This window comes from Rhodoferax sp. LS1P39, assembly GCF_056521425.1.
Genome location: NZ_JBWMAV010000006.1, coordinates 115344 through 227163 on the forward strand (window position 1 = coordinate 115344; position 111820 = coordinate 227163).

Annotated in this window: 111 protein-coding genes (3 of these 111 cut by a window edge); 59 read left to right on the forward strand and 52 right to left on the reverse strand. The window is 64.9% G+C overall.

All coding sequences use genetic code 11. The features are described from left to right. Positions 1 to 2, reverse strand: a 2-nt sliver of a protein-coding gene (locus tag AC097O_RS12015; protein WP_479593189.1) for a GntR family transcriptional regulator. Its footprint begins 709 nt before the window's first position; a 2-nt sliver of its 711-nt coding sequence is all that appears in the window; the start codon is cut by the window's left edge — 2 of its three bases fall inside, at positions 1 to 2; its stop codon lies off the left edge, out of view. Continuing rightward, positions 1 to 871, reverse strand: the 5' portion of a protein-coding gene (locus AC097O_RS12020; RefSeq protein WP_479593038.1) for an ABC transporter permease. Its footprint begins 2 nt before the window's first position; only the first 871 of its 873 coding nucleotides appear in the window; the start codon lies at positions 869 to 871; the stop codon is cut by the window's left edge — 1 of its three bases falls inside, at position 1. Before AC097O_RS12020 ends, AC097O_RS12015 begins: the two co-directional genes overlap by 4 nt. Position 872: 1 nt before the next feature. Next, positions 873 to 1784, reverse strand: coding sequence for an ABC transporter permease (locus AC097O_RS12025; protein WP_479593039.1), 912 nt, complete (start codon positions 1782 to 1784; stop codon positions 873 to 875). 256 nt (positions 1785 to 2040) lie between these two features. Next, positions 2041 to 3324, reverse strand: a complete 1284-nt coding sequence (locus tag AC097O_RS12030) for an ABC transporter substrate-binding protein (RefSeq protein WP_479593041.1) — start codon at positions 3322 to 3324, stop codon at positions 2041 to 2043. 34 nt (positions 3325 to 3358) lie between these two features. Next, a complete protein-coding gene (locus AC097O_RS12035; protein WP_479593042.1) occupies positions 3359 to 4423 on the reverse strand; it encodes an ABC transporter ATP-binding protein in 1065 nt (354 codons plus the stop codon). 118 nt (positions 4424 to 4541) lie between these two features. Then, positions 4542 to 5192, reverse strand: a complete 651-nt coding sequence (locus tag AC097O_RS12040) for a DsbA family oxidoreductase (protein ID WP_479593044.1) — start codon at positions 5190 to 5192, stop codon at positions 4542 to 4544. Positions 5193 to 5529: 337 nt separating this feature from the next. Further along, positions 5530 to 5802, reverse strand: coding sequence for a YkgJ family cysteine cluster protein (locus AC097O_RS12045; RefSeq protein WP_479593045.1), 273 nt, complete (start codon positions 5800 to 5802; stop codon positions 5530 to 5532). 57 nt (positions 5803 to 5859) lie between these two features. Further along, positions 5860 to 6438 carry an NADPH-dependent FMN reductase gene (locus AC097O_RS12050; RefSeq protein WP_479593047.1) on the reverse strand — a complete coding sequence of 193 codons (579 nt, stop codon included), beginning with the start codon at positions 6436 to 6438 and terminating at the stop codon, positions 5860 to 5862. Further along, positions 6435 to 7727: a HipA domain-containing protein gene (locus AC097O_RS12055; protein ID WP_479593048.1), complete on the reverse strand. Its 1293-nt coding sequence runs from the start codon at positions 7725 to 7727 to the stop codon at positions 6435 to 6437. The genes AC097O_RS12050 and AC097O_RS12055 overlap by 4 nt, the downstream gene beginning before the upstream one ends. 85 nt (positions 7728 to 7812) lie before the next feature. Beyond that, positions 7813 to 8664, reverse strand: coding sequence for a helix-turn-helix domain-containing protein (locus AC097O_RS12060; RefSeq protein WP_479593049.1), 852 nt, complete (start codon positions 8662 to 8664; stop codon positions 7813 to 7815). Positions 8665 to 8844: 180 nt separating this feature from the next. Between AC097O_RS12060 and AC097O_RS12065 the strand changes: the two genes are divergently transcribed. From AC097O_RS12065 to AC097O_RS12075, 3 genes are all read left to right on the forward strand, one after another. Continuing rightward, positions 8845 to 9648: a ThuA domain-containing protein gene (locus AC097O_RS12065; protein WP_479593051.1), complete on the forward strand. Its 804-nt coding sequence runs from the start codon at positions 8845 to 8847 to the stop codon at positions 9646 to 9648. Then, on the forward strand, positions 9645 to 10697 hold the full coding sequence (locus AC097O_RS12070; protein ID WP_479593052.1) for a Gfo/Idh/MocA family protein: 1053 nt from the start codon (positions 9645 to 9647) through the stop codon (positions 10695 to 10697). Before AC097O_RS12065 ends, AC097O_RS12070 begins: the two co-directional genes overlap by 4 nt. A gap of 532 nt (positions 10698 to 11229) precedes the next feature. Next, positions 11230 to 12279, forward strand: coding sequence for an NAD(P)-dependent alcohol dehydrogenase (locus AC097O_RS12075; RefSeq protein WP_479593054.1), 1050 nt, complete (start codon positions 11230 to 11232; stop codon positions 12277 to 12279). 76 nt (positions 12280 to 12355) lie between these two features. Here AC097O_RS12075 and AC097O_RS12080 read toward each other — a convergent pair whose 3' ends face one another. From AC097O_RS12080 to AC097O_RS12090, 3 genes are all read right to left on the reverse strand, one after another. Next, positions 12356 to 13357, reverse strand: coding sequence for a transporter (locus AC097O_RS12080; protein ID WP_479593056.1), 1002 nt, complete (start codon positions 13355 to 13357; stop codon positions 12356 to 12358). Between the two features lie 15 nt (positions 13358 to 13372). Continuing rightward, the gene (locus tag AC097O_RS12085) at positions 13373 to 14293 is read right to left on the reverse strand and encodes a DUF808 domain-containing protein (RefSeq protein ID WP_479593058.1); all 921 of its coding nucleotides are present in this window, start codon (positions 14291 to 14293) and stop codon (positions 13373 to 13375) included. A gap of 139 nt (positions 14294 to 14432) precedes the next feature. Further along, a complete protein-coding gene (locus AC097O_RS12090; protein ID WP_479593060.1) occupies positions 14433 to 14762 on the reverse strand; it encodes a DUF7709 family protein in 330 nt (109 codons plus the stop codon). Positions 14763 to 14922: 160 nt separating this feature from the next. Between AC097O_RS12090 and mnmG the strand changes: the two genes are divergently transcribed. The 7 genes from mnmG to AC097O_RS12125 all read left to right on the forward strand — a co-directional run bounded on the left by mnmG (position 14923) and on the right by AC097O_RS12125 (position 21265). Continuing rightward, a complete protein-coding gene (gene mnmG, locus AC097O_RS12095) occupies positions 14923 to 16896 on the forward strand; it encodes a tRNA uridine-5-carboxymethylaminomethyl(34) synthesis enzyme MnmG (protein WP_479593062.1) in 1974 nt (657 codons plus the stop codon). Next, the gene (rsmG, locus tag AC097O_RS12100) at positions 16893 to 17546 is read left to right on the forward strand and encodes a 16S rRNA (guanine(527)-N(7))-methyltransferase RsmG (RefSeq protein ID WP_479593064.1); all 654 of its coding nucleotides are present in this window, start codon (positions 16893 to 16895) and stop codon (positions 17544 to 17546) included. The genes mnmG and rsmG overlap by 4 nt, the downstream gene beginning before the upstream one ends. 30 nt (positions 17547 to 17576) lie before the next feature. Beyond that, positions 17577 to 18191: a LysE family transporter gene (locus AC097O_RS12105; RefSeq protein WP_479593066.1), complete on the forward strand. Its 615-nt coding sequence runs from the start codon at positions 17577 to 17579 to the stop codon at positions 18189 to 18191. Between the two features lie 14 nt (positions 18192 to 18205). Further along, the gene (locus tag AC097O_RS12110; protein ID WP_479593068.1) at positions 18206 to 18973 is read left to right on the forward strand and encodes a ParA family protein; all 768 of its coding nucleotides are present in this window, start codon (positions 18206 to 18208) and stop codon (positions 18971 to 18973) included. A gap of 64 nt (positions 18974 to 19037) precedes the next feature. After that, on the forward strand, positions 19038 to 19571 hold the full coding sequence (locus AC097O_RS12115; RefSeq protein ID WP_479593070.1) for an RBBP9/YdeN family alpha/beta hydrolase: 534 nt from the start codon (positions 19038 to 19040) through the stop codon (positions 19569 to 19571). Positions 19572 to 19584: 13 nt separating this feature from the next. Then, on the forward strand, positions 19585 to 20505 hold the full coding sequence (locus tag AC097O_RS12120) for a ParB/RepB/Spo0J family partition protein (RefSeq protein ID WP_479593071.1): 921 nt from the start codon (positions 19585 to 19587) through the stop codon (positions 20503 to 20505). Positions 20506 to 20509: 4 nt separating this feature from the next. Next, complete coding sequence (locus AC097O_RS12125) at positions 20510 to 21265, forward strand: class I SAM-dependent methyltransferase (protein WP_479593072.1); 756 nt, start codon at positions 20510 to 20512, stop codon at positions 21263 to 21265. Between the two features lie 31 nt (positions 21266 to 21296). On the opposite strand, the gene AC097O_RS12130 is transcribed toward AC097O_RS12125, so the two are convergent. The 3 genes from AC097O_RS12130 to AC097O_RS12140 form a co-directional block, all read right to left on the reverse strand. Then, a complete protein-coding gene (locus AC097O_RS12130; RefSeq protein ID WP_479593073.1) occupies positions 21297 to 22118 on the reverse strand; it encodes a hypothetical protein in 822 nt (273 codons plus the stop codon). 47 nt (positions 22119 to 22165) lie between these two features. Further along, positions 22166 to 22747, reverse strand: a complete 582-nt coding sequence (locus AC097O_RS12135; protein WP_479593190.1) for a tetratricopeptide repeat protein — start codon at positions 22745 to 22747, stop codon at positions 22166 to 22168. A 124-nt stretch (positions 22748 to 22871) separates the two neighbouring features. After that, on the reverse strand, positions 22872 to 24272 hold the full coding sequence (locus AC097O_RS12140) for an FAD-binding oxidoreductase (RefSeq protein ID WP_479593074.1): 1401 nt from the start codon (positions 24270 to 24272) through the stop codon (positions 22872 to 22874). Between the two features lie 199 nt (positions 24273 to 24471). Between AC097O_RS12140 and AC097O_RS12145 the strand changes: the two genes are divergently transcribed. Further along, a complete protein-coding gene (locus AC097O_RS12145; RefSeq protein ID WP_479593075.1) occupies positions 24472 to 25032 on the forward strand; it encodes a cob(I)yrinic acid a,c-diamide adenosyltransferase in 561 nt (186 codons plus the stop codon). A 57-nt stretch (positions 25033 to 25089) separates the two neighbouring features. On the opposite strand, the gene AC097O_RS12150 is transcribed toward AC097O_RS12145, so the two are convergent. Then, a complete protein-coding gene (locus AC097O_RS12150; RefSeq protein ID WP_479593076.1) occupies positions 25090 to 25962 on the reverse strand; it encodes a helix-turn-helix domain-containing protein in 873 nt (290 codons plus the stop codon). Positions 25963 to 26083: 121 nt separating this feature from the next. On the opposite strand from AC097O_RS12150, the gene AC097O_RS12155 reads away from it, so the two are divergent. Next, positions 26084 to 27034 (forward strand): phytanoyl-CoA dioxygenase family protein, encoded by a 951-nt coding sequence (locus AC097O_RS12155; RefSeq protein WP_479593077.1) that lies wholly within the window; start codon positions 26084 to 26086, stop codon positions 27032 to 27034. A gap of 113 nt (positions 27035 to 27147) precedes the next feature. Then, positions 27148 to 27723: a Uma2 family endonuclease gene (locus tag AC097O_RS12160; RefSeq protein ID WP_479593078.1), complete on the forward strand. Its 576-nt coding sequence runs from the start codon at positions 27148 to 27150 to the stop codon at positions 27721 to 27723. On the opposite strand, the gene AC097O_RS12165 is transcribed toward AC097O_RS12160, so the two are convergent. Continuing rightward, positions 27720 to 28649 carry a LysR family transcriptional regulator gene (locus tag AC097O_RS12165; RefSeq protein WP_479593079.1) on the reverse strand — a complete coding sequence of 310 codons (930 nt, stop codon included), beginning with the start codon at positions 28647 to 28649 and terminating at the stop codon, positions 27720 to 27722. The two genes, AC097O_RS12160 and AC097O_RS12165, sit on opposite strands and share 4 nt — an antisense overlap. A 91-nt stretch (positions 28650 to 28740) precedes the next feature. On the opposite strand from AC097O_RS12165, the gene aptA reads away from it, so the two are divergent. After that, positions 28741 to 30099: an omega-aminotransferase AptA gene (aptA, locus tag AC097O_RS12170; RefSeq protein ID WP_479593080.1), complete on the forward strand. Its 1359-nt coding sequence runs from the start codon at positions 28741 to 28743 to the stop codon at positions 30097 to 30099. 12 nt (positions 30100 to 30111) lie between these two features. Here the strand turns inward: aptA and AC097O_RS12175 are convergent, their stop codons facing one another. Together AC097O_RS12175 and AC097O_RS12180 are read right to left on the reverse strand one after the other, a co-directional pair. Beyond that, complete coding sequence (locus AC097O_RS12175) at positions 30112 to 30777, reverse strand: hypothetical protein (protein WP_479593081.1); 666 nt, start codon at positions 30775 to 30777, stop codon at positions 30112 to 30114. Positions 30778 to 30841: 64 nt separating this feature from the next. After that, on the reverse strand, positions 30842 to 31591 hold the full coding sequence (locus tag AC097O_RS12180; RefSeq protein ID WP_479593082.1) for a TetR/AcrR family transcriptional regulator: 750 nt from the start codon (positions 31589 to 31591) through the stop codon (positions 30842 to 30844). Between the two features lie 150 nt (positions 31592 to 31741). Between AC097O_RS12180 and AC097O_RS12185 the strand changes: the two genes are divergently transcribed. The 6 genes from AC097O_RS12185 (at position 31742) to AC097O_RS12210 (ending at position 41017) form a co-directional block, all read left to right on the forward strand. Beyond that, a complete protein-coding gene (locus AC097O_RS12185) occupies positions 31742 to 32578 on the forward strand; it encodes a fumarylacetoacetate hydrolase family protein (protein ID WP_479593083.1) in 837 nt (278 codons plus the stop codon). A gap of 79 nt (positions 32579 to 32657) precedes the next feature. Next, positions 32658 to 33575, forward strand: coding sequence for a VOC family protein (locus AC097O_RS12190; RefSeq protein WP_479593084.1), 918 nt, complete (start codon positions 32658 to 32660; stop codon positions 33573 to 33575). Positions 33576 to 33592: 17 nt separating this feature from the next. Further along, on the forward strand, positions 33593 to 35173 hold the full coding sequence (gene mhpA, locus AC097O_RS12195; protein ID WP_479593085.1) for a bifunctional 3-(3-hydroxy-phenyl)propionate/3-hydroxycinnamic acid hydroxylase MhpA: 1581 nt from the start codon (positions 33593 to 33595) through the stop codon (positions 35171 to 35173). Between the two features lie 12 nt (positions 35174 to 35185). After that, positions 35186 to 36433: an MFS transporter gene (locus AC097O_RS12200; RefSeq protein WP_479593086.1), complete on the forward strand. Its 1248-nt coding sequence runs from the start codon at positions 35186 to 35188 to the stop codon at positions 36431 to 36433. A 12-nt stretch (positions 36434 to 36445) separates the two neighbouring features. After that, a complete protein-coding gene (locus AC097O_RS12205) occupies positions 36446 to 37522 on the forward strand; it encodes an amidohydrolase family protein (protein WP_479593087.1) in 1077 nt (358 codons plus the stop codon). A 171-nt stretch (positions 37523 to 37693) separates the two neighbouring features. After that, complete coding sequence (locus AC097O_RS12210) at positions 37694 to 41017, forward strand: ATP-binding protein (RefSeq protein ID WP_479593088.1); 3324 nt, start codon at positions 37694 to 37696, stop codon at positions 41015 to 41017. A 67-nt stretch (positions 41018 to 41084) separates the two neighbouring features. Here AC097O_RS12210 and AC097O_RS12215 read toward each other — a convergent pair whose 3' ends face one another. Beyond that, positions 41085 to 41978 carry a DMT family transporter gene (locus AC097O_RS12215; RefSeq protein ID WP_479593089.1) on the reverse strand — a complete coding sequence of 298 codons (894 nt, stop codon included), beginning with the start codon at positions 41976 to 41978 and terminating at the stop codon, positions 41085 to 41087. A gap of 76 nt (positions 41979 to 42054) precedes the next feature. On the opposite strand from AC097O_RS12215, the gene AC097O_RS12220 reads away from it, so the two are divergent. The 3 genes from AC097O_RS12220 to AC097O_RS12230 all read left to right on the forward strand — a co-directional run bounded on the left by AC097O_RS12220 (position 42055) and on the right by AC097O_RS12230 (position 43920). Next, the gene (locus tag AC097O_RS12220) at positions 42055 to 42480 is read left to right on the forward strand and encodes a hotdog fold thioesterase (protein WP_479593090.1); all 426 of its coding nucleotides are present in this window, start codon (positions 42055 to 42057) and stop codon (positions 42478 to 42480) included. A gap of 64 nt (positions 42481 to 42544) precedes the next feature. Further along, positions 42545 to 43384, forward strand: a complete 840-nt coding sequence (locus tag AC097O_RS12225; RefSeq protein WP_479593091.1) for a BRO family protein — start codon at positions 42545 to 42547, stop codon at positions 43382 to 43384. A gap of 188 nt (positions 43385 to 43572) precedes the next feature. Then, positions 43573 to 43920, forward strand: coding sequence for an HPF/RaiA family ribosome-associated protein (locus AC097O_RS12230; protein WP_479593092.1), 348 nt, complete (start codon positions 43573 to 43575; stop codon positions 43918 to 43920). A gap of 1 nt (position 43921) precedes the next feature. Here the strand turns inward: AC097O_RS12230 and AC097O_RS12235 are convergent, their stop codons facing one another. Further along, entirely contained in the window at positions 43922 to 44713 is a 792-nt protein-coding gene (locus AC097O_RS12235; protein WP_479593093.1) for a transglutaminase-like domain-containing protein, read from the reverse strand. A gap of 153 nt (positions 44714 to 44866) precedes the next feature. Between AC097O_RS12235 and AC097O_RS12240 the strand changes: the two genes are divergently transcribed. The 6 genes from AC097O_RS12240 to radA all read left to right on the forward strand — a co-directional run bounded on the left by AC097O_RS12240 (position 44867) and on the right by radA (position 52170). After that, positions 44867 to 46072 (forward strand): MFS transporter, encoded by a 1206-nt coding sequence (locus tag AC097O_RS12240; protein ID WP_479593094.1) that lies wholly within the window; start codon positions 44867 to 44869, stop codon positions 46070 to 46072. 68 nt (positions 46073 to 46140) lie between these two features. Further along, entirely contained in the window at positions 46141 to 47319 is a 1179-nt protein-coding gene (locus AC097O_RS12245) for an MFS transporter (RefSeq protein ID WP_479593095.1), read from the forward strand. A gap of 15 nt (positions 47320 to 47334) precedes the next feature. Further along, entirely contained in the window at positions 47335 to 47985 is a 651-nt protein-coding gene (locus tag AC097O_RS12250; RefSeq protein WP_479593096.1) for a glutathione S-transferase family protein, read from the forward strand. 289 nt (positions 47986 to 48274) lie between these two features. Beyond that, positions 48275 to 48721 (forward strand): hypothetical protein, encoded by a 447-nt coding sequence (locus AC097O_RS12255; RefSeq protein ID WP_479593097.1) that lies wholly within the window; start codon positions 48275 to 48277, stop codon positions 48719 to 48721. A gap of 268 nt (positions 48722 to 48989) precedes the next feature. After that, positions 48990 to 50717, forward strand: coding sequence for an RNA-binding domain-containing protein (locus AC097O_RS12260; RefSeq protein ID WP_479593098.1), 1728 nt, complete (start codon positions 48990 to 48992; stop codon positions 50715 to 50717). Positions 50718 to 50799: 82 nt separating this feature from the next. Continuing rightward, a complete protein-coding gene (gene radA, locus AC097O_RS12265) occupies positions 50800 to 52170 on the forward strand; it encodes a DNA repair protein RadA (protein WP_479593099.1) in 1371 nt (456 codons plus the stop codon). Positions 52171 to 52174: 4 nt separating this feature from the next. Here the strand turns inward: radA and AC097O_RS12270 are convergent, their stop codons facing one another. Next, entirely contained in the window at positions 52175 to 53623 is a 1449-nt protein-coding gene (locus AC097O_RS12270; RefSeq protein WP_479593100.1) for a rhodanese-like domain-containing protein, read from the reverse strand. A gap of 232 nt (positions 53624 to 53855) precedes the next feature. On the opposite strand from AC097O_RS12270, the gene AC097O_RS12275 reads away from it, so the two are divergent. The 10 genes from AC097O_RS12275 to waaF are packed head-to-tail and all read left to right on the forward strand — an operon-like array spanning position 53856 to position 60609. Beyond that, positions 53856 to 54203 carry a hypothetical protein gene (locus tag AC097O_RS12275; protein WP_479593101.1) on the forward strand — a complete coding sequence of 116 codons (348 nt, stop codon included), beginning with the start codon at positions 53856 to 53858 and terminating at the stop codon, positions 54201 to 54203. Positions 54204 to 54255: 52 nt separating this feature from the next. Further along, positions 54256 to 54657: a DUF1924 domain-containing protein gene (locus tag AC097O_RS12280; RefSeq protein WP_479589219.1), complete on the forward strand. Its 402-nt coding sequence runs from the start codon at positions 54256 to 54258 to the stop codon at positions 54655 to 54657. Between the two features lie 23 nt (positions 54658 to 54680). Next, the gene (locus AC097O_RS12285) at positions 54681 to 55187 is read left to right on the forward strand and encodes a diheme cytochrome c (RefSeq protein WP_479589220.1); all 507 of its coding nucleotides are present in this window, start codon (positions 54681 to 54683) and stop codon (positions 55185 to 55187) included. An 11-nt stretch (positions 55188 to 55198) separates the two neighbouring features. Continuing rightward, positions 55199 to 55921, forward strand: a complete 723-nt coding sequence (locus tag AC097O_RS12290) for a cytochrome b/b6 domain-containing protein (RefSeq protein WP_479593102.1) — start codon at positions 55199 to 55201, stop codon at positions 55919 to 55921. A 54-nt stretch (positions 55922 to 55975) separates the two neighbouring features. Then, entirely contained in the window at positions 55976 to 56641 is a 666-nt protein-coding gene (locus AC097O_RS12295; RefSeq protein WP_479593103.1) for a winged helix-turn-helix domain-containing protein, read from the forward strand. Continuing rightward, a complete protein-coding gene (locus tag AC097O_RS12300; protein ID WP_479593104.1) occupies positions 56638 to 57951 on the forward strand; it encodes an ATP-binding protein in 1314 nt (437 codons plus the stop codon). The genes AC097O_RS12295 and AC097O_RS12300 overlap by 4 nt, the downstream gene beginning before the upstream one ends. 12 nt (positions 57952 to 57963) lie before the next feature. After that, on the forward strand, positions 57964 to 58386 hold the full coding sequence (locus tag AC097O_RS12305) for a glycerate kinase (protein ID WP_479593105.1): 423 nt from the start codon (positions 57964 to 57966) through the stop codon (positions 58384 to 58386). Between the two features lie 40 nt (positions 58387 to 58426). Then, complete coding sequence (locus tag AC097O_RS12310; protein ID WP_479593106.1) at positions 58427 to 59377, forward strand: branched-chain amino acid transaminase; 951 nt, start codon at positions 58427 to 58429, stop codon at positions 59375 to 59377. A gap of 2 nt (positions 59378 to 59379) precedes the next feature. Further along, positions 59380 to 59577 carry a zinc-finger domain-containing protein gene (locus AC097O_RS12315; RefSeq protein ID WP_295952761.1) on the forward strand — a complete coding sequence of 66 codons (198 nt, stop codon included), beginning with the start codon at positions 59380 to 59382 and terminating at the stop codon, positions 59575 to 59577. A 33-nt stretch (positions 59578 to 59610) separates the two neighbouring features. Beyond that, positions 59611 to 60609 carry a lipopolysaccharide heptosyltransferase II gene (gene waaF, locus AC097O_RS12320; protein ID WP_479593191.1) on the forward strand — a complete coding sequence of 333 codons (999 nt, stop codon included), beginning with the start codon at positions 59611 to 59613 and terminating at the stop codon, positions 60607 to 60609. Here the strand turns inward: waaF and AC097O_RS12325 are convergent. The 5 genes from AC097O_RS12325 to AC097O_RS12345 form a co-directional block, all read right to left on the reverse strand. After that, entirely contained in the window at positions 60606 to 61328 is a 723-nt protein-coding gene (locus tag AC097O_RS12325) for an RES family NAD+ phosphorylase (protein WP_479593107.1), read from the reverse strand. The genes waaF and AC097O_RS12325 overlap by 4 nt on opposite strands. Next, the gene (locus tag AC097O_RS12330) at positions 61325 to 61708 is read right to left on the reverse strand and encodes an MbcA/ParS/Xre antitoxin family protein (protein WP_479593108.1); all 384 of its coding nucleotides are present in this window, start codon (positions 61706 to 61708) and stop codon (positions 61325 to 61327) included. The genes AC097O_RS12325 and AC097O_RS12330 overlap by 4 nt, the downstream gene beginning before the upstream one ends. 159 nt (positions 61709 to 61867) lie before the next feature. Further along, positions 61868 to 62890 (reverse strand): GGDEF domain-containing protein, encoded by a 1023-nt coding sequence (locus AC097O_RS12335; RefSeq protein ID WP_479593109.1) that lies wholly within the window; start codon positions 62888 to 62890, stop codon positions 61868 to 61870. Beyond that, complete coding sequence (locus AC097O_RS12340) at positions 62868 to 63695, reverse strand: alpha/beta fold hydrolase (RefSeq protein ID WP_479593110.1); 828 nt, start codon at positions 63693 to 63695, stop codon at positions 62868 to 62870. The genes AC097O_RS12335 and AC097O_RS12340 overlap by 23 nt, the downstream gene beginning before the upstream one ends. A 208-nt stretch (positions 63696 to 63903) precedes the next feature. Next, positions 63904 to 64986: an alkene reductase gene (locus AC097O_RS12345; protein ID WP_479593111.1), complete on the reverse strand. Its 1083-nt coding sequence runs from the start codon at positions 64984 to 64986 to the stop codon at positions 63904 to 63906. Between the two features lie 157 nt (positions 64987 to 65143). Between AC097O_RS12345 and AC097O_RS12350 the strand changes: the two genes are divergently transcribed. Then, positions 65144 to 65416: a YlcI/YnfO family protein gene (locus AC097O_RS12350; RefSeq protein ID WP_479589467.1), complete on the forward strand. Its 273-nt coding sequence runs from the start codon at positions 65144 to 65146 to the stop codon at positions 65414 to 65416. Continuing rightward, positions 65413 to 65733: a type II toxin-antitoxin system RelE/ParE family toxin gene (locus AC097O_RS12355; RefSeq protein ID WP_479593112.1), complete on the forward strand. Its 321-nt coding sequence runs from the start codon at positions 65413 to 65415 to the stop codon at positions 65731 to 65733. The genes AC097O_RS12350 and AC097O_RS12355 overlap by 4 nt, the downstream gene beginning before the upstream one ends. A gap of 94 nt (positions 65734 to 65827) precedes the next feature. On the opposite strand, the gene mgrA is transcribed toward AC097O_RS12355, so the two are convergent. The 5 genes from mgrA to AC097O_RS12380 form a co-directional block, all read right to left on the reverse strand. Continuing rightward, positions 65828 to 66877 carry an L-glyceraldehyde 3-phosphate reductase gene (mgrA, locus tag AC097O_RS12360; protein WP_479593113.1) on the reverse strand — a complete coding sequence of 350 codons (1050 nt, stop codon included), beginning with the start codon at positions 66875 to 66877 and terminating at the stop codon, positions 65828 to 65830. A gap of 77 nt (positions 66878 to 66954) precedes the next feature. Next, complete coding sequence (locus AC097O_RS12365) at positions 66955 to 67818, reverse strand: alpha/beta fold hydrolase (RefSeq protein WP_479593114.1); 864 nt, start codon at positions 67816 to 67818, stop codon at positions 66955 to 66957. A gap of 277 nt (positions 67819 to 68095) precedes the next feature. Next, positions 68096 to 69397, reverse strand: a complete 1302-nt coding sequence (locus tag AC097O_RS12370; RefSeq protein WP_479593115.1) for a sensor histidine kinase — start codon at positions 69395 to 69397, stop codon at positions 68096 to 68098. A 161-nt stretch (positions 69398 to 69558) separates the two neighbouring features. Then, on the reverse strand, positions 69559 to 70275 hold the full coding sequence (locus AC097O_RS12375) for a winged helix-turn-helix domain-containing protein (RefSeq protein ID WP_479593116.1): 717 nt from the start codon (positions 70273 to 70275) through the stop codon (positions 69559 to 69561). Between the two features lie 155 nt (positions 70276 to 70430). Next, a complete protein-coding gene (locus tag AC097O_RS12380) occupies positions 70431 to 71798 on the reverse strand; it encodes an AmpG family muropeptide MFS transporter (RefSeq protein ID WP_479593117.1) in 1368 nt (455 codons plus the stop codon). Between the two features lie 153 nt (positions 71799 to 71951). On the opposite strand from AC097O_RS12380, the gene AC097O_RS12385 reads away from it, so the two are divergent. Further along, a complete protein-coding gene (locus tag AC097O_RS12385) occupies positions 71952 to 72764 on the forward strand; it encodes a M48 family metallopeptidase (protein ID WP_479593118.1) in 813 nt (270 codons plus the stop codon). A 61-nt stretch (positions 72765 to 72825) separates the two neighbouring features. On the opposite strand, the gene garD is transcribed toward AC097O_RS12385, so the two are convergent. Both garD and AC097O_RS12395 read right to left on the reverse strand, forming a co-directional pair. After that, complete coding sequence (gene garD / locus AC097O_RS12390; protein WP_479593119.1) at positions 72826 to 74385, reverse strand: galactarate dehydratase; 1560 nt, start codon at positions 74383 to 74385, stop codon at positions 72826 to 72828. A 55-nt stretch (positions 74386 to 74440) separates the two neighbouring features. After that, positions 74441 to 75166 carry a FadR/GntR family transcriptional regulator gene (locus tag AC097O_RS12395; RefSeq protein WP_479593120.1) on the reverse strand — a complete coding sequence of 242 codons (726 nt, stop codon included), beginning with the start codon at positions 75164 to 75166 and terminating at the stop codon, positions 74441 to 74443. Positions 75167 to 75293: 127 nt separating this feature from the next. On the opposite strand from AC097O_RS12395, the gene AC097O_RS12400 reads away from it, so the two are divergent. The 3 genes from AC097O_RS12400 (at position 75294) to AC097O_RS12410 (ending at position 78557) form a co-directional block, all read left to right on the forward strand. Beyond that, positions 75294 to 76247 carry a tripartite tricarboxylate transporter substrate binding protein gene (locus AC097O_RS12400; RefSeq protein WP_479593121.1) on the forward strand — a complete coding sequence of 318 codons (954 nt, stop codon included), beginning with the start codon at positions 75294 to 75296 and terminating at the stop codon, positions 76245 to 76247. A gap of 363 nt (positions 76248 to 76610) precedes the next feature. Continuing rightward, complete coding sequence (locus AC097O_RS12405; protein WP_479593122.1) at positions 76611 to 77594, forward strand: Bug family tripartite tricarboxylate transporter substrate binding protein; 984 nt, start codon at positions 76611 to 76613, stop codon at positions 77592 to 77594. Positions 77595 to 77609: 15 nt separating this feature from the next. Continuing rightward, on the forward strand, positions 77610 to 78557 hold the full coding sequence (locus AC097O_RS12410; protein ID WP_479593123.1) for a 2-hydroxyacid dehydrogenase: 948 nt from the start codon (positions 77610 to 77612) through the stop codon (positions 78555 to 78557). A 55-nt stretch (positions 78558 to 78612) separates the two neighbouring features. Here the strand turns inward: AC097O_RS12410 and AC097O_RS12415 are convergent, their stop codons facing one another. The 3 genes from AC097O_RS12415 to AC097O_RS12425 are packed head-to-tail and all read right to left on the reverse strand — an operon-like array spanning position 78613 to position 81612. After that, positions 78613 to 79587 (reverse strand): tripartite tricarboxylate transporter substrate binding protein, encoded by a 975-nt coding sequence (locus tag AC097O_RS12415; RefSeq protein WP_479593124.1) that lies wholly within the window; start codon positions 79585 to 79587, stop codon positions 78613 to 78615. After that, positions 79584 to 80951 (reverse strand): sensor histidine kinase, encoded by a 1368-nt coding sequence (locus AC097O_RS12420; RefSeq protein WP_479593125.1) that lies wholly within the window; start codon positions 80949 to 80951, stop codon positions 79584 to 79586. The genes AC097O_RS12415 and AC097O_RS12420 overlap by 4 nt, the downstream gene beginning before the upstream one ends. Next, the gene (locus tag AC097O_RS12425) at positions 80932 to 81612 is read right to left on the reverse strand and encodes a response regulator (protein WP_479593126.1); all 681 of its coding nucleotides are present in this window, start codon (positions 81610 to 81612) and stop codon (positions 80932 to 80934) included. Before AC097O_RS12425 ends, AC097O_RS12420 begins: the two co-directional genes overlap by 20 nt. A 104-nt stretch (positions 81613 to 81716) precedes the next feature. Here AC097O_RS12425 and AC097O_RS12430 point away from each other — a divergent pair, with 104 nt between their 5' ends. Both AC097O_RS12430 and AC097O_RS12435 read left to right on the forward strand, forming a co-directional pair. Continuing rightward, positions 81717 to 82718: a Bug family tripartite tricarboxylate transporter substrate binding protein gene (locus tag AC097O_RS12430; RefSeq protein WP_479593127.1), complete on the forward strand. Its 1002-nt coding sequence runs from the start codon at positions 81717 to 81719 to the stop codon at positions 82716 to 82718. 119 nt (positions 82719 to 82837) lie between these two features. Next, positions 82838 to 82978 carry a hypothetical protein gene (locus tag AC097O_RS12435; protein WP_479593128.1) on the forward strand — a complete coding sequence of 47 codons (141 nt, stop codon included), beginning with the start codon at positions 82838 to 82840 and terminating at the stop codon, positions 82976 to 82978. Between the two features lie 59 nt (positions 82979 to 83037). On the opposite strand, the gene AC097O_RS12440 is transcribed toward AC097O_RS12435, so the two are convergent. The 7 genes from AC097O_RS12440 to AC097O_RS12470 all read right to left on the reverse strand — a co-directional run bounded on the left by AC097O_RS12440 (position 83038) and on the right by AC097O_RS12470 (position 91529). Beyond that, on the reverse strand, positions 83038 to 84414 hold the full coding sequence (locus tag AC097O_RS12440) for an esterase-like activity of phytase family protein (protein WP_479593129.1): 1377 nt from the start codon (positions 84412 to 84414) through the stop codon (positions 83038 to 83040). A gap of 47 nt (positions 84415 to 84461) precedes the next feature. Next, complete coding sequence (locus AC097O_RS12445) at positions 84462 to 85250, reverse strand: inositol monophosphatase family protein (RefSeq protein ID WP_479593130.1); 789 nt, start codon at positions 85248 to 85250, stop codon at positions 84462 to 84464. Then, the gene (locus AC097O_RS12450) at positions 85247 to 86323 is read right to left on the reverse strand and encodes an ABC transporter ATP-binding protein (protein ID WP_479593131.1); all 1077 of its coding nucleotides are present in this window, start codon (positions 86321 to 86323) and stop codon (positions 85247 to 85249) included. The genes AC097O_RS12445 and AC097O_RS12450 overlap by 4 nt, the downstream gene beginning before the upstream one ends. Continuing rightward, the gene (locus tag AC097O_RS12455) at positions 86320 to 88503 is read right to left on the reverse strand and encodes an ABC transporter permease (protein ID WP_479593132.1); all 2184 of its coding nucleotides are present in this window, start codon (positions 88501 to 88503) and stop codon (positions 86320 to 86322) included. Before AC097O_RS12455 ends, AC097O_RS12450 begins: the two co-directional genes overlap by 4 nt. A gap of 36 nt (positions 88504 to 88539) precedes the next feature. Further along, entirely contained in the window at positions 88540 to 89565 is a 1026-nt protein-coding gene (locus tag AC097O_RS12460; protein WP_479593133.1) for an ABC transporter substrate-binding protein, read from the reverse strand. A 107-nt stretch (positions 89566 to 89672) separates the two neighbouring features. Continuing rightward, positions 89673 to 90701 carry a LacI family DNA-binding transcriptional regulator gene (locus tag AC097O_RS12465; RefSeq protein WP_479593134.1) on the reverse strand — a complete coding sequence of 343 codons (1029 nt, stop codon included), beginning with the start codon at positions 90699 to 90701 and terminating at the stop codon, positions 89673 to 89675. A gap of 12 nt (positions 90702 to 90713) precedes the next feature. Continuing rightward, positions 90714 to 91529 (reverse strand): exodeoxyribonuclease III, encoded by an 816-nt coding sequence (locus AC097O_RS12470; RefSeq protein ID WP_479593135.1) that lies wholly within the window; start codon positions 91527 to 91529, stop codon positions 90714 to 90716. A gap of 11 nt (positions 91530 to 91540) precedes the next feature. Here AC097O_RS12470 and pyrE point away from each other — a divergent pair, with 11 nt between their 5' ends. Together pyrE and AC097O_RS12480 are read left to right on the forward strand one after the other, a co-directional pair. Continuing rightward, positions 91541 to 92233 carry an orotate phosphoribosyltransferase gene (gene pyrE, locus AC097O_RS12475; protein ID WP_479593136.1) on the forward strand — a complete coding sequence of 231 codons (693 nt, stop codon included), beginning with the start codon at positions 91541 to 91543 and terminating at the stop codon, positions 92231 to 92233. Positions 92234 to 92262: 29 nt separating this feature from the next. Then, positions 92263 to 92856 carry a DUF4124 domain-containing protein gene (locus tag AC097O_RS12480; RefSeq protein ID WP_479593137.1) on the forward strand — a complete coding sequence of 198 codons (594 nt, stop codon included), beginning with the start codon at positions 92263 to 92265 and terminating at the stop codon, positions 92854 to 92856. A gap of 77 nt (positions 92857 to 92933) precedes the next feature. Here AC097O_RS12480 and gatB read toward each other — a convergent pair whose 3' ends face one another. From gatB to gatC, 3 genes are read right to left on the reverse strand one after another with little or no spacing between them, the layout of a single operon-like run. Next, positions 92934 to 94400: an Asp-tRNA(Asn)/Glu-tRNA(Gln) amidotransferase subunit GatB gene (gene gatB, locus AC097O_RS12485; protein ID WP_479593138.1), complete on the reverse strand. Its 1467-nt coding sequence runs from the start codon at positions 94398 to 94400 to the stop codon at positions 92934 to 92936. A gap of 2 nt (positions 94401 to 94402) precedes the next feature. Next, positions 94403 to 95875, reverse strand: a complete 1473-nt coding sequence (gene gatA, locus AC097O_RS12490; protein ID WP_479593139.1) for an Asp-tRNA(Asn)/Glu-tRNA(Gln) amidotransferase subunit GatA — start codon at positions 95873 to 95875, stop codon at positions 94403 to 94405. A gap of 6 nt (positions 95876 to 95881) precedes the next feature. Next, the gene (gene gatC, locus AC097O_RS12495) at positions 95882 to 96181 is read right to left on the reverse strand and encodes an Asp-tRNA(Asn)/Glu-tRNA(Gln) amidotransferase subunit GatC (protein WP_479593140.1); all 300 of its coding nucleotides are present in this window, start codon (positions 96179 to 96181) and stop codon (positions 95882 to 95884) included. 270 nt (positions 96182 to 96451) lie between these two features. Here gatC and AC097O_RS12500 point away from each other — a divergent pair, with 270 nt between their 5' ends. From AC097O_RS12500 to AC097O_RS12545, 10 genes are all read left to right on the forward strand, one after another. Further along, complete coding sequence (locus AC097O_RS12500) at positions 96452 to 97495, forward strand: rod shape-determining protein (protein WP_295952839.1); 1044 nt, start codon at positions 96452 to 96454, stop codon at positions 97493 to 97495. 33 nt (positions 97496 to 97528) lie between these two features. Continuing rightward, complete coding sequence (gene mreC, locus AC097O_RS12505) at positions 97529 to 98449, forward strand: rod shape-determining protein MreC (protein ID WP_479593141.1); 921 nt, start codon at positions 97529 to 97531, stop codon at positions 98447 to 98449. A gap of 25 nt (positions 98450 to 98474) precedes the next feature. Further along, positions 98475 to 99005, forward strand: coding sequence for a rod shape-determining protein MreD (gene mreD, locus AC097O_RS12510; RefSeq protein ID WP_479593142.1), 531 nt, complete (start codon positions 98475 to 98477; stop codon positions 99003 to 99005). 156 nt (positions 99006 to 99161) lie between these two features. After that, entirely contained in the window at positions 99162 to 101180 is a 2019-nt protein-coding gene (mrdA, locus tag AC097O_RS12515) for a penicillin-binding protein 2 (RefSeq protein ID WP_479593143.1), read from the forward strand. Positions 101181 to 101468: 288 nt separating this feature from the next. Then, positions 101469 to 102812: a glucarate dehydratase gene (gene gudD, locus AC097O_RS12520; protein ID WP_479593144.1), complete on the forward strand. Its 1344-nt coding sequence runs from the start codon at positions 101469 to 101471 to the stop codon at positions 102810 to 102812. Between the two features lie 41 nt (positions 102813 to 102853). Next, the gene (locus AC097O_RS12525; protein ID WP_479593145.1) at positions 102854 to 104125 is read left to right on the forward strand and encodes an ABC transporter substrate-binding protein; all 1272 of its coding nucleotides are present in this window, start codon (positions 102854 to 102856) and stop codon (positions 104123 to 104125) included. Positions 104126 to 104278: 153 nt separating this feature from the next. Then, positions 104279 to 105268 (forward strand): carbohydrate ABC transporter permease, encoded by a 990-nt coding sequence (locus AC097O_RS12530; RefSeq protein WP_479593146.1) that lies wholly within the window; start codon positions 104279 to 104281, stop codon positions 105266 to 105268. A 12-nt stretch (positions 105269 to 105280) separates the two neighbouring features. Next, on the forward strand, positions 105281 to 106324 hold the full coding sequence (locus AC097O_RS12535) for a carbohydrate ABC transporter permease (RefSeq protein ID WP_479593147.1): 1044 nt from the start codon (positions 105281 to 105283) through the stop codon (positions 106322 to 106324). 28 nt (positions 106325 to 106352) lie between these two features. Beyond that, on the forward strand, positions 106353 to 107354 hold the full coding sequence (locus AC097O_RS12540; RefSeq protein ID WP_479593148.1) for an ABC transporter ATP-binding protein: 1002 nt from the start codon (positions 106353 to 106355) through the stop codon (positions 107352 to 107354). A gap of 14 nt (positions 107355 to 107368) precedes the next feature. Beyond that, entirely contained in the window at positions 107369 to 109783 is a 2415-nt protein-coding gene (locus AC097O_RS12545; RefSeq protein ID WP_479593149.1) for a glycoside hydrolase family 31 protein, read from the forward strand. Positions 109784 to 109838: 55 nt separating this feature from the next. Here the strand turns inward: AC097O_RS12545 and AC097O_RS12550 are convergent, their stop codons facing one another. From AC097O_RS12550 to AC097O_RS12565, 4 genes are all read right to left on the reverse strand, one after another. After that, complete coding sequence (locus AC097O_RS12550; RefSeq protein ID WP_479593150.1) at positions 109839 to 110597, reverse strand: sulfite exporter TauE/SafE family protein; 759 nt, start codon at positions 110595 to 110597, stop codon at positions 109839 to 109841. A 326-nt stretch (positions 110598 to 110923) separates the two neighbouring features. After that, positions 110924 to 111352 carry a hypothetical protein gene (locus tag AC097O_RS12555; protein ID WP_479593151.1) on the reverse strand — a complete coding sequence of 143 codons (429 nt, stop codon included), beginning with the start codon at positions 111350 to 111352 and terminating at the stop codon, positions 110924 to 110926. Positions 111353 to 111426: 74 nt separating this feature from the next. Continuing rightward, positions 111427 to 111780, reverse strand: a complete 354-nt coding sequence (locus AC097O_RS12560) for an aminoacyl-tRNA synthetase (RefSeq protein ID WP_479593152.1) — start codon at positions 111778 to 111780, stop codon at positions 111427 to 111429. A gap of 35 nt (positions 111781 to 111815) precedes the next feature. Beyond that, positions 111816 to 111820: the 3' portion of a patatin-like phospholipase family protein gene (locus AC097O_RS12565; RefSeq protein WP_479593153.1), read on the reverse strand. Its footprint extends 1861 nt past the window's final position; 5 of the gene's 1866 nt are visible here — the last part of the coding sequence; its start codon lies off the right edge, out of view — the gene reads right to left on this strand; it ends in the stop codon at positions 111816 to 111818.

The window sequence follows — 111820 nt, forward strand, 5'->3', positions numbered from 1 at the left end:
ATGGGCGGCCTTTTTGTTTGCGTCCCAAGAACTTTACCAGCAGCAAGGTGATACCCATGACGATGAACGACACCACGGTGGTCACCGTGCCAATCGCATAGATCGACGGCGTGGTGACGGTGGTGGTCAGGCCTTGCAGCTCCAGCGGCAGGGTGTTGACATCGCCAATCGCCTGCGAGGTGCGGGCAATTTCGTCCCACGACAGGGTGAAGCCGAACATGCCGATACCCACCACAGACGGCGCAATCAGCGGCAGCACCACGTGCTTGAAGGCTTGCCATGGCGTGGCGCCCAGGTCGCGGGCGGCTTCCTCGTAGGCGGGGTTGAAGCGGTTGAAGATGGCAAACATGATCAGCAGGCCGAAGGGCAGCGTCCAGGTGAGGTGCGCGCCCAGCGCCGAGGTGAACAGGCCCAGGGCGGTGCCGTATTCGTCCAGCGTGTCCTGCATACCCAAAGCCTCCAGCGCCCATTTGATGCCGCCGTCGAGCAGGCGGAACTCCAGGCCGATGCCTAACGAGACGATGATGGACGGCATGATCAGGCTGGCAATCACGATAAAAAACAGCGCATTGCCACCGGCCAATTTTTTGCGAAACGCCAGGCCGGCCAGCACCGAGAACACCACCGTGCAGGCCATCACCGCCAGGCCCAGCGCCAGCGAGCGGCGCAGGGCCGCGCCAATGTCCACCACGCCCAGGCCTTCGGCCAGCTTGGCAAACCAGTGCAGCGATAGGCCGCGCAGCGGAAAGGTCAAGCCGCCCTCGGGGCCCTGGAAGCTGAGGATGAAGATGACGAACATCGGGCCGTACATGAACAGCACGAACAGGGCGAAAACAATCGCCAAAGGCACAAAACCGGGTGCGCGTTTCATCTCACAGCTCCTTACGGATATCGACCAGCCGGGTCAGTGCCCAGATGATCATCAGCACGATGGCCAGCAAAATCACCGCGTTGGCGGCGGCCAGGGGAAATTGCAGGTACGAGGTTTGCACCTGGATGATCTTGCCAATCGACGCGATCTGCTGGCCGCCCATCACGCCCACGGTGACGAAGTCGCCCATCACGATGGTGATGACAAAGATGGAGCCGATGATGATGCCGGTGCGCGACAGCGGCACGATCACGTTCCACAGGGTTTGCCAGCCGCTGGCACCGCTGTCGTTGGCGGCCTCCAGCAGGCTGCGGTCGATGCGCATCATGCTGTTGAAAATGGGCACGATCATGAACATGGTGTAGAGGTGCACAAAGGCCAGCGTGACCGAAAAGTCGGAGAACAGCAACCACTCCACCGGCTGGTCCACGATGCCAGCGCCCACCAGGCTTTGGTTGACCAGGCCGTTGCGCCCCAGCAGCGGCACCCACGAGATCATGCGGATCACGTTGCTGGTCCAGAACGGAATGGTGCACAGCACAAACAGCAGCGTCTGCGTGCCCGAGGACTGGATGTGGAAGGCCAGAAAGTACGACACCGCAAAGCCAATCACCAGCGTGATCAGCCAGACCATGAAGCAGAATTTGAAGGTGGACAAGTACGTCTTGAAAGTGACGCACATCTCGCTGGTATTGCTGCAGCCGTCAAAAATCGAAATGTAGTTTTTGAAGGTAAAGCCGGGCAGCAGCTCGTATTCGTTGAAGTCCCAAAAGCTGACCATCACGATCAGCGCCAGTGGCACCAAAAAGAACACCGCAAACACCGCCGTCAACGGCGTGGCCTGCCACCAGGCGGACAGGCTGCGGCCGGGCGCGGGGGTGGGTGAAGGCAAGGGGGCGGTGGGTGTGCTCATGGATGAAGATCCGCGTTAACTATCAAAATCGTAGCTTCTCACGCTGATGGAATAAGCGCTAGGGGCCGATTTCTTATAAATCTACGCCCCTGCAAACATATCTGGATGCAATCAACGCTCCGGGGTTTCCCAAGGCAAGCGCAGCGATGCCCGTCCGTGAACAACCGTGGAACTGGCTTTGCCAGGCCACTGGTTGTGCCCCCTGCAAGGGGGTTGGCGGAAAGTGCGCAGCACTGCAGCTTGGGGGTGTGCCTATTTACGCTGCTACAAACTCATTCCACTTCTGGACCATGTAGTTGTTCTCATCCATCAGCGCGTTCCAGCAGGCGATGCCGCCCATGCGGGCTTCGTAGCTGCCGCCGTCGCGGATCTGGCCGACCTTGGCCAAGACATCGCCGTTCGGGCTCTTGATGTCTTGCGTGGCGGACTTGCCTTCCATCCAGTAGGCCCACTCGTAGGGCTCCATCTTGGACTTGGCGGTGTCCAGCACGGCGCTGTAGTAGCCCTGGCGGTTCAGGTAGGCACCGGCCCAGCCGTCGAGGAACCAGTTGATGAACTCATAGGCACCGTCCAGCGTGCGGCCCTTCAGCGTGGCGGGCAGGCCGAAACCGGCAGCCCAGGCGCGGTACCCTTCCTTCAATGGCTGGAAGGTGCAGGCGATGCCCTTGGTGCGCACGGCGGTGACGGCAGGGCTCCACATCGACTGGATCACCACTTCGCCGGACGACATCAGATTGACGGACTCGTTAAAGTCTTTCCACAGCGCGCGGAACTGGCCTTGCTTTTTGGCTTCGATCAGGGTCTTGATGGTCAGGTCGATTTCCTTCTTGGTCATGTTGCCTTTGTCGGGGTATTTGTAGATACCCATGGCTTCGACCACCATCGCCGCGTCCATGATGCCGATGCTTGGGATATTCAAAATCGCGGCCTTGCCCTTGAACTCCGGGTTCAGCAGCTCGGCCCAGGAGGTGATGGGGCGCTTGATCAAATCGGGGCGGATGCCCAGCGTGTCGGCGTTGTACACGGTGGGGATCAGGCTCATGTACTGGGTGGGCGTGGCCGAGAATTTCTTCGACTTTTCGCCTTCCAGGAAGATCACTTTCTTGGGGGCCGTGCCCTGGTCGCCCACGGCCTTGCCGTTGACCATGCCGGTGGTGAACAAGGGGGTGATCTTGTCGGCGTTCTTGATGCGCTTGGTGTCGATGCCCTTGAGGTTGCCGGTGGGCACGATCTTCTTCAGCGAGAAGTATTCGGTGTCGATCAAATCGAAGCTGTTGGGCGCGGTAACGGCGCGCTTGGTCACGTCGTCGGTGGTCACGGCCACGTACTGGATGGTGATGCCGGTGTCGGCCTTGAATTTTTCGGCAATGGCTTTGTCCTGGTTCACCGCGGTGCCCAGGTAGCGGAGGGTGATCTTTTCTTGGGCGTGCACAAACGGCGCAATGCCGCTGGCCAAAATACCGGCCGTGCCTTTGAGCAGGGTGCGGCGTTGCATGGTGGCTTGCAGGGCATTCATGGGTTCAGGAAGTACGTCGGACATGGTCAAAAACTCCTAGGGGGTTACGGGGTGGAAATCAGGCAGGAACAGGAACAGAAACAGGGCTGAGCGGGTGGGCAGCATCCGGCGCCCAGGCCAGTTGCACGGCCTCGGCTACGCGGTAGGGGCGGGCGGCAAACTGGGCTTCGGACACCATCACCGAGAATTCGGCGGTAGAGCTGGCGGTTTGCGCCACGCCGGGTTTTTGCAGGCCCAGCAGCACGTAGGTGCCCTGGTACTCCACATCGCTGACCACGGCGCGGATGTTGTCAGGGCCGTCGGCCACGGCGGCCTCGGCGGGGATGATTTGCATGTGGTCGGTGCGCACGCCAATCTTGCCGCGCGGGGTGTCCAGCACGTTGTGGCCGCCCATGAAGCGCGCCACAAACTCACTGGCCGGGCGGTTGTACACCTCGTGCGGGCTGCCCACTTGCTCGATCAGCCCGTGGTTCATCACCACCATGGTGTCGGCCAGGGCCATGGCCTCCTCTTGCGAGTGGGTGACGTGGATGAAGGTCAGGCCCAGCTCCTTTTGCCAGCGGCGCAGCTCGGCACGCATCTGGATGCGCAAGAATGGGTCGAGGGCAGACAAAGGCTCGTCGAGCAACAGCACCTTGGGCTGGGTGATCAGTGCCCGGGCCAGGGCCACGCGCTGCTGCTGGCCGCCCGACAACTCGCTGGGTGTGCGGTCGGCCAGGTGGCCCATGGCCACGCGCTCCAGCAGATCCTTGGCCTTGGCATGGCGTTCGGCCTTGTCCATGCCCTTCATCTTCAGGCTGAAGGCCACGTTGTCGAGTGCGCTGAGGTGCGGAAACAGCGCAAAGCTCTGGAACATCATGGCTGTGCCGCGCGCGGCGGCGGGCAGGTCGGTGATGTTGCGGTTTTCCAGCAGGATGTCGCCGCTGGTGACCGACTCGTGTCCGGCCACCATGCGCAGCGTGGTGCTTTTGCCGCAGCCCGACGGCCCCAGCAAGCAGCAGTAGCTACCGCTGGCGATGCGCAGATTGATGCTGTCAACGGCCGGCTTGGACGATCCATAGCGCTTGGTCAGCGCGATGATTTCGATGGCCGAAGGTGCGGAGGAGGTAGTAGGAGCGGACATATCCGTCCCCTATGCATAGGCCGTGCCAGCTTTGCGTACGCTGCAATTGTTAAATTGCGTACAAAACTGCACCGGGAATGTGCGCAATCCTTCCCGACGCGCAGGCTTGGTGCGCTAGCTAATGGCTATTTGCCGCAATCTGGCGCAAAGCCTGCTCAAACACCTCAGGCGGCTGGCCGCCCGAGATCAGATGCCGGTCGTTGATGATGATGGCGGGCACCGAACGGATGCCTTGGCTGGTGTAGAACTGCTCGCGCTCACGCACCTCCGCCGCAAACTCGTCGGATTCCAGAATCGCCCGCGCCCGCACCGGGTCCAACCCTACCTGCTCGGCCACCTGTACCAGCAAGGCGTGGTCGCTGGGGTTTTGCCCCAGGGTGAAGTAGGCATCGAACAAGGCCTGTTTCAGCGCGTGCTGGTGGCCCTCTAGCTCAGCCCAGTGCAGCAGGCGGTGGGCATCGAAGGTGTTGTAGATGCGGTTGCGCTGGCCCAGGTTGAAGGTAAAGCCCAGCTCTGCCCCACGGGCGCGGATGTTTTCCTTGTTGGCCGCCGCTTGGGCCGGGGTGGAGCCGTATTTGCGCGCCAGGTGCTCGGTGGTGTCTTCGCCCTCGGGGGCCATCTGCGGATTCAGCTCAAACGGCTGGAAGTGCAGCTCGGCGGTGATGCTGTCACTGACCCGCGCCAGCGCCTGTTCCAGCGACTTCAATCCCACTACGCACCAGGGGCAGGACACATCGGAGACGAAATCAATCTTGAGTTGGGTGGTCATGGTGTCTTGGCTTGAAAAGCTGTGGATAGTTCTGGCACAACCAGCTAGTTATCCACAGGTAAGGTCGTTTTTAAAAAGTTGTTCATTTTGGCGTGACACCAGAAAAGCAAGGTCACGCACACCCGACAACACGGGATAAGCTGTTGATTACAAAAGACAAAACCGGCTTACCCACAGAAGAGCCGCATGCTTACTACTACTACTATGTATTAATAGAACCATTAGAAGAATAGCCAAACACGATGTCTGCCGTGGTTTGTGGACTGAAAAACCCCAAAAATGCAAAAAGGCAGGCCTCCACGGTGCGTGGAGCCTGCCTTTGAGGGAAAGAAATGTTTTAGATGCCGGGACGGGTGGCGATTTCTAGCTGCGTGAGGTAGTGCATAGCGTGCAAGTCGCTGCTGCCGCACATGTCCAGCGCAGGCTGCAACTGGCCGCAGACCGCCGGACGTCCAGGCTGGCCAAAAATGCGGCAGCGGTTGGCCGCATCCAATTGCACGCAGCGCACCCCGGCGGGCTTGCTGATGCCATCCACCACCGGCATGCCGGGGATGGGTGAGCTGATGCTGGGCGCGATGCAGCAGGCACCGCAGCCGGATCGGCAATCCATGGGTTTACTATTAATTTAGGAGCTGCTCACGCTTATGGAATAATCGCTAGAGGCCAATTAAGCTTGAAATTTACGGGTCGCCCACAGCACTTGCTCCACCACCGCCTGCACGCTGGCGCGGTGGGCTTCCTGCTTCAAGCTGCCGTCTTCGGCAAACGCATCGAAGGCCCGGCCCAGCGCGAACTGCTTGGGGGCCACCCAGCACTGCATATTGGCCATCAGCGGCGACAGGTGCGTCAGCGAGCGCAAACCCCCCAGCCCACCGGGCGACGCACTCAGTAGGCCCACCACCTTGCCGGTGAAGGAGCGGAAACCATCTTTCCACACCGGGTCGGTCTTGACGGGGCTGGAGGCCCAGTCGATGGTGTTTTTCAGCAGCGCCGGGTAGCTGCCGTTGTATTCGGGCGCGCAGAGGATCCAGGCCGGGTGATCAAACATGATCTGCTTCAGGCGCAGCACGTCGGCGGGCGTGCCCTCGGCCTCCAGGTCGGCGTTGTACATGGGGATGTCAAAGTCGGCCAGCTCGATGTGCGTGACCTCGGCCCCGGCATCTGTGGCGATGCGGGCGGTGGCCTGGGCCAGTTGGCGGTTGTACGACTGTTTGCGGGTGCTGCCCGCGAAGATGAGTGTTTTCATGCAGCAGATTGCACCATAGTTCGGGCCAAACCCTGTAACGTCGGGCTGACCTGTGGGTGTTCGGCCAGCAGCGACCAAAACTGCCGGGCGGCGGCCATGGCGGTGGCGTTGGCCCAAAAACCATCGGTGGCAAATGCGGCGTAGTCCAGAGTGCCGGTCTGGGCATCGGGCTGGTAGCGCATGGGCAGCATGCCGTAGACAGGGGCCAGGGCGAAGCGGCCTTTGGCGATCTCTTTCAAGCTGTCGCCCTGGGCAAACAGGCCCAGGTTGCCCGCATGCATGTCGGTATTGCCCACCAGGCGGCCAAACTGCAGGCGGAACAGCGCCTGCTGTGCACCGTCTGCCGACAGCCGCCCTTGCCGCGCCAGCGCATCGCAGGTAGCGGCCCAGTGCTGGTAGCCGCCGGGCACAAAGGCCGCATGCGCCGCACCCACCGACACCACGTGCTGGCGGCCTGCGTTGCCGATGCGGTCAAACCGCTGGCTGACCAGGTAGCTGCGGTTGTGGCTATGTACCACCTCGCAGGCCGCCACGTGCTGGCCGTAAGTCTGCAGCACCTGCAGGCACAGGGCTTCGGCATGCAACAGGTCGTGCCAGCGCTCGCCAAACGGCGTGCCGCGCGGCGGCGAGAACTTCACCAGCACCGGTGTGCCCTGGTGGTTGGTGGCCAAGAATTTGGGTTGGTCGCCCCCTATGGACGCGCCCGCAGCAAAGGTATGGACCAGCGCGTCCAGTGCCAGGCCCAGGTCGGGGCCGGGTGGGGGCAGGGCGGGCAAAGCCGTGGCAGCGTGTAGATGCCCCAGAACCAACGCCCCAGGCGCGTCGTGCAGGTGCAAGGCGGCGGTGAAGGTGGCCTGCACGTCCCAATGGTCCGGGTTGCCGGGCACGCCATAGCCCGCCAGGCTCTGCGCCAGCAAGCGGCCCAAAAACCCCTGCGCCTGCAGCGGCGACAGGTACCAGGGTAAGCCGGTAGTACCCAGCACATCCAGGCCTGGCGCTTCGATGTGGATCTGGTCTCGGGCCAGCAGGCTCAAAAGCCCCAAGGGTTGGGCCCGGCCTGCGCTGTCCACCCGCCACAGTGGCTGCTGTGCGGCACCGCCTGCGATGGGCTGGGGCAGGGCGTAGCGGGCACTTTTTCCCTGGCCCAGGGTCAGCACCTGGCCCGGCAACTGGGCCAGCAGGCGCGATACCGTGGACTGGCTTTTGCCCAGGGCCTTCTGGAGTTCTGCCGAGCGTGACGCGCCAAAGGTTTGTAAATGCAATAAAAGTGCGTCGGTATCGGCAGGCATGGTGAATAGAAAAAATAATAAAAAATTCCCATTGAATCAACAGGTTAATCTTATTTTAACTATGAAGTGAATAGTAAATGCCTGACTAAATGGGTTTGTCACTCCGTTGCCGATAGCCCTTGGGTGTTTGCCCGTACTGCGCCCTGAAGCTGTGGATGAAGTAGCTGGGGTGGGCGTAGCCGCAGGCCCAAGCCACCTCTTTCACCGCCAGCGCGCTCTCGGCCAGCAGGCGGGCGGCACGGGCCATGCGCATGCGGTTGATGTAGGCCACCAGGGCCTCTTGTGTCTGCTGCCGGAACAGGTGCGACAAATAGTCTGCCGTGCAGCCGCACTGCTGGGCCAGGCCGCGCACGCTCAAATCTGCATCGCCCAGCTGGTTTTGCACCAGTACCCGCACCTTGGTCACCCAAGCGGATTCGGGGGCGGTGTGCGGGTCCACATCGGCCAGGGCGCGCAGCACCCCGGCGGTGGCGGCGGCCACCAGGGCGCGGATTTGCAGCGGGGCCCATGCCGCCTGCTGGCCCTGACCCAGCCGGGCCGCGTCGGCCAGCCAGTCGTGGATGTGGCGGGCCTGGGGGTGCTGGCGCATTTCCAGATGGCGTATGCCGGGCTTGCCGGTGTGGATCTCATGGGCCAGATGGCAGGTGAGGGCGTGGGCCTCGGCATAGACCACCAGGTTGGCAAACGGCTGGGTGGGCGCGGCGCGCACCTGCTCGGCATGCAGCAACTGCGGCGGCATCAGCAGCGCCTCGCCAGGGCCTAGGGTCAGGGAGCCGTGCGGCAGGCGAAAGTCGGTCCAGCCACCGGTTTGTAAAAACAGCTCGGGCCCGACGTGGAAGTGGCCCTCGCCGCGCTCCACCGGTGCCCCGCCGGGCTGGTGCACCACCAGGCTGCCCGCCATGGCGCGGCTTAAGAAGTCGCCCAGGTGCTGGCGCATAGCGGCGGCATCCTGGCTGGCAGATGGAGCCTGCGGGACGCTGCAGAAGGTGGATGCGTGCGATCCAGGAATTTTGCTATTCATTGCGGATTATTGACAGCAATCGGGCTGGTGAGAGGGGCAGGGCAGGCTTAGAGTCTAGGCCAGATAAAGCCAAACCCTCACCCCAGGAGCACCCTAGTGAAAACCCGTATTTCTGTTATTGTCTGGAACGAATTCCGCCACGAACGCGAAAATGCCGCCGTGGGTGCCATCTATCCCGAAGGCCTGCACACAGCAATAGCCAACGCCCTGGCCGCCACCCCCGGCCTGAACCCCGGTGCTTTGCCGGTGGATGTCAGCGTCGCCACATTGGACGACCCCGAGCATGGTCTGAGCGAGGCGCGCCTGGCCACCTGTGACGTGCTGATCTGGTGGGGCCACAAGGTGCACAACCTGGTGGAGGACGCGGTGGTCGATGCGGTGCAAAAGCGCGTGCTCGAAGGCATGGGTTTGATCGTGCTGCACTCCGGCCATTTCAGCAAAATCTTCCGCCGCATGATGGGTACCAACTGCTCGCTGAAATGGCGCGAGGCGCACGAGAAAGAGCGCTTGTGGGTGGTCGAGCCTTCGCACCCCATCGCGGCCGGTCTGGGCGAGTATTTCGAGCTGCCGAACGAAGAGATGTACGGCGAGCGCTTTGATATTCCGCAGCCCGACAGCACGGTGTTCATCTCGTGGTTCGAGGGTGGCGAGGTGTTCCGCTCCGGCTGCTGCTGGGAGCGCGGCCATGGCCGCATCTTCTACTTCCGTCCCGGCCACGAGGCCTACCCCACCTACCACGACAAAAACGTGCAGCGCGTGATCGCCAACGCCGTGCAGTGGGCCGCGCCCCGCGTCAATATTGTGGACGTGTGCCCTAATCCCGAGCCACTGGAGCGCATCAGTCCCAAAACCGGGTTCACCAATGTCGGCATTGTCCAAACCAGCAAGGATCTGGCATGAGCGAGATAGCTAAAACATTGCGCGTTGGCGTGATCGGCCTGGGCATGGGCCGCGCCCACATCCAAGGCTGGCAAGAGCACCCGCAGGTCGAAGTAGTGGCGATTGCCGACCCCGATGCCGCCCGCCTGGCCAAGGTGGGCGACGAGTTCAAGGTGGCAGGCCGCTACGCCTCGGCCGAAGCCATGCTGGCCACCGAAAAGTTGGACGTGGTCAGCGTCTGCACGCCGAATAAGTTTCACGTGGAACTGACCCTGGCCGCCCTGGCCGCTGGCTGCCACGTGCTGTGCGAAAAGCCCATGGCCATGAACGCCCAAGAGGGCCGCCAAATGCTGGAAGCCGCCAAGGACGCGGGCAAGCGGCTGATGATCAACTTCTCGTACCGCTTCAGCGCGGCATCCCGCGCCCTGAAAGCCCAGGTGGATGCCGGCCTGTTTGGCGACTTCTACTTTGGCCGGAGCCTATGGCACCGCCGCCGCGGCATGCCCGGCTTTGGCGGCTGGTTTGGCACCAAGGCCCTTGCCGGTGGCGGCCCGTTGATCGACCTCGGTGTGCACCGCCTGGACCTGGCTCTGTGGCTGATGGGCTACCCGCAACCCACCTGGGTGATGGGCAGCACCTACAGCCCCATCGCCAGCGACCTGGCCCAGAAGGCCGGCAAGACCTTTGACGTGGAAGACCTGGCTGCCGGGTTCATCCGCTTTTCCAACGGTGCCACGCTGGCGCTAGAGGCCTCCTGGGCCGCCAACATCCAGGAAGCCGAGCTGATGGAAACCCGGCTGCTGGGCACCAAGGCCGGGCTGCTGCAAAAGAACCTGGGTGGCGGCTACACCTTCGACGCGCACGTCTACACCGAAGTCAACGGCGCGCCGGTGGACATGCTCTTGTGCCCGCCCACGGTAGATGCCAAGTCGGCCATGTTCGATTACGCCGAGGCCATTCTCACCGGCACCCCGCACCCGGCGGGCGGCGACGAGGGCCTGGTGGTGATGCAGATCCTGGACGCGCTGTACGAGAGTGCGCGCACGGGGGAGCCGGTGCAGATCGGGTAATTGATCCGTTTGATTGTTGAACATCGTATGTCCATAGTTGTGGTTCAAGCAAACCCGTAGAATCGAGCAAGTAATGACTTGGCAGTAATGCTGTTTACCGTTGCCTTAGTGCAAGACCTTGCAAGCGGCCTGGCGTTTTCTCTCTTTGTGTTGGTTGAAATCTCTTTCATCTGTAACTTGGAGTTCAAAATGAAAACTAACCTGTTCACCGTCTTTCTAACCGTGAAGTCCGAGTGCGCGTCACTAATGGGGGTTAAAGCGCCGGGCCGATGTGTAAGGAATAACTGAGAGCGGATAGATAGTTGTCGAGAGATGACGGCCTCCACCAATATCAAACCCACTGAGATTCATCACTCAGTGGGTTTTTCATTTTGAAAGCCAAAGTTGGTTTTCACCTAAATGTTGTCGGACATAGATCATGTCTTTTGGTATGTCGCTCTGATAGATCCAGCAAACCCCCGCCCACACCCCCGTCACCATTCAGGACTACCATCCGCCCTCAACCCGCTAAATACCCCACAGGAACCCACCCATGACCACCGCCCACGGCTACGCCGCCACCTCCCCGACTTCCCCCCTGGCCCCTTTCAGCTTCGAGCGTCGCACCCCCGGCGCGCAGGACGTGGCGCTGGATGTGCTGTTCTGCGGCGTGTGCCATTCCGACCTGCACACCGCCCGCAACGAGTGGAAAAACACGGTGTACCCGTCGGTGCCCGGCCACGAGATCGTGGGCCGCGTCACGGCGGTGGGCGATCTGGTGTCTAAATTCAAAGTAGGCGACCTGGTCGGCATCGGCTGCATGGTCGACAGTTGCCAGCACTGCACGCCCTGCGCCGACGGCCTGGAGCAGTACTGCGACAACGGCTTTACCGGCACCTACAACGGCCCGGCCCAGACCACCGGCGAGAACACCTACGGCGGCTATTCCAACCACATGGTGGTGCGCGAATCCTTTGTGCTGCGCATCGGCCACGCCGAAGCCGATCTGGCCGCCGTGGCCCCGTTGCTGTGCGCGGGCATCACCACCTATTCGCCGCTGCGCCAATGGAAGGTCGGCCCCGGCCACAAGGTGGGCATCGTCGGCCTGGGCGGGCTGGGCCACATGGGCGTGAAGATCGCTGCCGCCATGGGCGCGCACGTGGTGCTGTTCACCACCTCCGAGAGCAAGCGCGCAGATGCGCTGCGCCTGGGTGCCAAGGAAGTCGTGGTGTCCAAGAACGCCGACGAGATGGCCGCCCACGCCAACAGCTTTGACTTCATCCTCAACACCGTGGCCGCTGCGCACAACCTGGATGCTTTCCTGGGCCTGCTCAAGCTCGACGGCACCATGACCCTGGTCGGCGCACCCGAAACCCCGCATCCCTCGCCCAACGTGTTCGGCCTGATCATGAAGCGCCGCCGCCTGGCCGGTTCGCTGATCGGCGGCATTAAAGAAACGCAAGAGATGCTGGACTTCTGCGCCCAGCACAACATCGTGTCGGACATCGAAACCATTCCCATGGACCAGATCGAGGCTTCTTACACCCGCATGCTCAAGAGCGATGTGAAATACCGCTTCGTGATCGACATGGCAACGCTATAGTTTTTACGCCATTTTTCAGGCATAAAAATAGCTGCTACCGCCCATTCCATCGGCGGTAGCAGCTATTAAATTTGCACTATTTTTGCCGGTAAAGGTACCAGCCCGCAAATGCGGTAAACACCCCGATCAGCCCGGCGATCACCATAAAGCCGTGCGGGTGGTCGGCCAGGGGGATGCCGCCCACGTTCATGCCCAGCAGGCCGGCGACGATGTTGATCGGCAGGGCCAGCACGGTGACCATGGTCAGGGTGAAGACGCTGCGGTTGGTTTGCTCGCTCACCTGGGCGGCGATTTCTTCCTGCAGCAGCTTGATGCGTTCTTTCAGCTCCGACATGTCGCGGATGGTCAGCGAAAACTCTTCGGTGGCCTGGCGCAGCGCTTCCAGGTCGTGCTCGCTGATCCAGGGCGGCGGCAGGCGCAGCAGGCGGAACAGGGCCCCCGGCTCCGGGGCCAGCAGGCGCTGCAGCCGCACCAGCACGCGGCGCAGGCGGCCCAGATCGGCGCGGCGGTTGTGCAGCCGGCCCACCAGAAACTTGTCTTCAATCGCGTCTACCTGCAGCGTGGTTTCGCGCACGATGCGCACCAGCACGTCGCCTTGTTCCATCAGCAACTGGTTCAAAAACGCCACCGATGAGGCCAGCGGCTTGCCGTTTTTGACCGCGTCGCGCATGCGGTCGATGGAGCGCAGCGGGTGCGAGCGGGCGCTCAGCGCCAGGTGCGGGGTCACGTTGAGCCACAGGCTGGCGATCTCGGCGGGGTCGAAGGCGAACTCAAACGCCACGTCGTTGACCACCGCCACCAGGGTGTCGTGCGCGTCCTCGATGCGGGTAGAGCGCGAGCCCGCGTGCAGCGCCTCAAAAAACTCGGGCACCGGGTCGAGCTGCTTGCGGATGCTGGCTTCGGCCGTGGCATCGCTGAGGTTGAAGTGCAGCCAGACGAAGTCGCCGGGGCCCTTGGGCGTTTCGCTGCGCAGCCAGGCGGCGGCTTCGGGCAGATCGACCGGGCGGCCTGCGGCAGCGTGGCTGAACAGGTAGCCGCAGATCAGGCCGTTTTTATCCGCGCCGTAGGTGGTGTGCATAAAGGAGGATTCAGGTCAACCTGCGACTTTAGCCCGCAGCTTTTGCACCAGCGTGACAGCCGCCAGCGCCGCCGCGCCCGCCAGTACGCCGGTGATGCCATCCACCAGCAGCGGGGCCAGGGTGGACAGGCCGGGCACGGCGGCGGCTTGCAGGGTGATGGATTCGGCCAGGTGGTGCAGGGCGGGCCAGCCGTGCGTCAGGATGCCGCCGCCTACCAAAAACATGGCGGCGGTGCCCACGACCGACAGCGTCTTCATCATCCAGGGCGCAAACGCCAGAATGCCCCGGCCCAGGCCGCGCTGCCAGGCGCTGGCTTGCTGGCTCAGGTGCAGGCCGCCGTCGTCCAGCTTGACGATGCCCGCTACCAGCCCGTACACGCCCACCGTCATCAGCAGCGCAATGCTGGTCAGTACCGCCAGTTGGGTGGTGAAGCTGGTGCCCTGCACGGTGCCCAGGGTGATGGCGATGATCTCGGCCGAGAGGATGAAGTCGGTGCGCACCGCGCCCTTGATCTTGTCTTTTTCCAGCGCCACCAGGTCGATGGCCGGGTTGGCCACGGCCGCCACCAGCGCGCTGTGCTCGGCGGCGACGGCATCGGCGCTGTGCAGGTATTTGTGGGCCAGCTTTTCAAAGCCCTCAAAGCACAAAAACACCCCGCCCACCATCAGCAGCGGGGTCACCGCCCAGGGGGCCACGGCGCTGATGGCCAGGGCCGCAGGCACCAGGATCAGCTTGTTGACAAACGAGCCCTTGCACACCGCCCACACCACCGGCAGCTCGCGGTCGGCGTGCACGCCGGTTACTTGCTGGGCGTTTAGCGCCAGGTCGTCGCCCAGCACGCCGCTGGTCTTTTTGGCCGCCACTTTGGTCAGCAGGGCGACATCGTCCAGGATGGAGGCAATATCGTCGATCAGGGCAAGCAGGCTAGAGGCCATGGGAAATTTCCAAGCAGGGCCGCTGCACCGTGCGGCGGCATGGGGGAGATTGTCGCTGGCCGTTAAAACCACACGCCGAATAGGCTATCTGCGCTGGTATGGCAAGCGCAGGCAGCTATAAAAACCGCAGCGCTACGGTCTACTTCTGCGTTGCCAGGTACTCTTGCGCTTTCAAGCCCACAAACTGCCGCCCCGGGTTGTTGCCGCTGCACCATTCTTCGGGCGTGAACAGGGCAAACAGGCCGATCTGGACCAGGGTGGGAATGGCCAGCTCCAGCTCGCGTTCGATCTCGCCGCGTCCGCTCACATCTGCCGCGTTGTACAGCGCCACGTTGTGCAGCATGGCGGCCACCGTGCCGGTTTGCAGCTGGCTGCCGTCTTGCAGGGTCACGCGCGGCAGGGTTTCGCCAGCGGCCAGGATCTTCTGGTTGACGCGGGCCAGGATGATGGCTTCGGTAGAGGAGGGCATGGGGTTTCCTTTGCGGGTGGCGATGGCTGCATGATAAGAGCCGGTGTTGCCGCAGGGAATGGAGGGGCTTATTAAAATGGCGGATTCCCCCTCTGTTTGTGTCCTGCCGTTTGGGTGGGTCCGGGCAGCGATGGGGCTGGCACTGACAGAGGACGCGCGTATGTTGTACCCCCAAGAATTTGATGTGATCGTGGTTGGCGGTGGCCATGCCGGCACCGAGGCCGCGCTGGCCGCTGCGCGCATGGGCTGCAAGACCCTGCTGCTCACGCACAACATCGAGACGCTGGGCCAGATGAGCTGCAACCCCTCCATCGGCGGCATCGGCAAGGGGCATCTGGTCAAAGAGGTGGACGCGCTGGGCGGGGCCATGGCCCTGGCCACCGATGAGGGCGGCATCCAGTTCCGCATCCTTAATTCCAGCAAAGGCCCTGCCGTGCGCGCCACCCGTGCCCAGGCCGACCGGGTGCTGTACAAGGCCGCCATCCGCCGCATGCTGGAAAACCAGCCCAACCTGTGGCTGTTCCAGCAGGCGGTGGATGACTTGATGGTGGAGGGCGACCGGGTGGTGGGTGCGGTGACGCAGGTCGGCGTGCAGTTCCGCAGCCGCACCGTGGTGCTCACGGCGGGCACCTTCCTGGACGGCAAGATCCACGTCGGCCTGAACAACTACGCTGCAGGCCGCGCGGGCGACCCCCCAGCAGTGAGCCTGAGCGCCCGGTTGAAAGAACTCAAGCTGCCCCAGGCCCGCCTGAAAACCGGCACGCCACCGCGCATCGATGGCCGCAGCATCGACTACAGCCAACTCGAAGAGCAGCCCGGCGACGGCATGCCCGGCGGCATGGGCACGCAGATTCCGGTGTTCAGCTTCATGGGCAACCGGGCGATGCACCCGCAGCAAATGCCGTGCTGGATCACCCACACCAATGCGCGCACGCACGAGATCATCCGCGCGGGCTTTGACCGCAGCCCCATGTTCACCGGCAAGATCGAGGGCGTGGGCCCGCGCTACTGCCCCAGCGTGGAAGACAAGGTGAACCGCTTTGCGGACAAAGACAGCCACCAGATCTTTCTGGAGCCCGAGGGCCTGAATACCCACGAGATCTACCCCAACGGCATTTCCACCAGCCTGCCGTTCGACGTGCAGTACGAGCTGGTGCGCTCGATGAAGGGCATGGAAAACGCCCACATCCTGCGACCCGGCTACGCCATCGAATACGACTACTTCGACCCCCGCAGCCTCAAGAGCAGTTTTGAAACCCGCCAGATTAGCGGCCTGTTTTTTGCGGGCCAGATCAACGGCACCACGGGTTATGAAGAAGCCGCCGCCCAGGGCTTGTTTGCCGGTATCAACGCCGCACTGCAATGCCGGGGTGAAGCATCCTGGCTGCCGGGCCGCGACCAGGCGTACCTGGGCGTGCTGGTCGACGACCTGATCACCAAGGGCGTGACGGAGCCCTACCGCATGTTCACCAGCCGCGCCGAGTTCCGCTTGCAACTGCGCGAAGACAACGCCGACATGCGCCTCACCGAGATGGGCCGCACCATGGGCCTGGTGGACGATGCCCGCTGGGAATCGTTCAACCGCAAGCGCGAGGCTGTTTCACGTGAAACAGAGCGCCTGCGCAGCCTGTGGGTCAGCCCCAAAAACCTGGCGGTGGCCGAGGCCGAGCGCGTGCTGGGCAAGGCCATCGAGCACGAGTACAGCCTGGCCGAGCTGCTGCGCCGCCCGGACGTGCACTACGACGGGTTGATGTCTTTAGCCGGGGCCAAGTTTGCCGTGCCCGAGTTCGCCCCCGGTGTTCCACGTGAAACCGCCGAGGCCGACTTTGTGGCCGCGGTGCTGGAGCAGGTAGACATCAATGCTAAGTACTCGGGTTACATCGAGCGCCAGAAGTCCGAGATCGACCGCGCCGCCCACTACGAGCACCTGAAGATCCCCGCCGATCTGGACTACCTGCAGGTCAGCGCCCTGAGCTACGAGGTGCGCCACACCTTGAACAAACACCGGCCCGAGACCCTGGGCCTGGCCTCGCGCATGTCGGGCGTGACCCCGGCGGCCATCTCGCTGCTGCTGGTGCATTTGAAGAAGATGGGCTGGAAAGACCGGCCTACTGTGGAGGAAGCCGCCGCATGAGCGACCGATTGGAGATATTGACCCGCAGCACCGCGCAGCTCGGCCTGGCCCTGTCGGATGCGCAGCACCACACCCTGCTGCGCTACCTGGACATGATCCTGAAGTGGAACAAGGTCTACAACCTGACCTCGTTGCGCGATCCGGCCGAGGCCTTGACCCACCACCTCATCGACAGCCTGGCCGCCGTGCCACCGCTGCTGCGCCACCTGGACGGACGTGTGGATGCCAAGCTGCTGGATGTCGGCTCTGGCGCGGGTCTGCCCGGCGTGGTGTTCGCCATCTGCTGCCCGCAGCTACAGGTGCGTTGCGTGGACACCGTGGGCAAAAAAGCCGCGTTTGTGCAGCAAGCCGCGCTGGAGCTCAAGCTGCCCAACCTGCGCGGCGTGCATGCGCGGGTGGAAAGCCTGACTGAAAAGTTCGACGTGGTCAGCGCCCGGGCGTTTGCTTCGCTGGTGGATTTCACCACCTGGTCGGTCGGCGCGTTGGCGGAGCCGGGCGTGTGGCTGGCCATGAAGGCCAAGCACCCCGATGCCGAAATCGCCGCGCTGCCCGCCTCGGTAGAGGTGTTTCACGTGGAACAACTTAGCGTGCCGGGGCTGGATGCCGAGCGTTGCATTATCTGGATGCATTCCAAAAACTCTCTCGCGTAAACTCCCCTCCTCACACGCGAGGAGTTCCCCATGTTCGGCATTGCAAATTACGGCGCGTTCGTCGCTGCCATCATCGTTTTTTTGATGGTCCCCGGCCCGGGTAATTTGGCGCTGATCACCTCCACCAGCAAAGGCGGCATACGCGGCGGCCTGGCTGCCACGCTGGGCGTGATCCTGGGCGACCAGGTGCTGATGTGGACGGCGGTAGCCGGTGTGGCGGCCTTGCTGGCCAGCTACCCGGTGGCGTTTGCGGCGGTGCAGTGGCTGGGTGCCGCTTACCTGGCGTTTCTGGGTTGCAAGATGCTGCTGGCCAAGGCGGGCGACGCGCCTATTTTGAACATCAAACCATCGCACTTTCTGCGCCAGGCCCTGGTCATCACCTTGCTGAACCCCAAGGCCATCATGTTTTATATGGCGTTTTTCCCGCTGTTTGTCGACCCGGTGCAGCACCAGGGCCTGCTGACCTTCGCGGTGATGGCGCTGACCATTGCGGCGCTGACCTTTGCCTACGGCCTGGTCGCCACGCTGTTGACCCATTTTCTGGCCGAGCGCATGCGTGCGAACCCGGCTGTGTCCCGCGCGCTGAACAAGCTGGCGGGCGTTTTCCTCATTGGCTTTGGCGTGAAGCTGGCGCTGTCTAAATAATCTGAAAGTGCCGCATGGCTAAAGTTTTTTGTGTTGCGAATCAAAAGGGCGGGGTTGGCAAAACCACCACCACCGTCAACCTGGCCGCCGGCCTGGCCAAGGTGGGGCAGCGCGTGCTGATGATCGACCTGGACCCGCAGGGCAACGCCACCATGGGCTCGGGCGTGGACAAGCGTACGCTGGAACTCACCGTGTACGACGTGCTGCTCGAATCCAGCAGCATTGCCGAGGCCCGGGTGATTGCCGAAAAGTGTGACTACCACGTGCTCGGCTCCAGCCGCGAACTCAGCGGTGCCGAGGTGGAGTTGGTGACCCTGGAGCGCCGCGAAAAGCGCCTGCAGGCGGCCATCGCCAAGGTGTCGGCCGAGTACGACTTTGTGCTGATCGACTGCCCGCCCAGTTTGTCGATGCTGACGCTGAACGGCCTGTGCGCCGCCAACGGCGTGATCGTGCCCATGCAGTGCGAGTACTTTGCGCTGGAGGGGCTGACCGACCTGGTCAACACCATCAAGCAGGTGCACGCCAACCTGAACAAAGACCTGCAAATCATCGGCCTGCTGCGGGTGATGTTCGACCCCCGCATCACCCTGCAGCAGCAGGTGAGCGAGCAGCTCAAGGCCCACTTTGCCGACAAGGTGTTCAACACCGTGATCCCGCGCAACGTGCGCTTGGCCGAAGCACCCAGCTACGGCCTGCCCGGCGTGGTGTTTGACCCCCAGGCCAAGGGCAGCCTGGCTTACATTGAATTCGCCCAGGAAATGGTCGACCGCATCCAAGCCTGAATTTATAAGAAATAGGCCTCTACCGCCCATTCGATAAGCGCAAGCAGCTACTAATTACATAGCAATGACAACTCCCCGCGTTCTCCTCCTTCCCGGCTGGTACAACTCCGGCCCCGGCCACTGGCAAACCCTGTGGGAAGCCCAGTTTGGTGACCTGCGGGTTACGCAGCACGACTGGATGCAGCCGCTGCGCGGCGACTGGACCACCCGCCTGGAAGAGGTGGTGCAGGAGCAGGATGGCCCCGTGTGGTTGGCCGCGCACAGCCTGGGCTGCCATTTGGTAGCGGCGTGGGCGGCGGTGTCTAGCAGCACGGCCAAGGTACAGGGCGCGCTGCTGGTGGCACCGCCCGACGTGGCGCAGGCGGATTTTCCGCCCCAGCTGCACCGCTGGGCCGTGCCGGTACTGGGCAAGCTGCCGTTTGTATCCACGCTGGTGGCCTCTACCGACGACCCGTACTGCAGCCTGGCCGCCGCCGAAAAGTACGCCCAGCACTGGGGCGCAGCGCTGCACAACATCGGCCCGCGCGGCCACATCAATACCGAATCCGGCCTGGGCGACTGGCCGCAGGGCAGGGCGTTGTTACTGAACCAAAAATAGAAAGCACAAGACTATGGCAACCCCCAAACGCAAAGGCCTGGGCATGGGCCTGGATGCCCTGCTCGGCCCCAAGGTCGTCGATCCCACGCCGCTGGAAACGGGGCTGCCCACCGTCTTGCTGCTGAGCGACCTGGTGCCCGGCCAGTACCAGCCGCGCACCCGCATGGATGAGGGCGCGCTGTACGAGCTGGCCGAAAGCATCAAGGCCCAGGGCATCATGCAGCCCATTCTGGTGCGCCAACTGGCCAGCGGCGACAACGCAGGCCAATACGAGATCATCGCTGGCGAGCGGCGTTTTCGTGCCGCCCGCATCGCCGGGCTGGACCGCGTGCCGGTGCTGGTGCGGGACGTGCCGGACGAATCTGCGGCCGCCATGGCCCTGATCGAAAACATCCAGCGCGAAGACCTGAACCCGCTGGAAGAAGCCCAGGGCCTGCAGCGCTTGGTGAAGGAATTTGGCCTGACGCACGAGCAGGCCGCGCAGGCCGTGGGCCGCTCGCGCAGCGCCGCCAGCAACCTGCTGCGCCTGCTGAACCTGGCCGACCCGGTGCAGACCATGCTGATGGCGGGCGACCTGGACATGGGCCACGCCCGCGCCCTGCTGGCGCTCGACCGCGCCACGCAAATCAGCGCAGGCAGCCAGATCGCCGCCAAGAAAATGTCGGTGCGCGAGGCCGAAAGCCTGGTCAAAAAGCTCAGCGCCGAGTTCTCGCTCACGCCCTCGCCCAAGGCCGCCAAAGAGAAGTCGCGCGACCTGAAACGGGTGGAAGAAGAGCTGTCCGACCTGCTGATGGCCGAGGTGGACATCCGCGTCAAAAAGCGCGTCAAACGCCACGGCAAGTTCGAAGAAATGGGCGAAGTGATCGTGCAGTTCGGCTCGCTGGACGAGTTGAACGGCCTGGTCGAAAAACTCACGCGCAGCGCAGCGCACTGAGCCGGTGTTGCGCTGGCCCCTGCCCGCGTTGCTCGCCTGGGGCGGTGCCTGGGCGCTGTTCACCACGCTGCTGCAGCTGGGCCTGCCGGGCACCGTGGCGTTGTTGCTGACCACCGCCGCCGGGGCGGCCTGCAGCCTGCTGGGGGCCACCTGGTGGCGGCGCGGGCTGATCGCGGCGGGGTTTCCGCTGTCGCTGGCCTTGTCCGGCATGGTGGCGCTCCCGGCCTGGGCCTGGCTGCTGCCGCTGGCCTTGCTGCTGCTGGTGTACCCGCTGAATGCCTGGCGCGATGCCCCGCTGTTCCCCACGCCCACCCGCGCACTACAAGCTCTGGCGGCGGCTATTCCTTTGCCCGAGGGCGCGCTGGTGCTGGATGCCGGTTGCGGCCTGGGCCACGGCCTGCAGGCCCTGCGCCTGGCCTACCCGCAGGCCCGCCTGCACGGCCTGGAGTGGAGCTGGCCGCTGCGGGCGGTGTGCGCCCTGCGTTGCCCCTGGGCGCGCGTGCGCCAGGGCGACATCTGGCGCGCCGATTGGGCTCCTTACACGCTGGTCTACCTGTTCCAGCGCCCCGAGAGCATGGCCCGCGCCTTCGCCAAGGCCCGGGCGCAGATGGCACCGGGCACGTGGCTGGTGAGCCTGGAATTTGCCGTGGAGGGCGTGGTGCCCACCGGGCGGCTGCAGGCCCCGGACGGGCGGGCGGTGTGGCTGTACCGGGTGTCTACGGGCCATGAAAAAAGCCTCCCGAAGGAGGCTTCTGCGTAAGAACGTGAACACGTTCTAAGGGCCAGGTCGATTACTTGCCAATCTTGAGGACGCCGCCCTTGCCCAGGCCACCCTTGACTTCTTGTGCCTTGTAGTTGCGCAGCGAAATCACCATGCTGTTGTAGGCATCCACAAAGGCAGATACCGTGGCTTTGCCGGCCGGGGTGCGTGAAAAGCCGCCCAGGCCCGCTGCGGCACCGCCGCCAAAGGCACCCAGCGCGGCACCGTAGTTGGTGGCGGTGGCGTTGCCTTCGGAGATGGCGATTTGCACCTGCGAGCGGATGTCGAACAGCGACAGCGTCACGACCGAGGCTTTGCTCTCCAGCGAGCCTGCGATGGCACCCAGGCCTGGGCCGAGAAAGCCGCCCAACGCGCCCGCGATCTTGCCGGTGGATTCGTTGTCAATGATGATGGCCGGGTCCAGGAAGTAGTCGGCCGCTACGCGCTGGCCTTTTTGCTGCTGTGAACCGGCGCGGAATTCGCCTGAATTGCGCTGTTTGTCGGTGATCGTCGAGATCTTGCTTTCCATGCGGTTGTTGCCGATGGAGGTGATCACGAAGCAGTTGGACTGCTGCACCGCCAGGCGCAACAAGGGCTCGATGCTGGTGATCTGGGTGGCTGCGCCGAAGCTGGCGTACCAATCCTTGCCACGGCCATCGTCTACCGCCAGCGTGCCCAGGGGCGCATCGCAGCGCTCCAGGCTGGAGTTGGCACCTGCGCTGGTGCCGCCTGCCGCGCCGCCCTGGACGGCGGTGGGGGCATTGCCGGCGGTAATTTGACCGCCGCCGCACCCAGCAAAGGAGAGGGCGCAGGCCAGGGTGGCCCAGCGGACGGTTTTTTGCGGTGTGTTCATGGCTCAGTCTTTCAAAGCGAAGGGTTGCAGGTTAGAAAAAATCAAAGTTATCGGTAGTACCAGCCGGAAGGCCCCCAAGCCCAGTAATAGGCGTAACCGGTGGCCCACCAGCCGTACCAGGACTTGCGGTAGGTTTCACGCCACTGGTAGTTCTCTTGCTCGGTCTTCTTGGCGGCCCGGGCTTCGACCAGCAGCTTTTTGGCTTCTTTGCTGCCGCTGCCCGAGGCGAGCAGCAGCCACTTTTCGGCCTCTTGTGGATCGGGGCCCATTTCTTCCAGACCCATCAGGTAGAAGCGGCCCAGGGCCAGTTGGGCCTGCGCGTTACCGCGGTCACCGGCCTCACGCATCCATTGCAGCGCCTGGTAGCTGTCGCGCTTGATGCCGTCACCCCGGAAATAGCGCAACCCCAGGTCAAAGGCGGCCTTGGGGTCTTTGTTGGCAAGTTGGGTCAGCGCGGCAATGCGGCGGGTTTCTTCCGGATTGTCATCGTGGGTGGCATCAAAGGTAGCCGAATTGCGGGGCCGGTCCGAGCAGCCCGAATTGTCACAGATGCGGATGGTTTTCTCGGTGGTCTGGGCACCTACGGCCAGTGCGGCCAGAAGGAATGGAAGCAGCAAACTTTTCATGATGGTTCTCATGGCATGGTTATTTACAGCAGATACTAAAGTTTACATGTCTGCATCCCCGCGGGATAGGGCCAGTTTCTCAGTCATTTAGATGAAAAATAGCAGGCTCGCGCGCGTTACCTGATATTTACATTTTGAATATCTTCCCTGGGTTCAAAATATCCAGCGGATCCAGCGCCTGCTTGATGGCGCGCATCATGGCCACGGCGCCTTCACCGGCCTCGGCCACCAGAAACTCCATCTTGTGCAGGCCGATGCCGTGCTCGCCGCTGCAGGTGCCGTCCAGCCGCAGGGCGCGGGCCACCAGGGCATCGTTCAGGGCCTCGGCGCGGGCGCGCTCGTCGGCGCTGTCGGGGTCGATCAAATAGCCAAAGTGGAAGTTGCCGTCGCCCACGTGGCCGACCAGAAAGTAGGGGATGCCCGACGCATCCGCCTCGGCCACCGAATCCAGCAGGCAGTCGGCCAGGCGCGAGATAGGCACGCAGGTGTCGGTGGAGATGGCTTTGCAGCCGGGGCGTGACTGCACGGCGGCGAAGTAGGCGTTATGCCGGGCCGTCCACAGCCGGGTGCGCTCCTCGGGCGTGCTGGCCCATTCGAATGCCTGGCCACCAAAGTCGGAGGCGATCTCCTGCACCAGCTCGGCCTGCTCTTTCACCCCGGTGGGCGAGCCGTGGAACTCCATCAGCAGCATGGGTTCCTCGCGCAGACCGAGTTTGGCGTAGGCATTGACCATGCGCACGGTGTTGGCATCGATCAGCTCCACCCGGGCGATGGGAACGCCCAGCTGGATCACCTGGATGGTGGTGCGCACGGCGGCTTCGATGCTGGGAAACGAGCAGATGGCCGCGGAGATGGCCTCGGGCAGGGGATACACCTTGAGGGTGACTTCGGTGATTACACCCAGCGTGCCCTCGCTGCCCACCATCAGCCGCGTGAGGTCGTAACCTGCGCTGGACTTCTTGGCGCGGGTGCCGGTGCGGATGGCCTCGCCGCTGGCTGTGACCACCTCCAGCGCCAGCACGTTTTCGCGCATGGTGCCGTAGCGCACGGCGTTGGTGCCGCTGGCGCGGGTGGCGCACATGCCGCCGAGGGTCGCGTCCGCGCCGGGGTCGATGGGGAAGAACAGGCCGGTGTGCTTGATGGCCTCGTTGAGCTGCTTGCGCGTCACGCCGGGCTGCACGGTGACCGTCAGGTCGTCGGCATCGATGCTCAGGATGGCGTTCATGCGGCCCACGTCCAGGCTGATGCCGCCTTGCACCGCCAGCAAATGCCCTTCCAGCGACGAGCCCACGCCGAAGGGGATCACCGGCACCGCGTAGCTGGCGGCGAGTCTTACCGCATCGGCCACGTCGGCGGTGCTTTCGGCAAACACCACGGCGGCGGGCGGTGGCACCGAGAACGCGGATTCGTCGCGCCCATGGTGTTCGCGCACCGCCATGGCAACCGAGAACTGCGCGCCAAAGCGGCTTTGCAAGGCATCGGCCAGGGGGGAGGGAACGGGGCGGATGGCGAGGGTAGGGGCGTGCATGGGGTAGCTCTGTGTAACACCCCCAGGCTCCAGTGCTTTGCACTTTCCGCCACCCCCCTTGCAGGGGGCAACACCAGCAGCCTGGCAAAGCCAGTTCTGCGGTGTTTCTGGATGGCGTGCGTTTTGACTGGATGGGGATGATGGGGGATTAAAAGGATTTCACAGACAATTCTCCCCCTATTCAACCGAAGGAACCGCCATGGCGAATCGCCTCACGCAAATCGCCACCCGCACCGGCGACAACGGCACCACCGGCCTGGGCGACAACACCCGCGTCTCCAAAAACAGCCTGCGCGTGCATGCCATGGGCGACGTGGACGAGCTCAACAGCCACATCGGCCTGCTGCTGTGCGAGCCCATGCCCGAGGGTGTGCGCACCCTGCTGGTGGAGGTGCAGCACCAGCTGTTCAACCTGGGCGGCGAGCTGTCCATCCCCGGCTTCGAGCTGCTCAAACCCGAGGCCGTGTTGGCGCTGGACCAGGCCCTGGCCGAGCACAACGCCACGCTGCCCCGGCTGGCCGAGTTCATCCTGCCCGCAGGCACCCGCGCCGCCTCTCTTGCCCACATCTGCCGCACCGTGGCCCGCCGCGCCGAACGCACCGTGGTGGCGCTGGAGCAGCAAGATGCGCTGAAAGACACGCCCCGCCACTACCTGAACCGGCTCAGCGATTTGCTGTTTGTGCTGGCCCGGGTGCTGAACCGCGTGGACGGCGGCGACGACGTGTACTGGAAAAGCGAGCGCATGGCGCGCAATGCCTGATTGCTATTATTTAAATAGCTTTTCGTGCTTACGGAATAAGCGCTAGAGGCATTTTTCTTATAAATGCAACACGGCTTTGTGCCGCTTGCGGAATGCGCTGGGCACCTCGCCCTTGATGCGTGTGAACTGCCGGTTGAACAGCGACAGATTGCTGTAGCCCACGTCGCCCGCGATAGCCGCAATCGGCTGTGCACTGGCGATCAGCAGCGCGCACGCCCGGCCCACGCGCAGCCGGGTCAGGTAATCGACCAGCGTGGTGCGGGTGTGCCGCCGGAACATGCGGTGCAGCGCCGAGGTGCTCAGGCAGGCCAGCGCAGCCATGTCGGCAGCCAGGATGGGCTCGGCGAAGTGGGCGTGCAGGTGGTTCAGCACGCGGGCGATGCGCGGCTCGGCCGACAGGCGCATGGCGGTGGGTTGCGATGTCTGCAGCAAGGGCGTGGCCGCCGGGTCTTGCGCCAGGCAGTGCAGCACCTCCAGTAGCCGCAACAGTCGGGTCGCGGGGTCGGCAGTACGCATAGCTTGGATGGTCTGCGCCACCGACGCGCGGGTGGCCTCACCAAAGCACAGGCCCTGGCTGGCACGCGCCACCAGGGCCGCCACCGGGCCCAGCTCAGGCAGGGTGGTGGCCAGCCCCTCCACCCAGGCCTGGGTGAACCACACCACCAGCGCCACATGCGGCTGCCGGGCATCCACCGGCTCCAGCGAACACCAGCTGTGCGGTATGCCGGGGCCCACCAGCACCAGGTCGCCATCACCGTAGGGTTGCACGTCGTCGCCTATGTAGCGGTAGCCCCGGCTGTTCAGCGTCAGCGTCAGCTCGTACTCGGGGTGGTGGTGCCATTCAAACGGAATGCCTTCGGGCAAGCGCCGGTCCAGAAACGCCCAGGAGCTGCCCGGTTCGGGCGTGATGGCTTCAAAAACGGCGCGCATAGGGAGTGGTTTGGTTTGAAAACGCCTCAATAGTACCAACCAAGGCCCACAAGGGACGCTGTGCAAACGCGCTGCCAATTTGAAAATTGCGGCATCCCAACACCACTCCAAGAGACACACCATGTACCCCACCACCCCCGACGGCCACGGCAACCACCCCGGTGCCCAGGGCCAGACCGTTCAGCTCAAAGACATCCAGAAAACCAGGCCCCTGCGCGTGCTGAGCCAGGCCGATTGGCAGCACTGGGTGACGCATGGCTACGTCATCGTGCGCCAGGCCGTGCCGTTGGACAAGGTGCAGGCGGTGGCCGACATGCTGTGGGAGTTCCAGGAAATGGATCCGCAAGACCCCGGCACCTGGTACCAGTCGCAGCGCCGCGAGCACAAGATGACCGAGCTGAACAACACCGGTATGGTCGAGGTCTACCACCACCCTGCCATGTGGGAGACGCGCCAGCACCCGCGCGTGTACGACGCGTTTGTCGACATCTGGGACCGCGAAGACCTGTGGGTTGCCGTGGACCGCGCCAATCTGAATCCACCCAACCGGGGTGCGCGCGCCTCCGGCCAGGTCAACGGCTTCATCCATTTCGACGTGGATGTGTCGCAGCGGCCCCTGCCGATTGCCGTGCAGGGCGTGCTGTCGCTGGCCAAACAGGATGCCGAAGTGGGCGGATTCCAGTGTGTGCCCAGCATCTTTGCCGAGCTCGACACCTGGTGGGCGCGCCAACCGCCGGGCGCCAACCCCTTCAAACCCGACACCACCGGCCACGCCATCGTCAACACCAGCCTGGAGGCGGGCGACCTGCTGATCTTCAACAGCCTGCTGGCCCACGGCGTGCGCCCGAACCGCTCGGAAAACCGGGCCCGCATGGCGCAGTACATCTCGATGTTCCCCGCAGACTTTGGCAACAAAGCCCTGCGCCAGGCCCGCATCCACACCTGGGCCGCGCAAACCCACCCGCTGGGCGACCCCTTTCCCGGCGACCCGCGGGAATACGAGAAAAATCACCACCCCCTGGCCCAGCCCAACCCCCTGGGCCGCAAGCTGCTGGGGCTGGATGCGTGGTGAGTATGTGCTATTGTTTTAGTAGCTGGTTGCGCCGATGGCGTGGGCGTTGACGGTACTTTTGGCTTAAATTTATAGCTGCCGCATAATCAGATATTCCCCACCCGAAAGCTGCCATGGGACACGCCGCACCACTTCCTGTTTTCACCGCTGTCGATTACCTCGCCTGGGAACACACCCAGACCGAACGCCACGAGTTTATGGATGGCGAGGTGTTTGCCATGGCGGGGGCGGAGGACCGGCATGTGAAGACCGCGCTGAACATGGCCATCGCCCTGCACCAGCATCTGGGCAATACCCCCTGCGAAACCTATGTGAGCGATATGCGCCTGCATGTGGAGGCTGCCAACGCGTACTTTTACCCCGACGTGATGGTCACCTGCAGCCCGCGCGACCTGGAAAGCCCCAGCTTCAAGGCCGAGCCCAAACTGATCGTCGAAGTGCTATCGCCCACAACCGCTGGGTTCGATCGGGGGTTGAAGTTCACCCATTACCGCAGCCTGGCCAGCTTGCAGGAATACGTTCTGATCGACCTGGATACGCGTATTACCGATTGCTACCGTAAAAGCCCCAACGGTCTGTGGGTGCTGCACCCGTTTGCCAAAGGCGAAACCATCGTGTTGACCAGCGTGGCGCTGGAGCTGAGCGCGGCGCAATTGTTTGCCAAAGTCCCCGAGGTTTCGGTACTTTAGGCGGCATGCGCCAGCCGCAAACACTCCTGCAACAGCCGTGTAGCCGGTGACGGCTCGGGCGTGCGGCGGGTGATGCCCAGAAACTGGCAGGCGTAGTGGAACAGCGCGGGCTGCACCGCGCGCATCTGGCCTTTTTGCACAAAGCCTTCGGCATAGTGGTCGGGCAGAAAGCCCAGGTAGTGGCCGCTCAGGATCAGTGTGGCGATGGACTCCTGGTCGAAGCCCGTGGCCTTGCGCGGCAGGCGTTCGCGCTGGCTGATCTCCATGTTGGGCGAGTGCTGGCCCAGCCCGGCAAACGGGTAGCGGCGCAGGTCGTCCCAGCCCATGGCCTGCATGTCTTGGTCAAATAAAACATGCTGCGCGCCGCAGAACAGCAGCATGGTTTCACCAAACAACGCGTCGTAGGCCAGGCTGTCGGCGTTGCGGTGGCCGGGGATGATGCCCAGCTGGAACTGCCCGTCCAGCACCCCCCGCTCGATGGCGTGGATGGTGGCCACGTGCAGGCACAGGCGCACATCGGGGGCCTGCTGCGCAAACTGGGCAATGGCCGCGTGGATGCGCGCCTGCGGGTTGCTGGCGGTTTTGTCGAACACGGCCAGGTGCAGCTCGCCGCCCATGCGCTGGTGCAGTGCGTCCACGCTGGCGCGAAACGCCTCGGCTCCGGCCAGCAGGCGCAAGGTCTCGGTGTAGATGTGCTGGCCCTCGGGAGTGAGCGCAAAGCCGCTGCGGCCCCGGCGGCACAGGGTCAGGCCCAGGCGGGTTTCCAGGTCTTTGACGTGGCGGCTCACGGTGGAGGTGCCAATGTTCAGCTCCAGCTCGGCAGCCGCCATGCCCCCGCACTCGACCACGCTTTTGAACACCCGCAGCAGGCGGATGTCCATGTCGGTGAGTTGCCCCAGCACAGCCCGGTTCTTGGTTACTTGCATAAGTTGCTAACTACAGAGTGGTATTTAACTCTTTATGAGAGTAACAGGGGCGGCCAGAATCCGCCTATTCTTTTTACATCCGGAGCGCGCCATGGACATGACCGATACCCAACAACTGCAGCAAGCTGCACGTCCCCGTACCGATGCCGCATGGCTCAACGCGCACTGGATGCCTTACACCGGCAACCGCAACTTTAAGGCCGACCCGCGCATCATCACCAGTGCCAAGGGCTGCTACTACACCGACATCGATGGCCGCCAGATCTTCGACGGCCTGTCCGGCCTATGGTGTTCCGGCCTGGGCCATGGCCGCACCGAACTCACGGCAGCCGCCACCCGCCAGATGGCTACGCTGGACTACGCGCCCGCGTTCCAGTTCGGCCACCCGCTGTCGTTTGAGCTGGCCAACAAGCTGGTGGAATTGACCCCCGACGGCCTGGACCACGTGTTCTTCACCGGCTCGGGCTCTGAAGCCGCCGACACGTCCTTGAAGATGGCGCGCGCCTACTGGCGCACCAAGGGCCAGGCCAGCAAGACCCGCTTCATAGGCCGCGAAAAGGGCTACCACGGCGTAGGCTTTGGCGGCATCTCGGTGGGCGGCATCGGTGCCAACCGCAAGATGTTTGGCGAAGCTTTGCAGGCCGACCACCTGCCGCACACCCAGCTCAAAAGCAATGCCTTCTCGCGTGGCATGCCGAAGACCGGCGTGGAACTGGCCGACGAGCTGCTGGACCTGATCACGCTGCACGATGCCAGCAACATCGCGGCGGTGATCGTCGAGCCCATGTCCGGCTCGGCCGGTGTGGTGGTGCCGCCGGTGGGCTACCTGCAGCGCCTGCGCGAGATCTGCACCGCGCACAACATCCTGCTGATTTTTGACGAAGTGATCACCGGCTTTGGCCGCATGGGCGCGATGAGCGGTGCCGAGGCCTTTGGCGTGACCCCCGACATCATGAACGTGGCCAAGCAGATCACCAACGGCTCCCAGCCCATGGGGGCGGTGCTGGTCGGCAAGGAAATTTACGACACCTTCATGCACGCCGGTGCGCCCGACTACATGCTGGAATTCGCCCACGGCTACACCTACTCGGCCCACCCGGTCGCCTGCGCCGTGGCCCTGGCCACGCTAGACATTTTGGTGGCAGAAGACATGCCCCAGCGCGTGCGCGCCATCGCCCCGCATTTCGAGAATGCCGTGCACAGCCTGCAAGGTGCCAAGCACGTCACCGACATCCGCAACTACGGCCTGGCCAGCGGCATCACCCTGGCCGCCTACCCCGGCGAGCCCGCCCGCCGCCCGTATGAAGTGGCGATGGCGATGTGGAAGAAAGGCTTCTACGTGCGCTACGGTGCCGACACCATCCAGATGGCCCCGCCGTTTGTGGTGACCGCCGCCGAAATCGACAGCATGGTGAATGCGCTGGGTGAGACCTTGAACGCCATGGGCTGACCACCCGCCGGGCTACACCACCACCGTCTGCCCGGTTTGCGCACCCACTGCGGCTGCCACCTGGGCGTGAAAGTGGGCAATCTTTGCCGGGCCCTGGATGGCCTCCTGAATCAGGTAGCCCACCTTGTGGGTGTAGCCTGACAGGAGGCTTTTTCCTTGGGCAGTGGTGCCATCCACGTAAACATCCAGCTCAAAATTAGCCCCGTGGCGCGCCGAAGTGGTGAAGTTGGTGCTGCCAAAAATGGCGGCAGTGGCTTTGAAGAAATCCAGTCCCCGCCCCGTGAGTCCAATCGCCTTGACGTGCCATGCGACGGCTGCGTGAACGGTGATGGGAAGGCGCACATGGGCCAGTTGCTGCTTCTGCAAATAGGCCATGCCGGTTTCGGCCACCAGCCTCGCCACATCGTCTTTGACTTTGGTCACCGTTACCGGATTCAGAATCCATTCATTGTCTTTGAACGTCTTGAAGACCCCCACCAGCAAAACCAGTTCGCGGTCTGGGGCGGCCATGGTCCATTCCACGATGTCCAAAAACTCTTGCCGGATATGGGGTCCGGTGGAAATGTGGCCGGTCAGCAAATAAATGCGGCCCGGGTCCATGCCCGGTTTCAGCACATGGGCAAGATGGGCGGTGGTTTGCTTGCTGTTGGGACTCTGGGAGAGAAACTGGATCGTCATAGCGTAATAGCCACCAAGTGGGTGAAGAAGCAACCCCAACGGGCTGCCAAAGACAAGAGGCTATCTATTTTGTAGCTTTAGCGCTGGCAGGCTTACGCACCCGTTTGGCCACGGCCGGGCTGGCGGACACCGGTGTCAGCCGCGAAAAGATCGGCCCCTGCACATCGCCCAGCACCGGCAGCGGGGCGAAGGCAATGGCTTCGGCCTCGGCCTGGGGCAGGCCGAAGCCGGTCAGCACGCAGCGCATCATCTGCTCGGGGTGGTGGTCGTGGGTGGGCTCGGTCAGCATGGTTTCTATGCCGAAGAAGATGGTGCCCAGCACCACGTCGCGGGCTACCCGCACGTTGTCGATCTTCAGGCGCTGCTGGGCGATGGCCTCCAGCAAATCGCGGTTCAGGTATACGTCGATCAACTGCCCGCGCGCCGCCACCCGGGTGCCCACGCGGGTGATGAAGGCCCCCCACATCGGGTAGCGCAGGGCGGTTTGCATGTACAGCCGCGAACCCGCCGAAAAGCGCGCCACCGGGTCGCTGAACTGCTGCACCACCGGGTCCACCACCTGCAAGATTTCGTCGCTCATGCCACCGGCCACGGCCAGCAGCAGCTCCGAGGTGGTGCGAAAGTAGTTGTAGAAAGTGCCACGCGACACCTGGGCGGCGGCGATGAAATCTTCAATGGCGGCGGTGTCCGGCCCCTTTTCGGCCAGCACCGTCAGCGCGCTCTCGATCAAGCGCAGCCGCGTGGCCTCGCGCCGCTGCGCACCCACCCGCACACGGTGGTCTTCCACCCCTGGTTTCTCTTCCGCTTTGTTCATGGGCCTAGGTTACACGACCCGCCGCCGCCCCTGCCGCAGGCACCGTCATGGGTGAAAACCCCTATCAAATTGTGCAATTCGTCATATTGACGATGTGTGCAATTTAAACAAAAATCCAACCATCGCTTCCCCACACCACCAGGAGACCCCATGAAACTATTCCGCCACGGCCCCATCGGCCAAGAAAAACCCGGCGCTGTCGATGCCCACGGCCAACTGCGCGATTTGTCGCTGCTGGTGCCCGACCTCACCCCCGAATGGCTGGCCCCCGAGCGCCTGCAAGCCCTGGCCGCCATCGACCTGCAACGCATGCCCCTGGTGGCCGCAGACACGCGCATCGGCTGCCCGGTGAACGGCGTGCGCCAGTTCGTGGCCATCGGCCTGAACTACCGCAAGCACGCACTCGAGTCCGGCCACGACATCCCCAAGGAGCCGGTGGTGTTCACCAAGGCGCTGACTTCGCTGGCCGGCCCGAACGACGACGTGACCCTGCCCGAAGGCTCGGTCGCGGGCGACTGGGAGATCGAGCTGGGCATCGTCATCGGCAGCGTGGTGCGCCAGGTTTCCAAAGAGCAGGCCCTGGCCCATGTGGCGGGCTACGTGCTGGCTAACGACGTGTCCGAGCGCGACTGGCAGATCAAGCGCAACGGCCAATGGGGCAAGGGCAAGAGCTTCGACGGCTTCGGTCCCATCGGCCCCTGGCTGGTCACCGCCGACGAGTTGCCCGACCCGCAAACCATCCCGCTGGAGCTGCGCGTCAACGGTGAAGTGCGCCAGCGCAGCAACACCGCCGACATGATTTTCAACGTGGCCGAAGTCGTGTCCTACCTCAGCCAGTTCATGACCCTGCTGCCCGGCGACGTGGTGATCACCGGCACCCCCGAAGGCGTGGGCCTGGGCATGAAGCCGCCGCAGTTTCTGGCGCGGGGTGACGTGATGACGCTCTCGGCCGGCGTGCTCGGCACCCAGCGCCAACAGGTGCGCTAAACCTCCAGATTCCTGTGTGAAAGATGCCGCCCGCAGAGGCGGTGGGGACAGCCACGTCCGCAAAACGTTGGAGACAAAAATGACGGACCATCTCGCCGTGCACTCGGTGCACGAATTCGTGTTCAGCGTGCCCGACCTGGCGCAGGCGCGGTATTTCTACACCAGCTTTGGCCTGGAAGTGCGCGAGGAGGGCGAAGGCCTGGCGCTGTACACCCAGGGCCACCCGCACCGCTGGGCGCGCATTCTGCCCGGTGCAACCAAGCGTTTGCTGTGGGTGAGTTATGGCATTTATGCGGCAGACCAGGCGCGCTTCGCACAGCATCTGGCGGCGCTGGAGATCCCCCGTGTCGCGCCCTGCGAAGGGGAGGGCGGTGTGTGGATCCAGGGCCCGGACCAGCTGCCCCTGCAGATCGTGGTGGCCGAGAAATCCTCGCCCTCCGCCCCCGTGCCCCGCGTGATCCCTCCAGAAACCGGCACCGCAGGCCGCGCGCCCAACCGCAGTGCGATCCAGCAGATTGCACCGCTGCACCTGTCGCACATCCTGATGTTCAGCGCCAATGTGCTGGAGGCCGTGCGCTTCTATACCCAGGTGCTGGGCCTGCGCCTGTCGGACAGCTCGGGCCCGGTCATCGGCTTTATGCACAGCCCGCACGGCAGCGACCACCACCTGATCGCGCTGGCCCTGTCGGGCGGCGGCGGGCTGCACCACAGCAGCTGGACGGTGCCGTCGCTGGATGCCGTGGGCCTGGGTGCGCAGCAGATGGCACAGGCCGGTTACGCGCAGGGCTGGGGCCTGGGCCGCCACGTGCTGGGCTCCAACTACTTCCGCTACGTGCGCGACCCCTGGGGCGGCTATGCCGAGTACTCGTTCGACATCGACTACATCCCCGCGGGCATGGAGTGGCCCTGCGCCGACCACCCCATCGAGGACTCGCTCTACACCTGGGGCCCGCCGCCGCCCGACGACTTTGTGACCAACTTTGAATTGACCGCCTGATCCCCTGGAGACCCACCATGCAACAAGAAATTCCCCTGTACGACGTTGTGCAGATCGGCTACGGCCCGGTCAGCGAAATCATGGCCCTGGCGCTGGCCCGCCAAGGCCGCAGCGTGGCCGTGTTCGAGCGCTGGCGCGAACGCTTCAGCCTGCCGCGCGCCGTGTGCATAGACCACGAGCTGTACCGCGTGCTGTCCGCCCTGGGCATGGGCGCGGATTTACCGGCAGTGAGCCACGCCGGGCCGATGTACCGCTGGTTCAACGCCGACTGGAAGGAGCTGCTGGCCATCGACTGGGAATCCGAGTCCATCTCCGGCGGCCCCGAGGTCAACTTCATCCACCAGCCCACGCTGGAGAAGATGTTCGAAGACGTGGTGGCCGCCTGCCCGAATGTGGAGGTGAACCTGGGCTGGGAAGCTGTGGCCGCCACCCAGACCGCCGACTACGTAGAGCTGACGGTGCGCGACTTTGAAACCGACGCACGCCGCACCGTGCGCGCCAAGTACCTGATCGGTGCCGACGGTGCCAACAGCCTGGTGCGCCAGGCCATAGGCTCCACCCAGGAAGACCGCGGCTTCGAGGCCGACTGGCTGGTGATCGACGTGCTGCCGCACGAGGGTGTGGTGCTGGACATCCCGCCCGCCGCCCAGTACTGCAACCCGCTGCGCCCCACCACCATCGTGCCCGCAGGCGTGAAGGATGGTCGCTACTTCCGCCGCTGGGAATTCATGCGCCTGCCCGGTGAAAAGCGCGAAGACCTGGAGCTGGAAAGCCGCGCCTGGGAGCTGCTGGCCCCCTGGGTGCAGCCCCACCAGGCCAGCATCGTGCGGCACAAGGTCTACACCTTCCGCTCGCTGCTGGCCAACACCTGGCGCAAGGGCCGCATGCTGATTGCGGGCGATGCCGCCCACGTGATGCCGCCTTTCATGGGCCAGGGCATGTGCGCCGGGCTGCGCGACGACTGGAACCTGGCCTGGAAGCTGAACCTGGTGCTCGGCGGCAAGGCCAGCGACAGCTTGCTCGACACCTACCAGCCCGAGCGCCGCCCGCACGTCAGCGACGTGATCGATTTGTCAATGTACCTGGGCAAGGTGATCTGCATCCCCGACCCTGTCAAAGCCGCCGAGCGCGATGCCGCCTTCTTCAGCGGCCAGGCTACCCCGCCGCCGCCTTTCCCCAGCCTCACGGCGGGCATCCTGCGCCACGCTGTGGATGGCTCGCTGCAAGCCCCTGCTGGCTTGCTCAGCCCGCACGGCACGGTGCGCCGGGGCACGCAGCAGGGCCGGTTCGACGCGGTAGTGGGCCTGGGCTTTGTGCTCGTCTCCACCGTGGAGGTCGCGTTGGGTGCGGCCCAAAACCGGTTTCTGGATGCCCTGGGGGCCCGGCGCGTGGTCATCACCGCCGACGGCGCTACGCCCGGTAGCTGGGCCGACGTAGACCACAAGTTCCTGCCCTATATGGCGCAGCACGGCATCAGCGCGATGCTGGTGCGGCCCGACTTCTACCTGTACGGCGCAGTCGCGCAGGCCGCAGACACCCCCGATTTGGTAGACGACCTGGCGGCGGATCTGCAGCGCCACGGTGTCTATGTGAATTAACCAGGAGCCACCATGCACGCTGCCACTTTTACCCCCGTTACTTCCACACCGTCCCGCTGGGACGTTAGCTACGAATGGAAAGCCGTCACCCTGCTGTGCCTGGGCTTTGGCCTGGTCGGCATCGACCGCTTCATGATCCTGCCGCTGTTCCCGGTGATCTCGAAAGAACTCAACCTCAACTACCAGGACCTGGGGCAGATCACCGGGGTGCTGTCCATCGCCTGGGGCCTGGCCTCCATCTTCATGGGCAACCTGTCGGACCGGCTGGGCCACCGCAAGGTGCTGATTCCGGCGGTCATCATCTTCTCGCTGCTGGCGGGCTTTAGCGGCCTGGCCACGGGGGTCGTCAGCATGATGGCCATCCGCGCGCTGATGGGGCTGGCCGAAGGTGCTTTCACCCCCGTGAGCATTGTGGCCACGCTGGACGCGTCCAAGCCCTCGCGCCAGGGCATGAACATCGGCATCCAGCAAATGGCGCTGCCCTTGTTTGGCTTAGGGATTGCCCCGGTGCTGGTGACGCAACTGCTCAAGGTCGTGGAATGGCACTGGATTTTTGCCCTGGTGTCGATTCCCGGCCTGGTCATCGCCTACCTGCTGTACCGCGTGCTGCGCAACACAACGCCTGCGGTGGCCGCCCTGCACACCGCTACCGCCGACGTGTCGGCGCACAAGTGGAGCGACGTGTTCCGCTACCGCAACATCCCGCTCAACATGCTGGGCATGCTTTGCTGGTTGACCTGCCTGGTGGTGCTGAGCGCCTTGCTGCCCAGCTACCTGATCGACTACCTGCACCTGAGCCTGGAGCAAATGGGCCTGGTGCTGTCGGCCATCGGCTTTGGCGGCACGCTGGGCACCTTGGTGATGCCTGCGCTGTCGGACCGGCTGGGCCGCAAGCCGGTGATGCTGATCTCGGTGGTCGGCGCAGGCCTGGGCCTGTACTGGTTGATGCACACCGGGGCCGAGCCCTACCGCCTGTTTGGCAGCCTGTTTACCACGCTGTTCTTTGTGTTCAGCATGATCTGCCTCACCGTCGGCCCCATCAGCGCCGAGTCGGTGCCCGCCAAGCTGATGACCACCGCGTCCGGCATCGTGGTCGGCACGGGCGAGATTTTTGGCGGCGGCATCGCCCCCGTGATTGCGGGCTACGTGGCGCAGCACTACGGCATCCAGTACATCCTGCACCTGGCGGCGGTAGCCCTGGTGCTGGGTTTCTTCGTCGTGCTGTTCCTGCAAGAAACCGCCCCATCCAAACGCCGTTAAAGAAAGCCCGCCATGCACAACCCCTCTCGCCGTGCCGCCATCGGCCAATTTTCTGCCGCCCTGGCCCTGGGCGTAGCCGCTAGCACCCATGCAGCAGACACCGCCAGCCCCTGCGCCTGCGGCCTGATCGACGCGCATTCGCACTATCTGCCGCCGTTCTATGCGCAGGCGCTGGCCGATGCGGGCCTGGTGACGCTGGACGGCGGCTTTCCGGTGCCGCCGTGGTCGGAAGACAAGGCCCTGGCCCACATGGACCGGCACCGCATCGACACCTCGATGCTGTCGGTCTCGTCACCCACCGTGGGCTTTCTGAAAGACGGCTTGGCGCGCCAGCGGCTGGCCCGCGCGCTGAATGTGTTTGCCGCCGAGCTGGTGCAGCGCACGCCCAACCGCTTTGGCGCGTTTGCCACCTTGCCGCTGCCCGATGTGGCCGCCTCGCTGGACGAAATGGGCTACGCGTTGGATGTGCTCAAGCTGGACGGCGTGGTGATGGAAACCAATGTGCACGGCATCTACTTGGGCGATACCCGGCTGGACCCGCTGTTTGCCGAGCTGCACCGCCGCCGCGCCACGCTGTTCTTGCACCCTACCTCGCCGCCGTGCCTAGAGTCGGTCGGCTTGGGCCGGCCCGCGCCGATTCTGGAATTTCCCATGGACACGGCCCGCACCGTGACCGACCTGGTGTTTGCGGGCACGCTCACCCGCTACCCCGACATCCGCATCATCATTCCGCACGCGGGCGGCGCGCTGTCGGCGGTGGCCGAGCGGATTGCCATGTTTTCGACCCTGCCGTTTCTCCAGCAGCGGCCTGCCGGGGGCGCAGACGAGGTGCGCCGGGTGCTGGCCGCGCTGTACTACGACCTGGCCGGGTCGGCCAGTGACGGGGCCATCGAGCGCCTGCGCCGACTCACCTCGCTGACCCACGTGCTGTTTGGCAGCGACTTTCCGTTCACCCCGGCGGCGGGCATTGCGGCCAATGTGGCGGCTTTTCGCAGCCTGGGTGGCCTCACGACGGCAGAGCACGAGGGCATGGCGCGGGGCAATGCGCTGCGGCTGTTTCCCCGGTTGGGTGCCGCTTCGCCCGGCTAGAGGAACAAGCCTTTTAGGCCCCCCGTGCTGATGGGATAAGCACAAGCAGCTACTTATTTTGTAGCTGTTTGGTCAAAGGAGGCGGCGTTGTGTGGGTGTACTTAAGCTTACATCCGCAGTATCGTGGAGCCCCGCGTGGTGATTTCTGGCCGCGCCACTCCAGTCCACGGCATGCCTATCGACCATCCGCCTTCTGCGGACCTCCGTCCCCGCACGGGGGCCACGCCCACTGTCCTGCAGGCCTTCGAGGCCCAGCTGCGCCAGCTCAACCGCTGGACCGGCATCTGCGCCGTGCTGTGGCTGGTGCTGGTGTGCGCCGTGACTTTGTGGTTGTCGGGCCGCATCGTGGGCGCGCACATTACCGACAGCGCCCTGGCTGCGCAGACCGATGCCCTCAGCACCGCCCGCATCATCGACCGCAAGTTCTCCGAGGTCGCCACGGTGGCCGCGCTGTTGGCCCAGCACACCGCCGTGCAGGAGCTGCTGGGCGAGTCCAACCCCAAGGCCGCAAGCCTGCTGGCCATGCCCGAGGCCGCGCGGCGGGCCAAGCTGGTGGGCGACCCGTATGTGCGCTTTCTGGGCGACAGCCTGGAGCAGACCCGCCAGCGGCAGGAGTACAGCCATGTGTTCGTGGTCAACGTGGCAGGTCTGGTGGTGGCCACCAGCGACGGGCGGCAGCCCAACAGCCTGCTCGGCCAGACCTACCTGGCGCGCGGCGACTTCAACGACGCCATGGAGCACGGCGTGGGCCAGATGTTTACCGTGGGCCAGGGGCTGACCAGCTACGCCAACCAACCCGGCTTTTTCTACGCGCTGCGGGCCGACCGCGACGACGTGCCCCAGGGCGTGGTGGTCATCAAGCACGATGCCAGCGCGCTGTCGCCCTTGCTGTCGGGCCACCAGATTGCGCTGGTGGTGGACCGCGACGGCATCGTGGTCAGCGCTTCGCGCAGCGACTTCATGCTGCGCCATGTGGGAGTCCTGGCACCGGTGCCGCCCGCCACGGCGCAGATGGCCACGATTCCGGTACAGCGCCCGGCCCCGCTGCTGCACCCCAGCCATTGGGAAGTCGACGGCAACCCCTACCTGGTCAACCGGGTGCCCTTGTCCCAGCCCGGCTACCAGATGCTGGCCCTGGACCAGCTGGATGCGCTGGGGCCGATGGTGCGCTGGCACTATTCGCTGGCCGCCCTGGTGGCGGCCCTGGGGCTGGGCTTGATTCTGCTGCTCAGCCGCATCGCCAGCCAGGTGATGCGCAGCCGCCACACCGGGCTGCGCCTGTCGGCCGAGCACGCGGCCACCTTGCAGGCCATGCTTGACAGCATCCCCACCCCGGTGTTCTACAAAGATGCCGCAACCCGTTTTCTGGGCTGCAACCAGGCCTATGAGCATGCGTTCGGCCTGCACGCCCAGGACCTGCTGGGCACCACGGTGATGGAGCTGGAATTCATTCCACTCGCGCGGCGCCAGGTGATCCAGAGCGAACAGCTCACCATCGTCTCCACCAACAGTGCAATGCGCCGCGAAGAAACCTTTTTGTTTGCCGACGGCAAGCCCCACACCACGTTGTACTCCATCAACCCCTTCCACCACGCCGATGGCCGGGTGGCCGGGCTGGTGGGCGTGCTGGTGGACATCAGCGAGCTCACCCAGGTGCAGGCCGAGCTGCGCCAGGCCAAGGAAGTGGCCGAAGAAGCCACCCAGGCCAAGTCGATGTTCCTGGCCAACATGAGCCACGAAATCCGCACCCCGATGAACGCCGTGATCGGCCTGTCGCACCTGGCGCTGAAGACCAACCTGGACAGCACCCAGCGCGACTACATCGGCAAGATCCACCGCGCGGGCGTGGCGCTGCTGGGCATCATCAACGACATCCTGGACTTCTCCAAAATCGAGGCCGACAAGCTCGATGTGGAGCAGGTGCCGTTCCGGCTGGACGAGGTGCTCAACCACAGCACCACGCTGCTGGCCGAGCGCATGGCCGACAAAGGCCTGGCCCTGTTGTTCGACGTGGCCTCCGGGGTGGCCCCGGCCCTGGTGGGCGACCCGCTGCGGCTGGGGCAGATCCTCACCAACCTGCTCAGCAACGCCGCCAAGTTCACCGAAAAAGGCATGGTCACCGTGTCGGTACACACCGTGGACACCGACCCTACCCCTCCCCAGCGGGTGCAGCTGCGCTTCGACGTGCGCGACACCGGCATCGGCATGACCGAAGCGCAGGCCGCCAAACTGTTCCAGGCCTTCACCCAGGCCGACGGCTCGGTGACCCGCAAATACGGCGGCACCGGCCTGGGCCTGGCCATCACCCGGGGCCTGGTGGAGCGCATGGGCGGTGAGATCAGCGTACACAGCGAACCCGGCGTGGGCAGCTGCTTCAGCTTCCAGATCTGGTTTGGCTTGGCCGATCCGGCCGCACTGCCCGCCCCGGTGGACGCGGCCCCGGCCCGCCTGGACGGCCTGCGCCTGCTGCTGGCCGAAGACAACGACATCAACCAGCAGATTGCGGTAGAGCTGCTGCAGGCCGCCGGGGCCGAGGTGGTGGTGGCCGACAACGGCCGCATTGCGCTGGACCTGCTGGTCGCTGCCCCGCCCGCGCACTTCCACGCCGTGCTGATGGACCTGCAAATGCCGGAGATGGGCGGGCTGGAAGCCACCCAGCAGATCCGCGCCAACCCGCGCTATGCCGAGCTGCCCGTCATCGCCATGACCGCCCACGCCCTGCGCGAAGAGCGTGAGCGCTGCCTGGCCGTGGGCATGGTGGACCACATCACCAAGCCGCTGGATCCGGTCACCCTGCTGCAGACCGTGCTGCGCTGGGCCCGGCCGGCCAGCGCCGGAGCCAGCGTGCCACCCCCGCCCGCCGCTCCCAGCCCTGCCGCCCCCCAGGTCTGGCCCGCCGTGCCCGGCTTGGACACCGCCTCCGGCATGCGCCGTGTGGCGGGCAATGAAAAGCTCTACCTGCGGCTGCTGCAGCAGTTTGTGCAACACCACGCCAACGCCCCCCAGCGCGCCCAGGAAGCCCTGGCCCAGGGCGACCTGGCCACCCTGCAGCGCGTGGTCCACACCGCCAAGGGCGTGGCGGGCAACATCGGCCTGACCGACCTGGCCGCTGCTGCGCTGGCGCTCGAAGAGGTGCTGCACCAGAGCGGCACCTCGGGCGAAGACATCGCCCCCGCCATGGCCCGCCTGCAGGCCGAAAACACCCGCGGCCTGGCCGCCCTGCGCCGCCTGCTGGTCGAGCGCGTGGCCGAGCCCCCGGTGGAAGAAGCCGCCCCCGCTGCCGCCAGCGCCGATGCCCGGGCGCTGGGACAAAAACTGCTGCACCTGCTGGAAGACAGCGATGGCGACGCGGTCGAACTGGTGCTGGAGCACGCCGCCAGCCTGCGCAGCCTGTTCCCTGCGGGCGGCTACCCAGCGTTCCAGACGGCAGTCACCGGTTTCGACTTTGAGCTTGCCGCCGAGCAGCTGCAGGCGGTGCTGGCGCGCAAGGCGTAAAACTATGGTTTTGATAGCTTTCTGTGCTTGTCCCATAAGCACGGGATGCTCATTTGATTGTTAGTTTTCAAGGGGTGACCACCAGCTCTTTGGTGCGTTCCTGCCGCACCACCCACAGCCCGAAGGCAATCACGATGGCCCCGCCCAGCAGGGTGCGGTGGTCGGGCGCGGTGTGCCACAGCAGGCCGTCCAGCGCCACGCCCCAGGCCAGCGCGGTGTACTCAAACGGGGCCACCACGGCCGCCTGCCCGTAGCGAAACGCCTGGGTGATGGCCAACTGTCCGGCAAAGCCGCTCACCGCAATCACCGCCAGCACCGGCGCGTCGGTGGGCAGCACCGCCACCCAGTGCGGCCAGGCCAGCGCCCCGGCCCCCACCGCTAGCCCGGTCGTGCCCCAGAACACCAGCGCGGCACTGGAATCGGTGCGGCTCAACACCCGCCCGGTCACGGCCGACACGGCATAGCACGCCGCCGCGCCCAGCACCGCCAGCGCGCCCAGCGACAAAAACGCCCCCTGGTCGGGCCGCAGCGCCACCACCACGCCGCACAGCCCGCCCGCCAGCGCCCACCAGTGGCGGGGCTGCACGCGCTCCTTCAGCACCGGAATCGACAGCACCGTGATCAGCAGCGGGGCGATGAAAAAGATGGTGTAGGCCTCGGCCAGCCCCAGCGTGCGCAGCGCCGTCACAAACAGCGACAGCATGGCCACCCCGACACCCAAGCGCAACAGATGCAGCGGCCAGCGTATCTTCAGCAGGCTGGGCAATTCCTTGCACCACAGCACGTACACCACCACTAGCGGCAGCGCCACCAGCCCGCGCAGCGCAGCCACCTGCAGGGGAGGGTAGTGGTGGCTCAGGGTTTTCAGGGCGGCATCCATCACCGAGAACGCACCCACGGCAATCACCATGGCCACAATGCCGCGCAGGTTGGCGGCGGAAACAGAAGCGTGGGTTGGCAAGCGAGAGACTCCAGACGCGCGGGGCGTGGTTTATGCTGAAAAGCATTCGTTTATATCCCTTACTGGAGTCCTCCCCATGTCCACCTGGAAGCAGCCCTTCACCGTCGAAATCTGCACCGCGGGTGCCATCGGCACCGCCATCGCCCACCTGGGTGTCGAGTTTCTGGAGGTGGGCGACGACTTTGTGCGCGCCCGTGTGCCGGTAGACCACCGTACCTGCCAGCCCTACGGCCTGCTGCACGGCGGCGTGAGCGTGGTGCTGGCCGAAACCCTGGGCTCCATCGGTGCCATGTACGCTGCCCCCGAGGGCCACCGCGCCGTGGGCCTGGACATCAACGCCAACCACCTGCGTGGTGTCTCCAGCGGCTGGGTCACCGGCACCGCCCGCCCCGTCCACATCGGCCGCACCACCCAGGTCTGGGCCATCGAACTGGTAGACGACGCAGGTAATTTGACCTGCGTGTCGCGCATCACCATGGCGATCCTGGCACCGAAGGTTTAAGATAAAAAGAGGCTCTCGCGCTTTTTGAATGGGCGTGAGCAGCTACGGTATCAGGAGCAAAAATATGGCAATACTCCCTAGCGATTTCGACGGCCAGGCGATCCGGCGCGTGTACGACGAGGCGACCGAGGTGTGGTGGTTTTCGGTGATCGATATCGTGCAGGTGCTGACCGACAGCGCCAATGCACGCGACTACTGGTTCAAGATGAAACAGCGTGTGCTGCAAGAAGACGGCACCCAACTGTCGACAATTTGTCGACAGTTGAAAATGCCCGCCGCCGACGGCAAGCTGCGTTTGACGGATGCCGCTACCGCCCAAAGCCTGCTGCGCATCGTCCAGTCCATCCCCAGCCCCAAAGCCGAGCCCATCAAACTCTGGTTGGCCAAGGTCGGCTACGAGCGCATGCAGGAAATGGCCGATCCCGCCCAATCGCTGGACCGCGCCCGCCAAACCTGGCAACAGCATGGCCGCAGCGACAAGTGGATTCAGCAGCGCATGACCGGCCAGGAAACGCGCAACAAACTCACCGACTTCTGGCGCGAGCACGACATCAAAGAGGGCCAGGAATTCGCCATCCTTACCAACATCATCCACCAGGAGTGGACCGGCGTGAGCGTGAAGGAGCACAAGGAAAAGAAGGGCCTGAAAAGCCAGAACCTGCGCGACCACATGACCGAAGCCGAGCTCATCTTCACCGCCCTGGCCGAGCTGTCCACCCGCCAAATCGCCGAAAACGTGGATGCCACCGGCCTCACCGAAAACAAGGGGGCCGCCCAGGCCGGTGGCCGCATCGCCCGCCAGGCCCGCCAGCAGCTGGAAAACCAAACCGGCAAGTCCATCATTTCGCCCGACAACTACCTGCCGCCGGTGGCCAAGAAGTTGAAGGCGGGGCCGAAGTCGTAGGCATTCCCCGCCCGTCGATGCACCATAAAAATAGCACCCAGCGCCTACCAAATAAGCACAAGTAGCTATTAAAAAAATAGCGCGCATAATGGACCTTGGGGCACTTTGGGGGAACTCACAGGCCCCCAAGGGCTCTATCTAGCAGCCAGGGCCGTATCAGCGCTCTGCCACAACACCAAGGAGACTCCATGCAAATCCAGTTCAACACCGACCACAACATCGAAGGCCACGAAGGCCTGGCCACCCACGTGACCGGCGTGGTGCAGCACGCGCTGGCGCGGCTCAGCCCGCACATCACCCGCGTGGAAGTGCACCTGAGCGACGAGAACAGCGACAAAAGCAGCCGCCAGGACAAGCGCTGCATGCTCGAAGCCCGCCTGGAAGGCCGCCCGCCCGTGGCCGTGACGCACCATGCCGACACGCTGCACAAGGCGGTGGACGGCGCGGCCGACAAACTCACCCGCAAGATCGACGACCTGCTGCACAAGCAGCACGACCAAAAGACGCGCGGCGAATCGCTCGTTTTACCGGAGTAATTTATCCAGCCAGCAGGTCCACCGTGACCTGCATCTGCTGCACCTCCAGCGGCGCACTGCCGTAGTCGGAGATAAACGCCACATCCGCCGCGTCGCGCCCGTAGGCCAGCACGATGCGCCCGCCGCGCGGCTGGGCCTGGGTGGCATCGAAGGTGTACCAGCGGCCCCCCACAAACACCTCGAACCAGGCGTGCAGGTCCATCGGATCCAGCCCGTACAGGTAGCCCACCACGATGCGCGCGGGCAGGCGCAGGCTGCGGCACAGGGCGATGCCCACATGTGCAAAGTCGCGGCACACGCCTGCGCCCTGCGACAGCGTGTCCAGCGCATCGGTGGTGGCGGTGCTCACGCCGTACTGGTAGGTGAGGTGGGTGTGGATCCAGGCGCGGATGGCTTCGGCCTGGTCGTAGCCCGGTGCCACACTGCCCACGATGCCCAGCGCCCGTTCGGCCATCTTGTCCGACGGGCAGTAGCGGCTTTGCAGCAGATAGATCAGCACGTTGTCGGGCAGAAGCTGCATGGGGGTGGGGGCGGTTTGCGGGGCAACGGCAATGTCGGCATCCACGTTGGCGGTGACCGACAAGGCCATCTGCGTGGGGCCGGGCGTTAGCACCATGCGCTGGCACAGGTTGCCATAGACATCGGTGTAGTCCACCCGCGGCACCCAGGGTTGCACCTCGAAGTTTTCCTGCACGATGTGCTGGGCCTCGCCGTGGCAGGCCCGCAGCATGGCGACCAGAGGGCATTCGCCCGCGTTGTGGACCTGCAAGGTGCAGGTGGCAGTGAGTTGCATGCGTGGAGCTCCCAAAAAATACAGCCAGCTTAGACCTGCAGGTGTGACAGGGATGTAGGAGAAGGGCGCTTTATTTGACCAGGCCGGGGCCGGTGACCTGGTGGGCCAGATTCAGGGACACTTGCTGCATTCAATCACGCAAGGATGTGCCCCATGGCCATGGATTCCGCCCCTTCTCACCACCCCGCTGCCGAAATGTCTGGCGGGCTGGTGCTGCTGCTGGCCGTGGGCACCGGGCTGGCGGTGGCTGCGCTGTACTACAGCCAGCCCATGCTGGGCGTGCTGGCGGGCGAGTTCCAGGCCACACCGGGCTCCATCGGCCTGGTGCCGACGCTGACGCAACTGGGCTACGCGTCGGGTCTGATCCTGCTGGCCCCGCTGGGCGACCGGTTTGACCGCCGCCGCATCATTCTGGGCAAGGCGGCCATTTTGTGCATCGCGTTGCTGGCGGCGGCGATGGCACCGTCGCTGGGCGTGCTGCTGGCGGCCAGCCTGGCGATTGGCATCTCGGCCACCTTGGCGCAAGACATCGTGCCCGCCGCCGCCACGCTGGCACCCGAGGCCAACCGGGGCAAGACCGTGGGCATGGTGATGACCGGGCTGCTGCTGGGCATTTTGCTGTCGCGCGTGGTGTCGGGCTTTGTGGCCGAGCACGCGGGCTGGCGCGGCATGTTCGGGGTGGCAGCGCTCAGCATCGCGATGCTGGGCGTGGCATTGTGGCGCGGCCTGCCGCGCTTTGCGCCCACCACGCAGATGCCCTACCTGGCTCTGATGGGCAGCCTGTTCACACTGTTGCAGCGCCACGCTGGTTTGCGCCGCGCCGTGCTGGCCCAGGGGATGCTGAGCCTGGGGTTCAGCGCGTTCTGGTCCACGCTGGCGGTGATGCTGCATGCCGCGCCCTTCCATCTGGGCAGTGCCGCCGCCGGGGCGTTTGGCCTGGCGGGGGCTGCCGGTGCACTGGCCGCGCCGCTGGCAGGCAAGGTGGCCGACCGCCGTGGCCCCGAGGTGGTGACGCGCATCGGCGCGGGCCTGGTGGTGGCAGCATTTGTCGCCATGGCTATCGGTAGCCTGGACGGCGGCGGCCCGCTGTGGCTGATCGCCGTGGGCGCGCTGGTGTTCGACCTGGGCATGCAGGCCAGCCTGATCGCCCACCAGACCATCGTTTACGGTCTGGAGCCCGCCGCCCGCAGCCGCCTGAACGCGGTGCTGATGGGCGGCAGTTTCATCGGCATGGCCAGCGGTGCCTGGCTGGGCAGCCAGGCCCTGGCGCAATGGGGCTGGCCGGGCGTGTGTGGCATGGCGGCCTTGGCGGGTGGGGTGGCGCTGGCGGTGCGGTTATGGCCCAAAAACCAGGCATAGAATGAGCCATCCGTGCTTATTCCATAAGCGCAAGCAGCTATATTTTTAGAAGCACTTCCTTTTTGTACATGGCCCCACTGACCACCACCCACTGGCCCCGCGTTCTCACCCTGTGGCTGTGCGGCGTGGCGGCGGCGATGCAGTTTTCCAAGGTGTCGTTTGCCTTCCAGGCCCTGCAGACCACCTACGGTGCCACGCCTGCGGCCATGGGCTGGATTTTGTCTACCGTGGGCATGGTGGGGCTGGTGTTGGGCGTGACGATGGGCCTGTGTGCCCCGGCCATCGGCTACCGGCGCTTGCTGCTGGTGGGCATGGGGCTGGGGGCGGTGCTGGCCGGGGTGCATGCGCTGGAGCCGCCGTTTGCGTTGCTGTGGTTCACGCGGCTGTTGGAAGGCGTGTCGCAGCTGGCGGTGGTGGTGGCCGCGCCCACGCTGATCATGCAGCACAGCGCGCCGCAGCACCGCGCCATCGCCATGGGGCTGTGGAGCACGTTCGTGGGGGTGGCGTTTGCGCTCACGGCGGCGGGCGGGGGCTGGGTGCTGGCGCACTGGCAGCTCAGCGGGCTGATGCAAGTGCATGCGCTAGCGATGGCGTTGATGGGTGCCATGGTGCTGTGGCAGCTGCCCCGCGACAGCGCCAACACACAGCCCTGGCCCGCGCTGGCACGCCTGCCGCAGCTGCATGCGCGCATCTACAGCCAGTGGGCCACTGCCCTGCCGGGCTGCTGCTTTTTCTTCTACACCGCTACCGCCATCGCCTTGCTGACCTTTATTCCGCCCTACGCCGGGGCCGACCGCGCCTGGCTGGCGGTGCTGCTGCCGCTGCTCAGCATTGGCGGCAACTTTCTGGCGGGCTGGTTGGCGCAGTCGGTAATGCGCCCTTCCACGCTGGTGCCGCTGGCGTTTGCGGGCATGGCCGCCGCCGGGCTGGCGCTAGGGCTGTGCCTGTGGCAGGGCTTCGCAATTGCACCGGTGGCCTTGCTGTTGATGGCGCTGGTGGGCCTGGCGGGCGGGGCCGCGTTTGCGCTGGTTCCGTACTTGAGCGACGCGCCCCCCGTGCAGGCCCGTGCCACCGGGGCGGTGGCGCAAATGGGCAACTTGGGCTCCACGATTGGCCCGCCGGTGTTTGCCTACGCCATCGCCAGCATGGGCCCGATGGGCCTGGTGCTGCCGCTGCTGGTGTTTGCGCTGGCCGGTTTAAGCTTGGCCACCTGGGGCATCCGCCAGCACCACCGCCAGGCCCCCTAACTATTCTTAACCACCATGCTGCAACTCCACTACGCCCCCAGTACCGCCGCCATGGCACCGCACATCCTGCTGGAAGAAATCGGCCTGCCGTTTGAACTGCTGCTGGTCGACACCAGCGCAGGCGCGCACAAGGCCCCGGCCTACCTGGCACTCAACCCCAACGGCCTGGTGCCGGTGCTGACCGACGGCGACCTGGTGCTGTTCGAGTCCGCCGCCATCTGCCTGCACCTGTGCGACAGCCACCCTGCCGCAGGCCTGGCCCCAGCGGTGGGCACGGTGGAGCGCGCCCATTTCTACAAGTGGCTGGTGTGGATGACCAACACCCTGCAAAGCACGCTGATCGCCTACTTCTACCCGCACCGCCTGGTGAACCCCGGCAACACCGCCGGTGCCGCCGAGGTAAAAGCCCAGGCCGAACACCGCGTCGGCGGCCTGCTGGCGCAGCTCGATGCCGAGTTGGCCCGCCACGGCGGCCCCTGGCTGCTGGGCCCCACCTACTCCGCGCTGGATGCCTACGCCCTGATGCTGTGCCGCTGGACCCGCAACTTCACCAGCGCCCCGGCCCGCACCTACCCGCACCTGGGGCCGTACCTGCAAGCGGTGCTGGCGCGTCCGGCGGTGCAACGGGTGTTTGCCACGGAGCAGTTGGCGCAGCCTTGGGTTTGATTTTGTAGATAAAAAGTGCTGCTAGCGCTGATGGAATGGGCGGGAGCAGCTACGAAAATAATAGTTTTGCGAGTGGCCCTCTTTTGAAGGGACAGTGCCGCCGCGTGGGTGTGGCGAAGCTTCGGCGGGCTATAGTGGTTCGGCGCTTTGCCTGCAAGGTTTGTCGGGGTTTTTAACTCTGTATATAAACTGGATCACCCTACGGGAAGCAAATCTGCAAGCTACTTTCAGGAGATTTCGATGGATGATTTAAACCACAGGGTTTGCGGTGTAAAGCAAGTTTCGTGACGTGAATACCGCCCTTGTCGAAAACTTAGCAACTCGAATGCGGGCAGCGTTGGAAGCGATACCGATCGACGAGTTACCTAATTCAATGTCGAGCTTTCCCGCCGGTTCCTGTAGCGACGTTTGCCTTCTGCTTGGAGCCTATCTAGCGGACAACGGCTTACTCGGGTTTGAGTACGTATCAGGTGAGCGAGGAAGCAAGATTGACAACACTTGGACCTCGCACGTCTGGCTCGCAAGCGGTGATCTGATCGTCGATATCACAGCCGATCAATTCTCGGATGGGCCAGGCAAAGTGATCGTTGCTCAAGGCTCAGAATGGCATAAAACTTTCGATGTTGATCACATATCTTCATCCGACTTTCGAGCCTGGCAGGGTCTAGGAACGTATCACTTTCCCTCTATGTACGCACGCCTTCTCGCAACACTTATCAGTGAGTCGCCTACGTGAAGCCGACGCCAGACCCCTCATGTCAAACGTGAGTTGCCTCCCCCACTTGCCACGCACCTGATTCTTACGCGGCAATAAGTACAGCGTAGCAACCATCTTTGGATAAAAAGTGCCGCTAGCGCTTATGGAATAGGCGCTAGCAGCTCCTAAAACAATAGCTACTGTGTTTTTACACAGCCTTCGGCTATAGTTCCGGGATGGCCAAAGACAAGACGATGCATTTCCAGCGCGGGTGCTGCCCATGACGGATTCTTCTGCGCAGCTGGAAATGCTGGCGCGTTTGTGCGCCTTGCCGCGTGAAGGGAGTACGGTCGAATTCAAGTCCAACCTAGATGCGTCTGCCGATATCGGGCAGTATCTTTCTGCGCTGGCAAACGCGGCGGCGTTGCAGGGGCACGAACGGGCTTGGCTGGTGTGGGGCGTGGCAGACGGCTCGCACGCTATCAACGGCACCACCTTCAACCCCTTCCTGCGTAAGGAGGGCAACCAGTCGCTGACCATGTGGTTGCAGCACATGACTTCACCGCGCGCAGATTTTCAGTTCCACGGGCTGACTCTGCCGCAAGGCCAGGTTGTGATGCTGGAGATCCACCCCGCCCGCAGCGCGCCGATTGCGTTCCAAAACCAACGTTACATCCGCATCGACAGCCATAAAACCAAGCTGTCAGAACACCCGGACAAAGAGGCCCGTTTGTGGGCCATGTTGGGCCAGAAAGACGATTGGTCGGGTGAGCTGGTGCCTGGCGCGGGATTGAGCGACCTGGACCCGCTGGCACTGGATGCCGCCCGCAAGCGCTTCACCGAATACCTGCTGAAAAGTGAGTCGAACACTGAGCGCCATGCGCAAATTCGCGAGGAGGTCGCCGGCTACGACGTACCCACTTTGCTGAACAAGGCACGCATTACCAAGCAGGGACGGATCACCCGTTCGGCGCTGCTGCTTTTGGGGCGTGACGAAGCCGCACATTTTTTGTCACCCGTGGATGCCAAGATCAGCTGGATATTGCGCGACGCGGGCAACCGCACCGAGTCGTCACAGCACTTTGGCATTCCCTTGCTGCTTGCCACAGAAAAAGTATGTGCACAGATCCGCAATGTGACGATCGAGCACATGCCCGATGGCACCTTGTTTCCGACGGCGGTGCCACGCTACGACGCATGGGTGATGCGTGAGGCCTTGCACAACGCGGTGGCCCACCAGGACTATCGGTTAGGGGGAAAGATCAACGTGGTGGAACACCCGGAGCGGCTGGTGTTGGGTAACCTGGGCCAGTTCATTCCTCCCAGTGTGGAATGGATGCTGGAGCAGCAATCGCCACCAGAGCACTACCGCAACCAGTGGCTGATCGATGGGATGATCCGCTTGCGCATGATTGACCAGGTGGGCAGTGGTATCCGCCGCATGTTCGAGACGCAGCGAGAGCGGTTTTTCCCCATGCCAGACTATGTGTTGGAGGGGGCAGACAACGGTCGACCCCGTGTCGAACTGTCCATTCCCGGCCAGATTCTGGATATCCAATACACCCAGTTGCTGATGCAACGCAGCGATCTGGACTTGCGGCAGGTGTTTTGGTTGGACCAGGTGCAAAGGCGGCATGTTCTTGCGCCCGAGCCGGTGCGCGCGCTCAAGGCACTCAAGCTGATAGAAGGGCGTTCGCCCAACTACTTTATTTCGGCCAAGGTGGCCGCGTGGACCGACCAGAAGGCGCGGTACATCCATAACCGGGGGTTGGACGATAGTTATTACCAACAGTTGGTAGTGGACTATTTGCTTCAGTATGGCCAGGCCACCCGCCGCGAATTGGACGACCTGGTGCTGGCCAAGCTACCCGATGTATTGGACAGCACACAAAGGCAAAACAAGGTGCGCAACCTGTTGCAGGCCATGCGACGCCAAGGCCAAATCCTCCGAACCGGCCCCAGGGCGGCACCCATTTGGATGCCCGTCACATCTTCAGAACCCTTTGCTAAAGCCACGAAAGCTAGCAAAGCCTAGTAAAGAAAATTGCGTTAAGCCTTTGATTTAGTTCATTACTTTGCGTCTTAGCAAACAAATCGGGTGACCCCCTCCCACTTTTATGGCCAAAGACAAAACCATCTACACCTGCAACGAATGCGGCGGTACCTGCCCGAAGTGGTTGGGCAAGTGCCCGCACTGCCAGGCCTGGAACACGCTGATCGAATCCGTGGCCGAGCCGGTGGCGGCCAGCAAGAACAACCGCTTCGCTGCCCTGGCCAAAACCGCCGAGGTCATGGCCCTGGCCGACATTGAAGCGACGGACATGGACCGCACGCCCACCGGCCTGGACGAGCTGGACCGGGTGCTGGGCGGCGGCATCGTGGAAGGCGGCGTGGTGCTGATCGGCGGCGACCCCGGCATCGGCAAATCTACGCTGCTGCTGCAGGCGCTGGATGCGCTGCAACGCTCGGGCCAGAAGACGCTGTACGTGACCGGCGAGGAGAGCGGGGCGCAGGTGGCGTTGCGCTCGCGCCGCTTGGGTATCGTGAATAGCCAGGTGCAGGTGCTGGCCGAAATCCAGCTGGAAAAAATCCTCAGTACGCTGCAAACCCACCGCCCACACATCGCGGTGATCGACTCGATCCAGACCGTCTATTCCGACCAGCTCACCTCGGCCCCTGGCTCGGTGGCGCAGGTGCGCGAATGCGCGGCGCACCTCACGCGCGCGGCCAAGGCCAGCGGCGTGGCCATCGTGCTGGTGGGTCACGTCACCAAAGAGGGCGCGCTGGCCGGGCCGCGCGTGCTGGAGCACATGGTGGACACGGTGCTGTACTTCGAGGGCGACACCCACAGCAGCTTTCGGCTGGTGCGCGCCATCAAGAACCGCTTTGGCGCGGTGAACGAGATAGGGGTGTTCGCCATGACCGAGCACGGCCTGAAGGGCGTGAGCAACCCCAGCGCCATCTTTTTGAGCCAGCACCCCGAGCCGGTGCCTGGCAGCTGCGTGATGGTGACGCTGGAAGGCACGCGCCCGCTGCTGGTCGAGATCCAGGCGCTGGTGGACAGCGGGGGCCCCAGCCCGCGCCGCCTGAGCGTGGGCCTGGACAAGGACCGCCTGGCCATGCTGCTGGCCGTGCTGCACCGCCACGCGGGCATTGCCTGCATGGACCAGGACGTGTTCGTCAACGCGGTGGGTGGCGTGCGCATCAGCGAACCTGCCGCCGACTTGGCCGTGCTGCTGGCCATTACCTCCAGCCTGCGCGGCAAGCCGTTGCCCAAGGGTTTCATCGCCTTTGGCGAGGTGGGTCTGGCCGGTGAAGTGCGTCCCGCCCCGCGCGGCCAGGAGCGCCTGAAAGAAGCCGCCAAGCTGGGCTTCAGCGTGGCCATCGTGCCCAAGGCCAACGCCCCCAAAAAACCCATCGAAGGCCTGACCATCCACGCCGTGGAGCGGGTGGAGCAGGCGATGGAGGTGGTGCGCGGGCTGGCGTGATGCCTTAGTTGGCGACAGCCCGCACCGTGGTCAGTGCCGAGGGCAGGCCCGCTCTCTTCCAGGACTCCATGCCGCCGCGGTACCACAGCACCTGGGTATAGCCCGCTTGCTTGGCGCGCAGTGCGGCGTTGGCGGACAACCAGTTGCGCCCGTTACCAAAAATCACCAGCGGCTGCTCGGTATCGGGTGCCAGTTGTTTCAGCAGCGCGATAAATCGGTAATTAAACATGGAGTCCAGCTCCGGGCTGTCATAGGCATTGCCGCCAAAAAACAGGGTCGATGCGCTGGGAATGGTTTCATCGGTACCGCCAACGTCGATGGCTACAGGCGGCGTGTCGGACTTCAGCATGCGGGCCAGCGCCTGGGTGCCGATGGTTTGCACACCCTGGATCTGCATGGGCGGCACGTCGATGGGCTTTTCGGTGCGGTAGGCCTTGGCGGTGCCAAAGCCGCCGCCAAACTCTTCGCTGGCATAAAACTTTTCGGTCGGCACCTGGAGCTGCGCGAGCTTGGCACGGTGCTCGGCCTCGGTATAGAAATGCCGCAGGTCATAACCATTGGCCAGTGCTGCGGTGCAAAGCCGCACCGGGCGGTCTGGAAGATGGTTACAGGCATAGACGGCCACCACCACCGCCTTGAGGATATGGGGTTGCTGAGACGACACACCCACACCCGTGCCGACTTCGCGTACCGCCAAAGCCTTGCTTTCGTCCAGAGTCTGGAGCGCGTTGATGTTGTCTTTGCAAGGCCTGCTGACGCAGTGTTGCTGGGCGGCAGCGTCCAGGTAGGCAATCGGGTTGTCCAGCAAAACTGTTTGCGCACGGCCCAGCAGTTGGGTGGACGGCCTAAACGCGCTGGGCAACGCCAGCGTGACCAGGTCATTGTGGGTGATGACACCCAGGCTGAGTGCATCCGCATTCCGATAGTCCGTGCAATTGGGGCGAGGAGTTTGGCCCGCCTTGCAATGGAAGATGGGTGCGCGGGGGTTGCGGATGTTGTCCGGCACCACCATGAGCCCGCTGTTGTCGTCCATCTGGTAGAGGGCGGTGTTCATGATGTTGGCATTGAACTTCTCACCCATGGCCGTTTTCAGCAACGCAAAGATCTGGGTATTGGCCTGCACCTGCAGCGATCCGTTGTGGGGGTCGTGCGCACCATGGATGCCGATGTAGGTCAACCCAGGGTTGAATGCGTTTGAAAACCTCCGCTCCTTGCCGCCCATGAACAGCAAGGAGCACGCGGAGTTGCAATAACCCGCTGCCACGGTCTTATAGCCCTTGTCGGCAATCACCTTGCTGATGCTCAGGCCATCCCACAGACTGCCGCCGGGCGAATTAACCAGTACCACGGTGTCCACGGCAGGATCGGCAAAGGCCTGGTTGAATTTCAACCAGTCGTCGCCTCCTACCGGACCGGTCGCAAATAGCTGGTTGCCCTGCTTTTCAAGCGTCATTCCTTGCGCATGAAACGACAGCAGTATCCAAAAAACAGACAAAAACGCGCGTATTGATCGTGGCATAGGCTGGCACATGGTCTCTGGTTGGTGGTGTGAATCCACAAACACTGTATCGCGTCGCACAGCCTGACCATCCACGCGGTGGAGCGGGTGGTGCGGGTGGAGCAGGCGATGGAAGTGGTGCGTTCTTTGGCGTAGGATGGTTCGTGCGTTCACCGCACCCCCACCCATGGACTGGCTTCAAAAACTCCCCTCCACCTGCCGGTCCCCGGCGGGCTGGGAGTGGGCTATCTGGCGCAAGCTGCCGGTGGTGTTGCTGGTCGGCACCGTGGCGCCGATTGCGGGCTGGTGCCTGTGGTACGCGTCCATGGCGGGCGATACCGCTGCCGAACTGCGCCGGGTGCAGATGGTGGGCTACGCGGTGGTGGGTGCGGTGCTGTTCCATTGGACAGCGGTGCTCACCGTAGGCATTGGCTGCGCCATCGTGATGCTGATGAAGGGCCCCGGCTATGTGGCCGATGGTTTTCCGGTGTCGCACAGCGACCAGCCCCGGGATGCGTCGCTGGATCGTTTGTAGACCTTAAGTTTTCGATAATCTGCGCTTCCTACCATGGCTGCATGGAGGACGCATGGACATCTTGACTTCAATCGCCCGCGGGCTGCTGTGGGGCGCACTGGCCTGGGCCCCGTGGGCGCTGGCCACCACACCCACTGAGCAACTGGCAGGCTACACCGCCCAGGCAGGTGCGCCCGCCCAGGCCGCACGCGGGCAGCAGCTGTTCACCACCCGCCACGGCAAAGAGTGGACCTGCGCCTCGTGCCACACGGCATCGCCCACGGTGGACGGCCAACACGCCAGCACCGGCAAGTCCATCGCCGCGCTGGCACCGGCCTTCAACCCCCAACGTTTCACCGATGCCGCCAAGACCGAAAAATGGTTTCGCCGCAACTGCAATGACGTGTTGGCGCGTGAATGCAGCGCTACCGAAAAAGCCGATGTGCTGGCCTGGCTGATGGCGCTAAAGCGTTGAACCCCCTTCTCGGAGATACCACCATGCACCATCTTTTCGCCCACCGCTGCGCCCTGGCACTGGGGGCTACGCTGTTGTCTTGGGGCACCTGGGCCGATTCCCGCGTGCCCATGCCCGCGCCCTTGCCCAAGTTCCAGCAGGAATGCGTGGCCTGCCACATCGCCTATCCACCGGGCATGCTGCCTGCGGCTTCGTGGAAGCACTTGATGGGTTCGCTGGGCCAGCACTACGGCACCGACGCTTCGCTGGACGAAGCCAGCGTGCGCGAGATCAGCACCTGGCTGCAGACCCACGCCGGCACCTACAAGCGCGTGAGCGCGCCGCCGCCACAAGACCGCATCACGCAGTCGGACTGGTTCATCCGCAAACACCGCGAGCTGGACCCGGCCATCTGGAAACAGTCGGCTGTGAAGAGCGCGGCCAACTGCATGCCCTGCCACACCCGCGCCGATACCGGCAGTTTCCGCGAATCGGAAATCACTTTCCCCAAAGGCCTGGATGCGCGCTTTCGGCGCAACTGGGACGACTGAAGGAGCTCCCCATGAACGCAATGACCCCATCGTCTGCCGCCGCATCCAGCGGCCCCACCCCACCCCGTACCCGCCGGGTGGTGGACGCGCCCACCCGCGTCTTCCACTGGCTGTTTGCCCTGAGCTTTGTGGGGGCCTACCTCACCGCCGATGGCGAGGGCTGGCGCATGTTGCACGTCACCTTGGGCTACACCCTGGCCGGTTTGTTGGCTTTTCGGGTGGTGTATGGGCTGGTCGGCCCCCGCCAGGCCCGTTTGTCGCTGCTGTGGCGCAAGCTGGCGGGCCTGCCACGGTGGCTGGCCTCTGTGGCATCGCTGCAAGCCGTGGATGGCCGCCAGGCGCAGAACCTGGCCATGGCGGTAGCGGTGGCAGGCCTGTTGGTGCTGGCCTTGCCGTTGACCCTGTCGGGCTATGCCACCTACAGCGAGTGGGGCGACTGGTTGGGCGAGGTGCATGAATTTTTTGGCAACGCCTTTCTGGCGCTGGTGCTGGGCCACCTGGCGGTGATGCTGGCCCTGAGTGTGCTGCGCCGCAAGAACGTGGCCCGCAACATGCTGACCGGGCAGGTCGAAGGCCCCGGGCCTGACCTGGCGCAGCGTAACCATGGGCTGCTGGCCGCCTTGCTTTTGGTGGCGGTGCTGGCCTTCTGGTCGTGGCAGTGGCAGCAGTCGCCGAACGGTCTGGTGTCTGGCCCAAATGGGAGCGCTATCGGCACAGAAGATGACGCAGATTAAGGTCTTGGCGGTCGCAGTGCCCGAATATTTGCCCAAAAGCAAAGGCGGCTGACGATGCGCATCCTGTTGGCGGAAGACGATGCCCTGCTGGGCGATGGCCTGCGTGCCGGTTTGCGGCAGCTGGGCTTCCAGGTGGACTGGGTGCGTGACGGCCTGGCCGCCGAGCGCGAACTGGCTACCGGCATGTATGCGGCAGCGGTGCTGGATCTGGGCCTGCCACTGCAGGACGGACTGGTGGTACTGCACACCCTGCGCCAGCGCCGCATTGCCACACCGGTGCTGGTGCTGACGGCCCGCGACACCGTACCCGAGCGCATCCAGGGCCTGGACCTGGGGGCCGACGACTACGTGGTCAAACCGGTCGACCTGCACGAGCTGGGCGCACGCCTACGCAGCCTGGTGCGCCGCGCGCATGGCCAGTTGCAAGAACACTTGTGCAGCGGCCCGGTGCAGCTGGACCCGGCGGCGCGGCAGGTGCGGGTGCACGGCGAGACCGTGGCCCTGTCGCTGCGGGAATTCGATGTGCTGCACACGCTGATGCGCAATGCGGGCCGCGTGCTGTCGCGCGAACAGTTGCAGCAGCAGATGTACAGCTGGGGGCAGGAGGTGGAGAGCAACGCCATCGAGGTGCATATCCACCACCTGCGCCGCAAGCTGGCGGTCGACCTGGTGCAGACCGTGCGCGGCGTGGGCTACACCGTGCCGCGCGATCCGGCATGAAAGCCCGCTCGCTGCAAACCCGCCTGCTGGCCGGGGTGCTGGGGCTGGTGATGGTGGTGTGGCTGGGCGCGGCGGTAGCCACCTGGTTCGATGCCCGCCACGAACTCGACGAGCTGCTCGACAGCCACCTGGCCCAGGCCGCGTCCTTGCTGGTGGCGCAGCAGATCTCGCCCTATGACGATGGCCCTGCCATGGATGCACCGTTGGCGCACCGCTACGCTTCGCGCGTGGCCTTCCAGGTGTTCCACGAGGGCGCGCTGGTGGTCCGCTCGGCCAATGCACCTGCGGCACCCATGGCACCGTTGGTGGCGGGGTTTAGCACGGTGCGGATGCCGCAGGGCCGCGAATGGCGGGTGTTTGCCAGCGTCCAGCGCGCGCGCGATGTCTACGTGCTGGTGGGCGAAGAAACGGCGGCACGCGGCGACATCCTGCAGGCCATTTTGCGCAGCATGCTGCTGCCGCTGGCCTTTGCCCTGCCGCTGCTGGCCGTAGGGGGCTGGTGGGCGGTGCGCCAGGGTTTGCAGCCGCTGCGCCAGCCACAGGCCCTGGAGCCGGTGCAGATCGCCGACCTGCCGCCCGAAATGCGGCCCATGGTGCAGGCCTTGAACGGCCTGCTGGAGCGCATTGCCCGCATGCGGGAATCCGAGCGCCGCTTCACCGCCGATGCCGCCCACGAACTGCGCACCCCGATGGCCGCCATCCGCGCCCAGGCCCAGGTGGCGTTGGGGGCTGGGGCCGATGCCGACCAGCGCCAGCACGCGCTGCGCGCCACCCTGGAAGGCTGCGACCGTGCCACCCGGCTGGTCGGGCAACTGCTGACCCTGGCGCGCCTGGAGGCCACCGGCACCCTGCCCAGCGACACGCTGGACCTGTGCGCCGTGGCCCGCAGCACCGCCGCCGACCTGGCACCCGCTGCGCTGCAGCGCCAGCAGACCCTGGAGCTGGAGGCCGATACCGCCTGCACCGTGCCGGGCGATGCGGTGCTGGCCGGGGTGCTGGTGCGCAACCTGGTGGACAACGCCTTGCGCTACAGCCCGTCGGGGGCCCGCATCCAGATCCGCGTGGCGCAGGAGGGTGGGCAGACCCTGCTGCAGGTGGAAGACAGCGGCCCGGGCATGGCCGAGGCCGACATGGCCCACCTGGGCGAGCGCTTTTACCGGCCCCTGGGCCAGGAGCAGCCCGGCAGCGGACTGGGCTGGTCCATCGTCCAGCGCGTGACCGAAGTGCTGGGCGCGCAGGTGCAGGTGGGCCGATCGGCGCGCCTGGGCGGGCTGGCGGTGGGGGTTCGCTGGTCGCCGGGCCGGGTCTGACAAAATCCCGGCATGCAATTTCAAAAAATCCTGGTTCCGGTGGGCGTTATCGCCTTGGTGGTGGTGGCGTACCGTGAATATTCCTGGGCCGGGGTGGCCATGGCGTTGAGCCTGCTGGTCACCTGGATCCTGCTGCATTTCAGCCGCATGCTGCAGGTGATGAAGCGCGCCGCCAACCGGCCCATCGGCACGGTGGCCAGCGCGGTGATGCTCAATGCCAAGCTGCGCCCCGGCGTGACCCTGCTGCACGTGGTGGCCATGACCAAGTCGCTGGGTGCGCTGCAATCCCCCAAAGACACCCAGCCCGAACTCTTCCGCTGGACCGATGCCAGCGCCTCGCACGTGACCTGCACCTTCGCCGGTGGCAAGCTGGTGGAATGGCAACTGCTGCGCCCCGCGCCAGACGGTGCCGAACCCACCCCGCCCAGCCCGTAAAATCCGCCACCACCCCCACAACCCTCCCCTAGGAACCGCCATGTCCCCGCTACCCCCTTCGATGTCTGACCGCGACGGCAAAATCTGGATGGACGGCCAGATGGTCGAGTGGCGTGATGCCAAGATCCACGTGCTCACGCACACCCTGCACTACGGCTGCGGCGCGTTCGAAGGCGTGCGGGCCTACAACACCGTCAACGGCCCGGCCATCTTCCGCCTGCAGGAGCACACCGAACGCCTGTTCAACAGCGCCAAGATCCTGCGCATGCAGATCCCGTTCACGCAAGCAGAAGTGAACGACGCGCAATGCGCCGTGATCCGCGAAAACAAGCTCGAATCCGGCTACCTGCGCCCGCTGACCTGGATTGGCGACAAGAAGCTGGGCGTGTCCCCCAAAGGCAACACCATCCACCTGATGGTCGCCGCCTGGCCCTGGGGAGCCTACCTGGGCGAAGAGGGCATGAAGCGCGGCATTCGCGTGAAGATCAGCAGCTACACCCGCCACCACGTCAACATCACCATGACCCAGGCCAAGGCGGTGAGCAACTACACCAACTCCATCCTGGCCAACATGGAAGCCGTGGACGACGGTTACGACGAAGCCATGCTGCTCGATGCCAGCGGTTTTGTCAGCGAAGGCGCGGGCGAGAACCTGTTTGTGGTCAAGGGCGGCGTGGTCTACACCCCCGATTTGTCCGCTGGTGCGCTCAACGGCATCACCCGCAACACCGTGTTCCACATCTGCAAGGACCTGGGCCTGGAAGTGGTGCAAAAGCGCATCACCCGCGACGAGGTCTACATCGCCGACGAAGCCTTTTTCACCGGCACCGCCGCCGAAGTCACGCCCATCCGCGAACTCGACCGCATCGCACTTGGTAAAGACGACTACGTCGGCAGCCGCGGCCCGATCACCGAAAAAATCCAAAGCGCCTTCTTTGACATCGTCAACGGCCGCAACCCCAAGTACAGCCACTGGCTCACGAAAGTCTGAACATGTCCATCGAACTCCTAGCCAAAGACCTGAACGCCCAAGGCGGCGTGTTCTGTCCCAGCCAAAAAGCCCACATGGCCCTGTGGAACAGCCACCCCAAGGTCTACCTCGACGTAGCCCACACCGGCGAAGCCAAGTGCCCCTACTGCGGCACGGTGTACGCGCTGAAGGCGGGCGAACACTTCGGCGGCGGACACTGAGCGGTGGAGTCAATTAATAGGGTTCTGACCCCTATTAATTCTTTGGTTATCGCCCCCCAGTGGATTGGGGACGCGGTGATGACCGAGCCGCTGATGCGCCGCCTGCAGGCGCGGGGCGAGCGGCTCACGGTGGGGGCGCTGCCCTGGGTGGCTCCGGTGTACCGGGCCATGCCGCAGGTGGCCGAGGTAATCGAGTTTCCGTTCCAGCACGGCGGCCTGCAGTGGCAGGCGCGGCGGGCCATGGCGGCGCAGCTCCAGGGCCGGTTTGACGCGGCCTATGTGCTGCCCAATTCGCTGAAAAGCGCGCTGATTCCGTTTCTGGCGCGCATTCCCCGCCGTGTGGGTTACTTCGGCGAAGCCCGCATCGGCCTGCTGACCCAGCGGCTGAAGAATCCGCCGCGTACCGAGCGTCCGCCGATGGTGGCGTTCTATTCCGCACTCAGCGGTGAAACCGGCCTGGACAGCGACCGCCCCCGCCTGCAGATGGAGCCGCGGGTAGTGGCGCAGTCGCTGGCCGACCTGGGCCTGCAGCCGGGCGGCTACGCGGTGTTTGCGCCGGGGGCCGAGTATGGTGCGGCCAAGCGCTGGCCTGCCGCCCACTTTGCCGCGCTGGCCCAGCAGTTGGACGTGCCGGTGGTGTTGCTGGGTTCGGGCAAAGAGCGGGCGCTGTGCGAGGAGATCGCCGCACCGGTCAACGCGGCCCGTCCCGGCTGGGCGCTGAATTTCGCAGGAAAAACGACGCTAGAGCAGGCACTATCGGCGATAGCAGCTACCAAAACAATAGTAAGCAACGACTCCGGCCTGATGCACGTGGCCGCCGCCTTTGGCGTGCCGCAGGTGGCCATCTTCGGCTCCAGCAGCCCGCTGCACACCCCGCCGCTGAACCCGCTGGCCCAGGTGCTGTGGCTGAAAAACGATGCCGCCTACCAGCCGCCGCTGGACTGCGCGCCCTGCTTCCAGCGCGATTGCCCGCTGGGCCACACCCGTTGCCTGGTGGACGTGGCACCCGCGCGTGTGTTGGCGGTGCTTTAAACCCAGCCTTCCGTTTCCACTTCCACCCGCTCGTGGGCGTGGCCGAAGATGAGCCGCTGGGCGCTGACCTTCAGCACCCAGGTCTCTTGCGCGTGCGGAGCCACCACGCTCAGGGCCTGCGGGTCGAACACGGCAGCGCAAAATCCGTCCGGGCTGCGGGCCGAGGGGTAGCGGATCCACTGTACCGACTGGGCCTGTGCCAGGTCGGCCAGCGCCAGGCAGGCCCGGGTGTCGCGCGGGTCGCTCCACACGGCGGCATGGTCGTGCCATGGCGGGCTTTCCAGGTTCAGGCACAGGCCGGAGACCACCGCGTGGAACAGATTCAGCGGGCCCACCAGATGACTGCCGCGCAGGCCGTCGCTGTCCGTCAGAAAGCGCCAGCGCCAGTAGCCGACTTCGGCGCAGGCCGCCTCGGGGGAATCCGCGCCGTACCAGATACCGGTGGTCTGGGCCGGGCGAAAGCGCGACGGGTGCAGCACGGTGTGGCGAAACGGGCTGGTAAGCCAGGGTTCCAGGTGCGCCGTGCCGGTGGGCAAGGGCGGCAGGCTGGCGGCCAGGATCTGCTCCAGCACCTGCAACTCGGCCAGCGTGTCCACCAGGCGCAACGCGGTCAAGCCCTCCAGGCCGTCCACGGCGCGCCAGACATCGCTTTCCAGGCCGTGTTCGTACTCGGCCAGCGATTCGGTAATCCAGGCGGGGTCGATCTCCAGCAGGCTCATACCTTGGCCCGCATGCTGTCCAGGTAGTGGGCCACCAGGACCAGGCCTTGCACGGTTTGCATCAGCTCTTTGGGTGCGCCGTTCAAGGCCTTGTTGTAGCTGCACAGCCAGACCAGGCGGTGCTGCGGGTCGCTGCCCACCATGGCATCCAGGGCGCAGCAGCTGCGTACCAGCAGTGCCGCCAGCTCGCCTTCCTTGGTGGTAGGCTGCAGCGGCCGCTCGCCAGTGCCGATGCGCGAAATCGAGGCTTCGCTCAGGCCCAGTACCTTGCCCAGCACCGTGCCGGTAAAACCCAGCAGCGAGGCCGCCTGCAGGGTGGCTTTCGCCAGGACGGTGCCGGGTTCGCAGGAAGGGAGCGCAGTGGATGCGGTAGCGGGCATGGATGCTCCTGTAGTTTCAATTGAAAGAATATCAACAAATTATGCAATTTGCAAGCGATATTCTTCCACTACCCTGCATCTTCAAATTGCTATGGTTATAGTAGCTTTTCGTGCTTATTGCGTAAGCGCTAGCTGCCGATTTGGCGCTTAACCTATCCCCTAATCGGCAAACACCGTCCGGTTGCGCCCCGCCATTTTGGCCTGGTACACAGCGGCATCCGACTGGTGCAGCAGCCGCTGCAGCAGCGCCGGGTCGTGGGCCAGGGTGGCGGTGGCCACGCCGATGCTGACGCTGATGGGCTGGTCGCCGATCCGCAGGCTGCGTACATGCTCGTGCACCCGCAGGGCGGTATGCGCGGCACCCGGGCGGTCGGCGTTGGGCAGCCACAGGGTGAATTCTTCGCCGCCGTAGCGCACCGCCAGGTCGCTGCTGCGGATGCTGGCCTGTAGCTGGCGGGCCAGGGTGGCCAGCACGCGGTCGCCTTCGTCGTGGCCGTGCCGGTCGTTCACGGCCTTGAAGTGGTCTACGTCCACCATCAGCACCGAGGCGCAAGCACCGGGGTCGGCCAGGGCCTGCCAGTGGGCCACGGCCTGGGCCAGGGCGCGGCGGTTGCCCAGGCCGGTCAGGGGGTCGGTCTGGCTGAGTTCGGCGAGTTCGCGGTTTTCGGATTCGACCACATGCGTGTGCTGGGTGAGCTGCAGGTGCATGGCCCGCAGCTCGGCGTTTGCCAGGGCCAGGTCGGCGGCCAGGCTTTGGGCGCGGGCGCGGGCCTGCACCAGCTCGGCCTCGAAGCGGCTGCGCTCCAGCGCCACAAAAAACACCCAGTAGCAGCCCTCGGTGCGGTCGTCCTGGCCAGGGGGGTCATACAGGCCGCGCTGGCAGTTGACCATCACCGGCACGCGCTGGCCCTGCGCGCCGCGCAGGTGCAGGTAGATTTCGCGCACGCCGCCCTGGTTCATCAGCATCGGCCAGACGTGGGTTTGCAAGAAGATGCGGCTGGCCGGGGGCAGCAGCACGTCCATGGCCTGCTGCTGCCACTGCGCCTCGGTGCCGCCTACCACCGCCAGCAGGTCGGCGTTGGCGGCCAGCACGCGGCCCTGCAGGTCCGTCACCAGCACCGGGCAGGGCAGCTGGTTCAGCGGGTCTGCGCAGGCCGGCTCAGGCGGCGGCAGGCTCTGCATGGGGCAGGTAGTTGCGGATCGCTTCGATCACCTCGGCTGGGTGGCTCATGTGGCCGCAGTGGCCGGTAATGTCCAGTATCTGCAGGCTGCTGCCTTGCAGATGCCGGTGCATGTAATCGCCTACCGACAGCGGTGCCAGCGCATCCACCCGGTGCTGCAACACCAGGCAGGGCCGGGTCACCTTGGGCAGGTCGGCCCGGTTGTCGGCAAAAAAAGTGGTTTGGGCAAACACCCGGGCCACCACCGGGTCGGTGGAGCAAAAGCTGTCGGTCAGCTCGGCGGTGGGCAGGCTTGCCGGGGCACCGGCGGCCTGGCCGGACACCACCGGCGCCAGGTACTGGGCCCAGCCGATGTAGTTCTGGTCCATCAGCTCCAGCAGGCCTTGCAGGTCATCGCGCTCAAAGCCGCCCTGGTAGTCGGGCGGGTGGTTCAAAAAGCAGGGCGAGGGGCCCAGCAGCACCAGCCGGTCGAACAGGCCGGGCCGGGCAATCGAGGCCAGCAGGCCGATGCTGCAGCTCACCGAGTGGCCGATGAAAGTCACGCCGCTGTGCAGCCCCAGCGCGTCGCAGACTTCCAGCAGATCCTGCGCATAGCCGTGCAGGCTGCTGTAGCGCTGGCTGTCGAAAGCCGCCAGGTCCGACTTGCCGCTGCCCACGTAGTCGAACAGCACCTGCCGGTAGCCGCTGGCAAACGCCGGGGTGATGCGGCTCCACATGGTCTGCTGGCAGCCAAAGCCGTGGGCGTACAGCAGCACCGGGCCGCTGCTGCCCAAGACGTGCACGTTGTTGCGTCGCAAGATGTCCAAAATGCACCCCAAATGCCCTGTGGATAAGCGTGCATCCTAACGTAAGGGTGGCGATTGTTGCAGTTATTGGAGTAACTGCAGCGGGGTATTAGGGCGATATCTGGCCAAAAAAATGTGAGCGTGGCTGCTACATAAAAAGTAGCTGCTCACGCCCATTCCATCAGCACGAAGTGCTTAAATGAACCGTAAATTCCTGGCCAGTGTGACTTTAACGGTGCACCGCTGCCGGGTAATCGGTGTAGCCCTCAACGCCCTGGCTGTACCAGGTGGCGGGCACGTCAGGGTTCAGCGGCAGGCCGTGGGCGAAGCGGTAGGGCAGGTCGGGGTTGGCCAGGAAGGGGCGGCCAAAGGCCACGCCGTCGGCCTCGCCCGCGTCCAGCGCGGCCTGGGCCCGGGCCTGGCCGTAGTCGGAGTTGAGAAACAGCGGGCCTTGGTACGCCTTGCGGATCACCGGGTGCACGGGGGCGCGGTCGGCCTTGCCGAAGGTACCGTTCAGCGGCGGCTCGCGCAGCTCCAGGTAGGCCACGCCCACGCCATCCAGCGCGCGGGCGGCAGCACCGAACAAGGCTTCGGGGTCGCTGTCGTTCACGCCTTGCGAGTCGCCGTTAGGCGACAGGCGCACGCCGGTGCGCGCCGCCCCGACGGTGTCGGCCACGCGCTGGGTGACTTCGGTCAGCAGGCGGATGCGGTTTTCCACCGTGCCGCCGTAGGCATCGTCGCGCAGGTTGCTGTTGTCGCGCAGAAACTGGTCGATCAGGTAGCCGTTGGCGGCGTGCACCTGCACCCCGTCAAAACCCGCCGCCATGGCGTTGCGGGCGGCGTGGGCGTAGTCGTCCAGCAGGCGCTTGATTTCGTCCAGGGCCAGGGGCCGCGCCTGGGCGTAGCGCTGCTTGCCGCTGTAGGTGTGGGCATCGCCCGGGGCCGTGGTGGCCGAGGCCGACACCGGCTGCGCACCGCCCAGAAAGCTGGGGTGCACCACCCGGCCCATGTGCCAGAGCTGCATGTGGATGCGCCCGCCCGCCGCATGCACCGCGTCGGTCACCGGCTTCCAGGCCTCGACCTGCGGAGCCGTCCAGATGCCGGGGCCATAGGGCCAGCCGGTGCCTTCGCGGCTGATGCCGGTGGCCTCGGTGATGATCAGCCCCGCCGTTGCCCGCTGCGCGTAGTAGGTGGCCATCATGGGGGTGGGCACATGCTCGCGCGTCGCCCGCCCGCGCGTCAGCGGGGCCAGCAAAATGCGGTTGGGGGCGGTGAAGTTGCCGATCTGGATGGGGTCGAACAAAGAGGGCATGAAGGCAATATCCAAAAAAAGGGTGGGGCTGGTAGGCCGGATTTGGGTAGATGGGGTGTACGGGCAGGTTTGGAAGGGGCAGTCAGGGAAACGCGGTGTTGCCGAACGGTAAACAATCGGTACACTCAACGCATCGCAACTGCAACGCATTGCCGCCATGAAAACCGCCACCTTTCCCTCTCTGCGGGTCGAACCCGCGCTGCGCCTGGCCGCCGAAAGCGTGTTGCGCGACGGCGAGACGCTGACCGGCCTGATCGAAACCGCCATGCGCGAAGCCATCCACCGGCGCCAGGTGCAGGCGGAATTTCTAGCGCGGGGCCTGCAGGCGGGCGAGGATGCGCGCAGCACCGGCACCTACTACAGTGCGGCTTCCGTGCATTCTGAGTTGCAGCGTCGGCTGGATGCGCGGCGCAAAAATCTGCTCGGATGACCGGCGAATACCAGGTCCGGTACACCGCGGCGGGCCGCGAAGATCTGCTGCGGCTGTTCGACTTTTTGCTCGAACGGGCGCAGACGGCAGAAGACCTGGATGCGGCGCAGCAGGCCATCGACACCCTCACCACCGAGATCGAGCACCACCTCGCCCGCGCGCCCTTCATCTTCCGCAAGGCGGGCCCCAGCCCTTTTCTGCGCGAGCTGGTGGTGCCATTGGGCCGGACGGGCTACGTGGTGCAGTACGAAATAGAAGCCCAACACACCGTCACCATCCTGGCCGTTCGGCACCAGCTGGAGGACGATTACCACTGAAGCTCGGCTGGTTTCACGTGAAACCTCAAATGCTACAAATTCAGTAGCTGCCCGTGCTTATCTGATAAGCACGGGCAGCCATTTTGGTCCGTACTCAGGCCAGTCGCTGGTCGGTCGACGGGCGCTTCCACAGGTTGATGCCGCCGTCTACCGCGTGCTGGTCGATACGGGCCAGCTCTTCGGCGCTGAAGTCGAGCTGCTTGAGTGCGCCGACCAGTTCCACGATCTGTTCGGGGCGGCTGGCACCGATCAGGGCGCTGGTCATGCGCGGGTCGCGCAGCACCCAGGCAATGGCCATTTGCGCCAGGCTTTGGCCGCGCGCCAGGGCCATGTCGTTCAGGGCGCTGACGTGGGCCAGGTTTTTCTCGCTGAGGTGTTCGCTCTTGAACGAGCCGCCGCCGGGCTGGTTGATGCGGGCGTTGGCCGGGATGCCGTGGAGGTACTTGTTGGTCAGCAGGCCCTGGGCCAGCGCGCTGAAGGCGATGCAGCCCATGCCGTTGTCTTCCAACGCATCCAGCAGCTCTTCTTCGATCCAGCGGTTCATCATGCTGTAGGACGGCTGGTGGATCAGGCAGGGCACGCCCATTTGCTTGAGCAGCGCGGCGGCTTCACGGGTTTTGCCCGCCGAGTAGCTGGACACGCCCACGTACAGCGCCTTGCCTTGCTGCACCGCGCTGGCCAGCGCGCCCATGGTTTCTTCCAGCGGGGTGTCGGGGTCGAAGCGGTGCGAGTAGAAGATGTCCACATACTCCAGGCCCATGCGCTTCAGGCTCTGGTCCAGGCTGGACAGCACGTATTTGCGCCCGCCGCCGCCCTGGCCGTAGGGGCCGGGCCACATGTCGTAACCGGCCTTGCTGGAGATCACCAGCTCGTCGCGGTAGGGGCGGAAGTCGCGGCGCATGTGTTCGCCAAAATTGCTTTCGGCGCTGCCGTAGGGCGGGCCGTAGTTGTTGGCCAGGTCGAAGTGGGTGATGCCCAGGTCGAACGCAGTGGTGAGCATGGCGCGCTGAGTGGCCAGCGAGGTGGTGTCACCAAAGTTGTGCCACAGGCCCAGGGTGATGGCGGGCAGCTTCAGGCCGCTGCGCCCGGTGCGGCGGTACTGCATTTTGTCGGCGTAGCGGTCGGCTGCGGCGTGGTAGCTCATGGGGTTTGTCTCCGGCGTGTTGTAAGAATGGATGGACCATTCTAGGGAGTCCCGCAGGAGTTGGTGCGCTGCTCGTACTAAACCCTGTTGTCGCGTCGGTTGCGCAGCCATTGCTCCACCAGCGGCCAGATTTCCTTGTGGGCACTGCGCGAAAGAATCAGGCGGTTGTGCGTGTAGTCCTCCAGGTAGCCTTGGGCCTTGCCACAGATCTCGAAGCTGCGGTCGGTGCTGCCAAAGGCCTGCATCAGCTTGTGGCAGCCCAGTGGGGGGGCGATATGCCGGTCGCCCTTGCCCGCCAGGGCCAGCACCGGCAGCGTCAGATGCGACAGCCCCGCCAGGTAGTCAAAACCGTCCTGCCCGTGGAAGGTTTGCCGCAGGTTCCAACGGCACCATTGGCGCATCATGGCGGCATCTTCGTTTTCCGGGCCCATGCGCAGGCGGGGGCCGTGGGCGGTGTGCTGCCAGCGCAGATAGCCATCAAACAGCCGCAGTGCGGCACGGGCCCGCCAATGCCGTGCCGCCTCGGTAGCCTGGCTGGCCAGCATGACCAGGCCGGCAATCTTCTGCTGTGTGGACCGGGGATGCCGTGCCAACCACATGGCCGCCACCAGCCCGCCGCCAGAATGGCCCACCCAGAACAGGCGCTCGTGGCCACTGTAGGCCAGGACCGCGTCCACCACACACGGGACATCCCAGCGGGCCACGGCATCAAAGCTGGCACCGGTTCTTGGTTTGGCGCTGCCTCCGCGACCGCGCCAGTCAAACACCCAGGCCGTCCAGCCCATGCTCTCCAGGTACGTGGCCAGCCCCATACAGGTGCCGTGGTTGGAAAACGAGCCATGCGACAGCAGCACCGGGCGGCCATTCGGCGCGCCGATGCGGCGCAGTGCCAGGCGAACACCGTCGTCCGTGGTGGCGAAAAGGGGGGAGCTGCCGCTCATGGTTCCAGCGCCGAAACCAGGTGGGGAAAATCGGCTACGCCGAGGCGGTGGAGGCAGGGAATTCCCATGAGGACTTCTTTCTGTCGGCACACGCCATCGGGGTTTTAAAGGCACTCTGGCAGGTGTGCTGAGCGGTTGAAACCAATGGGTTCTGCGCCAGCGTTTACGGCGTTAAGGCGGAACTGATGGTGCATGGTAAGGCCCGCCCCATGCGTAAAGGCTCATAAATCAGGCACTTAATTGCCAGCAAACGTAACTGGTGTGCGCAGATATTCGCTCAGCAGGGCAGCTCGATCACAAAGCAGGCACCGCCGCCTTCGCGGCCCTCGCAGCGCACCGTGCCGCCGTGGCGCTCGGCGATGGACTTGACCAGGGCCAGGCCCAGGCCGACGCCGCCGTTGGTCTCGCTGGCACCGGGCAGGCGGTAAAACGGCTCGAAGATGCGTTCGCGCAAGGCCGCGGGCACGCCGGGGCCGCGGTCGAACACGCGCAGCACCGCGTACTGTCCATGCTGCTGCAGGCTGACGTTGATTGCGCCGGTGGTGTAGCGGCGGGCGTTTTCCAGCAGGTTGCGGATGGCGCGGCGCAGCAGCTTGGCCACGCCCTGCACCACAAAGGTCTGCTCGTGTTCGCCGTCCACGTCGTCTGCACCCTCTTCACCGACTTCAAACGCCGCATCCAGCCGGGCGCATTCTTCGGCCACCAGGCCGATCAGATCGACCTCTTCGATGGTGCCCATGTCGGCCTCTTTGGCATCCAGGCGGCTGGCCAGCAGGATTTCTTCGATCAGCTGGTCGAGTTCGGCGATGTTGCGGTTGATCTCATTTTTGAAGCTGGGCGAGGGCGTGGTGCCCATCAGCTCCAGCCCCATGCGGATGCGGGTGAGCGGGCTGCGCAGCTCGTGCGAGGCGTTGGCCAGCAGCGATTTTTGCGACTGCAGCAGGGTTTTGTGCGAGGCCACCAGGGTCTCGATGCGCTCTGCCGCGGTGTTGAAGCGCTGCGCCAGCAGGCCCGCCTCGTCCTGCCCGTGGATGGGCACGCGCACCGACAAATCGCCCGCGCCCCACTGCTCCACGCTGCGCTGCAGCGATTCCAGCCGCCGGGTCAGGCGGCGGATGATGGGGTACATGGCCAGCGCCATCGCCAGGCCTACCAGGCCCAGCGTCCAGAAGAAGCCGAACGGCGGGCGCAGCAGCCAGCCGGAGCGTTCGGGGCGGGGCAGGTGGACCAGCAGCTTTTGGCCGTCTTGCATCACCACCAGGAATTCGGGGCCACGGCCCTGGGGTTCGGTGCTGGACGGGGGGTGGGGTTCTTCGTCTTCGTCCGGGTTGTCGGCGGCGCTGGCGGCCAGCTCGGGCAGGCGCTCGCCTTCCGGTCCCCGGGCGCGGTGGCGGCGGGTCGTTCCCTTGCCGATGATCTCGCCCGAGCGGTTGCGCACCTCCACATCGCGCAGCGGCGGGTCGGTGGCCATGCGCCAGGCCCAGCCCACCAGCAGCGTCAGCACCGCCACGGCCAGCAGCACGGCCAGCCAGATGCGGACGTACAGCCGCTGGAACATTTTGGGAAGTGAGGCTTGCATGGAGAGGATGCTAAAGGATGAGCGCCGAGTTATTTGCTCCAGGGCGAGTGCAGCGAGGCCCCTTCGCGAACAGCGCAGAACTGGCTCTGCCAGGCTGCTGCTGTTGCCCCCTGCAAGGGGGTTGGCGCTGCCACACGCAGTGGGCAAGCCTGGGGGTGTACTTAATCCTGCTGCTTGGCGAACACGTAGCCTGCGCCGCGCACGGTGACGATGCGGCGGGGGTTCTTGGGGTCGGCTTCGATGGCGGCGCGGATGCGGCCCATGTGCACGTCGATGCTGCGGTCAAAGGCCTCCAGCTCGCGGCCGCGCACGGCTTCCATGATCTGGTCGCGGGTCAGCACCCGCCCGGCGCGTTCGGCCAGGGTCACCAGCAGGTCGAACTGGTAGGCGGTCAGGTCGCAGGCCTTGCCCGATACCGACACCGAGCGCGCATCGCGGTCGATCTCCAGCGTGCCGAACTGCAGCACCTTATGCGGCGTGGCCGTGCCGTCCATGCGGCGGCGCAGGATGGCGCGGATGCGGGCCAGCAGCTCGCGCGGCTCGAAGGGTTTGGGCAGGTAGTCGTCGGCACCCAGCTCCAGGCCGATGATGCGGTCCAGCGGGTCGCCCTTGGCGGTGAGCATCAGAATCGGGATCTGCGACACCTCGCCCGAGGTGGTGCGGATGCGGCGGCAGACTTCCAGGCCGTCCATGTCGGGCAGCATCAGGTCCAGGATCACCAGCTCGGGGCGGCTGGCGCTGGCCGCACCGTTGAGCATGCCCAGGCCGCCCGTGGCCGTGGGCGAATGCGCCACCGTGAAGCCAGACTGGCCCAGGTACTCGCCCACCATACCGGCCAGGCGGGTGTCGTCTTCAATCATTAGCAGGTGTGCGCTCATGGGGTGTCCATCTTCAATCGGGGGAAAAGGGGGAAAGGGGAAAATCGCTTTGTAAAGTGATAGTGCGCCTTTGCAGCCAATCCCGGTTGTAGCCCCTGTAAAGTTGCGTAAAAACTTTACAGGGAATTTGCTCCTGAATTAAGAGCTGCTCACGCTTATTTGATAAGCGCTGGAGGCACTTTTTGCCTTGAAGCCAAGGCCACCAGCAGCAACACCGGCACACCCAGGCAGGCGGTGGCGGTAAAGAACGGGCTGTAGCCGTAGGCATCCACAAACCGCCCCGAGAACCCGGCCAGCCACTTGGGGGCCAGCAGCATCATCGAGCTGAACAGCGCGTACTGCGTGGCCGAATACTGCACGTTGGTCAGGCTGGAAAGGTAGGCGATGAAGGCCGCCGAGGCAATGCCCCCGGCCAGGTTGTCCGCCGACACCACCCACACCAGGGCCTGCAGGTCGTGCCCCACGCTGCCTAGCCAGGCAAACAGCAAATTGGTGGCCGAGCTCAGCACCGCGCCCAGCATCAGCACCCGCATCACGCCCAGCCGCATCGACAGCACGCCGCCGATGAAGGCCCCCACCAGGGTCATGATGACCCCGAAGATCTTGGTCACCGCCGCCACCTCGTCCTTGGTATAGCCCATGTCCACGTAAAACGGGTTGGCCATGATGCCCATCACCACATCGCTGATGCGGTATACGGCAATCAGCGCCAGGATCAGCAGGGCCTGGCCTTTGTAGCGGCGCAAAAAGTCGGCAAACGGCTCGATCAGCACGCCGCGCAGCCACTCGGCGGCATTGCGGGCGGCGGGCATCACCACCCGGGCGGGCTCGCGGGATACCAGCACCGTGACCACACCCACCAGCATGCTGGCGGCCATCACCAGGTAGGCGGTTTGCCACGCGCCGGGCTGGTAGCCGGTGGTACCCGCCACCTCGGCCCGCGCGGCCAGCCACAGCACCCCGGCCCCGGCCCAGATCATCGCCAGCCGGTAGCCCGTTTGGTAGGCCGCCGCCAGTGCCGCCTGGCGCTCGGTGTTGGCCGACTCGATGCGGAACGCGTCCAGCGCAATGTCTTGCGTGGCCGAGCCAAAGGCCACCGCCAGCGCGCACCACACCACGCGGTTCAGGTCCACCTGCGGATCGGTACTGGCCATGCCCACCAGGCCCAGCATGATGGCCGCCTGCGCCAGCAGCAGCCAGCTGCGCCGCCGCCCCAGCAGCCGGGTCAGCAGCGGAATAGGCAGGTGGTCCACCAGCGGGGCCCAGACCCATTTGAAGCCGTAGGCCAGCCCCACCCAGCTCAGGTAGCCAATGGTGGTGCGGTCAATACCCGCCTCGCGCAGCCAAAACCCCAGCGTGCCCAGCACCAGTAGCAGCGGCAGCCCGGCCGAAAAACCCAGCGACAGCATGCGCAGCGTGGCCGGTTCTTTGTAGACCCGCAGGGTGTCGATCCAGCGCACAGGCGGGGCTTGTTCGGGCGGCAAAGAGGGGATTGCGGGGCTGGCGGGGCGAGGTTGCGTCATCCGGGAATAATACGTGGTGGGTTCTGGACTCACCCCCAGGCTGCGCCAACCCCCTTGCAGGGGGCAATACCAGTGGCCCGGCGAAGCCGGTTCCACGGTATTCCTGAGCGGTGCGGTGGTTAGCGGTAGCTAGGATTGTTATTGGAGAACTTAATGGACATAAAGCGTGGATGCGCAACGATGCTGCTGGGGGCTGCCCTGCTGGCCGCCCCGCTGGCGTGGGCGCGCGACGGGGTCGAGGTGGGCAAAAACTCGGCGTTTTCCAAGCTGGTACCGGCCGAGTCGGTGGAGCAAACCGCCCGTGCGCAGTACCAGCAAACCCTGCAGCAGGCCCAGCAGCAGCAGGCGCTGGCCCCGGCCAACCACCCGCAACTGCAGCGCCTGCGCCGCATTGCCGAGCGCATCATCCCGTTTGCCGTGGAATGGAACCCGCGCGCCAAAGACTGGCAGTGGCAGGTCAACCTGATCGGCAGCAGCGAGGTCAACGCCTGGTGCATGCCCGGCGGCAAGATCGCCTTCTACACCGGTATTCTGGACAAGCTCAAGCTCACCGACGACGAAGTCGCCGCCGTCATGGGCCACGAAATCGCCCACGCCCTGCGCGAGCATGCCCGCGAGCGCATGGGCAAGTCGGTGGCCACCAATGTGGGTGCCAACCTGCTGAGCCAGTTGCTGGGCGCGGGGGAATTGGGCAACACGGTGATTGGCGGCGGCGCGCAATTGCTGAGCCTGCAGTTCAGCCGCTCGGACGAAACCGAAGCCGACCTGGTCGGCCTGGAGCTGGCCGCCCGCGCCGGTTTCGACCCGCGCGCAGGCATCACCCTGTGGCAAAAAATGGGCGCGCAAAACAAGGGCGCGCCGCCCCAGTGGCTCAGTACCCACCCGGCAGGCAAGAACCGCATTGCCGAGATGGAAAAGAACCTGCCCAAGGTGTTGCCGCTGTACCAGCAGGCGAAAAAGAGCTAAAAGTGCCGTCCGTGCTTATGGAATAAGCACGAGCAGCTATTTTTTAGATAGCAAGCAGGCTTCAGGTCACCGGGGCCGGGTTGAACAGCACCAGGGCGTTGTGCAGCTTCCAGTGCTCAGCCCAGGTTTTCTTGCGGCCACTGGCCACTTCCAGCATCAGTTGGAACAGTTCCCAGCCCACGTCTTCGATGCTGGCCGCGCCGTCGGCAATGGTCCCGGCGTTCACGTCCATCAGGTCGTGCCAGCGGCGGGCCAGGTCGCTGCGGGTGGCCACCTTGATGACCGGCACGGCAGCCAGGCCGTAGGGCGTGCCGCGCCCGGTGGTGAACACGTGCAGGTTCATGCCCGCGGCCAGTTGCAGCGTGCCGCAGATGAAGTCGCTGGCCGGGGTGGCGGCGTAGGTCAAACCTTTTTGTTGGAGCTTTTCGCCGGGTGACAGCACACCGGTGATGGCCACCGAGCCGCTCTTGACGATGGAGCCCATGGCTTTTTCGACGATGTTGGACAGGCCGCCTTTTTTGTTGCCGGGCGTGGTGTTGGCGCTGCGGTCTACCTTGCCACGCTGCAGATACGCGTCGTACCAGGCCATTTCGCGAATCATTGCTTCCGCCACTTCGGGGCTGCTGGCGCGGGAGGTGAGCTGGTCAATGCCGTCGCGCACCTCGGTGGTTTCCGAGAACATCACGCTGGCCCCGGCGCGCACCAGCAGGTCGGTGCAATAGCCCACGGCGGGGTTGGCAGTGACACCGCTGAACGCGTCGCTGCCGCCGCACTGCACACCCACCACCAGCTCAGCAGCAGGCACGGTGACGCGGCGGCGGGCGTTCAGGCGCTCCAGGTGCGCGGTGGCCTGGCGCATGATGGATTCGACCATGGACATGAAGCCCACGTGCGCATCGTCTTGCAGGCACACCAGGTCCAAGGGAGGAGGGGGGGCACGTTCGTCGATCAGCGGAATGGTGCCAGGCGGCATCAGGCGCTCGGGCTGCAGCTTTTCGCAGCCCAGGCTGACCACCATCACCTCGCCGCCGAAGTTGGGGTTCAGGCTGATGTTGCGCAGGGTGCGGATGGGGATCTCGGCCCCCGGCGCGTCGATGGCCACGCCGCAGCCATAGGTGTGCTCCAGCGCCACCACATCATCCACGTTGGGGTATTTGGGCAGCAGCTCGGCCTTGATGCGCTGCACCGCAAAGTCGGTGACCCCGGCCACGCACTGCACGGTCTGGGTAATGGCCAAAATATTGCGCGTGCCCACCGAGCCGTCGGCGTTGCGGTAGCCCTCGAAGGTGTAGCCCGTCAGCGGCGCTTGCACCTCGGCCTGCACGGTAGCGATGGGCAAATTCTCCAGCCCGCGCGCGTCGGGCATGTGCAGCAGGCGCTCGTGCACCCAGCTCCCGGCGGCAATGTCTTGCGCCGCAAAACCGATGGGGATGCCGTAGCGCAGCACCGGGCCATCGGCGGGCAGATCGACCAGCGCCACCTTGTGGCCTTGGGGCACCTTGTCTTTCAGCACCAGGCCGCTGGGCAGCACGGTGCCTGCGGCCAAGCCGCCGTCGTTGGCCACGATAGCGACGTTGTCGCGCGCATGCATGCGGATGGTGTGGGGCTGGGCGGTACTCATCGTGGTCTCCTGTTTGACCAAGATTATCTGACAACTTTAAAAGTTGTCAAGCAAACTAAGGCAGCGGTGTGCTCTCGAAAATCCGCCGTTTGGCGTTCAGGATGTGGATGCGGATGGCCTCGGCCGCCTCGGCGGGGGCGCGGCGGGTGATGGCGTCCACGATGGCCTGGTGCTCGGCCTGGGTGGCGCGCACGCGGGTCGGGCTCTTCTTGTCGGTCACGTTGCGGGCCAGCTCGATGAACTGCCGGATCGGGGCCACGCTGGTGGCAATGGTGGCCACAAAAAACGGGTTGTGCGAGGCCTGGGCGATGGCCAGGTGGAAGCGCACGTCTTCGTCCGCCCCGGAGTGGCCGCCCTCCATGGCGGTGTTCAGCGCCTCGAACGCCTGCTGCAGGGCGGCCAGGTCGTCATCGTCCCGAAACTCGGCGGCCCCGGCGGCAGCGCCCATTTCAATGCAACTGCGAAACGCGTAATAGCGCTCAATGTCGGCCAGGCTTTTGATGGGCGTGGCCACCACCACCGGCGTGCCCGCGGCACCGGGCGCGCGCACCACGGTGCTGCCCGCGCCGCGCCTGGAGTCGATGATGCCGTCCGAGCGCAGCCGCGCCAGCGCCTCGCGCACCGTGGGCCGCGACACGCCGAACTGGGCACTCAAAGCGCCCTCGGTGGGCAGCTTGTTGTGGGGGCTGAAGTCTCCACGCAGGATGGCCTCGACCACGCGGGCGTAGATGCGGTCGGGCAGGGAGCCGACACCGTCGGTTTGCAGCAGGGATTCGGTCATGGAAGTTTGGGAAGAGCAGCGCAGATTCTGACAGGCTCTGACAACTTCCCTCAAATTCTCTAAAGTTGTTTGACAAGTCTGCATAAATTTATAGAATGCCTGACAACCATTTTGTTTGGAGACAATGATGAAAAAAGCCCTTTCCCTGGTGTCCCTGGCCCTGGCCCTGTCTACCAGCGCCTACGCCTGGCCCGACAAAACCGTCACCCTGGTGGTGCCGTTCCCGCCTGGCGGCTCGTCGGATGCGCTGGCCCGCGCCATCACCCCCAAGCTGCAAGAGAAGTTCAAGCAAACCGTCATCGTGGAAAACAAGGCCGGGGCCACCGGCAGCATCGGCGCAGCCTATGTGAAGCGTGCCCCAGCAGATGGCTACACCCTGATGGTCACCTCGCTGGGCCCGCTGGTCATCACCCCCCACCTGCTGAAAGTGGCCTACGACGCGGGCAAGGACTTTGACTACCTGACGGTGGCCGTGCAAGCCCCCAACGTGCTGGTGGTGCCCGCTGCGTCGCCGTTCAAAACCGTGGCCGACCTGATCGCCGCCGAAAAAGCCAAGCCCGGCGCGATGACTTTTGCCTCGGCGGGCAATGGCTCTTCCGACCACCTGAGCGCCGAATTGTTCTGGCTGCAAACCGGTACCTCCGGCCTGCACGTGCCCTACAAGGGCGGTGCGCCCGCCATCACCGACCTGCTGGGCAGCCAGGTGGATGCCGCGTTCCAGAACATCAACTCGGTGATCCAGCACATCAACGCGGGCAAGCTGCGCACCCTGGCCATCGCCAGCGACAAGCGCTCGCCCCTGCTGCCCAACGTGCCCACGCTGGCCGAGGCGGGTGTGAACGACGCGGTCGCCACCTCCTGGCAAGGCGTGGTCGCCCCCAAGGGCCTACCGCCCGAGGTCAAGGCCCAGATCCACGCCGCGCTGATGGAGGCTCTGGCCGACCCGGCGGTGAGGCAGAAGTTTGTCGATGTGGGCTTTGAGCTGGTGGCCAACACGCCCGAGCAGTTCGCGACCTACCAGGCCAGCGAGTCGGTCCGCTGGAAGAAGCTGATCGATGCCCGCAAGATTTCGGCGGACTGATTGCCCACCGCTGCTACCCCAACCGTAGCCGTGTGGGGTAGCGCCTTTGCCAGGACACGCCCCGGGCCCCTGTGCAGCACAGCCCCGCGTTTACCCCTAGCTTGCAAGTCTGTATTGGATCTTGCTTTGTACTCTTGGTAGCGTTACCATTTGCGTAAGGTAGCGCTACCATCAGTTCGATCTGGAGTCCACGTAGGTGCTCCAGCCGCTCAAGGCACTGGTTTCGCACTCCCATACCAACACTTCCACCACCGAGACACCGTATGCAACATGCCCAGATCGCCTTCTCCGTTTGCCTGTCCAGGGCGAGTCGCCATTCGGTGTACGGGCTGTACGTCGAAGCCCACGGTGCGGTGTAACACCATGGCGAGCACCCCCCGCCTGGTCAAGGCCACCTCCATTGCCGTCTTTACCGCCCTGTCGGCCAGTCTGGCGTTGGCGCAGGGCGCATTCCCCAGCCGCCCAGTCACTTTGGTCGTGCCGTTTGCCCCCGGTGGCGGCACCGACACCGGGGCGCGCCTGGTGGCGCAAAAGCTGTCCCTGAAATGGGGCCAACCCGTGGTGGTGGACAACAAGGGTGGGGCCGCCGGGATGATCGGGGCCGAATTTGTGGCCAAGGCCAAGCCCGACGGCTACACCCTGCTGATGGGCAACATCGGCACCCAGGCCATCAACCCGGCGTTGTACAAAAAGATGCCCTACGACCCGGACCGCGCTTTCGAGCCCGTGTCGCTGGTGGCCGAGCTGCCGCTGGTCATGTTGCTCAACCCCCAGGTGCCCGCCAAAACCGCCAAGGACTTCATCGCCTACGCCAAGGCCCAACCCGGCAAGCTGAGCTATAGCAGCTCGGGGGCGGGCGGCTCCATGCATCTGGCGGCCGAGATGTTTAAAAGCGGCACCGGCACCTTTGTGCTGCACGTACCCTACCGGGGCGGTGGGCCGGCCATTGCCGACCTGATCGCGGGCCACGTGCAACTTACGTTTGCCACTGTGCTGGAGAGCAGCGGCCACATCAAGTCGGGCACCCTGCGGGCCCTGGCAGTGACTGGCGACAAGCGCGTACCGGCCCTGCCCGACGTGCCCACGCTGGCCGAAGCCGCGCTGCCGGGCTTCAACTCCATCTCCTGGATCGGCATCCTGGCCCCTGGCGGCACGCCCAAGGACGTGGTGGACAAGATCTCTGCCGACGTGCGCGAGGTGCTGGCCGCCGACGACACCCAGCGCAAGCTGACCGACCTGGGCGCACTGCCCAAGGGCACCACCCCCGCCCAGTTCCAGCAACTCATCGCCAACGACCGCACGCGCTACGCCCACATCATCCAGGACAAAAAAATCGGCCTCGACTGAGCCAGAAAGCACACCATGACCACCCGCCCCATCCTTTTGCAAAACGGCCCGCTGGCCCCCGCCCTGGAGGCCGCGCTGGCCGCCGAATTCGAGGTGCAACGCCTGGCCGACCAGGCTGACCCGCAGGCCTTTCTGGCCCAGCACGGCGCGCGCTTTACCGGCCTGGCCACCTCGGCCCCGGCCGGTGCGTCGGCGGCGCTGCTGGCGGCCCTGCCTGCGTTGCGCGTCATCTCCAGCCACGGCGTGGGGCTGGACAAGATCGACCTGGCCGTGGCGGCCCAGCGCGGCATCCAGGTGGGCTACACGCCCGAGGTGCTGAACGACTGCGTGGCCGACCTGGCCATGGCCTTGCTGCTGGACGTGGCGCGCGGGGCCAGCGCTGCCGACCGTTTTGTGCGCCGCGGCGACTGGGAGCAGGGCAAGTTCCGCCTGGCGCGCAAGGTCAGCGGCCAGCGCCTGGGCATTCTGGGCCTGGGCCGCATTGGCCGCGCCGTGGCCCAGCGTGCCACCGGCTTTGACATGCAGATCCGCTACACCAACCGCAAGCCGGTGGCCGGTGTGCCCTGGCAGTTCGAGCCCGCGCTGGTGGAGCTGGCGCGCTGGGCCGACACCCTGGTGGTGATCGCCGCCGGGGGCGCGTCCACCCACCATTTGGTCAACGCCGAAGTGCTGCAAGCGCTGGGGCCGGACGGCTTTCTGGTCAACGTGGCACGCGGCTCGGTGGTGGACCAGGCGGCCCTGGTACAGACCCTGCAAACCGGTGGCATCGCCGGGGCCGGGCTGGACGTGTACGCCGACGAACCCCATGTACCGCCGGAGCTGATGGCGCTGGACAACGTGGTGCTGCTGCCGCACATCGCCAGCGCCACCCGCGAAACCCGCCAGGCCATGGAAGCGCTGACCCTGGCGAACCTGCAGGCTTTCTACACCACGGGGAAGGTGCAGGTTTCGGCTTTGGAGTGAAATCGGCCTCTAGCGCTTAATCCATCAGCGTGACAAGCTACATTTTCAATAGCAATCAAGGTGCCCGCCGGGCCAACCCAAAGCTGGCGGCGAGCTGCTGGTAGTCGGCGGTTTGGCGCTCCAGCAGGGCTTGCAGTGCGGGGCCACTGGCCCAGCCGGGTTGTAGGCCGACCTGCGCCAGTTGCCCCGGCAGGGCGGGGTGGGCGGCGGCGCGGGCCAGGGCTTCGGTCCAGGCGCGCACCTGCGGTTCGGGCACCTGCGGGCCCAGGTACACGCCGCGCACGATGGGCCACTGGATGTCAAAACCCTGCTCTTTGGCGGTGGCCACCTGGGCCCAGCGGCCCGGCAGGCGCTGGGCGGCCAGCACGGCCAGCACCCGCACGGGGGCGCCCTGGTCGATCTGGCGGGCCACCTCGGCGGCATCGCCTGCCAGCACCTGCACATGGTCGCCGCGCAGGGCGGTCAGCGCCTCGCCGCCGCCTTCAAAGGCCACAAAACGCATGGCCTTGTGGCTGACCCCGGCGGCCCGGGCCAGCAGCGCGGCCTTCATCCAATCTTGGCTGCCGATGGAGCCGCCTGCGCCAAAAATCAGCCGGTTCGGGTCTTTGCGCAGCGCCTCCAGCAATTGCGCCAGGCTGCGCCACGGTGCATCCTGGCGCACCACCACCACGCCGTAGTCGGTGCCCAGCGCGGCCAGCCAGCGCACGTCGGCCGCGCTGTACCGGCCAAACCGGCCCTGCACCAGGTTGAGCCAAGTGCCGCTGGAGAACGCCACCACTGTCTGCGCCTCGGCTGGCCGCAGGGCCACGGTGCTGTGCAAGGCCATCGCGCCTATGCCGCCGGGCTGGTAGTCGATGGCGATGGGCGTGCGGGTCTGGCCTGCGGCCTGCAGCATGTCGCGCAGCAATTGGCAGGTCAGATCAAAACCGCCGCCGCCCTTGGCCGGGGCGATGCAGCGCGCGCCTTCGGGCAGCCCGGCGTGGGCTGCGGTTGCCAGCAGGGTCGCCAGGAGGAGCCAGCGGCGCTTCATCGCGTGGGCCACTCCAGAATGGCGCAGACACCGGGCGTGCCAGTCTCCAGCCGCAGTTGTCCGCCATGCCGCTCCAGCACCGAGCGCGCAATCGCCAGGCCCAAACCCGAACCCCGGCTGCCCCGGCTTTTGGCAAAGCGCTGGCCCAGCCGGGGGGCGATGGCGGGGTCGATGCCGGGGCCGTCGTCGCGCACGCGCAACTGGTAGCTCCCAGCCTCGGCCTGTGCCTCCAGCGTCACCACGCCGTGGGCGCGGCCATGCTGCAAGGCGTTGTGGGCAATGTTCAGCAGCGCTTGGTGCAGCAGAGCGCGGTCGCCCTGGGCGGGTAGCGGCGTGCCGGGCACATCCACGCCCAGGTCGATGCCGCGCGTGCGGGCCAGCGGCAGCAACTCCAGCGCCACCGCGCGGGCCAGCTCGGCCAGGTCGAACGGCTCCCAGTGCGGCTGGGCGGCATCGCTGCGGGCCAGGGCCAGCAGCTGGTTGGTGGCGCGCACGGCGTGGTCCAGCGCGTCGGACAGGGCTTGCAACGCCAGTTGGCGCTGTGCCGGGTCGGGTTCGCGCAGCAGATAGTCGAGCTGGGCGCGCAGCACCGCCAGCGGCGTGCGCAGCTGGTGCGAGGCATCGTCGATAAAGCCCCTGCGCTGCTCCACCAGGGCTTCGGTGCGGGCGATTTGCTGGTTTACCGCATCCACCAGCGGCAGCAGGTCGCGCGGCAAATCAGCCGTGGGCAGGGGGCGCAGGTCATCGGGGGCGCGGGCCTGGGTTTGCCGCGCCAGCCGGGCCATGGGGCGCAGGGCCAGGTACAGGCCCAGCACCACCAGCGCGCCCACCGCCAGCAAGAACGCGGCATCGCGCAGCACGGCGTGGCGCACAAAGCGGTGGGTGAACTGCTCGCGCGAGGTGGTGCTTTCGGCCACCTGGATCACCAGCAAGGTCTGCCCTGCCGCCGGTTGCAGCGGCTCCAGCGTGCGCTGGTACGCGCCCACGCGCACGGTCTCGCCAAAGTAGCTGGCATCAAAAAACTGCGGTACGCCAATGCGCAGCGGCTGGGGCGGCGCGGGCAGGTCGGTGTGGCCGATCTCCACCCGGCCATCGTCGGTGGCCACACGAAAGTACACATTGCCGGTGGCGGTGAGCTGGAAAAACTCGAACAGCCGGTACGGCAGCTCCACCGCCAGCCCGCCCGAGGCGGTGGATACGTTCAGGTCCAGCGCCTTGATGGCCCCGAGCAGGGAGCGGTCGTAGGCCGCATTGGCCGAGGCCACGGCATCCACGCGGGTCAGCCACAGGCTGGTGGCGGTGGCCACGGCCAGGGTGGGCAGCAGCAGGGCCAGCAGGCGGAATTTAAGGCTGGCTTGGCGCATCGCATTCCAGGATGTAGCCCAGGCCCCGCACGGTGTGGATGCCCACGCCGCTGTGCTCCAGCCGTTTGCGCAGGCGGTGCAGCAGCACGTCGATAGCGCTGGCCTGCACCTCGTCCTCATCGCCGAACACGCGGGCAATAGCCTGCTGGCGCGTCAGCGGCTCGCCACTGCGCTGCACCAGGGCCAGCAGCAGGGCGTGCTCGCGCGGCGACAGCAGCAGGCTCTCAGAGCCCAGGGTGAACTGGCGCGTTACCGTGTCAAAAGCCAACGGGCCGCAGGCCAGGCGCGGGTGCTCGCTGCCCCGAGCGCGGCGCACCAGGGCGGTGAGGCGGGCTTCCAGCTCGGCCAGGGCAAAGGGCTTGGCCAGAAAGTCGTCGGCCCCCTGGTTCAGCGCGTTGACGCGTTCGGCCAGCGCGTCGCGGGCGGTGAGGATCAGCACTGGCAGGCGGTTGTCTTGCGCGCGCAGGCGGCGCAATATGTCGCCGCCGCTGCGCCCCGGCAGGCCCAGGTCGAGCACCAGCACGTCGTAGTCGCAGTCGGCCAGCGCGGCTTCCACCAGCCGCCCGTCGTCGCGCCAGTCCACCCGGTGGCCGCTCTGCGCCAGCGCCTTGGCCAGCCATTCGCCCAGGGCGTGTTCGTCTTCTGCCAACAGGATGTGCATGGCAATGATTATGGTGGTGCAACCGGGCCGGTGGGGTTGATAGGTGTTTGATAGGTTGGCGGGTGCAAGATGGTGGCTCCACCATTACAACGACGAGACACGCCATGCCCTCCTTGAACCTTTCCCGCCGGGATCTGCTGCTGGCCGCCAGCGCCGCCACCTCCAGCCTGCTGCTGCCCAGCGCCGCCCGCGCCCAATCCACCTGGCCCAGCAAGCCGCTGCGCCTGGTCGTGCCCTTCGCCCCCGGCGGCAGCTCCGAGATCGTGGCCCGCGCGGTGGCGGGCGAGATGGCCAAAACTATCGGCCAGAACGTGTTTGTGGACAACAAGCCCGGCGCGGCGGGCAATATCGCCATGCAGGAGGTGGCCAACAGCACCGACGACCACACCCTGGTGCTCGGCCACATTGGCACGCTGGCCGTCAACCCTTACATCTTCGCCAAGCTGCCCTACGACGCGGCCCGCGACTTTGCGCCCATCACCCTGGTCAGCAAAGTGCCCAGCCTGTACGTGGTGCACCCCGACCTGCCGGTGAAGAACCTCACCGAATTCATCGCCTACGCCAAGACCAAGCCCGGCCAGCTCAACTACGGCTCGGCCGGCAACGGCAGCGCCGGGCACCTGGCGTTCGAGTATTTGAAGATGGTCAGCAACACCTTCATGCTGCACGTGCCCTACCGCGGCACCGGCCCCATGCTGACCGACCTGATGGCCGGGCGCCTGCAGGCTGCGTCGGTGGGTGCGCCTGCGCTGCTGGCCTTCATCAAGGCAGGCAAGCTGCGCTGCATCGCCACCGGCACGGCCCAGCGCCTGCCGCAGTTGCCCGACGTGCCCACCGTAGCCGAACAGGGCTTCAAGGGCTTTGAGATGACCCAGTGGTACGGCCTGATGGTGCCCAGCAAATGGCCCAAGGCCAACCAGGCCAAGCTGGAAGCCGAAGCCATCAAGGCCACGCGTGGCGCGCTGGTCACCGAAAAGCTGTCCCACGAAACCGCCCTGGCCGTGGGCAGCACCAGCGCCGAGTTCGATGCGTTCATCAAATCCGAACAAGCGCGCTGGAAGCCGGTGATCGCGCGGGCGCAGATCAAGCCGGAAGGCCAGGGGTGATGAGGCTTTAAGCCGAATCGGCCCCCTGTGCTTATGGATTGGGCGTGAGAAGCTATTCATTAAATAGCATTCAACGGTACCAGCCGGGGCCAAAAGTGCTGTCTACGCCCTTGGCCGCCATGGCGGCTGGCGCAAGCGACAAGGGCGCGCCCGGTGCCCGTCTGCACTACGACCCGCGCTACTACGCGGCCAACGTGCTGGACCCGTATGGCTACAGCCTTGAGTTCGTCTACAAAAGCTGGCAGCAGATGCCGCCGTGACGGTGGTGCGAGAGCTTCCTGAAAGCTGCTAGATGCGTGGGTGTCCCAGGCGGTCAGGTTTACTTGGCATCCACCAGCGCCTGGATGTCGAGCAGGGTCAGTTCGTTGTCATCCGGCTGGCCGATGCTGCGGCCCGAGGAGAAGGGGAAGTTGTCGTCGTTGACCACTACGATATGGTGGGAGTCGACGATGGCAAAGCCCTCCAGGCCCAAGTGCGGCAGGGCAAAGTGGGCTTCGTTGGGGCCACGCCTGGCCCGCCGCTGCGGGTTGCTGATCTTGGTCAGGTCGATGAAAGCGACCTTCTTCACAAAGCCATCAGCATCCAGCTGGCTGAAATCTATCTTGTAGATGCGCTTGAATTGGGCGGGGCGGGTGAAGCAGTCCACCCGGGGTTCGTTCGGGCAGTTCGGGCCTGCGCCCTCGGTGGTGTCGTCGCGCTCGATGACCAGACCGGTGTGGGCGTTCAGCATCTGGAAATCGGCAGCCACATTGCCGGTGTTTTCGAGGGCGTATTTCCATTGGCGTTCGCTGTAGCGCTGGCTGGCCACATCCAGCTCCAGAATGCGGGCGTAGGGCTTGCCGTTGCGGCTTTCCGGGGCCTTGGCCTGCGCGTCCCACAGCGGCCATTCGAACATCGGGTAGAGGGTTTTGCCGTCTGGCGACCGGGCCATGGCCTCAAAACCGCCGGAGCGGCGCACGTCAAAAACTGCGTCGCCGGGGTAGTTGGGCAAACGGCCATTCAGGTAGTGGTCCGGGCCCCGGTAGGCCTTGCCCGCCACCGTGGTTTCCAGCACGCCCAGCACCTTGCCCTGCGGTGTGACGCGCAGCACATACGGGCCGAATTCATCGCCAATCCACCACTCCCCGCCCACCACCTGGATGGATTCGGGGTCGAAGTCGGTGCCCGTCAGGTAGCGTGCGGAGGTGTTTTCGTTCTGGATGAAAAACGGCACTTTGCGGTCGGGGTCGTGCAAAAAGCTGGTGCCGTTGTGGGTCACCGAACCTTGGGCCCAGTCGGCCTGGACCCGGTGCACCATCAGCAAAGCGTCTTGCGAGTTGATCTTGTTGCCAAAGCCGTTGTCGGTCAGGGTCAGGAACTGGTCGTTGCCCAGGGGGACGATGCCGGAAAACCCCTGCACCGATTGCCCTTGCATCGGCAGGCTACCGCCCGACTTGCGGGGGTACTTGGGGTCGCCGACGAAGCTGATGCCGGGGACGCTGCCCAGGGTGTCGCTGCGCAAGCGGTTCGCGGCGGTGAATTTGCCCGAGGTGGCAAACAGCGGACCGGCATTTTCGGGGGCTGCGACGCTGGTGGTGGCGGGCAGGGCGGCGTGGCCGGCCAGAATGGCGGTGACTTCGGTTTGGGCCTGGGCAGCGCCCATGGCCAGAGTCAGCGCCGCGGCAGACGCGCAAGCAGACAACGGGAAGTGCAACATAGGACACCTTGTGGTGGAGCGGGGGTTTTCGGGGAGTTCGTCGCGGTTCAGGTCGGATCGATCAACGCCAGCAGTGGCGCGTAGAGGTGCGCACCGGCGGCGATGATGGGGTTGCCGTCGTGCAGGCCGTTGTCGGCCAGGAAGTCATTCACCTGGCCCCCGGCTTCCTGCACCAGCACGATAGCGGCCAGGCAGTCCCAGGAGTTGATGTGCGGCTCGTAGTAGCCAATCAGCCGCCCGGCGGCCACATAGGACAGCATCAGCGCGCCAGAGCCGTTGCGGATGAACATGCCGCCGCCCGACAGCACCCGGTCCAGGAAGGGCACAAAGGCACTCACCGGCACCCGGTGCGAGAAGCCCACACCCAGCACGCCTTCGGTGATGCTGCGGGCGCTGTGGGCCTGCATGGGCAACTGGTTCACAAACGCGCCCTGGCCTGTGCAGGCGTGGAACATCTCGTCGCTGTTCGGGTCAAACACCACGCCGATCACCGGCTTGCCCGCGTGCATGACCGCGATGGACAGGCACCAGGCGTGCATGCCGTTGACGAAGCAGGCCGTGCCGTCGATCGGGTCGATCACCCACAGGTAGTCGGCATCGGCATGGTCGAGCCCGCCTTCTTCACCCAGAAAACCGTCGTCGGCAAAGCGTGCCAGCACCTGGGCGCGGATGTACAGCTCGGTGTCTTTGTCCGCCGCGCTCACCATGTCCTGCAAGCCCTTGGACTCGATCACCAATTGGTCACGCTTGCGAAACCATTCCAGGGCCTGCAGCCCGGCCTGGCGGGCGATGCTTTGGGCCAGCGCGTAGCGCGCAGCTATCGCAGCGGTGCTCATGCGCGGCCTCCCACGATGCATACGCCGTGGTCGGCAAAGCCAATGCCGACCGACGCACCCACGGCCAGCGGCTGCTGCACATCGGTCTGGCGCACAAACAACTCACCCAGTGGCGACTCCACCGCGTACTGCATTTCCGTGCCTAAAAAGGCGGCGTGGCGCACCTGGCCCACCAGGATGTGCTGGTGGGTGGCGGGGACCAGATGCACCGCGTCGGGCCGCACCGCAATGCGAATCTCGCCCCGGTAGGCGCGGGGGTTTGCCAATTGCACCGCCAGGCCGCCAACCAGGCAGTCGGCATGGCCTGCAGACACGTGGCCCAGGATTTCGCCGGTGACGCGGTTGGCATCGCAGATGAAGTCGGCCACGAACTCGTCGGCCGGCGTGTCGAAGAGCTCACGCGGCGTGCCCTGCTGGGCGATGCGCTGGTTGTTCATGACGATGATTTGGTCGGATACGGCCAGGGCTTCTTCCTGGTCGTGGGTCACGTACACGGCGGTGAGTTGCAGGCGTTGCTGGATCTCGCGGATTTCTTCGCGCACCCGGCGGCGCAGCTTGGTGTCCAGGTTCGACAGCGGCTCGTCCAGCAGCAGCACCTGGGGTTTGAGCACCAGGGCGCGGGCCACGGCTACGCGCTGCTGCTGGCCGCCGGAGAGTTCGCTGGGCAGGCGCGGGCCGTAGTCAGTCAGGCCCACCAGGCGCAGGCCTTCCAGGGCTTGCTCACGCGCATCGACCTTGCGGGCACCGCCGACCTCCAGGCCGTAGGCCACGTTTTCCAACACCGTCATGTGCGGGAACAGCGCGTACGACTGGAACACCATGCTCACATTGCGCTCGATGGCCGACTGCTGGGTGACATCCTGGCCGCCGATGAAAATGCGGCCCTGGCTCACATGTTCCAGCCCGGCGATCAGCCGCAGCGTGGAGGTCTTGCCGCAGCCGCTGGGGCCGAGCAGGGTGACCAGCGTGCCTTGCGGAATGCTGAAGGACACATCGTTGACAGCAACGACCTTGCCATATTGTTTGGTGACGCGCTCGAAGACCAGCGCGCCCTGCGTGGGGGCAGTACTCATGATTCAACCTTTAAAACACGTTCTTGGGAAAAGACGGGGGCGGGAGTGGTCCCTTCGACGCGTTCGACCCGGCGCAGCCGCCGCTTGCCGACCAAACCCTGTGCGGCCAGCACGATGACCAGCATGATGGCGATCAAGGCGCTGGAGTAGGCGATGGCGATGCCGTAGGAGCCGTTCTCTACCAGGCCGACGATGTAGGCCGTGGCCATGTTGTATTTGGCGCTGACCAAAAACACCACGGCGCTGATGGAGGTGATGGAGCGCACAAAGCTGTACACCAGGGCCGCGCTCAAGGCCGGGCGCATCAGCGGCAAGATCACCCGCCGGGCGGTGGTGAAGCTGTTGGCACCCAGCATGGTGGAGGCTTCGTCCAGGCTGCGGTCCAGCTGGCTCATGGCCGCCATGCCGCCGCGCAGGCCCACCGGCATGTTGCGGAACACAAAGCACAGCACCAGGATGGCGGCCGTGCCGGTGAGCTCGATTGGCGGCATGTTGAAGGCCAGGATGTAGCTGATGCCGATCACCGTGCCGGGGATGGCAAAGCTCAGCATGGTGGCGAACTCGAACGCCGCCTTGCCCGCAAAGCGCTGGCGCACCAGCAGCCAGGCGGCCGTCAACCCGAGGGCGGCGGTCAGCGGGGCCGAGACACCGGCAATCATCAGGCTGGTGAACAGCGAATCCCAGGCGGTGCCCACCCAGCGCAGGCCGTGCTCGCCGGATTCGATACCAAAGGCGCTGGCGTAATGGCGCAGGGTAAAGCTGTTGTCGCGGCCCCACTGGTTGACAAAGCCACCGCCCAGAATCATGCCGTACAGCACCAGGGTGAAGGCGGTCCACAGCGTAGCAATGACCGCCAGCACGGCAGACAAACGGCGGTCCAGCCCCGCGTGCTGGCCGTTGTCGGCCTTGCCCGTCACCGTGGTGTAGGACTTGTTGCCCAGCCAGTGGCGCTGCGCCAGGAAAGCGCTGACCGCGAACACCAGCAGGATCAGCCCGAGCCCGGCGGCACGGCCACCGTCGTTTTGCGCACCCACGATGGCGAAGTAGATTTCGGTGGACAGCACGCCGTAATTGCCGCCCAGCACCATGGGGTTGCCGAAGTCGGCCATGCTCTCGATGAAGGCCACCAGAAAGGCATTGGCCAGGCCGGGCCGCATCAGCGGCAGCGAGACGCGCCAGAAGGTGGTCCAGCGCGTGCCGCCCAGGGTTTGCGAGGCCTCTTCCACCGAAGGGCTCACGCCTTCGACCACACCGATCAGCACCATGAAAGCAATGGGTGTGAACGACAGCAGCTGTGCCAGCCACACACCGTAAAAGCCGTACAGGCCCCGCCCGGCGGGCACGTCGAAGGCTTGCGATACCCAGGCGGATACCACGCCGCTGCGGCCAAACAGCAGGATCAGCGCCAGGCCGATCACGAAAGGCGGGGTGATGATGGGCAGCACCGTCAGCGCCCGCAAGATGCGCTTGAAGCGAAAGCCGGTACGTGTTACCACCAGCGCGAAGGTCAGGCCCAGCAGGGTGGAACCGGCGGCGGTGCACAGCGCCAGGAACAGGGTGTTCCAGGCCACGCCGCAACGCCGGGTACCGCTCACGCAGCCCAAGGACCAGATACGGCCATCGGCCACCCGGGCCCAGGCCGCTTGCAGGCTGAAGCCCGTGCCCTGCTCGAACGCGCTGGCCAGCACCCGCAGCACCGGGAACATCACAAACATCCCCACCAGGGCCACCAGCATGCCGATCACGCCGCAGACGAACACATCGCCCCGGCAAGCGCCCATCCAGGCGGCACCGGTGGTGAGCACAAACACGGCGCAGGTGCTGAACAGCAGCGCACCCCAGCCCAGGCCGGGCAGGCCCGTGCCCGCAGGGCCCCAGCCCAGCCAGGCCAGCCAGCCCAGAGCAGCCAGAGCCAGCGCGCACAGGGCCGCACCCTGGGTACGGCGCGGCAGCGGTGCCAGGCAGACCAGGCCGATGGCGACCGGCCAGAGCAGCAGCGGCAACAGGCCGAGGCGCTGCAGGCCCAGTACCTGCCATAGCGCGGCGGCGGTGGTGTCGTTGCCGGGCCATCCGGCATGCAACCATTCGCCGCCCCAGAAGCCCGCTTCCTGGGCGTGCCAGGGCAGCAGCACGCTGGCGGTGAGGGCCAGCATCAGCCAGCCACGTAAAGACTTATTCACAAGCCATATCTCTCTGTTGGGTGGAGGTTAGGTGGCTCAGCGGGGCAACGAGAAGATCTCGTCGTCCCAGCGTTTGAGCAGGCGCTTGCGCACCTCGTCGCTGCCGTACTTGGCAAAGTCGTAGCTGATGGTCTTCACGCTCTCCAGCCGGGGCGCTTTCGCCGGGATGGTGGCGGTCTTGTTCGACGGCACCTGGAAGGCGCTGGCCTTGGCGCCCAGGGACTGCACATCGGCGCGCAACGCGAATTCGTAGAAGCGCTTGGCCACCGCCATGTTTTTTGCGCCCTTGATCAGGCTCATGGAGCCGATCTCGTAGCCCGTGCCTTCGCAAGGCGACACCACTTCCACCGGGAAGCCCGCCACGGTTTCCTTTAGCAGATCGTGCTGGAAGGTGATGCCCACGGCGGTTTCGCCGCGCGCCAGCGCCTTGGCCGGGGCCGAGCCGCTCTTGGTGTACTGGCTGACGTTGTCGTTCATCTTCTTCATGAACGCGAAGGCCTCGTTCTCGCCCTGCAACTGCACCAGGGTGGCGATGGTGGCGTAGGCCGTACCCGAGGAATTGGGGTTGGCGATCTGCACCTCGCCCTTCAGGGCCGGGTTCAGCAGGTCTTTCCAGCACTGGGGTGGTGCCATCTTCTTTTGCTTCAGCACTTCGGGGTTGTAGCCAATGCCCAGCAGACCGGCGTAGATGCCGACGGTGCGGTAGCCCGAGATTTCGGCCTGCTTCTGCGCCCAGGGTTGCAGCTTGTCGAGCTGGGGTGACTTGTAGACCTCGGTGAAGCCGTCGGCGGCGGCCTGCAGATGCGGGTCGCCGGTGCCTGCCCACCAGATGTCGGTCTTGGGGTTGCTGGCTTCGGCGCGGATCTGGGCGAAGATTTCCCCGGCGCTTTTGCGCACCATGGAGACTTCCACCTGGGTCTCTTTTTCAAATGCATTGCGCATCAGCTCGCACCAGTCGTTGTCGGCGGCGCAGAGCACGTTGAGGCGGTCGGCCGCCTGGCTGGCCAGGGGCAGGAGCAGCAGGGAAGATAAGACGAGTTGTCGGGTCCGTTGGCGTTGCATGGTTTGTCTCCAGAGGTAGTGGCGCATTTTTGGCGGCGCTTTGCACACGTGTGCAATGTACGGTGAATAAAGAAATGTGTGATCTAGGGTCTTCCCTGAGAAAGTATTCAGGGGCGCAAGGTGGTGCGCTCTACCAGCGCCACGGGGAGCTGCAGCATGCGGCTGGGCATGTCGGGCTCCTGCATGCGCTCGGCCAGGCAGGTGACTGCCGCTTCGGCCAATCCATCCACGTTCTGGCGCAGGGTGGACAGCGCGTAGGCCGACAGGCCTGCCATCGGAATGTCATCGAAGCCGATGACCTGGAAGTCTTCAGGCACGTGCAGGCCAAAATGCCGACGCGCACCGTCCACCAGGCCACAGGCCAGTACGTCGTTGGCGCAAAAAACGCCGTCTGGCCGGGCCTGTGTATCGGCCAGCAGGGCATGCGCGGCTTCGAATCCACCGGCATAGGTGGCTGCGGCCGCTTCCATGCGGCGCAACACCACCTCACCGCCTTGGACGGCTTTCGCCAGTGTCTGCACGAACCCGTCGCCGCGTACGCTAGCGCTGTAGGTGGCCGTTGCCGAGCTCAGAAACACCAGCTTGCGGGCTCCCTTGGCCAGCAGGGCGCGCGCGGCCATCGCCCCGCCTTCAAAATGGTCGCTGCTGACCACGTCCACGCCCTCCAGGTCGGGCGCGCGGTTGATCATGGCCACGGGAACCCGCAGGCGCAAGTACTCTTTGGCCAGCTGGATGGGTGGCGTGCCCGATGTCAGGATCACCCCCGCAATCCGGTACTGCAACAGATGCCGCAAGGATTTGGCCAATTGCGCGGGCTCGCTGGCATCCATCAGCAGCGGTGCCAGAGAGCGCAGCGCCAGATGGTGGGTGATGGGACCGAGCAGGCTTTGCAAAAACGGGTCGTCAAAGCCTTTGACCACCACCCCCACCAGATTGCTTTGGCGCTGGATCATGCTGCGCGCCAGGATGTTCACCTGGTAGCCCAGCGCCTCTGCCGCGCGTTGCACTTTCTCGCGGGTTTCTGGCGACACGCTGGCACCTTCGGTAAAGGTGCGCGATACCGCCGAGCGGGACACACCCGCTTTGCGCGCGACATCGGCAGCGGTAATCCAACCGGTGGGGTGCTCTGTACTCATGGCGGAAGGGGCTTAGAGCGTCAGTTCGTAGTCCACCGTGATGGGTGCGTGGTCGCTGAACTTCACGTCCTTGTAAATATGCTCAGTGCGCGCCAGCGCCGCCAGGGCGGGCGTGGCCAGGTGGTAGTCCAGCCGCCACCCGACGTTGTTGGCGTAGGCCTGGCCGCGGTTGCTCCACCAGGTGTAGGCGGTGTCGGTGGCGGTGGGTTGCAGCTGGCGGTACACATCGACCAGACCCAGACCGGCCGCTTCGGCGGCCTCGGGGTGGGCCAGCGCGTAGGTCATCCAGGCGCGCTCTTCGGGCAGGAAGCCGCTGTTCTTCTGGTTGCTGCGCCAGTTTTTCAGGTCGATCTGCTGGTGGGCGATGTTCACGTCGCCGCACAGAATGAACTCGCGGGTTTTGCGCAGGCTGGCCAGGTAGGGGCCCATCTCGGCCAGAAAGCGGAACTTGGCCAGTTGCCGGTCTTCGCCCGACGAGCCGCTGGGGAAGTAGCAGCTGATGATGGACAGCTTGCGGGTCGGGGTGTCAAAGCGCAGCTCGACGTAGCGGCCCTCGGCATCGAACTCGTGCGAGCCGTAGCCGGTGACCACCTCGCTGGGCACGTGCCGGGTGTACACGCCCACGCCCGAATAGCCCTTTTTTTGGGCAAAGTGGAAGTAGCCCTGCAGCCCGGCCAGCTGCTCGAACTTGCCCTGTACATCGGCGGCCTGGGCCTTGACTTCCTGTACGCAAATACAATCCGGAGCGGTTGCGGCGATCCAGGCTTCCACGCCTTTGCTGGTGGCCGAACGGATGCCGTTGAGATTCAGGCTGGTTAATTTGAACAAGGATTTTCCCCATGGTGGACATTAAAGCGCCCGCTAGCTTAGCGCAGGATTTCGTACAGTTTGCGGTGGAGTCCGGGGTGCTGCGCTTTGGCGAATTCAAAACCAAGGCCGGGCGCATGAGCCCCTATTTTTTCAATGCCGGGCTGTTTGACGATGGTGCCCGCATGCAGCGTCTGGCCGAGTTCTATGCCCAGGCCTTGCTCCACAGCGGCATCGAGTTTGACATGATTTTTGGCCCCGCCTACAAGGGCATCCCGCTGGCGGCCACGGTGGCGGTGGAACTGGCGCGGCAGGGCCGCAACCTGCCGTTTGCCTACAACCGCAAGGAGGCCAAAGACCATGGCGAAGGGGGCTCTCTGGTGGGGGCACCGCTGAAAGGCCGGGTGCTGATCGTCGACGACGTGATGTCGGCGGGCACTGCCGCCCGCGAGTCGATTGCGCTGATCCAGGCCGCCGGTGCCACACCCCACGCCGTGGTGATCGCGCTGGACCGCCAGGAAATGGCCACCGAGGGCGGGCGTGATGTACCGCACAGTGCGGTGCAATTTGTCCGTAACCAGCTCGGGTTGCAAGTCTGTGCTATTGCCAGGCTCGCAGATTTACTACAATACTTGCAACAAAATGATACAAATGAGCTGCGGGCTCATTATCCACGGGTGCTAGCCTATCGGCAGCGCTACGGAGTTGATGAAGGAACCATGTGAGATGTTGGGCCAGGGTTTTAGGTGTAGCCGTGCTGTGCAATAGTTTGCTCGGCGTTGCGTCTGCGCAGGGCATATTTACCTGTACCGACAGCCGGGGCAAAAAAATCACCTCCGACCGGCCCATCCCCGAATGCCTGGACCGCGAGCAAAAAGAGCTCAACGCCAGCGGCACTGTCAAGCGCAACCTGGGCCCCGTCCTCACCGCCCAGGAAGTCAGCGCGCAGGAAGCCCGCGACAAAAAAGTAGCCGAGGACCGGGCCCGCGCCAACGAGGAACGCCGCCGCAACCGCGCCTTGCTCACCCGCTACCAGAACCAGGCCGCCCACGATGCCGAGCGCGCCAGCGCCCTGACCCAGGTGGATGCCGTCATCCAGACCGCCAACAAGCGCATGGCCGAATTGGCGGTGCAACGCAAAGCGCTGGACAGCGAACTTGAGTTCTATAAGGCCGACCCCAGCAAGGCCCCGGCCTACCTCCAGCGCCGCGTCACCGAATTCCAGGACAACCTGGTCGCCCAGCAGCGCTTCATCGCCAACCAGCAGCTGGAGAAAAAGCGCGTCAACGACCGTTTCGACGAAGAGCTGGCCCGGCTCAAGCCGCTGTGGGCTGGCCCGGCAAACTGAACTTGCTACGCATTTAGTAGCTGCTCATGCTTATCCCATAAGCACAAGCAGCCTGAAAAGTATATAAACGGCTGGACTTAGCCCGCCAGCTTGGCCTTCAGGAGCGCGTTGACCTGGCCCGGGTTGGCCTTGCCTGCACTGGCCTTCATGATCTGGCCCACCAGCGCGTTCAGCGCCTTCTCGTTGCCCGCCTTGAACTCGGCCACGTTCTTGGCGTTGGCGGCAATCACCGTGTCGACGATGGCCTCCAGCGCGCCGGTGTCGTTCATCTGCTTCAAGCCCTTGGCTTCGATGACTGCATCCACCTGCGCATCCGCGTCGGTCCACAGCACATCGAACACCTGTTTGGCGGCGTTGTTGGAGATGGTGTTGTCGGCAATGCGGTCCAGCAGTTTGGCCAGCTTGTCAGCGGCGACTGGCACCTGCGCGATGTCCAGGTCTTGCGCGTTCAGGCGGCGGGCCACCTCGCCCATCACCCAGTTGGCCGCCAGCTTGGGCTGCGCGGGCTGACCTGCGGCAATCGCGGCTTCGAAGTAGCGGGCAATGCCCTTGCTCTGCGTCAGCGCGGTGGCATCGTATTCGCTCAACCCATAGTCCGCGCCAAACCGCGCCGCCATCACGCGCGGCAACTCGGCCATCTCGGCGCGCACGCGCTCCACCCACTCCGGGGCCACCACCAGTGGCGGCAGGTCGGGGTCGGGGAAGTAGCGGTAGTCGGCGGCATCTTCCTTGGTGCGCATGGCGCGGGTTTCGCCGGTGTCGGGGTTGAACAGTACCGTGGCCTGCTGGATCGCATGGCCGTCTTCGATCTGCTCGATCTGCCAGCGCACTTCAAAGTCGATGGCCTGCTGCATGAACTTGAAGCTGTTCAGGTTCTTGATTTCGCGGCGCGTGCCCAACTCGGCCCCGGGCTTGCGCACCGAGACGTTGGCGTCGCACCGGAAGCTGCCTTCTTGCATGTTGCCGTCGCAGATGCCGATCCAGGTGACGATCTTGTGCAGCTCTTTGGCATAGGCCACGGCCTCGGCGCTGGAGCGCATGTCGGGCTCGGTCACGATCTCCAGCAGCGGCGTACCGGCACGGTTCAGGTCGATGCCGGTCTGGCCGATGAAATCCTCGTGCAGCGACTTGCCCGCGTCTTCTTCCAGGTGCGCGCGCACCAGGCGCACGGTCTTCTTCTCGTCGCCCAAAAAGAACTCCACCGAGCCGCCTTGCACCACCGGAATCTCGAACTGGCTGATCTGGTAGCCCTTGGGCAGGTCGGGGTAGAAGTAGTTCTTGCGCGCAAACACGCTGCGCGGCGCGATGGTGGAGCCCAGCGCCAGCCCGAGCTGGATGGCGCGCTCGACCGCGCCCTTGTTCATCACCGGCAGCGTGCCCGGCAGGGCCAGATCGACAGCGCAGGCCTGGGTATTGGGCTCGGCCCCGAAGGCGGTGGAGGCACGGCTGAAAATCTTGCTGGCGGTGGAGAGCTGGGTGTGGGTCTCGAAGCCGATGACGACTTCATAGCCCTGGACCAGCAGGGAAGGAGGTGCTTTGCTCATATTCAGAAACCGGCGGGTTGTTGGCGGTGGAAATCGGTGGCCTGCTGGAAGCGGTGCGCGATGTTCAGCAGCCGGGCTTCTTGCAGGTAGTTGCCAATCAGTTGCAGGCCCACGGGCATGCCGCCTTCGCCTTGGCCTGCGGGGATGCTCATGCCGGGCAAACCGGCCAGGGACGAGGGCAGGGTGAAGATGTCGGCCAGGTAGGCGGCTACCGGGTCGGCCGACTTGTTGCCCAGCTTCCAGGCCACGGTGGGCGCGACCGGCCCGGCAATCACGTCGCACTGGGCAAAGGCTTGCTGGAAGTCGTCGGCAATCATGCGGCGGATTTTTTGCGCCTGCAGGTAGTAGGCGTCGTAGTAGCCGTGGCTCAGCACGTAGGTGCCGATCATGATGCGGCGTTTGACCTCGTCGCCAAAGCCTTCGGCGCGGGTTTTTTTGTACATGTCGATCAGGTCGGTGTATTTGTCGGCGCGGTGGCCAAACTTCACACCGTCGAAGCGGCTCAGGTTGCTGGAGGCCTCGGCTGGGGCGATCACGTAGTACACGGGAATGGCCATCTCGGTGCGCGGCAGGGCGATGGGCACCAGCTTGGCACCCAGCTTTACATATTGCTGCAAGGCGGCATCGACCACAGCGCGCACGTCGGGGGCCAAACCGTCGCCGAAAAACTCGGCGGGAATGCCGATGCGCAGGCCGTCGATCGAGTCGTTCAGGCTGCGGCTGTAGTCTTCGGCGGGGATGTCCAGCGAGGTGGAGTCGCGGTCCAGGTCGGGGCCGCACAGGGCGGACAGCAGCAGGGCGCAATCTTCGGCACTGCGGGCCATCGGGCCGGCCTGGTCCAGGCTGGAGGCAAACGCCACCATGCCGTAACGGGACGCGCGGCCATAGGTAGGCTTGATGCCGGTGATGCCGCAAAACGAGGCCGGTTGGCGGATCGAGCCGCCCGTGTCGGTGCCGGTGGTGGCGGGCACCAGGCGCGCGGCCACGGCGGCGGCGCTGCCACCCGACGAGCCACCCGGAATGCGCGTGGTGTCCCAGGGATTCAGCACCGGCTGGAAGGCCGAGTTCTCGTTGGCCGAGCCCATGGCGAATTCGTCGCAGTTCAGCTTACCCAGCGTAATCACCCCTTGCTGCCCAAGCTGCTTCACTACCGTGCTATCAAAAGAAGAGCGATAGCCTTCCAGTATCTTGGAGCCCGCCGTGGTGGGGAAATCCTGGGTGACGAAGATGTCCTTGTGCGCCATGGGCACGCCTTCCAGCGGGCCTGCGGTGCCGTTGGCCAGCCGTGCATCGGCAGCGGCGGCCTGGCGCAGGCTGACGGTTTCGTCCATGGCCAGGTAGGCACCCAGCGAGGCGTGGGTTTCGGCACGGGCCAGAAAGTGCCGGGTGGTTTCCACGGCGGATACCTTGCGGGCGCGCAGCAGTGCCGCCAGTTCGACCACGCTCAGGTCGTGTAGCTGTGTAGAAAAACTCATGGCGCTTTATTCGATGACTTTGGGAACGAGGAACAGGCCGCGCTCAACGGCGGGCGCGGTTTGCTGGTTGGCTTCGCGCCGGTTGGGCTCACTGACCACGTCGTCGCGCAGGCGCAGCACGATGTCGTGCATCACCGCCACCGGGTGGGCCAGGGGTTCGATGCCCTTGGTATTTACCGCGCGCATGGTTTCCACGATGCCGAAAAAGCCGTTCAGCTGGTTCAGCAAGCGGTCGCGTTCATCGGCCTGGAGTTCCAGGCGGGCCAGGTTGGCGATGCGGTCAAGTTCTGGGAGAGTCAGGGCCATGTCTTAAACAGGGTTGCAAACGAAAGTAAAGCGGGGTTTCCGCGCAGTTGGCGCAGGTTAGCCACAGGAGATGCGGTATTATCCCGCCTTTGGTCGCGCGGTCGCTTCGTGACATTGTTTTGCACCAAGAAACCTAATTAAGACCTTTACAGAACCCGGGCGGCGGGCATATTGCCCACAACCTGGGCACTGTAGGGGTGATGTCTATTTAGAACCGTATTACACGGCGATGGCGTGCCGATGCGCAGGCCATGCCCGAGAGGATTTTGCATGTTTGGGACTTTCCGTCGGTACTTTTCTACCGACCTGGCCATCGATCTTGGCACCGCCAACACCCTGATTTACGTACGCGGCAAAGGCATTGTGCTGGACGAGCCGTCCGTGGTCGCCATCCGCCACGAGGGCGGGCCGCAAGGCAAAAAAACCATCCAGGCCGTGGGCAAGGAAGCCAAGGCCATGCTGGGCAAAGTACCCGGCAACATCGAGGCCATCCGCCCGATGAAAGACGGCGTGATTGCCGACTTCACCGTCACCGAGCAGATGCTCAAGCAGTTCATCAAGATGGTGCACCCCCGTGGCGTGTTCCGTCCCAGCCCGCGCATCATCATCTGCGTACCCTGCGGCTCCACCCAGGTCGAGCGCCGCGCCATCCGTGAGTCCGCTTTGGGTGCCGGTGCTTCCGAGGTGTATTTGATCGAAGAACCTATGGCCGCGGCCATCGGTGCCGGTTTGCCGGTGTCGGAAGCCAGCGGCTCCATGGTGGTGGACATCGGCGGCGGCACCACCGAAGTGGGCGTGATCTCGCTGGGCGGCATGGTCTACAAGGGCAGTGTGCGCGTGGGCGGCGACCGTTTCGACGATGCCATCATCAACTACATCCGCCGCAACTACGGCATGCTGATCGGCGAGCCCACGGCAGAAGCCATCAAGAAAAACATCGGCTCGGCCTTCCCTGGCTCCGAAGTCAAAGAGATGGAAGTCAAGGGCCGCAACCTGTCCGAAGGTGTGCCGCGCAGCTTCACCATCTCCAGCAACGAAATCCTCGAAGCCCTGACCGACCCGCTGAACAACATCGTCGCCTCGGTGAAGAACGCGCTGGAACAAACCCCGCCCGAGCTGGGTGCCGACATTGCCGACCGCGGCATGATGCTGACCGGCGGCGGCGCACTCCTGCGCGACCTGGACCGCCTGCTGGCCGAAGAAACCGGCCTGCCGGTGCTGGTGGCCGAAGAGCCGCTGACCTGCGTGGTGCGCGGCTGCGGCATCGCCCTGGAGCGCATGGAGCGTCTCGGTTCGATCTTCACCAGCGAATAATATTCGCGGAACACGCCAACCAGAGGTACGGCGATGCCACTTGGTACGCTGGACAGGACCCCGCCCCCGTTCTTCAAACAGGGCCCCTCGGCCCTGACCAAACTGATATTTTGTAGCGCGCTGGCCCTGTTTCTGATGGTGGCCGACGCGCGTTTTGCGTTGATGCGGCCGCTGCGCGCCGGTCTGGCCACGGCTTTGTACCCGGTGCAGTGGGCGGTGATCGAGCCCTTCCGTCTGGCACTGGGCGGCAGCGCCTACTTTGCCAGCCAGGCCAGCCTGCAGGCCCAGGCCGACAAGGCCCAGCGCCTGCTGGTCACCCAGTCGGTGCGCGCCGGGCAGGTGGAGCAGCTCACCCTGGAAAATTCCCGCCTGCGCCAGCTATTGGCGCTGCGCACCACCATCACCACCCCGGCCCAGAGCGCCGAAGTGCTGTACGACGCCGCCGACCCCTACACCCACAAGGTGGTGATCGACAAAGGCACGACCCACGGCGTGGTGGCGGGCTCGCCGGTGCTGGACGGCCAGGGCGTGCTGGGCCAGGTCACCCGTGCCTACCCCATGGTCAGCGAAGTCACCCTGCTGATCGACCGCGACCAGGCCATCCCCGTGCTCAACACCCGCACCGGCGCGCGCAGCGTGGCCTATGGCGACCCGGCCTCGTACGGTGGCCAGCTGGAGCTGCGCTTCATGGCGGGCAACTCCGACGTGCAGATCGGCGACGTGCTGACCACCAGCGGTGTGGACGGTGTCTACCCGCTGGGCCTGCAGGTGGCCAAGATTGCCAAGATCGAGCGCCGTGCCGACTCGGCCTTTGCCCGCATCTACTGCACGCCAGTGGCCCAGGTGGCCGGTCCGCGGCATGTGCTGGTGTTGCAGCCGGTGGCTTCGCAGATTCCCGAAATGCCGCCAGAGCCGGTGCCCGTGGTTACTCCTAAAAAAGGAGCTAAAAAATGATGCTGCACCGGCACGGGAGCCTTTCATGATCATGCGCCCTGGCCAGCAGTTGCTGCTGCCTGCCAACCCGGTGTTCATCGGTGTCAGCCTGGTGCTGGCGCTGCTGTTCAACATGGCGGAGAACATCGGCCTGTGGGGCCGCGCGCCCTGGGTGCCCGACCTGCTGGCGGTGGTGCTGGTGTTCTGGAGCGTGCACCAGCCCCAGCGCGTGGCCATTGGCACCGCCTTTGTGTTTGGCCTGTTCATGGACGTGCACCAGGTCAGCCTGCTGGGCCTGCACGCGCTGGCCTACAGCGTGATGAGCTTTCTGGCCATCGCCATGCACCGCCGCCTGCTGTGGTTTACCGTGCCCTCGCAGGCCATGCAGGTGCTGCCGCTGTTTGTGGTGGCGCACCTGGTGCAGTTTGTATTGCGCATGCTGGGCGGTGGCACCTTTCCCGGCTGGTCCTTCCTGTTGGCACCGGTGATCGAAGCCGTGCTGTGGCCGCTGGTCAGCATCGTCTTGCTGGCACCGCAACGCATGGCACCCGACCCCGACAAGACCCGCCCGCTGTAGGTATGGCACACCCCCAGGCTACACACTTCGTGTTTTCGCCAACCCCCTTGCAGGGGGCAACACCAGTGGCCCGGCAAAGCCGGTTCCACGGTGTTTCTGGCGGCTCATCGTGTTTGAAGACGTCGGTGGTGGTATCACGCGCCGTGGTGTTACGGCATGACTGAACTCAAAGATGTAGGCGCCGAGATCTACCGCTTTCGGCTGCGGCTGGTGGCCGCCGGGGTGGTGGTGGTGCTGGCGTTTGGCGGCCTGGTGGCGCGGCTGGCCTACCTGCAGATCTCGCGCCATGACGACCTGCTGGAGCAGGCCGAAAGCAACCGCACCGCCATCGTGCCGGTGGTGCCCAACCGGGGCCTGATCCTGGACCGCAACGGCGTGGTGCTGGCCACCAACTACTCGGCCTACACGCTGGAGATCACGCCCAGCAAGGTGGGCGACCTGGAACAAACCATCGACGCGCTGGCCGAGGTGGTGGACATCCAGCCGCGCGACCGCCGCCGCTTCAAGAAGCTGGCCGAAGAGTCGCGCAACTTCGAATCCCTGCCCATCCGCACCCGGCTGACCGATGTGGAGGTGGCCCGCTTTGCCGCCCAGCGCTTTCGCTTTCCTGGCGTGGACATCAAGGCCCGGCTGTTCCGCACCTACCCGCAGGGCGAGCTGGCCAGCCACGTGATCGGCTACATCGGGCGTATCAACCAGTCGGAAAAAGCCCGCATCGACGAGTCCGAGGAGGCCGACAACTACCGGGGCACCGAATACATCGGCAAGCTGGGCATCGAGCAAAGCTACGAGGCCCAACTGCACGGCCTGACCGGGGTGGAAGAGATCGAAACCTCGGCCGGGGGCCGCGCGGTACGCAAGCTGGCCAGCAACCCGGCCACGCCCGGCAATACGGTGGTCATGTCCATCGACATCAAGCTGCAAAAGCTGGTCGAAGACCTGTACGGCAACCGCCGGGGCGCGCTGGTGGCGCTGGACCCGAAAACCGGCGAGGTGCTGGCCTTTGTCAGCATGCCCACCTTTGACCCGAACCTGTTCGTGGAAGGCATTGATGTAGAGAGCTGGCAGGCGCTGAACGGCTCGCCCGACAAACCGCTGCTGAACCGGGCCCTGCGCGGCACCTATCCGCCGGGCTCCACCTACAAGCCCTTCATGGCCCTGGCGGCACTGGAAACCGGCAAGCGCACGCCCCAGCAAAGCATTGCCGACCCGGGCTTCTTCATGCTCGGCGGCCACCGCTTCCGCGACGACAAAGAGGGCGGCCACGGCACGGTGGACATGTACAAATCCATCGTCGAATCCTGCGACACCTACTACTACATGCTGGCCAACGACATGGGCGTGGACCTGATGCACGACGAGATCAGCAAGTTTGGCTTTGGCGGCCTCACCGGCATCGACATCCAGGGCGAAGTGCGCGGCATTCTGCCGTCCACTGCCTGGAAGCGCCGCGCCTACAAGCGGCCCGAGCAGCAAAAGTGGTACGCCGGGGAAACCATTTCGCTGGGCATTGGCCAGGGCTACAACAACTTCACCATGCTGCAACTGGCCTCGGCCACCGGCATCCTGGCCAACGACGGCATCAAGATGAAGCCGCACCTGGTGAAAGAAGTGACCGATGTGGTGGCCCACACCACCCAGCAGACCCTGCGCGAGATCAAGGCCGAGATCAGTGCCAAACAGGCCAACATCGAGGTCATCAAACGTGCCCTGGTGGGCGTGAACATCGAAGGCACCGGCGCCAACTCGTTCCGCGGCGCGGGCTATGTGGCGGCGGGCAAGACCGGCACGGCCCAGGTGGTGTCGATCGGCAAGAACGAAAAGTACAACGCCGCCGCCATGGCCGAGCGCCACCGCGACCACGCGCTCTACATGGCCTTCGCCCCGGCAGAGAACCCGCAGATCGCCCTGGCCATGGTGGTGGAAAACGCCGGTTTTGGCGGCGTGGCTGCGGCCCCCATCGCCCGCCGGGTGTTCGACTACTGGCTGCTGCAAAAGTACCCCAGCCTGCAAGACCTGGCCGCCGTGCGCCTGGGCCAGGCCCCGGTGCCGATAGGCACGCCCCGCGCGATTGCCGACGTGCCCGAGCTGCCCGGCTATGTGACCCCGCCCGCCGCACCGGCATCGGCGGCATCTGCCCCGGCATCCGCACCCCAAACCCTCCGCAAAAAGTGATGCTACCGCCCATCACATGGGCGTTGGTAGCTATCAAAAATACAGTATTCACCGCACGGTGCCAGGCAGGCGCACCCGCCTGCCGATGGAGCAGGGCGGGCGCCATGGCTACAAAAATGGTATCCGTAACATGGTCGGAGCTTTTTCGTTTTTGAGTGCGCGATGGGGTATTCCCCATCCAAATGCAAGGGTAACTCCTAGTTTTATGCCCAAACATTAGCGATACGATTCGTTTTAGCTTGTTATCGATAACAAAACACTCCGTAACGAAATAAACCGAACCACACCATGACCCTCCAGTCCCCCTCCGCCACCCCCCGGATCACCGCGCTGCAGGTCATTCCGGTGGCCGGGCATGACGACATGTTGATGAACCTGAGCGGCGCGCACGGCCCGTTCTTCACCCGCAACCTGCTGGTCCTGACCGACAACGCAGGCCACACCGGCGTGGGCGAGGTGCCCGGCGGCGAGAAAATACGCCAGACGCTGGAGGATGCCCGGGCGCTGATCGTCGGCCAGTCCATTGGCAACTACCAGGCCGTGCTGAACGCCATGCGCAGCCAGTTCGCCGAGCGCGACAGCGGTGGGCGCGGGCAGCAGACCTTCGACCTGCGGGTGGCCATCCACGCCGTGACCGCTGCCGAGTCGGCCCTGCTCGACCTGCTGGGCCAGCACCTGGACCTGCCGGTCGCCGCGCTCCTGGGCGAAGGCCAGCAGCGGGATGCGGTGCAGATGCTGGGCTACCTGTTCTACGTGGGCGACAGTGCCCAGACCAACCTGGCCTACCGCACCGAGCCCGGTGCCGACAACGACTGGTTCCGCCTGCGCCACCAAAAGGCCATGACCCCCGAAGCCATCGTGCGCCTGGCCGAAGCGGCCCAGCAGCGCTATGGCTTCCAGGACTTCAAGCTCAAGGGCGGTGTGCTGCGCGGCGACGAGGAAGTGGATGCCGTGGTGGCGCTGCACGAGCGCTTCCCCGAGGCGCGTGTCACGCTGGACCCCAACGGCGGCTGGCTGCTCAAAGATGCCATCCGCCTGGGCCAGCGCATGCGCGGCGTGGTGGCCTATGCCGAAGACCCTTGCGGAGCCGAAGGCGTGTTCTCTGGCCGCGAGGTGATGGCCGAGTTCCGCCGCGCCACCGGCCTGCCCACGGCCACCAACATGGTTGCCACCGACTGGCGCGAGATGGCGCACAGCCTGGCGCTGCAGTCGGTCGATATCCCGTTGGCCGACCCGCATTTCTGGACCATGGCCGGTTCGGTGCGGGTGGCCCAGATGTGCCAGGCCTTCGGGCTGACCTGGGGCTCGCACTCCAACAACCATTTCGACGTGTCGCTGGCCATGTTCACCCACGTGGGTGCGGCGGCACCCGGCAAGGTCACGGCCATCGACACGCACTGGATCTGGCAGGACGGCCAGCGCCTGACCAAGGAGCCCTTGAAGATCGAAGGCGGCTATGTCAAGGTGCCCCAGAAGCCGGGTCTGGGCGTGGAGCTGGACATGGCCGAGGTGGAAAAGGCGCACCAGCTGTACCTGCAGCACGGCCTGGGCGCGCGCGACGATGCCACGGCCATGCAGTTCCTCATCCCCGGCTGGAAGTTCGACAACAAGCGCCCGTGCATGGTGCGTTGATTTCTACGTTCATCACTACTACCAACAAAGAGGCAAGCACCATGAAATTCCCTTCCCCCCTGTTAAAAACCGTTGCAGCCCTGGGCCTGCTGGGCCTGGCCACCGTGGCAGTGGCCGACATCCGCGTCATGTGCTACCAGGACGGCATCGAGTGCGACGTGACCGCCGACCTGATCAAGCGCTACGAGAAGCAAAACCCCGGTGCCAAGGTGAACCTGGACATCGTGCCCTACAAAACCGTGGTCGAGCAGTTACCCATCCAGCTGGCCGCGGGCCAGGGCCCCGACATTGCCCGCGTGGCTGAAATCGGCGGCCTGTCGAAGAACTACATCGACATCGGCCCCTACCTCAAAGACCGCAAAACCTGGGAAGCCAACTTCGGCAGCACCCTGCCCTGGATGCGCAACAAGGCGGGCGACAAGGGCATCTACGGCATGCTGTCGCAGCTCACCATGACCGGCCCGTTCGTCAACAAAACCTTGTTTGAACAGGCCAAGATACCCCTGCCCGGCCCCAAGGCCACCTGGGACGAGTGGGCTGACGCAGCCCGCAAGGTCGCCAAGGCCACCCAGACCCCCGCCGCCATGGCCTGGGACCGCTCGGGCCACCGCTTTGCCGGCCCGGCTGTGAGCTTTGGTGCCAAGATATTCGATGCCAAGGGCAACCTGGCGCTGGACGAGGGCTACAAGACCACCGTGGCCAAGCTGGTGGGCTGGCACAAGGACGGCACCATGCTGAAAGACGTGTGGGGCGGCTCCGGCGGCTCCAGCTATGCCGATACCGTGGGCGAGTTCAAGAACGGGCGGGTGGTGATGATTCTGTCGGGCTCCTGGCAGATCAACCGCATGCAAAAGGAAATCGGCAACGCGTTTGACTGGGTGGCCGTGCCCAACCCCTGCGGGACCAGCGCCTGCTCCGGCATGCCCGGCGGCTCGGCCTGGGTGGCGCTGAAGACCACCAAGTCGCCCAAGGAAGTGGCCCAGTTCCTGGACTTCATGGCGCAAGAGGCCAACGTGGCCGAGTTCGCTTCGCGCACCAACACCATCCCGGCCCACGCCGAAGTCGCCAAGCGTGGCCTGGCCTACACCAGCGCAGGCCCTGCCGCCAAGGCCGCCCTCACCGTGTTCACCAACGGCACGCCCACCGTGGCCCCCGCCGCCTATGCGCTGCAGGGCTACAAATACAACCGCGCCCTGATGCTGCCCACCGTGACCCGCGTCACCCAGGCCATCGTCGGCGAGATCAGCGTGGACGAGGCGGTCAACAAGATCGGCACCGACATGGCCGAGGCGGTCAAGCAGGCCGAAAAGTAGGCTCTGAGCTGCTTGGATGCTTTTCAGGCCTCCCGTGCTTATGGATAGAGCGTGAGCAGCTATTAATTTTGTAGTGTAGTGAGAAGCAAACCCCTGCCGTTGCGGCGGCGGGGGCGATGCCTGCGCCTGCGCAGGCTGCTGGAGAGGAGATCTATGTCTGTGTTTCTGCGCCTTCTGGGCTTGTTTTTCAACCTGTTCGAGCCGGTGTTCCGGCTGGGGCAGAAGTGGCTGGGGGCCTCGCGCATCGGCTGGCTGTTTGTGGGGCCGAACCTGCTGATCATCAGCATCTTCACCTTCCTGCCCATCCTCATCAACCTGGTCTATGCGGTGACCGGTGGGGTCAACCTGCTGCCCACGCAGCGGCCATTTGTGGGGCTGGAGAACTTCAACATCCTGCTGGAATGCCGCGACTACAGCGACCTGCAAAGCTGCCGCACCGACATCTTCTGGCGCTCCATCTTCAACACCATGAAGTTCAGCGCCATCCAGGTGGTGCTGATGCTGTTTTTCTCGCTGGTCACGGCCCTGGTGCTGAACCGCAAGATCATCGGCCGGGGCTTCTGGCGCGGCGTGTTCTTCTACCCGGTGCTGCTGTCGCCGGTGGTGGTGGCGCTGATCTGGAAGTGGCTGCTGCAAAGCCAGGGCGTGTTCAACGCGGGGCTGGTGGCCATGGGCTCGCAGCCGATGGACTGGCTGCTGGACCGGCACTGGGCCTTCTTCTGGGTGGTGGTGGTGTCCATCTGGGCGCACATGGGCTTTTACACGCTGATCCTGCTGGCCGGTTTGCAGGCCATTCCCAAAGACGTGTACGAGGCCGCCGAGATGGATGCCGCCAAGCCGTGGCGGGTGCTGTCGCGCATCACCCTGCCGTTGTTGATGCCCAACCTGATCGTGGTGCTGGTGCTGGTGATGATCCGCGCGGTGCAGAGCTTTGACGAGGTGTTCGTGCTCACCGGCGGCGGGCCGGGTTCGGCCACCACCTTCATCGTGCAGTACATCTACCAGACCGGCTTTGCCGAGCAAATCCACCTCTACGGCCTGGCGGCAGCGGCTTCGCTGATCCTGGCTGCGGGCCTGATGGCCCTGACCCTGGCGCAACTGCGCCTGTCCAAAGCCAGCGACGCTGGCAAAACCAAGAAGTAAGGACGGCACACCATGGCCAATTTTGTAACCCGCACCCGGGGCCGCAACCGCCTCCACTGGACGGACTGGGTGTCGTATGCCTACCTGGTGGCGGGCCTGTTCGTGATGTTCGGCCCGGTGCTGTGGCTGGTGATGTCGTCGTTCAAGACCGAGAGCGCGCTCAGCCAGTTCCCGCCCAGCTTTTTGCCCTACAGCCAGAAAGAGGTGGTGGTGGCCGGTTTTGACAAACCGCTGCCGCTGTTTCTGGCCAAGGACGAGACCGGCCAGACCCGCGAGCTGGCCCAGGTGCGGCGCATCGGCATCATGGCCACCATGGTGGACCCCGCCGCGCCGCAGACCGAGATCAAAGTCAACATCAACGACCGCAAACCGCTCAACGAGCTCAAGTTTGCCAGCGGCAACTACACCGAGCTATTTGGCAAATTCGCCTTCGGCACCTATTTGTGGAACAGCGTGTTCATCACCGTGGTGGCCACCATCCTCACGCTGCTGTTCAACTCCATGGCGGCGTTTGCCCTGTCCAAGTACCAGTTCACCGGGCAAAAGACGGTGTTTGTGCTGATCATCGCCACGCTGATGATTCCGCCCACCATCATTTTGGTGCCCGCGTTTCTGGTGATCTCGGAGCTGAATCTGCTGAACAACCTGTGGGGCGTGATCCTGCCCGCCGTGGCCACGCCCACCGGGGTGTTTTTGCTGCGCCAGTACATGCTGACCATCCCCGACGAGCTGCTGGAAGCCGCCCGCATGGACAACGCCAGCGAGTGGCGCATCTACTGGAAGATCATCCTGCCGCTGGCGGCCCCGGCCATGGCGGTGCTGGCCATCTTCTCGTTCATGTGGCGCTGGAACGACTTCCTCTGGCCGCTGATCGTGCTGTCCAAGTCCGAGAACTTCACCCTGCAGCTGGCCCTGAATGCCTTCCAGGGCGAGCTCAACACCCAATGGCACTACCTGCTGGCCATGACCGTCATCACGCTGATCCCCATCACCCTGGTGTTCACGTTTTTGCAAAAGTACATCACCACCGGCATTGCCAGTGCCGGTGTCAAGTAAGGAAAGTAAGGAAAGTAAGGAATTCGCTATGGCTACTTTAGAACTCGCCCAGGTCGTCAAATCGTTTGACAAAACCACCATCATCCACGGCGTGGACCTGCACGTCGCCGACGGTGAATTCGTGGTCTTTGTCGGCCCCTCGGGCTGCGGCAAATCCACGCTCTTGCGCATCATCTCCGGGCTGGAGCCCGCCACCAGCGGCGAAATCCGCATCGACGGCCAGCGCGTCAACGAGCTCACCGCCGCGCACCGGGGCTGCTCCATGGTGTTCCAGTCGTACGCGCTGTACCCGCACATGAGCGTGTACAACAACATGGCCTTCGGGCTGGAAAACCTGGGTGTGGCCAAGGCCGAGATCGAGCGCAAGGTGACCGCAGCCGCCACCATGCTGCAGCTGGGCCCGCTGCTGCAGCGCAAGCCCACCCAGCTCTCGGGCGGGCAGCGCCAGCGGGTGGCGATTGGCCGCTCCATCGTGCGCGAACCCAAGCTGTTTTTGTTCGACGAACCCCTGAGCAATCTGGATGCCGAGCTGCGCGTGTCCATGCGCGCCGAGATCCGCGACCTGCACGCCCGCCTGGGTGCGACCATGATTTACGTCACCCACGACCAGGTCGAGGCCATGACCATGGCCGACAAGATCGTGGTGCTGCGCGCAGGCCGTATCGAGCAGGTGGGCACGCCGCTGGACCTGTACAACCAGCCCTGCAACCAGTTTGTGGCCGGCTTCATCGGCAGCCCGCGCATGAACTTTGTGCCCGCAGCGCAATTCCCCAGCGCCAAGCCGGGTGTCACCACCGTGGGCATCCGCCCCGAGCACGCGCAGTTGGACGAGCACGGCCCCCTGCACCTCAAGGTGGCACAGGTGGAGCAACTGGGCAGCACCAGCATCCTGCACGGCAGCGTGGTCGAAGGTACGCCGTTCGAGCTGATCCTGCCCGGCCAGACCCTCATCCAGCGCGGCGACACCGTGCGCGTGACGGCACCCCCCGAGCACCTGCACTGCTTTGACACCAACGGCTTGCGTATCTAACTTTTATTTTCACCATGCGCCTCGACCACCCCCCCGTATTCGCCCTGCAATCGCAGCAGGGCAACCACCTCACCCTGGCCAGTCCGGGTGGGGCCACTGCCCACATCTGGGTCCTGGAAGAAGACATCGTCCGCGTGCTGGTGTTGCCGCAAGGCCAGCTGCAGATGCCCCGCACCTGGACGGTAGCCCCCGGCCTGGAAGACCTGCCGCCCGAGGGCCGCGACCGCATGGACACCAGCGGCTTCTCGCTGCCCGCGTTTGACCTGTTCGAGGACGGCACGCGTCTGTGCATCACCACCGCCCAGGTGCGCCTGACGGTTGCGCTGCAAGGCTTCTTTTGCCGATGGGAGGGCCAGCACCAGGGCGCGTGGACCGCCACCGCCGCCGACCGCGCCACCCAAAGCTACAACTTCGGCTGGTGGGACGAGAAGGTCTACCACTACCTGGAGCGCGCCCGGGGCGAGCAGTACTTTGGCCTGGGCGAGCGCGCGGGCGATGCCAACCGCGCCGGGCAACGCTACCGCATGTGCAACCTGGACCCCATGGGCTACAACGCCCGCAGCACCGACCCGCTGTACAAGCACATCCCGTTCTACATCACCCGCAAGGGTGGTGAAAAAGACGCAGGCCTCAGCTTCGGCCTGTTCTACGACACCTTGTCTGACTGCAGCTTCGACATGGGCCGCGAGATGGACAACTACCACGGCCACTACCGCTACTTTGTGGCCGACCACGGCGACCTGGACCTGTACTACATCGCCGGGGCCGACCCGGCCGCCATCACCCGCCGCTACACCTGGCTTACCGGCCGCCCGATCTTCCCGCCGCGCTACGCGCTGGGCTATTCCGGCTCCACCATGCGCTACACCGACGCGCCCAACGCCCAGGAGCGCATGGGCGAGTTTCTGGCCCGCTGCGCCGAGCACGACATCCCCTGCGACTCGTTCCATCTGTCCTCGGGCTACACCTCCATCGGTGCGGGCCGCTACGTGTTCCACTGGAACCGCGACAAATTTCCCGACCCGGCAGCCTTCGTGCAAAGCTACCTGGACCGGGGCGTGCGCCTGGTGCCCAACATCAAGCCCGCGCTCTTACGCGACCACCCGCGCTTCATTGATGCCGCCCAGGCCGGTCTGCTGATCCACGACCCCGACGGCCAGCCCACCGCCGTGCAGTTCTGGGACGGCACCGGCGGCTACCTGGACTTCACCAACCCCGCCACCATCGCCTGGTGGAAACAGCAGGTCACCACGCAGCTGCTACAGCTGGGCATCCCCACCACCTGGAACGACAACAACGAGTTCGAGATCTGGAGCAGCCAGGCCCAGGTGCACGGCTTTGGCACACCACGCGCCGCCATGCAGGCCCGCCCGTTGCAAACCATGCTGATGGTGCAGGCCTCGCACGCCGCGCAAACCGAATACGCGCCGCAGGAGCGCCCGTTCCTGGTGTCGCGCTCGGGCGCGGCGGGCATGCAGCGTTATGTGCAAACCTGGTCGGGCGACAACTACACCGCCTGGGACACGCTGAAATACAACATCCGCATGGGCCTGGGCCTGGCGATGTCCGGCGTGTCCAACACCGGGCACGACATTGGCGGCTTTTCGGGCCCCGCGCCCGGCCCCGAGCTGCTGGTGCGCTGGGTGCAGCACGGCATTTTTCTGCCGCGCTTCAGCATCCACTCGTGGAACGACGACCAGACCGTCAACGAGCCCTGGATGCACCCGGCCGTCACCCCGCAGATCCGCGCGCTGGTGCACTTCCGCTACCGGCTCATGCCGTATTTCTATGATCTGGTGTGGCGCTACCACCGCAGCTTCGCGCCCATCATCCGCCCCACCTACTACGACTTCCCCGAGGACGCGCAGTGCCTGGAGGAAAACGACGACATGCTGCTGGGCGCGCACCTGCTGGCCGCCGCCGTGGTGGAACCCGGCCAGACCGAGCGCCGCGTCTGGCTGCCCGGCACCGGGGCCTGGGTGTGCTGGCACAGCGCGGCGTATTTCGAGGCCGGACAGTGGATCACCTTGCCCGCCGCGTTGGACGGCCCACCGCCGCTGCTGGCCCAGGCCGGTTGCGCCATCCCGCTGAACGTGGGCGAGATCCACTTCGACAACGTGCAGGATGTGCGCGGCTTTCAGGTGTTCCCGCACCCCGATGCCGGCCAGTTCGAAGCCACCTGCTTTGAAGACGACGGCCATTCCCAGGCCTGCCGCGATGGCAACCACGGCCAGTGGCGGCTGCAGGTGGCCAGCAGTGCCGACAGCCTGCACATCACGGTGGCCCGCGAAGGCCAGCAGCCGCCCACGCAAGCCAACCTGCTGCTGCGCCTGCCCGCCGCCGATCCGCGCCCGCTGGCGGTGGCCGGGGCCACGGTAGCCCAGAGCACCGTGCAGGGCGCGTGGCGCGAGGTTCTAGTGGTGTTTTAGGCCGCTAGTGCTTATTCCAAGGGCGTGACGAGCTACCTATTTAGTAGCAAATGCGCTATTGGATGAACGCGCTGTAGCCGGTCTTCAAGATCAGCGCGCTCACCACGAAGATGAACACGGTGCGCACAAAACCCGTGCCGTGCTTCAGCGCCATGCGCGAGCCCAGCACGCTGCCCAGCACATTGGCAATAGCCATGGGCAGCACAAAGTGCCACCAGATGTGGCCGGTAGACACAAACAGAATCAGCGCCGCCAGGTTGGTGCCGGTGTTGAGCAGCTTGGCCGAGGCCGAGGCGTGCAAAAAGTCGTAGCCCAGCCAGCGCACCATCAAAAATACAAAGAAGCTGCCCGTGCCGGGGCCAAAAAAGCCGTCGTAAAAGCCAATGGTCAGGCCGATGCCGCTGGCAATCAGCGCCTCTTGGGTGCCCGAAAAGCGCGGCGCGTGCACGGCACCCAGCTCTTTCTTGGCCAGGGTGTAAACCAGCACCGCCAGCAGCACCACCGGCAGCAGCTTGCGCAAAAAGTCGCTGGGCACCACCGTCACCAGCCAGGCCCCGCACATTGCCCCGGCAAAACCTGCGGCGGCGGCGGGCAGCAGGCTGGCCCAGCGCAGTTGCACCCGGCGGCTGTACTGCCAGGTGGCAAAACCGGTGCCCCAGATAGAGGCCCCCTTGTTGACCCCAAACAGCGTGGCCGGGTGGGCCGTGGGGAAGGTGGCAAACAGCGCAGGCACCAGGATCAAGCCCCCGCCGCCCACAATCGCATCCACAAAACCAGCCAGCAGCGAGGCCAGCGAGACAATAAGGAGTTCCATGCGCAGATTGTCGCATCCCAAAACGCTACTGTTTCAGGAGCTGCTCACGCCCGTACCATAAGCGCAAACGGCCTAAAAGGCATAAAGCCGCAAGAGTGCAGCAGCCATAAAAAAAAGCGCCGGGGTGAAGCGGCGCTTTTCAAAAACATCTCGTAGCGGATGTCTAAATGGATGTGTTGATCATTCTGCTGGGTGTCTCCCCGGACCCTCGCTGGGAGGAGCGCTGGGCCCCTCTGCAAGTTGTCGAGACTGTATACGGATGTGTCGCCACAGGTATTAGGACTTACCCTTTCTGGTGCGTCTTGTTTCGGCCTGTGTACACGATCTTAGTGTGCCACCTGGCGACGCTCCAGCATGCGTTCTTCGGCCATGAAATCGCTGTAGGTGAAGTCGGTGTGGCCCATGCCGGCCTCGTCGTCTTCGTCTTTCAGGGCCTGGGTCAGCAGTTTGCGCAGCACCATCAGGCTGCCGGGGTCCAGGGCTTTTTCGGTCTCCAGCAGGGCTTGCTGCAGGTCGGTGCTGCCCATGTGGGCCTTGCGCGGGTTCAGGGTTTCGATGCCGCGCGTCAGGCGCTGGGCCAGTTGCCGGGTGGCGATGAAGCGGCTGGCGGCAAACGCGGGGTGCACCCGGCTCAGCACCAGTTGCAGGCCGCCGAGCAGGATTTGCAGCTCCAGCAGCTTGGGGTTGTCGGTCACCCGGGGCAGCATCAGCTCGGCGTTCCAGGGGGATTCTTGGCGCAGGTCGGGTGTGTTCATAGCGCCAAAGTTTATAGACTGCTATGGTTTTGAATCACCGCAAAGCGGCATAAACGCCCGGTAATTGCGGCCTTCTAGGCGGCGCGTAACTCTTTCGGGTGCTCCAGCCGACGCACCACTTCCTTCACCACCGCCAGCATCACCGCCCGGTCGGCGTTCGGGTGGTCGGCCAGGTGCTGGGTGGTGCTGCCTGCCTGCACCCAGGCCCCGGCGGCATCGCTCCCAAAATGCAGCGGGATGCGGTGGGCGATGAGCAGCGGGCCGCAGGCGCTCCATTGGCGGCTCCACTGCGGCAGCTTGGTGCGGCCCTCCCACAGCGTGCCTGCCGTCTCGTAGCATTCCTCGATCTGGTGGTGGCCCAGCAGGTGGGCCAGTTGCCGCTCTTTGGCAACGCAACTGCGGAAGTATTCTTCGTCGGTCATGCGCATGGCGGGCTCCTTGTGAAGGTCAAAACACTATAGGCCTATG

Bases quoted from the DNA above. Each gene is read 5' to 3' on its own strand.
- AC097O_RS12025 (WP_479593039.1), bottom strand. From the start codon at position 1,784: ATGAGCACACCCACCGCCCCCTTGCCTTCACCCACCCCCGCGCCCGGC.
- AC097O_RS12030 (WP_479593041.1), bottom strand. From the start codon at position 3,324: ATGTCCGACGTACTTCCTGAACCCATGAATGCCCTGCAAGCCACCATG.
- AC097O_RS12035 (WP_479593042.1), bottom strand. From the start codon at position 4,423: ATGTCCGCTCCTACTACCTCCTCCGCACCTTCGGCCATCGAAATCATC.
- AC097O_RS12040 (WP_479593044.1), bottom strand. From the start codon at position 5,192: ATGACCACCCAACTCAAGATTGATTTCGTCTCCGATGTGTCCTGCCCC.
- AC097O_RS12045 (WP_479593045.1), bottom strand. From the start codon at position 5,802: ATGGATTGCCGATCCGGCTGCGGTGCCTGCTGCATCGCGCCCAGCATC.
- AC097O_RS12050 (WP_479593047.1), bottom strand. From the start codon at position 6,438: ATGAAAACACTCATCTTCGCGGGCAGCACCCGCAAACAGTCGTACAAC.
- AC097O_RS12055 (WP_479593048.1), bottom strand. From the start codon at position 7,727: ATGCCTGCCGATACCGACGCACTTTTATTGCATTTACAAACCTTTGGC.
- AC097O_RS12060 (WP_479593049.1), bottom strand. From the start codon at position 8,664: ATGCGCCAGCACCTGGGCGACTTCTTAAGCCGCGCCATGGCGGGCAGC.
- AC097O_RS12070 (WP_479593052.1), top strand. From the start codon at position 9,645: ATGAGCGAGATAGCTAAAACATTGCGCGTTGGCGTGATCGGCCTGGGC.
- AC097O_RS12075 (WP_479593054.1), top strand. From the start codon at position 11,230: ATGACCACCGCCCACGGCTACGCCGCCACCTCCCCGACTTCCCCCCTG.
- AC097O_RS12080 (WP_479593056.1), bottom strand. From the start codon at position 13,357: ATGCACACCACCTACGGCGCGGATAAAAACGGCCTGATCTGCGGCTAC.
- AC097O_RS12085 (WP_479593058.1), bottom strand. From the start codon at position 14,293: ATGGCCTCTAGCCTGCTTGCCCTGATCGACGATATTGCCTCCATCCTG.
- AC097O_RS12090 (WP_479593060.1), bottom strand. From the start codon at position 14,762: ATGCCCTCCTCTACCGAAGCCATCATCCTGGCCCGCGTCAACCAGAAG.
- mnmG (WP_479593062.1), top strand. From the start codon at position 14,923: ATGTTGTACCCCCAAGAATTTGATGTGATCGTGGTTGGCGGTGGCCAT.
- rsmG (WP_479593064.1), top strand. From the start codon at position 16,893: ATGAGCGACCGATTGGAGATATTGACCCGCAGCACCGCGCAGCTCGGC.
- AC097O_RS12105 (WP_479593066.1), top strand. From the start codon at position 17,577: ATGTTCGGCATTGCAAATTACGGCGCGTTCGTCGCTGCCATCATCGTT.
- AC097O_RS12110 (WP_479593068.1), top strand. From the start codon at position 18,206: ATGGCTAAAGTTTTTTGTGTTGCGAATCAAAAGGGCGGGGTTGGCAAA.
- AC097O_RS12115 (WP_479593070.1), top strand. From the start codon at position 19,038: ATGACAACTCCCCGCGTTCTCCTCCTTCCCGGCTGGTACAACTCCGGC.
- AC097O_RS12120 (WP_479593071.1), top strand. From the start codon at position 19,585: ATGGCAACCCCCAAACGCAAAGGCCTGGGCATGGGCCTGGATGCCCTG.
- AC097O_RS12130 (WP_479593073.1), bottom strand. From the start codon at position 22,118: ATGAACACACCGCAAAAAACCGTCCGCTGGGCCACCCTGGCCTGCGCC.
- AC097O_RS12140 (WP_479593074.1), bottom strand. From the start codon at position 24,272: ATGCACGCCCCTACCCTCGCCATCCGCCCCGTTCCCTCCCCCCTGGCC.
- AC097O_RS12145 (WP_479593075.1), top strand. From the start codon at position 24,472: ATGGCGAATCGCCTCACGCAAATCGCCACCCGCACCGGCGACAACGGC.
- AC097O_RS12150 (WP_479593076.1), bottom strand. From the start codon at position 25,962: ATGCGCGCCGTTTTTGAAGCCATCACGCCCGAACCGGGCAGCTCCTGG.
- AC097O_RS12155 (WP_479593077.1), top strand. From the start codon at position 26,084: ATGTACCCCACCACCCCCGACGGCCACGGCAACCACCCCGGTGCCCAG.
- AC097O_RS12160 (WP_479593078.1), top strand. From the start codon at position 27,148: ATGGGACACGCCGCACCACTTCCTGTTTTCACCGCTGTCGATTACCTC.
- AC097O_RS12165 (WP_479593079.1), bottom strand. From the start codon at position 28,649: ATGCAAGTAACCAAGAACCGGGCTGTGCTGGGGCAACTCACCGACATG.
- aptA (WP_479593080.1), top strand. From the start codon at position 28,741: ATGGACATGACCGATACCCAACAACTGCAGCAAGCTGCACGTCCCCGT.
- AC097O_RS12175 (WP_479593081.1), bottom strand. From the start codon at position 30,777: ATGACGATCCAGTTTCTCTCCCAGAGTCCCAACAGCAAGCAAACCACC.
- AC097O_RS12180 (WP_479593082.1), bottom strand. From the start codon at position 31,591: ATGAACAAAGCGGAAGAGAAACCAGGGGTGGAAGACCACCGTGTGCGG.
- AC097O_RS12185 (WP_479593083.1), top strand. From the start codon at position 31,742: ATGAAACTATTCCGCCACGGCCCCATCGGCCAAGAAAAACCCGGCGCT.
- AC097O_RS12190 (WP_479593084.1), top strand. From the start codon at position 32,658: ATGACGGACCATCTCGCCGTGCACTCGGTGCACGAATTCGTGTTCAGC.
- mhpA (WP_479593085.1), top strand. From the start codon at position 33,593: ATGCAACAAGAAATTCCCCTGTACGACGTTGTGCAGATCGGCTACGGC.
- AC097O_RS12200 (WP_479593086.1), top strand. From the start codon at position 35,186: ATGCACGCTGCCACTTTTACCCCCGTTACTTCCACACCGTCCCGCTGG.
- AC097O_RS12205 (WP_479593087.1), top strand. From the start codon at position 36,446: ATGCACAACCCCTCTCGCCGTGCCGCCATCGGCCAATTTTCTGCCGCC.
- AC097O_RS12210 (WP_479593088.1), top strand. From the start codon at position 37,694: ATGCCTATCGACCATCCGCCTTCTGCGGACCTCCGTCCCCGCACGGGG.
- AC097O_RS12220 (WP_479593090.1), top strand. From the start codon at position 42,055: ATGTCCACCTGGAAGCAGCCCTTCACCGTCGAAATCTGCACCGCGGGT.
- AC097O_RS12225 (WP_479593091.1), top strand. From the start codon at position 42,545: ATGGCAATACTCCCTAGCGATTTCGACGGCCAGGCGATCCGGCGCGTG.
- AC097O_RS12230 (WP_479593092.1), top strand. From the start codon at position 43,573: ATGCAAATCCAGTTCAACACCGACCACAACATCGAAGGCCACGAAGGC.
- AC097O_RS12235 (WP_479593093.1), bottom strand. From the start codon at position 44,713: ATGCAACTCACTGCCACCTGCACCTTGCAGGTCCACAACGCGGGCGAA.
- AC097O_RS12240 (WP_479593094.1), top strand. From the start codon at position 44,867: ATGGCCATGGATTCCGCCCCTTCTCACCACCCCGCTGCCGAAATGTCT.
- AC097O_RS12245 (WP_479593095.1), top strand. From the start codon at position 46,141: ATGGCCCCACTGACCACCACCCACTGGCCCCGCGTTCTCACCCTGTGG.
- AC097O_RS12250 (WP_479593096.1), top strand. From the start codon at position 47,335: ATGCTGCAACTCCACTACGCCCCCAGTACCGCCGCCATGGCACCGCAC.
- AC097O_RS12260 (WP_479593098.1), top strand. From the start codon at position 48,990: ATGCTGGCGCGTTTGTGCGCCTTGCCGCGTGAAGGGAGTACGGTCGAA.
- radA (WP_479593099.1), top strand. From the start codon at position 50,800: ATGGCCAAAGACAAAACCATCTACACCTGCAACGAATGCGGCGGTACC.
- AC097O_RS12270 (WP_479593100.1), bottom strand. From the start codon at position 53,623: ATGACGCTTGAAAAGCAGGGCAACCAGCTATTTGCGACCGGTCCGGTA.
- AC097O_RS12275 (WP_479593101.1), top strand. From the start codon at position 53,856: ATGGACTGGCTTCAAAAACTCCCCTCCACCTGCCGGTCCCCGGCGGGC.
- AC097O_RS12280 (WP_479589219.1), top strand. From the start codon at position 54,256: ATGGACATCTTGACTTCAATCGCCCGCGGGCTGCTGTGGGGCGCACTG.
- AC097O_RS12285 (WP_479589220.1), top strand. From the start codon at position 54,681: ATGCACCATCTTTTCGCCCACCGCTGCGCCCTGGCACTGGGGGCTACG.
- AC097O_RS12290 (WP_479593102.1), top strand. From the start codon at position 55,199: ATGAACGCAATGACCCCATCGTCTGCCGCCGCATCCAGCGGCCCCACC.
- AC097O_RS12295 (WP_479593103.1), top strand. From the start codon at position 55,976: ATGCGCATCCTGTTGGCGGAAGACGATGCCCTGCTGGGCGATGGCCTG.
- AC097O_RS12300 (WP_479593104.1), top strand. From the start codon at position 56,638: ATGAAAGCCCGCTCGCTGCAAACCCGCCTGCTGGCCGGGGTGCTGGGG.
- AC097O_RS12305 (WP_479593105.1), top strand. From the start codon at position 57,964: ATGCAATTTCAAAAAATCCTGGTTCCGGTGGGCGTTATCGCCTTGGTG.
- AC097O_RS12310 (WP_479593106.1), top strand. From the start codon at position 58,427: ATGTCCCCGCTACCCCCTTCGATGTCTGACCGCGACGGCAAAATCTGG.
- AC097O_RS12315 (WP_295952761.1), top strand. From the start codon at position 59,380: ATGTCCATCGAACTCCTAGCCAAAGACCTGAACGCCCAAGGCGGCGTG.
- AC097O_RS12325 (WP_479593107.1), bottom strand. From the start codon at position 61,328: ATGAGCCTGCTGGAGATCGACCCCGCCTGGATTACCGAATCGCTGGCC.
- AC097O_RS12330 (WP_479593108.1), bottom strand. From the start codon at position 61,708: ATGCCCGCTACCGCATCCACTGCGCTCCCTTCCTGCGAACCCGGCACC.
- AC097O_RS12335 (WP_479593109.1), bottom strand. From the start codon at position 62,890: ATGCAGAGCCTGCCGCCGCCTGAGCCGGCCTGCGCAGACCCGCTGAAC.
- AC097O_RS12345 (WP_479593111.1), bottom strand. From the start codon at position 64,986: ATGCCCTCTTTGTTCGACCCCATCCAGATCGGCAACTTCACCGCCCCC.
- AC097O_RS12350 (WP_479589467.1), top strand. From the start codon at position 65,144: ATGAAAACCGCCACCTTTCCCTCTCTGCGGGTCGAACCCGCGCTGCGC.
- AC097O_RS12355 (WP_479593112.1), top strand. From the start codon at position 65,413: ATGACCGGCGAATACCAGGTCCGGTACACCGCGGCGGGCCGCGAAGAT.
- mgrA (WP_479593113.1), bottom strand. From the start codon at position 66,877: ATGAGCTACCACGCCGCAGCCGACCGCTACGCCGACAAAATGCAGTAC.
- AC097O_RS12365 (WP_479593114.1), bottom strand. From the start codon at position 67,818: ATGAGCGGCAGCTCCCCCCTTTTCGCCACCACGGACGACGGTGTTCGC.
- AC097O_RS12370 (WP_479593115.1), bottom strand. From the start codon at position 69,397: ATGCAAGCCTCACTTCCCAAAATGTTCCAGCGGCTGTACGTCCGCATC.
- AC097O_RS12375 (WP_479593116.1), bottom strand. From the start codon at position 70,275: ATGAGCGCACACCTGCTAATGATTGAAGACGACACCCGCCTGGCCGGT.
- AC097O_RS12380 (WP_479593117.1), bottom strand. From the start codon at position 71,798: ATGACGCAACCTCGCCCCGCCAGCCCCGCAATCCCCTCTTTGCCGCCC.
- AC097O_RS12385 (WP_479593118.1), top strand. From the start codon at position 71,952: ATGGACATAAAGCGTGGATGCGCAACGATGCTGCTGGGGGCTGCCCTG.
- garD (WP_479593119.1), bottom strand. From the start codon at position 74,385: ATGAGTACCGCCCAGCCCCACACCATCCGCATGCATGCGCGCGACAAC.
- AC097O_RS12395 (WP_479593120.1), bottom strand. From the start codon at position 75,166: ATGACCGAATCCCTGCTGCAAACCGACGGTGTCGGCTCCCTGCCCGAC.
- AC097O_RS12400 (WP_479593121.1), top strand. From the start codon at position 75,294: ATGAAAAAAGCCCTTTCCCTGGTGTCCCTGGCCCTGGCCCTGTCTACC.
- AC097O_RS12405 (WP_479593122.1), top strand. From the start codon at position 76,611: ATGGCGAGCACCCCCCGCCTGGTCAAGGCCACCTCCATTGCCGTCTTT.
- AC097O_RS12410 (WP_479593123.1), top strand. From the start codon at position 77,610: ATGACCACCCGCCCCATCCTTTTGCAAAACGGCCCGCTGGCCCCCGCC.
- AC097O_RS12415 (WP_479593124.1), bottom strand. From the start codon at position 79,587: ATGAAGCGCCGCTGGCTCCTCCTGGCGACCCTGCTGGCAACCGCAGCC.
- AC097O_RS12420 (WP_479593125.1), bottom strand. From the start codon at position 80,951: ATGCGCCAAGCCAGCCTTAAATTCCGCCTGCTGGCCCTGCTGCTGCCC.
- AC097O_RS12425 (WP_479593126.1), bottom strand. From the start codon at position 81,612: ATGCACATCCTGTTGGCAGAAGACGAACACGCCCTGGGCGAATGGCTG.
- AC097O_RS12430 (WP_479593127.1), top strand. From the start codon at position 81,717: ATGCCCTCCTTGAACCTTTCCCGCCGGGATCTGCTGCTGGCCGCCAGC.
- AC097O_RS12435 (WP_479593128.1), top strand. From the start codon at position 82,838: ATGGCGGCTGGCGCAAGCGACAAGGGCGCGCCCGGTGCCCGTCTGCAC.
- AC097O_RS12440 (WP_479593129.1), bottom strand. From the start codon at position 84,414: ATGTTGCACTTCCCGTTGTCTGCTTGCGCGTCTGCCGCGGCGCTGACT.
- AC097O_RS12445 (WP_479593130.1), bottom strand. From the start codon at position 85,250: ATGAGCACCGCTGCGATAGCTGCGCGCTACGCGCTGGCCCAAAGCATC.
- AC097O_RS12450 (WP_479593131.1), bottom strand. From the start codon at position 86,323: ATGAGTACTGCCCCCACGCAGGGCGCGCTGGTCTTCGAGCGCGTCACC.
- AC097O_RS12460 (WP_479593133.1), bottom strand. From the start codon at position 89,565: ATGCAACGCCAACGGACCCGACAACTCGTCTTATCTTCCCTGCTGCTC.
- AC097O_RS12465 (WP_479593134.1), bottom strand. From the start codon at position 90,701: ATGAGTACAGAGCACCCCACCGGTTGGATTACCGCTGCCGATGTCGCG.
- pyrE (WP_479593136.1), top strand. From the start codon at position 91,541: ATGGTGGACATTAAAGCGCCCGCTAGCTTAGCGCAGGATTTCGTACAG.
- gatB (WP_479593138.1), bottom strand. From the start codon at position 94,400: ATGAGCAAAGCACCTCCTTCCCTGCTGGTCCAGGGCTATGAAGTCGTC.
- gatA (WP_479593139.1), bottom strand. From the start codon at position 95,875: ATGAGTTTTTCTACACAGCTACACGACCTGAGCGTGGTCGAACTGGCG.
- gatC (WP_479593140.1), bottom strand. From the start codon at position 96,181: ATGGCCCTGACTCTCCCAGAACTTGACCGCATCGCCAACCTGGCCCGC.
- AC097O_RS12500 (WP_295952839.1), top strand. From the start codon at position 96,452: ATGTTTGGGACTTTCCGTCGGTACTTTTCTACCGACCTGGCCATCGAT.
- mreC (WP_479593141.1), top strand. From the start codon at position 97,529: ATGCCACTTGGTACGCTGGACAGGACCCCGCCCCCGTTCTTCAAACAG.
- mreD (WP_479593142.1), top strand. From the start codon at position 98,475: ATGATCATGCGCCCTGGCCAGCAGTTGCTGCTGCCTGCCAACCCGGTG.
- mrdA (WP_479593143.1), top strand. From the start codon at position 99,162: ATGACTGAACTCAAAGATGTAGGCGCCGAGATCTACCGCTTTCGGCTG.
- gudD (WP_479593144.1), top strand. From the start codon at position 101,469: ATGACCCTCCAGTCCCCCTCCGCCACCCCCCGGATCACCGCGCTGCAG.
- AC097O_RS12525 (WP_479593145.1), top strand. From the start codon at position 102,854: ATGAAATTCCCTTCCCCCCTGTTAAAAACCGTTGCAGCCCTGGGCCTG.
- AC097O_RS12530 (WP_479593146.1), top strand. From the start codon at position 104,279: ATGTCTGTGTTTCTGCGCCTTCTGGGCTTGTTTTTCAACCTGTTCGAG.
- AC097O_RS12535 (WP_479593147.1), top strand. From the start codon at position 105,281: ATGGCCAATTTTGTAACCCGCACCCGGGGCCGCAACCGCCTCCACTGG.
- AC097O_RS12540 (WP_479593148.1), top strand. From the start codon at position 106,353: ATGGCTACTTTAGAACTCGCCCAGGTCGTCAAATCGTTTGACAAAACC.
- AC097O_RS12545 (WP_479593149.1), top strand. From the start codon at position 107,369: ATGCGCCTCGACCACCCCCCCGTATTCGCCCTGCAATCGCAGCAGGGC.
- AC097O_RS12550 (WP_479593150.1), bottom strand. From the start codon at position 110,597: ATGGAACTCCTTATTGTCTCGCTGGCCTCGCTGCTGGCTGGTTTTGTG.
- AC097O_RS12555 (WP_479593151.1), bottom strand. From the start codon at position 111,352: ATGAACACACCCGACCTGCGCCAAGAATCCCCCTGGAACGCCGAGCTG.
- AC097O_RS12560 (WP_479593152.1), bottom strand. From the start codon at position 111,780: ATGCGCATGACCGACGAAGAATACTTCCGCAGTTGCGTTGCCAAAGAG.